Source organism: Halopelagius fulvigenes (assembly GCF_042662625.1).
In the GTDB taxonomy this organism is placed as follows: Archaea; Halobacteriota; Halobacteria; order Halobacteriales; family Haloferacaceae; genus Halopelagius; species Halopelagius fulvigenes.
The window spans coordinates 598,349-706,332 of sequence record NZ_JBHSXH010000009.1 but is presented as its reverse complement, the minus strand read 5'-3'; the positions used below and the strand labels follow the sequence as shown (position 1 = coordinate 706,332).

Annotated in this window: 120 protein-coding genes, 2 tRNA genes and 3 pseudogenes (1 of these 125 cut by a window edge); 59 read left to right on the top strand and 66 right to left on the bottom strand. The window is 67.3% G+C overall.

The features are described 5' to 3' along the window. The 5 genes from ggt to ACFQEV_RS06095 form a co-directional block, all read right to left on the bottom strand. Positions 1-41, bottom strand: the 5' end (the start) of a protein-coding gene (gene ggt, locus ACFQEV_RS06115; protein ID WP_379693666.1) for a gamma-glutamyltransferase. Its footprint begins 1,864 nt before the window's first position; only the first 41 of its 1,905 coding nucleotides appear in the window; the start codon lies at positions 39-41; the stop codon falls past the left edge of the window. A 283-nt stretch (positions 42-324) separates the two neighbouring features. Then, complete coding sequence (locus ACFQEV_RS06110) at positions 325-1,257, bottom strand: NAD(P)/FAD-dependent oxidoreductase (RefSeq protein ID WP_379693664.1); 933 nt, start codon at positions 1,255-1,257, stop codon at positions 325-327. After that, positions 1,254-2,447: an ABC transporter substrate-binding protein gene (locus tag ACFQEV_RS06105; RefSeq protein ID WP_379693662.1), complete on the bottom strand. Its 1,194-nt coding sequence runs from the start codon at positions 2,445-2,447 to the stop codon at positions 1,254-1,256. The genes ACFQEV_RS06110 and ACFQEV_RS06105 overlap by 4 nt, the downstream gene beginning before the upstream one ends. A gap of 110 nt (positions 2,448-2,557) precedes the next feature. Further along, positions 2,558-3,199, bottom strand: a complete 642-nt coding sequence (locus tag ACFQEV_RS06100; RefSeq protein ID WP_379693660.1) for a hypothetical protein — start codon at positions 3,197-3,199, stop codon at positions 2,558-2,560. Continuing rightward, a complete protein-coding gene (locus ACFQEV_RS06095) occupies positions 3,196-3,801 on the bottom strand; it encodes a halocyanin domain-containing protein (RefSeq protein WP_379693658.1) in 606 nt (201 codons plus the stop codon). The genes ACFQEV_RS06100 and ACFQEV_RS06095 overlap by 4 nt, the downstream gene beginning before the upstream one ends. 166 nt (positions 3,802-3,967) lie before the next feature. Here ACFQEV_RS06095 and ACFQEV_RS06090 point away from each other — a divergent pair, with 166 nt between their 5' ends. Further along, a complete protein-coding gene (locus tag ACFQEV_RS06090) occupies positions 3,968-4,711 on the top strand; it encodes a sensor domain-containing protein (RefSeq protein WP_379693656.1) in 744 nt (247 codons plus the stop codon). A gap of 64 nt (positions 4,712-4,775) precedes the next feature. Here ACFQEV_RS06090 and ACFQEV_RS06085 read toward each other — a convergent pair whose 3' ends face one another. Genes ACFQEV_RS06085 through ACFQEV_RS06075 form a run of 3 tightly spaced genes read right to left on the bottom strand, consistent with a single transcriptional unit; the run spans position 4,776 to position 5,802 of the window. After that, positions 4,776-5,087, bottom strand: coding sequence for a DUF7521 family protein (locus ACFQEV_RS06085; RefSeq protein ID WP_379693654.1), 312 nt, complete (start codon positions 5,085-5,087; stop codon positions 4,776-4,778). Then, a complete protein-coding gene (locus ACFQEV_RS06080; protein WP_379693652.1) occupies positions 5,084-5,461 on the bottom strand; it encodes a DUF7521 family protein in 378 nt (125 codons plus the stop codon). Before ACFQEV_RS06080 ends, ACFQEV_RS06085 begins: the two co-directional genes overlap by 4 nt. Then, entirely contained in the window at positions 5,458-5,802 is a 345-nt protein-coding gene (locus tag ACFQEV_RS06075; RefSeq protein WP_379693650.1) for a helix-turn-helix domain-containing protein, read from the bottom strand. The genes ACFQEV_RS06080 and ACFQEV_RS06075 overlap by 4 nt, the downstream gene beginning before the upstream one ends. Positions 5,803-6,044: 242 nt before the next feature. Here ACFQEV_RS06075 and ACFQEV_RS06070 point away from each other — a divergent pair, with 242 nt between their 5' ends. The 13 genes from ACFQEV_RS06070 (at position 6,045) to ACFQEV_RS06010 (ending at position 16,482) form a co-directional block, all read left to right on the top strand. Beyond that, complete coding sequence (locus ACFQEV_RS06070; protein WP_379693648.1) at positions 6,045-6,395, top strand: DUF7344 domain-containing protein; 351 nt, start codon at positions 6,045-6,047, stop codon at positions 6,393-6,395. A gap of 72 nt (positions 6,396-6,467) precedes the next feature. Continuing rightward, positions 6,468-7,118: a helix-turn-helix domain-containing protein gene (locus tag ACFQEV_RS06065; RefSeq protein WP_379693646.1), complete on the top strand. Its 651-nt coding sequence runs from the start codon at positions 6,468-6,470 to the stop codon at positions 7,116-7,118. 149 nt (positions 7,119-7,267) lie between these two features. Next, positions 7,268-7,525, top strand: a complete 258-nt coding sequence (locus ACFQEV_RS06060) for a HalOD1 output domain-containing protein (RefSeq protein ID WP_379693644.1) — start codon at positions 7,268-7,270, stop codon at positions 7,523-7,525. A 197-nt stretch (positions 7,526-7,722) separates the two neighbouring features. Beyond that, entirely contained in the window at positions 7,723-7,917 is a 195-nt protein-coding gene (locus ACFQEV_RS06055) for a hypothetical protein (RefSeq protein ID WP_379693641.1), read from the top strand. Positions 7,918-8,044: 127 nt separating this feature from the next. Further along, positions 8,045-8,731, top strand: coding sequence for an NUDIX hydrolase N-terminal domain-containing protein (locus ACFQEV_RS06050; RefSeq protein WP_379693639.1), 687 nt, complete (start codon positions 8,045-8,047; stop codon positions 8,729-8,731). A 126-nt stretch (positions 8,732-8,857) separates the two neighbouring features. After that, complete coding sequence (locus tag ACFQEV_RS06045) at positions 8,858-10,207, top strand: FAD-dependent oxidoreductase (protein WP_379693637.1); 1,350 nt, start codon at positions 8,858-8,860, stop codon at positions 10,205-10,207. A gap of 319 nt (positions 10,208-10,526) precedes the next feature. After that, a complete protein-coding gene (gene tuf / locus ACFQEV_RS06040; RefSeq protein WP_379693635.1) occupies positions 10,527-11,792 on the top strand; it encodes a translation elongation factor EF-1 subunit alpha in 1,266 nt (421 codons plus the stop codon). 84 nt (positions 11,793-11,876) lie between these two features. Further along, positions 11,877-12,470: an NYN domain-containing protein gene (locus ACFQEV_RS06035; RefSeq protein ID WP_379693633.1), complete on the top strand. Its 594-nt coding sequence runs from the start codon at positions 11,877-11,879 to the stop codon at positions 12,468-12,470. Positions 12,471-12,540: 70 nt separating this feature from the next. After that, positions 12,541-13,389, top strand: coding sequence for a TatD family hydrolase (locus ACFQEV_RS06030; RefSeq protein WP_379693631.1), 849 nt, complete (start codon positions 12,541-12,543; stop codon positions 13,387-13,389). A gap of 67 nt (positions 13,390-13,456) precedes the next feature. Continuing rightward, a complete protein-coding gene (locus ACFQEV_RS06025) occupies positions 13,457-14,056 on the top strand; it encodes a DUF2150 family protein (RefSeq protein WP_379693628.1) in 600 nt (199 codons plus the stop codon). Between the two features lie 89 nt (positions 14,057-14,145). After that, a complete protein-coding gene (locus ACFQEV_RS06020) occupies positions 14,146-14,523 on the top strand; it encodes a hypothetical protein (RefSeq protein WP_379693626.1) in 378 nt (125 codons plus the stop codon). 79 nt (positions 14,524-14,602) lie between these two features. Beyond that, on the top strand, positions 14,603-15,940 hold the full coding sequence (hmgB, locus tag ACFQEV_RS06015) for a hydroxymethylglutaryl-CoA synthase (protein WP_379693623.1): 1,338 nt from the start codon (positions 14,603-14,605) through the stop codon (positions 15,938-15,940). 254 nt (positions 15,941-16,194) lie between these two features. Continuing rightward, the gene (locus tag ACFQEV_RS06010) at positions 16,195-16,482 is read left to right on the top strand and encodes a hypothetical protein (protein ID WP_379693621.1); all 288 of its coding nucleotides are present in this window, start codon (positions 16,195-16,197) and stop codon (positions 16,480-16,482) included. A 27-nt stretch (positions 16,483-16,509) separates the two neighbouring features. Here ACFQEV_RS06010 and ACFQEV_RS06005 read toward each other — a convergent pair whose 3' ends face one another. Genes ACFQEV_RS06005 through ACFQEV_RS05995 form a run of 3 tightly spaced genes read right to left on the bottom strand, consistent with a single transcriptional unit; the run spans position 16,510 to position 18,403 of the window. Then, on the bottom strand, positions 16,510-16,896 hold the full coding sequence (locus ACFQEV_RS06005; protein WP_379693619.1) for an ArsR/SmtB family transcription factor: 387 nt from the start codon (positions 16,894-16,896) through the stop codon (positions 16,510-16,512). An 8-nt stretch (positions 16,897-16,904) separates the two neighbouring features. Further along, on the bottom strand, positions 16,905-17,657 hold the full coding sequence (locus ACFQEV_RS06000; RefSeq protein WP_379693617.1) for a hypothetical protein: 753 nt from the start codon (positions 17,655-17,657) through the stop codon (positions 16,905-16,907). Between the two features lie 38 nt (positions 17,658-17,695). Next, a complete protein-coding gene (locus ACFQEV_RS05995) occupies positions 17,696-18,403 on the bottom strand; it encodes a helix-turn-helix domain-containing protein (RefSeq protein WP_379694556.1) in 708 nt (235 codons plus the stop codon). A 184-nt stretch (positions 18,404-18,587) separates the two neighbouring features. Between ACFQEV_RS05995 and ACFQEV_RS05990 the strand changes: the two genes are divergently transcribed. Next, the gene (locus ACFQEV_RS05990) at positions 18,588-19,277 is read left to right on the top strand and encodes a metal-dependent hydrolase (protein WP_379693615.1); all 690 of its coding nucleotides are present in this window, start codon (positions 18,588-18,590) and stop codon (positions 19,275-19,277) included. On the opposite strand, the gene ACFQEV_RS05985 is transcribed toward ACFQEV_RS05990, so the two are convergent. Beyond that, positions 19,259-19,624: a hypothetical protein gene (locus ACFQEV_RS05985; RefSeq protein WP_379693613.1), complete on the bottom strand. Its 366-nt coding sequence runs from the start codon at positions 19,622-19,624 to the stop codon at positions 19,259-19,261. The two genes, ACFQEV_RS05990 and ACFQEV_RS05985, sit on opposite strands and share 19 nt — an antisense overlap. A gap of 41 nt (positions 19,625-19,665) precedes the next feature. Beyond that, positions 19,666-20,364, bottom strand: a complete 699-nt coding sequence (locus ACFQEV_RS05980) for a hypothetical protein (protein ID WP_379693611.1) — start codon at positions 20,362-20,364, stop codon at positions 19,666-19,668. 92 nt (positions 20,365-20,456) lie between these two features. Between ACFQEV_RS05980 and ACFQEV_RS05975 the strand changes: the two genes are divergently transcribed. Next, the gene (locus ACFQEV_RS05975; protein ID WP_379693608.1) at positions 20,457-21,023 is read left to right on the top strand and encodes a GNAT family N-acetyltransferase; all 567 of its coding nucleotides are present in this window, start codon (positions 20,457-20,459) and stop codon (positions 21,021-21,023) included. A 33-nt stretch (positions 21,024-21,056) separates the two neighbouring features. Here ACFQEV_RS05975 and ACFQEV_RS05970 read toward each other — a convergent pair whose 3' ends face one another. Then, positions 21,057-21,695, bottom strand: a complete 639-nt coding sequence (locus ACFQEV_RS05970; protein WP_379694554.1) for a GNAT family N-acetyltransferase — start codon at positions 21,693-21,695, stop codon at positions 21,057-21,059. Positions 21,696-21,871: 176 nt separating this feature from the next. On the opposite strand from ACFQEV_RS05970, the gene ACFQEV_RS05965 reads away from it, so the two are divergent. Continuing rightward, entirely contained in the window at positions 21,872-23,065 is a 1,194-nt protein-coding gene (locus tag ACFQEV_RS05965; protein WP_379693606.1) for an alpha/beta hydrolase family protein, read from the top strand. 4 nt (positions 23,066-23,069) lie between these two features. On the opposite strand, the gene ACFQEV_RS05960 is transcribed toward ACFQEV_RS05965, so the two are convergent. Further along, positions 23,070-23,645 (bottom strand): DUF2703 domain-containing protein, encoded by a 576-nt coding sequence (locus ACFQEV_RS05960; protein ID WP_379693604.1) that lies wholly within the window; start codon positions 23,643-23,645, stop codon positions 23,070-23,072. A gap of 219 nt (positions 23,646-23,864) precedes the next feature. On the opposite strand from ACFQEV_RS05960, the gene ACFQEV_RS05955 reads away from it, so the two are divergent. The 4 genes from ACFQEV_RS05955 (at position 23,865) to ACFQEV_RS05940 (ending at position 26,588) form a co-directional block, all read left to right on the top strand. After that, positions 23,865-24,536 (top strand): ABC transporter ATP-binding protein, encoded by a 672-nt coding sequence (locus tag ACFQEV_RS05955; RefSeq protein WP_379693602.1) that lies wholly within the window; start codon positions 23,865-23,867, stop codon positions 24,534-24,536. Beyond that, a complete protein-coding gene (locus ACFQEV_RS05950; RefSeq protein ID WP_379693598.1) occupies positions 24,533-25,363 on the top strand; it encodes an ABC transporter permease in 831 nt (276 codons plus the stop codon). The genes ACFQEV_RS05955 and ACFQEV_RS05950 overlap by 4 nt, the downstream gene beginning before the upstream one ends. A gap of 178 nt (positions 25,364-25,541) precedes the next feature. Then, positions 25,542-26,261: an alpha/beta hydrolase gene (locus tag ACFQEV_RS05945; RefSeq protein WP_379693595.1), complete on the top strand. Its 720-nt coding sequence runs from the start codon at positions 25,542-25,544 to the stop codon at positions 26,259-26,261. A gap of 117 nt (positions 26,262-26,378) precedes the next feature. Further along, positions 26,379-26,588, top strand: a complete 210-nt coding sequence (locus ACFQEV_RS05940; RefSeq protein WP_379693592.1) for a heavy-metal-associated domain-containing protein — start codon at positions 26,379-26,381, stop codon at positions 26,586-26,588. Here the strand turns inward: ACFQEV_RS05940 and ACFQEV_RS05935 are convergent. Then, positions 26,585-28,914: pseudogene (locus tag ACFQEV_RS05935) on the bottom strand (heavy metal translocating P-type ATPase). The gene ACFQEV_RS05940 and the pseudogene ACFQEV_RS05935 overlap by 4 nt on opposite strands. A gap of 129 nt (positions 28,915-29,043) precedes the next feature. Here ACFQEV_RS05935 and ACFQEV_RS05930 point away from each other — a divergent pair. Together ACFQEV_RS05930 and ACFQEV_RS05925 are read left to right on the top strand one after the other, a co-directional pair. Further along, positions 29,044-29,598: an ArsR/SmtB family transcription factor gene (locus ACFQEV_RS05930; protein WP_379693590.1), complete on the top strand. Its 555-nt coding sequence runs from the start codon at positions 29,044-29,046 to the stop codon at positions 29,596-29,598. Between the two features lie 42 nt (positions 29,599-29,640). Then, positions 29,641-31,116: a replication factor C large subunit gene (locus tag ACFQEV_RS05925; protein WP_379693588.1), complete on the top strand. Its 1,476-nt coding sequence runs from the start codon at positions 29,641-29,643 to the stop codon at positions 31,114-31,116. A 109-nt stretch (positions 31,117-31,225) separates the two neighbouring features. On the opposite strand, the gene ACFQEV_RS05920 is transcribed toward ACFQEV_RS05925, so the two are convergent. The 5 genes from ACFQEV_RS05920 to ACFQEV_RS05900 all read right to left on the bottom strand — a co-directional run bounded on the left by ACFQEV_RS05920 (position 31,226) and on the right by ACFQEV_RS05900 (position 35,023). Beyond that, a complete protein-coding gene (locus ACFQEV_RS05920) occupies positions 31,226-31,426 on the bottom strand; it encodes a DUF8106 domain-containing protein (protein ID WP_379693586.1) in 201 nt (66 codons plus the stop codon). 86 nt (positions 31,427-31,512) lie between these two features. Beyond that, positions 31,513-32,247, bottom strand: a complete 735-nt coding sequence (locus ACFQEV_RS05915) for an amino acid ABC transporter ATP-binding protein (protein ID WP_379693583.1) — start codon at positions 32,245-32,247, stop codon at positions 31,513-31,515. Continuing rightward, complete coding sequence (locus tag ACFQEV_RS05910; protein WP_379693581.1) at positions 32,244-33,077, bottom strand: amino acid ABC transporter permease; 834 nt, start codon at positions 33,075-33,077, stop codon at positions 32,244-32,246. Before ACFQEV_RS05910 ends, ACFQEV_RS05915 begins: the two co-directional genes overlap by 4 nt. 47 nt (positions 33,078-33,124) lie before the next feature. Beyond that, entirely contained in the window at positions 33,125-34,036 is a 912-nt protein-coding gene (locus ACFQEV_RS05905) for a basic amino acid ABC transporter substrate-binding protein (RefSeq protein WP_379693578.1), read from the bottom strand. Between the two features lie 156 nt (positions 34,037-34,192). After that, positions 34,193-35,023, bottom strand: coding sequence for a COX15/CtaA family protein (locus ACFQEV_RS05900; RefSeq protein WP_379693575.1), 831 nt, complete (start codon positions 35,021-35,023; stop codon positions 34,193-34,195). Between the two features lie 154 nt (positions 35,024-35,177). On the opposite strand from ACFQEV_RS05900, the gene ACFQEV_RS05895 reads away from it, so the two are divergent. Continuing rightward, positions 35,178-36,308: a M24 family metallopeptidase gene (locus tag ACFQEV_RS05895; RefSeq protein ID WP_379693572.1), complete on the top strand. Its 1,131-nt coding sequence runs from the start codon at positions 35,178-35,180 to the stop codon at positions 36,306-36,308. 89 nt (positions 36,309-36,397) lie between these two features. Further along, positions 36,398-38,644: an NADP-dependent malic enzyme gene (locus tag ACFQEV_RS05890; RefSeq protein WP_379693570.1), complete on the top strand. Its 2,247-nt coding sequence runs from the start codon at positions 36,398-36,400 to the stop codon at positions 38,642-38,644. A 221-nt stretch (positions 38,645-38,865) separates the two neighbouring features. On the opposite strand, the gene ACFQEV_RS05885 is transcribed toward ACFQEV_RS05890, so the two are convergent. After that, entirely contained in the window at positions 38,866-39,165 is a 300-nt protein-coding gene (locus ACFQEV_RS05885) for a hypothetical protein (RefSeq protein ID WP_379693568.1), read from the bottom strand. A gap of 140 nt (positions 39,166-39,305) precedes the next feature. Beyond that, positions 39,306-39,611, bottom strand: coding sequence for a hypothetical protein (locus ACFQEV_RS05880; protein ID WP_379693565.1), 306 nt, complete (start codon positions 39,609-39,611; stop codon positions 39,306-39,308). Positions 39,612-39,717: 106 nt separating this feature from the next. Between ACFQEV_RS05880 and ACFQEV_RS05875 the strand changes: the two genes are divergently transcribed. Then, positions 39,718-39,924, top strand: coding sequence for a hypothetical protein (locus ACFQEV_RS05875; RefSeq protein ID WP_379693562.1), 207 nt, complete (start codon positions 39,718-39,720; stop codon positions 39,922-39,924). Here the strand turns inward: ACFQEV_RS05875 and ACFQEV_RS05870 are convergent. Together ACFQEV_RS05870 and ACFQEV_RS05865 are read right to left on the bottom strand one after the other, a co-directional pair. Further along, a complete protein-coding gene (locus ACFQEV_RS05870; RefSeq protein ID WP_379693559.1) occupies positions 39,909-40,655 on the bottom strand; it encodes a twin-arginine translocase subunit TatC in 747 nt (248 codons plus the stop codon). The two genes, ACFQEV_RS05875 and ACFQEV_RS05870, sit on opposite strands and share 16 nt — an antisense overlap. Before the next feature lie 45 nt (positions 40,656-40,700). Further along, positions 40,701-41,339, bottom strand: a complete 639-nt coding sequence (locus tag ACFQEV_RS05865) for a ribonuclease H (protein WP_379693557.1) — start codon at positions 41,337-41,339, stop codon at positions 40,701-40,703. A gap of 238 nt (positions 41,340-41,577) precedes the next feature. Here ACFQEV_RS05865 and ACFQEV_RS05860 point away from each other — a divergent pair, with 238 nt between their 5' ends. Beyond that, positions 41,578-42,522 (top strand): DMT family transporter, encoded by a 945-nt coding sequence (locus tag ACFQEV_RS05860; RefSeq protein WP_379693554.1) that lies wholly within the window; start codon positions 41,578-41,580, stop codon positions 42,520-42,522. 24 nt (positions 42,523-42,546) lie between these two features. Here the strand turns inward: ACFQEV_RS05860 and ACFQEV_RS05855 are convergent, their stop codons facing one another. From ACFQEV_RS05855 to ACFQEV_RS05845, 3 genes are all read right to left on the bottom strand, one after another. After that, complete coding sequence (locus ACFQEV_RS05855; RefSeq protein ID WP_379693552.1) at positions 42,547-42,840, bottom strand: transcriptional regulator; 294 nt, start codon at positions 42,838-42,840, stop codon at positions 42,547-42,549. A gap of 30 nt (positions 42,841-42,870) precedes the next feature. Next, the gene (gene cmk, locus ACFQEV_RS05850) at positions 42,871-43,485 is read right to left on the bottom strand and encodes a (d)CMP kinase (RefSeq protein ID WP_379693550.1); all 615 of its coding nucleotides are present in this window, start codon (positions 43,483-43,485) and stop codon (positions 42,871-42,873) included. A gap of 61 nt (positions 43,486-43,546) precedes the next feature. After that, a complete protein-coding gene (locus ACFQEV_RS05845; protein WP_379693547.1) occupies positions 43,547-44,566 on the bottom strand; it encodes an asparaginase in 1,020 nt (339 codons plus the stop codon). A gap of 312 nt (positions 44,567-44,878) precedes the next feature. Here ACFQEV_RS05845 and ACFQEV_RS05840 point away from each other — a divergent pair, with 312 nt between their 5' ends. From ACFQEV_RS05840 to ACFQEV_RS05825, 4 genes are all read left to right on the top strand, one after another. Further along, the gene (locus ACFQEV_RS05840) at positions 44,879-45,145 is read left to right on the top strand and encodes a DUF8028 family protein (protein ID WP_379693545.1); all 267 of its coding nucleotides are present in this window, start codon (positions 44,879-44,881) and stop codon (positions 45,143-45,145) included. Positions 45,146-45,185: 40 nt separating this feature from the next. Beyond that, complete coding sequence (locus ACFQEV_RS05835; protein WP_379693543.1) at positions 45,186-46,163, top strand: aldo/keto reductase; 978 nt, start codon at positions 45,186-45,188, stop codon at positions 46,161-46,163. 107 nt (positions 46,164-46,270) lie between these two features. Further along, complete coding sequence (locus ACFQEV_RS05830) at positions 46,271-46,855, top strand: DUF1684 domain-containing protein (protein WP_379693541.1); 585 nt, start codon at positions 46,271-46,273, stop codon at positions 46,853-46,855. A gap of 50 nt (positions 46,856-46,905) precedes the next feature. After that, positions 46,906-47,094, top strand: a complete 189-nt coding sequence (locus ACFQEV_RS05825) for a DUF8178 family membrane protein (protein WP_379693539.1) — start codon at positions 46,906-46,908, stop codon at positions 47,092-47,094. Between the two features lie 98 nt (positions 47,095-47,192). Here the strand turns inward: ACFQEV_RS05825 and ACFQEV_RS05820 are convergent, their stop codons facing one another. Beyond that, the gene (locus tag ACFQEV_RS05820) at positions 47,193-47,681 is read right to left on the bottom strand and encodes a type IV pilin domain-containing protein (RefSeq protein ID WP_379694551.1); all 489 of its coding nucleotides are present in this window, start codon (positions 47,679-47,681) and stop codon (positions 47,193-47,195) included. Beyond that, positions 47,678-48,130 carry a type IV pilin domain-containing protein gene (locus ACFQEV_RS05815; protein ID WP_379693537.1) on the bottom strand — a complete coding sequence of 151 codons (453 nt, stop codon included), beginning with the start codon at positions 48,128-48,130 and terminating at the stop codon, positions 47,678-47,680. Before ACFQEV_RS05815 ends, ACFQEV_RS05820 begins: the two co-directional genes overlap by 4 nt. 572 nt (positions 48,131-48,702) lie before the next feature. On the opposite strand from ACFQEV_RS05815, the gene ACFQEV_RS05810 reads away from it, so the two are divergent. Continuing rightward, entirely contained in the window at positions 48,703-51,639 is a 2,937-nt protein-coding gene (locus ACFQEV_RS05810; protein WP_379693535.1) for a DUF7827 domain-containing protein, read from the top strand. A gap of 517 nt (positions 51,640-52,156) precedes the next feature. Here ACFQEV_RS05810 and ACFQEV_RS05805 read toward each other — a convergent pair. After that, a tRNA-Met gene (locus ACFQEV_RS05805) sits at positions 52,157-52,309 on the bottom strand. A 129-nt stretch (positions 52,310-52,438) separates the two neighbouring features. Here ACFQEV_RS05805 and ACFQEV_RS05800 point away from each other — a divergent pair. Then, entirely contained in the window at positions 52,439-53,674 is a 1,236-nt protein-coding gene (locus ACFQEV_RS05800) for a DUF7115 domain-containing protein (protein ID WP_379693533.1), read from the top strand. Between the two features lie 37 nt (positions 53,675-53,711). Here the strand turns inward: ACFQEV_RS05800 and ACFQEV_RS05795 are convergent, their stop codons facing one another. Then, positions 53,712-54,074 carry a DUF5830 family protein gene (locus ACFQEV_RS05795; RefSeq protein WP_379694548.1) on the bottom strand — a complete coding sequence of 121 codons (363 nt, stop codon included), beginning with the start codon at positions 54,072-54,074 and terminating at the stop codon, positions 53,712-53,714. 323 nt (positions 54,075-54,397) lie between these two features. Between ACFQEV_RS05795 and ACFQEV_RS05790 the strand changes: the two genes are divergently transcribed. Beyond that, on the top strand, positions 54,398-55,057 hold the full coding sequence (locus ACFQEV_RS05790; protein ID WP_379693530.1) for a TVP38/TMEM64 family protein: 660 nt from the start codon (positions 54,398-54,400) through the stop codon (positions 55,055-55,057). Between the two features lie 24 nt (positions 55,058-55,081). Here the strand turns inward: ACFQEV_RS05790 and gpmI are convergent, their stop codons facing one another. Then, positions 55,082-56,599, bottom strand: coding sequence for a 2,3-bisphosphoglycerate-independent phosphoglycerate mutase (gene gpmI, locus ACFQEV_RS05785; protein WP_379693527.1), 1,518 nt, complete (start codon positions 56,597-56,599; stop codon positions 55,082-55,084). Between the two features lie 160 nt (positions 56,600-56,759). On the opposite strand from gpmI, the gene ACFQEV_RS05780 reads away from it, so the two are divergent. Together ACFQEV_RS05780 and ACFQEV_RS05775 are read left to right on the top strand one after the other, a co-directional pair. Then, the gene (locus tag ACFQEV_RS05780; RefSeq protein WP_379693525.1) at positions 56,760-57,455 is read left to right on the top strand and encodes a DUF1405 domain-containing protein; all 696 of its coding nucleotides are present in this window, start codon (positions 56,760-56,762) and stop codon (positions 57,453-57,455) included. 117 nt (positions 57,456-57,572) lie between these two features. Further along, positions 57,573-58,232, top strand: a complete 660-nt coding sequence (locus tag ACFQEV_RS05775) for an ArsR/SmtB family transcription factor (protein WP_379693522.1) — start codon at positions 57,573-57,575, stop codon at positions 58,230-58,232. A gap of 4 nt (positions 58,233-58,236) precedes the next feature. On the opposite strand, the gene ACFQEV_RS05770 is transcribed toward ACFQEV_RS05775, so the two are convergent. After that, the gene (locus ACFQEV_RS05770; RefSeq protein ID WP_379693519.1) at positions 58,237-58,752 is read right to left on the bottom strand and encodes a hypothetical protein; all 516 of its coding nucleotides are present in this window, start codon (positions 58,750-58,752) and stop codon (positions 58,237-58,239) included. Between the two features lie 101 nt (positions 58,753-58,853). On the opposite strand from ACFQEV_RS05770, the gene gatD reads away from it, so the two are divergent. Beyond that, positions 58,854-60,107, top strand: coding sequence for a Glu-tRNA(Gln) amidotransferase subunit GatD (gene gatD, locus ACFQEV_RS05765; RefSeq protein WP_379693517.1), 1,254 nt, complete (start codon positions 58,854-58,856; stop codon positions 60,105-60,107). A gap of 9 nt (positions 60,108-60,116) precedes the next feature. Continuing rightward, positions 60,117-61,100: a GNAT family N-acetyltransferase gene (locus tag ACFQEV_RS05760; protein ID WP_379693515.1), complete on the top strand. Its 984-nt coding sequence runs from the start codon at positions 60,117-60,119 to the stop codon at positions 61,098-61,100. A gap of 26 nt (positions 61,101-61,126) precedes the next feature. On the opposite strand, the gene ACFQEV_RS05755 is transcribed toward ACFQEV_RS05760, so the two are convergent. Both ACFQEV_RS05755 and carA read right to left on the bottom strand, forming a co-directional pair. Further along, positions 61,127-62,140, bottom strand: a complete 1,014-nt coding sequence (locus tag ACFQEV_RS05755) for a PAS domain-containing protein (protein WP_379693512.1) — start codon at positions 62,138-62,140, stop codon at positions 61,127-61,129. A 130-nt stretch (positions 62,141-62,270) separates the two neighbouring features. Next, positions 62,271-63,347 (bottom strand): glutamine-hydrolyzing carbamoyl-phosphate synthase small subunit, encoded by a 1,077-nt coding sequence (gene carA, locus ACFQEV_RS05750; RefSeq protein ID WP_379693510.1) that lies wholly within the window; start codon positions 63,345-63,347, stop codon positions 62,271-62,273. 97 nt (positions 63,348-63,444) lie between these two features. Here carA and ACFQEV_RS05745 point away from each other — a divergent pair, with 97 nt between their 5' ends. Then, positions 63,445-63,867, top strand: coding sequence for an Lrp/AsnC family transcriptional regulator (locus tag ACFQEV_RS05745; protein WP_379693508.1), 423 nt, complete (start codon positions 63,445-63,447; stop codon positions 63,865-63,867). 25 nt (positions 63,868-63,892) lie between these two features. Here ACFQEV_RS05745 and ACFQEV_RS05740 read toward each other — a convergent pair whose 3' ends face one another. Further along, entirely contained in the window at positions 63,893-64,549 is a 657-nt protein-coding gene (locus ACFQEV_RS05740) for a PHP-associated domain-containing protein (protein WP_379693505.1), read from the bottom strand. Positions 64,550-64,601: 52 nt separating this feature from the next. On the opposite strand from ACFQEV_RS05740, the gene ACFQEV_RS05735 reads away from it, so the two are divergent. The 4 genes from ACFQEV_RS05735 to ACFQEV_RS05720 are packed head-to-tail and all read left to right on the top strand — an operon-like array spanning position 64,602 to position 67,415. Beyond that, a complete protein-coding gene (locus ACFQEV_RS05735; protein WP_379693503.1) occupies positions 64,602-65,549 on the top strand; it encodes a diacylglycerol/lipid kinase family protein in 948 nt (315 codons plus the stop codon). Positions 65,550-65,602: 53 nt separating this feature from the next. Continuing rightward, complete coding sequence (locus ACFQEV_RS05730; protein ID WP_379693501.1) at positions 65,603-66,196, top strand: NUDIX hydrolase; 594 nt, start codon at positions 65,603-65,605, stop codon at positions 66,194-66,196. Further along, a complete protein-coding gene (locus tag ACFQEV_RS05725; RefSeq protein WP_379693499.1) occupies positions 66,197-66,652 on the top strand; it encodes a desampylase in 456 nt (151 codons plus the stop codon). It begins immediately after the preceding gene. A 55-nt stretch (positions 66,653-66,707) separates the two neighbouring features. Then, positions 66,708-67,415 carry an SDR family NAD(P)-dependent oxidoreductase gene (locus ACFQEV_RS05720; protein ID WP_379693496.1) on the top strand — a complete coding sequence of 236 codons (708 nt, stop codon included), beginning with the start codon at positions 66,708-66,710 and terminating at the stop codon, positions 67,413-67,415. 6 nt (positions 67,416-67,421) lie between these two features. On the opposite strand, the gene ACFQEV_RS05715 is transcribed toward ACFQEV_RS05720, so the two are convergent. The 6 genes from ACFQEV_RS05715 to ACFQEV_RS05690 all read right to left on the bottom strand — a co-directional run bounded on the left by ACFQEV_RS05715 (position 67,422) and on the right by ACFQEV_RS05690 (position 74,306). Further along, entirely contained in the window at positions 67,422-68,486 is a 1,065-nt protein-coding gene (locus tag ACFQEV_RS05715; protein WP_379693494.1) for an AIR synthase family protein, read from the bottom strand. A gap of 313 nt (positions 68,487-68,799) precedes the next feature. Further along, positions 68,800-69,714, bottom strand: coding sequence for an alpha/beta fold hydrolase (locus ACFQEV_RS05710; protein WP_379693492.1), 915 nt, complete (start codon positions 69,712-69,714; stop codon positions 68,800-68,802). Between the two features lie 58 nt (positions 69,715-69,772). Beyond that, complete coding sequence (locus tag ACFQEV_RS05705; RefSeq protein ID WP_379693489.1) at positions 69,773-72,022, bottom strand: amino acid permease; 2,250 nt, start codon at positions 72,020-72,022, stop codon at positions 69,773-69,775. Positions 72,023-72,136: 114 nt separating this feature from the next. Next, a complete protein-coding gene (locus ACFQEV_RS05700) occupies positions 72,137-72,607 on the bottom strand; it encodes a universal stress protein (RefSeq protein WP_379693487.1) in 471 nt (156 codons plus the stop codon). 217 nt (positions 72,608-72,824) lie between these two features. Continuing rightward, complete coding sequence (locus ACFQEV_RS05695; protein WP_379693485.1) at positions 72,825-73,223, bottom strand: hypothetical protein; 399 nt, start codon at positions 73,221-73,223, stop codon at positions 72,825-72,827. A gap of 66 nt (positions 73,224-73,289) precedes the next feature. Further along, a complete protein-coding gene (locus ACFQEV_RS05690; RefSeq protein ID WP_379693483.1) occupies positions 73,290-74,306 on the bottom strand; it encodes a YeiH family protein in 1,017 nt (338 codons plus the stop codon). 219 nt (positions 74,307-74,525) lie between these two features. On the opposite strand from ACFQEV_RS05690, the gene ACFQEV_RS05685 reads away from it, so the two are divergent. From ACFQEV_RS05685 to ACFQEV_RS05655, 7 genes are all read left to right on the top strand, one after another. Next, positions 74,526-75,155, top strand: a complete 630-nt coding sequence (locus tag ACFQEV_RS05685; RefSeq protein WP_379693481.1) for an adenylate kinase — start codon at positions 74,526-74,528, stop codon at positions 75,153-75,155. Between the two features lie 325 nt (positions 75,156-75,480). After that, positions 75,481-76,788 (top strand): glutamate dehydrogenase GdhB, encoded by a 1,308-nt coding sequence (gene gdhB / locus ACFQEV_RS05680; RefSeq protein ID WP_379693479.1) that lies wholly within the window; start codon positions 75,481-75,483, stop codon positions 76,786-76,788. Between the two features lie 120 nt (positions 76,789-76,908). Continuing rightward, positions 76,909-77,847, top strand: coding sequence for a DUF106 domain-containing protein (locus ACFQEV_RS05675; protein ID WP_379693476.1), 939 nt, complete (start codon positions 76,909-76,911; stop codon positions 77,845-77,847). 89 nt (positions 77,848-77,936) lie between these two features. Further along, the gene (gene cmk, locus ACFQEV_RS05670) at positions 77,937-78,515 is read left to right on the top strand and encodes a (d)CMP kinase (RefSeq protein ID WP_379693474.1); all 579 of its coding nucleotides are present in this window, start codon (positions 77,937-77,939) and stop codon (positions 78,513-78,515) included. Positions 78,516-78,519: 4 nt separating this feature from the next. Beyond that, positions 78,520-79,392 (top strand): RNA-guided pseudouridylation complex pseudouridine synthase subunit Cbf5, encoded by an 873-nt coding sequence (locus ACFQEV_RS05665; RefSeq protein WP_379693472.1) that lies wholly within the window; start codon positions 78,520-78,522, stop codon positions 79,390-79,392. Positions 79,393-79,437: 45 nt separating this feature from the next. Next, complete coding sequence (locus tag ACFQEV_RS05660) at positions 79,438-80,526, top strand: succinylglutamate desuccinylase/aspartoacylase family protein (protein WP_379693470.1); 1,089 nt, start codon at positions 79,438-79,440, stop codon at positions 80,524-80,526. A 76-nt stretch (positions 80,527-80,602) separates the two neighbouring features. Beyond that, positions 80,603-80,673: transfer RNA gene (locus ACFQEV_RS05655), tRNA-Pro, on the top strand. 373 nt (positions 80,674-81,046) lie between these two features. Here ACFQEV_RS05655 and ACFQEV_RS05650 read toward each other — a convergent pair. From ACFQEV_RS05650 to ACFQEV_RS05630, 5 genes are all read right to left on the bottom strand, one after another. After that, positions 81,047-81,250 (bottom strand): hypothetical protein, encoded by a 204-nt coding sequence (locus ACFQEV_RS05650; protein WP_379693468.1) that lies wholly within the window; start codon positions 81,248-81,250, stop codon positions 81,047-81,049. Between the two features lie 67 nt (positions 81,251-81,317). Further along, positions 81,318-81,788: a universal stress protein gene (locus tag ACFQEV_RS05645; protein WP_379693466.1), complete on the bottom strand. Its 471-nt coding sequence runs from the start codon at positions 81,786-81,788 to the stop codon at positions 81,318-81,320. A 2-nt stretch (positions 81,789-81,790) separates the two neighbouring features. Then, complete coding sequence (locus ACFQEV_RS05640) at positions 81,791-83,488, bottom strand: sodium:solute symporter family transporter (protein WP_379693464.1); 1,698 nt, start codon at positions 83,486-83,488, stop codon at positions 81,791-81,793. After that, positions 83,485-83,940 carry a DUF4212 domain-containing protein gene (locus ACFQEV_RS05635; protein WP_379693462.1) on the bottom strand — a complete coding sequence of 152 codons (456 nt, stop codon included), beginning with the start codon at positions 83,938-83,940 and terminating at the stop codon, positions 83,485-83,487. The genes ACFQEV_RS05640 and ACFQEV_RS05635 overlap by 4 nt, the downstream gene beginning before the upstream one ends. Before the next feature lie 470 nt (positions 83,941-84,410). Continuing rightward, positions 84,411-85,079, bottom strand: coding sequence for a helix-turn-helix domain-containing protein (locus ACFQEV_RS05630; protein ID WP_379693460.1), 669 nt, complete (start codon positions 85,077-85,079; stop codon positions 84,411-84,413). A gap of 207 nt (positions 85,080-85,286) precedes the next feature. Here ACFQEV_RS05630 and ACFQEV_RS05625 point away from each other — a divergent pair, with 207 nt between their 5' ends. Further along, a complete protein-coding gene (locus ACFQEV_RS05625; protein ID WP_379693458.1) occupies positions 85,287-85,526 on the top strand; it encodes a PRC-barrel domain containing protein in 240 nt (79 codons plus the stop codon). Between the two features lie 109 nt (positions 85,527-85,635). Here the strand turns inward: ACFQEV_RS05625 and otsB are convergent, their stop codons facing one another. The 4 genes from otsB to ilvD all read right to left on the bottom strand — a co-directional run bounded on the left by otsB (position 85,636) and on the right by ilvD (position 90,695). Then, positions 85,636-86,466, bottom strand: a complete 831-nt coding sequence (otsB, locus tag ACFQEV_RS05620) for a trehalose-phosphatase (protein WP_379693455.1) — start codon at positions 86,464-86,466, stop codon at positions 85,636-85,638. Beyond that, a complete protein-coding gene (locus ACFQEV_RS05615; RefSeq protein ID WP_379693453.1) occupies positions 86,459-88,012 on the bottom strand; it encodes an alpha,alpha-trehalose-phosphate synthase (UDP-forming) in 1,554 nt (517 codons plus the stop codon). Before ACFQEV_RS05615 ends, otsB begins: the two co-directional genes overlap by 8 nt. Positions 88,013-88,154: 142 nt before the next feature. Next, the gene (locus ACFQEV_RS05610) at positions 88,155-88,490 is read right to left on the bottom strand and encodes a DUF5789 family protein (protein ID WP_379693451.1); all 336 of its coding nucleotides are present in this window, start codon (positions 88,488-88,490) and stop codon (positions 88,155-88,157) included. A 447-nt stretch (positions 88,491-88,937) separates the two neighbouring features. Continuing rightward, complete coding sequence (gene ilvD, locus ACFQEV_RS05605) at positions 88,938-90,695, bottom strand: dihydroxy-acid dehydratase (RefSeq protein ID WP_379693449.1); 1,758 nt, start codon at positions 90,693-90,695, stop codon at positions 88,938-88,940. Positions 90,696-90,834: 139 nt separating this feature from the next. On the opposite strand from ilvD, the gene ACFQEV_RS05600 reads away from it, so the two are divergent. After that, positions 90,835-92,307, top strand: coding sequence for an alpha-amylase domain-containing protein (locus tag ACFQEV_RS05600; RefSeq protein ID WP_379693447.1), 1,473 nt, complete (start codon positions 90,835-90,837; stop codon positions 92,305-92,307). A gap of 21 nt (positions 92,308-92,328) precedes the next feature. On the opposite strand, the gene ACFQEV_RS05595 is transcribed toward ACFQEV_RS05600, so the two are convergent. After that, the gene (locus ACFQEV_RS05595; protein ID WP_379693445.1) at positions 92,329-92,940 is read right to left on the bottom strand and encodes a MogA/MoaB family molybdenum cofactor biosynthesis protein; all 612 of its coding nucleotides are present in this window, start codon (positions 92,938-92,940) and stop codon (positions 92,329-92,331) included. 79 nt (positions 92,941-93,019) lie between these two features. Here ACFQEV_RS05595 and ACFQEV_RS05590 point away from each other — a divergent pair, with 79 nt between their 5' ends. From ACFQEV_RS05590 to ACFQEV_RS05580, 3 genes are all read left to right on the top strand, one after another. Beyond that, positions 93,020-94,060 carry a zinc-binding dehydrogenase gene (locus ACFQEV_RS05590; protein WP_379693443.1) on the top strand — a complete coding sequence of 347 codons (1,041 nt, stop codon included), beginning with the start codon at positions 93,020-93,022 and terminating at the stop codon, positions 94,058-94,060. Further along, entirely contained in the window at positions 94,050-94,448 is a 399-nt protein-coding gene (locus ACFQEV_RS05585) for a hypothetical protein (protein ID WP_379693441.1), read from the top strand. The genes ACFQEV_RS05590 and ACFQEV_RS05585 overlap by 11 nt, the downstream gene beginning before the upstream one ends. 83 nt (positions 94,449-94,531) lie before the next feature. After that, positions 94,532-94,882, top strand: coding sequence for a DUF5802 family protein (locus ACFQEV_RS05580; protein WP_379693438.1), 351 nt, complete (start codon positions 94,532-94,534; stop codon positions 94,880-94,882). 52 nt (positions 94,883-94,934) lie between these two features. Here the strand turns inward: ACFQEV_RS05580 and gdhB (ACFQEV_RS05575) are convergent, their stop codons facing one another. Both gdhB (ACFQEV_RS05575) and ACFQEV_RS05570 read right to left on the bottom strand, forming a co-directional pair. Then, positions 94,935-96,230 (bottom strand): glutamate dehydrogenase GdhB, encoded by a 1,296-nt coding sequence (gene gdhB / locus ACFQEV_RS05575; RefSeq protein WP_379693435.1) that lies wholly within the window; start codon positions 96,228-96,230, stop codon positions 94,935-94,937. A 20-nt stretch (positions 96,231-96,250) separates the two neighbouring features. Continuing rightward, on the bottom strand, positions 96,251-96,406 hold the full coding sequence (locus tag ACFQEV_RS05570) for a rubrerythrin-like domain-containing protein (protein ID WP_379693433.1): 156 nt from the start codon (positions 96,404-96,406) through the stop codon (positions 96,251-96,253). A 294-nt stretch (positions 96,407-96,700) separates the two neighbouring features. On the opposite strand from ACFQEV_RS05570, the gene ACFQEV_RS05565 reads away from it, so the two are divergent. The 3 genes from ACFQEV_RS05565 to ACFQEV_RS05555 are packed head-to-tail and all read left to right on the top strand — an operon-like array spanning position 96,701 to position 99,755. Beyond that, positions 96,701-97,606 carry a Vms1/Ankzf1 family peptidyl-tRNA hydrolase gene (locus ACFQEV_RS05565; RefSeq protein WP_379693431.1) on the top strand — a complete coding sequence of 302 codons (906 nt, stop codon included), beginning with the start codon at positions 96,701-96,703 and terminating at the stop codon, positions 97,604-97,606. Between the two features lie 52 nt (positions 97,607-97,658). Next, entirely contained in the window at positions 97,659-98,711 is a 1,053-nt protein-coding gene (locus ACFQEV_RS05560; RefSeq protein ID WP_379693428.1) for a DUF1611 domain-containing protein, read from the top strand. Continuing rightward, positions 98,712-99,755: a dipeptide epimerase gene (locus ACFQEV_RS05555; protein ID WP_379693427.1), complete on the top strand. Its 1,044-nt coding sequence runs from the start codon at positions 98,712-98,714 to the stop codon at positions 99,753-99,755. A gap of 16 nt (positions 99,756-99,771) precedes the next feature. Here ACFQEV_RS05555 and ACFQEV_RS05550 read toward each other — a convergent pair whose 3' ends face one another. The 3 genes from ACFQEV_RS05550 to ACFQEV_RS05540 form a co-directional block, all read right to left on the bottom strand. After that, positions 99,772-101,346: a glutamate-cysteine ligase family protein gene (locus tag ACFQEV_RS05550; RefSeq protein ID WP_379693424.1), complete on the bottom strand. Its 1,575-nt coding sequence runs from the start codon at positions 101,344-101,346 to the stop codon at positions 99,772-99,774. Between the two features lie 50 nt (positions 101,347-101,396). Next, positions 101,397-102,464, bottom strand: a complete 1,068-nt coding sequence (locus tag ACFQEV_RS05545; RefSeq protein ID WP_379693422.1) for a DUF7972 family membrane protein — start codon at positions 102,462-102,464, stop codon at positions 101,397-101,399. Positions 102,465-102,553: 89 nt separating this feature from the next. After that, on the bottom strand, positions 102,554-103,390 hold the full coding sequence (locus tag ACFQEV_RS05540; RefSeq protein WP_379693419.1) for a PspA/IM30 family protein: 837 nt from the start codon (positions 103,388-103,390) through the stop codon (positions 102,554-102,556). 52 nt (positions 103,391-103,442) lie between these two features. Here ACFQEV_RS05540 and ACFQEV_RS05535 point away from each other — a divergent pair, with 52 nt between their 5' ends. After that, positions 103,443-104,060, top strand: a complete 618-nt coding sequence (locus ACFQEV_RS05535; RefSeq protein WP_379693417.1) for an alpha/beta hydrolase — start codon at positions 103,443-103,445, stop codon at positions 104,058-104,060. Here ACFQEV_RS05535 and ACFQEV_RS05530 read toward each other — a convergent pair. The 8 genes and pseudogenes from ACFQEV_RS05530 to ACFQEV_RS05500 form a co-directional block, all read right to left on the bottom strand. Next, a complete protein-coding gene (locus tag ACFQEV_RS05530) occupies positions 104,039-104,461 on the bottom strand; it encodes a hypothetical protein (protein ID WP_379693414.1) in 423 nt (140 codons plus the stop codon). The two genes, ACFQEV_RS05535 and ACFQEV_RS05530, sit on opposite strands and share 22 nt — an antisense overlap. A 36-nt stretch (positions 104,462-104,497) precedes the next feature. Then, positions 104,498-104,827, bottom strand: coding sequence for a transcription factor S (locus tag ACFQEV_RS05525; protein ID WP_379693412.1), 330 nt, complete (start codon positions 104,825-104,827; stop codon positions 104,498-104,500). A 68-nt stretch (positions 104,828-104,895) separates the two neighbouring features. After that, positions 104,896-105,186, bottom strand: a complete 291-nt coding sequence (locus ACFQEV_RS19890; protein ID WP_464391816.1) for a DUF8135 domain-containing protein — start codon at positions 105,184-105,186, stop codon at positions 104,896-104,898. A gap of 84 nt (positions 105,187-105,270) precedes the next feature. Then, positions 105,271-105,474, bottom strand: a pseudogene (locus ACFQEV_RS05520) (RAD55 family ATPase); the annotation flags it as partial. A gap of 24 nt (positions 105,475-105,498) precedes the next feature. Then, the gene (locus ACFQEV_RS05515; RefSeq protein ID WP_379693409.1) at positions 105,499-106,497 is read right to left on the bottom strand and encodes a beta-ribofuranosylaminobenzene 5'-phosphate synthase family protein; all 999 of its coding nucleotides are present in this window, start codon (positions 106,495-106,497) and stop codon (positions 105,499-105,501) included. Between the two features lie 122 nt (positions 106,498-106,619). After that, a complete protein-coding gene (locus ACFQEV_RS05510) occupies positions 106,620-106,955 on the bottom strand; it encodes a cupin domain-containing protein (protein WP_379693406.1) in 336 nt (111 codons plus the stop codon). Positions 106,956-107,090: 135 nt separating this feature from the next. Further along, on the bottom strand, positions 107,091-107,384 hold the full coding sequence (locus ACFQEV_RS05505) for a CBS domain-containing protein (RefSeq protein ID WP_379694588.1): 294 nt from the start codon (positions 107,382-107,384) through the stop codon (positions 107,091-107,093). Next, positions 107,363-107,730: pseudogene (locus ACFQEV_RS05500) on the bottom strand (site-2 protease family protein); the annotation flags it as partial. The gene ACFQEV_RS05505 and the pseudogene ACFQEV_RS05500, both read right to left, overlap by 22 nt. Between the last annotated feature and the right edge of the window lie 254 nt (positions 107,731-107,984).

Genomic DNA, 107,984 nt, shown 5'->3' with positions numbered 1-107,984 from the left:
TCGTTCGATTCGGTCGTAGGACTCTCGTCAGACTGTCCCATGGCACTTCCTCTCATTCGATTGTCATTAATATACCTATAGTCCCCGAGGGTGGGAACTTCGCGCACGCGAGGAGTACGGCGACGGATTTATTTCGGAGATGCGCACCGTTCGGGCGCTGACGTGGGGAGAATCCGTCGGGACGGTTTACAGTCACTCTCGGAGAAATATCTGCGGACGATCGCTATCTCCGCACGGGCCACGCGTTCGTCCGGGGGAAAGGTGAAATATTTCCTACAACGACCGCCACCGCCGGCGGGGTTCTTCGGTGTGACCGAAAGAGAGTCAGTCGTCCGACTCCGCACTCCGCCGTTCGGACTCGATTTCGCGCGCCCGCCGGAGGACGAGTTCGTCGTCTATGCGTTCGAGCAGTCGTTCGTGGCCGCGTCGGGTTCGGCGTTCGATGTCGTCGTCGGAGAGGTACGTGTCGAACTTGCGGTCTATCTCCCGTTCGCGGAGTTCGGCGACGCGTTCCGCGGGGAGGGAGTGTTCCTCGGGGAGGCGGCCGTCGAACCACTCGCGCCACCGGTCGCGGGTGCCCCACTCGCCGGTCAGTTCCGCCTCCCGGCGCATCCAGTCGTACTGGTCCGCGAGCGTGTCGAGGTACCCTTCGCTCCGGCGCACCTCATCGACGAGGGTCAGGCCGACTCGCGCGCCGCGGCCCGCGGCCATGATGGCTTGACGGTCGGCCTCGGGGGCCGGGGACGCGACGTAGAGGCCGTCTACCCGCGTCGTTCCGTCGCGTTCGGGGTAGTCCCTGTCGAAGTGTTCGTGCACCTCGCCGTCGTGTTCGTGAGCGACGAACATCTCCTCGTCGTCGTCGAGTCCGCGCATGTACTCGCCGTCGTACCGGGTGGCGGCGACGACTCGCCGGGCGGTGACGCGGCGGCCCTCCTGCGTCTCGACGACGAACCCGTCGGTTCCGTCCGCTCTCTCGACGGACTCGACGAGGTCAGAAATCACCTCACAACCGGCCTCCTCGGCGTGGTCGTGCAGCAACCCGTACAGCGTCTCGACGTCGATGCCGGCGGGGAAGCCGGGGTAGTTCTCCAGGTACGCGCACCGACGCAGCGAGGAGTTCCCCCGGTCGAAGACAGCGGTTTTCAGGCCGTACCGGGCGGTGAAGACGCCCGCGGAGCAGCCGGCCGGACCGCCGCCGACGACGATGACGTCGTACTCGAACGGCGCGCCCTCCGCGGCGGTGTCTGCCGGACTCACGCTCGGAACTCCCCGGTGACGATGTCGGCGACTCGCTGTCGGTCGAACAACGTTTCGTCGCCGAACTCCTCGGGGTAGAGACCCCGCGCGGCCCGTTCGAGTTGGAACAGGTGGATGATCGGCCCTTGGTACGTCAGGCCGCCGTATATCACCCGGTCGTTCTTCACCGCCGCGAGTTCGCTCGCGACGTCGTGGTCCCGGAGGTGCGAGGCGATGTTCTCCTCGAAGTACTCGTCGGTAATCTCGCCCTGAAGCCTGATGGCGAGGGCGTCGGGGTCTATCTCCAGAAGCGTCTCGTAGTCGATGGTGCCGCCGCCCGCCTGCGCATCCGTGACGTCGTTCGCGGCGAGGGCGTCCCCGACGTTCAGGTCGTTCCAGTGTTTGGACTGGGTTCCGCCGCCGACGAGGTACGGGTAGAACGACTCGGGCGGCACGTCGGCGGGGTAGAGAACCGCGATGTCGGGCGTCTCCTCGGGGAGGCGGCTCTGGACGTCGGCGAGAACCTCGTCGTGGTACGCCGCGAACGCCTCGTAGCGCTCCCGCTCTCGGAACACCGCCGCGACTTTCTCGAACGCCTCGTACATCGTGTAGTCGGCGTAATCGTGCCAGTCGTACGCCCGCGAGAAGATCGTGTTCCCGAAGAAGGGGCCGACGTTCGTCGCGATTTCGTCGACGTCCTCCCGGCTCCACCCGAGGCGGTTCACCATGAAGTTCGGGTCGGTGAGGTGGACGTCGGCGTCGAGTTCGTAGTACACCTCCTTGCCGGTGCCGTCCTGCCACAACTGCGTGAGTTCGCCCTTGTCCACGGAGACGCCGGGGAGTTCCTCGTACAGGTGCGCGCCGAACCGGGCGCGGACGCCGATGGCCGAGAGGCCGTCGGCCCGCCCGAGGGCGACGCCCATGTCGGCGTAATCGCCCGTGTAGGGAACCCACGCCTCGGGGACGGACCCGAACTCGACTTCGCCGACCGGTTCCATCGACACCGAGTACGAGTCGGCCGCCGCCGTCGTCCCGCCTCCCGTCTCTCCCGAGGCGTCCGTCCCCGTCTCCGCACCGGTCGGCGTTCCGGACGACTCGGACCCGGTCCCGCCGGTGCACCCCGAGAGCAGGCCGCCCCCGACGAGTGCGCCGCCGTACTTCACGTAGTCGCGCCGCGTCACCGTCTCGCGTCCGCGAGATTCGGGCTCCATACGTTTTAGGCCAGCCTAAATAAACAAAGTCGTTTCGATTGTTAGGTCGGCCGAAAACGACGGAACGTTCGGTCGAAAACGACTCGCTCAACCGCGCGTCGTCGGTCGCGTTACCGCTCCTCGGTCCGCCGGGAGTTCGCGTCGGCCGACCGGAGGCCGTACCCGAGAGCGACGAACGCGAGGTAGAGCGGCGACTCCACGAACTGGACCGGCAGGCCGACGGCCGCGAACGGTCCGAGGACGAACACCGCAGGGACGAGAGCGGCGAACAGCCCCGCTTCGAGGCGGTTCGCGCTTTCGGTCCGCCAGAGAACGACACCGTAACCCGTTCCGACGACCCGCACCGCGACGTACGCGAGGCCGACGAGGGGACCGACCGAGAAGAGGACGTCCCCGAACGCCGTCCGCGCCGCGACGAGAACGCCGACGAACGCCGCGTACCCCAGAAGCGAGAGCGCGAGCGAGACGGCCGCTAGCCGGCCGCGCCGACCGTACTCGACCCCGTACCGGGCGTCGGCCGCGAGAACCGCGGCCGAGAACAGGACGTAGATGAGCAGGTGAAGCGCACCGAAGCCGATTCCGGGGCCGCCCGCGGGGTCCGCGCCGGACCCGAAGAACGCGCCCGCGCCGAGCACTCCCAGACCCGCGAGGCCGCCGACGAGGCCGCCGAGACCGGCCAACCTGATTCGCTGCGTCGTCCACCGTAACCCCACTCCGGTTCGGCCTGGACCCTCCGACGTCTCGGGGGTCACCTCGACGCCTCCGACTCGTTCGCCGAACTCCCGTCGTCGGCTTCGGAGACGACGATTGCGCCCTTCATCCCGACCGACTCGTGGGGTTCGCAGTAGTACCGCGTCACCCCGGGCGATTCGAACGTGTACTCGAAGGACGCGCCCTTCTCCGGGCTACCGCTGTCTACCGCTCCGTCGGTGCTGACGACGTTGTGATACCCCTCAACCCACTCCCAGACGACCGTCGTTCCCGGCGAAACTTCGACGGCCGGCGGGGCGAACGCGTTCGAACCGTTGTTCCCGCGCGCGCCGACTTCGACGGTGACCGTCGATTCGCCGGTCATCTCCGCGACGGAGTCGTAGTTGTCGGTGTCCGAGAGCCACTCGTCCACGGTTTCCGGCCCGCCGTCGGTCGGTTCGCCGCCGCCGCTTCCGCTCCCGTCTCCGCCGTCGCTCGTACACCCGGCGAGGAAGCCGCCGACGGCGACGCCGCCCGCGGCGCGGAGGAACCGGCGTCGTCCGTACGAGGGGCGTCCAGCACGGCCGTCGCTCCGCCGGTCTGTGTCCCGCGTTCTCGGTCGGTCGCTCTGCGTTCGCGTCTCGTCCGTTCTGTCGAAAGTCATCTGTCGTTCACCGATGGAACGGAGGCGGAGACGGGCGATAAGGCGGGAAGCACGGTCGCCGAGACGGCGGTTGTGCGAAAGACACATATACTTCTTCGTCGGGAGCGACGCCGACGGCGGCCGCCGCACGGACAGACACTTGTCGGTCGGCGTCCGAGGGGGAACGATGGCGGCGCGTACGCTTCCTCGTTCGGAGGGCCTCGGCGGAGCACTCGGGCGGATAGCCCGCGCCCCGGTGAGGCGGCAGACGTACCGCAACCTCCTGTACGTCGTGTCGATGTTTCCGCTGGGCGTCCTCTACCTCAACCTCTTGGCCGTCGGCGTCGCCCTCGGACTGTCCCTCGCGGTGGTCGGCGTCGGTCTCCTCGTTCTGGTCGCGTTGCTCGCGGCGGTGACCGAACTGGCCGCCCTCGAACGGGCGTACGCGCGGCGACTGCTCGGCGTCGAGATACCCGAACCGTCGGCGGAGCCGGTTCCGAACCGCCTCGCACGGTACAGACGGCTGGCGACCGACCTCCGAACGTGGACGGCCGCGGGGTACATGGTGAGCGCGTTCGCCTTCGGGAGCGTCGTCTTCGGCGTTCTCGCGTCGCTGTTGGCGACGGCGGTGAGTTTCATCCTCGCACCGCTGTACTACGGACGGGCGCCCGTCGTCGCGTTCGGCCCGATTCCGACGGAGACGGTCACGTTCGACGTCCTGTTCGGGTGGGACAACCTGCTCGTCGGCCTGACGACGACGTTCCGCGCCGGGTCGTGGCACGTCGAGACGCTCCCCGTCGCGTTGCTCTTCGCCGCACTCGGCGTCGGCCTGTTCGCGGTGACCCTCCAGTCGGTCAACGTCCTCGCCGCCGCGTGGGGGCGGTACGTGCGACTCGTACTCACCGCGCCGCGGTACCGGGACCTGAGTTGATCCGTCAGTGAGAACGAACGGTGCGCGCCGTTCGATCGAACTTCGGCGGCGCCCGGTAATGGTGCTACGCCCGCGTGAGAGCGTACAGGATGGCGGTCACGCCGGCGAGGTGCGCGAGAGAGACCGCCAAGAGGACAACCGCGTCCGTCGCCGCCGTCAACGCCGTCAGCGCGTAGTTCACTCCGACGGGCGCGGCGGTGAGAAGCACCAGACCGACCGCGAGGTACAGCATCGGACGACTCCGGTTTCGCCGGTACCCCCGGTACGCTTGGTACGCCACGAACAGTCCGGCGAGGGCGGTCAGCGCCGCGAACGCGAATATCAGTCCCCCCTCCGTCGCGACGGCGTCGAACGGCCGGATCGGCGAGGCGTTCACTCTCGCACCTCCTCCGCGCGGCCGGCGTCGTCCGACCCCCTCCCGCGCGGGCGCGACGCGCCGTAGACGGCGTACAGCATGGCGGCGAGACCGGCAAGTTTGCTCGCGTTCGCGGCCGCCGAGCGACCGACCGCGGAGACGTCGGTGAAGTTCGTCAGCGCGAGTTGGATGCCGAACGGGCCGACGGTGAGAAGCACCAGCCCGACCGCGAGATACAGTCGCGCCCGGTCCCGGTTCCGTCGGTATCCCCGAATCACGAGGTACGCGACGACGAGCGACAGGAATCCGGTAAGGAGCAGTCCGAGGAACGCGAGGGTGACGACGACCGACGACCCGCCCGTCGCGGTCTGGAGAAGCGTCCCGGCGCGCGTCATCGTAGCCCCTCGAAGAGTCCGGTGAACCGATCGGCCGGGTCCTCCGCGCGGTACGTGACGTCGACGGAGAACTCGCCGTCGTTCAGTTCGATTTCGATCCGGTCCAGTCGCGCCCGGTAGGTCTTGTAGTGGTGTCCGTCCTTGTCGAGTTGCAGTCGCTCCGAGAGGAGGTCGTACTCCTGGAGGCGTTCGATGCGCCGGTAGATGGTCGAGACCGACGCGTCGCACGCGTCGCTCAGTTCCGGCGCGGACATCTCCCGTGTGCTCGTACGGATGAGTATTGCATGGGCGTACTCGTCTTCGAGGAGTGCGGCGAGTCCTCGCACCTCGTCACCGCTCATTCCTCGCGACGGCGGGGGGCGGGGGGTAACCCGAAGTCGTTCACCGCACTCGATACGGACATGGACTCTCCCGACGGTCCGCGGTCGAGCGACTTAAATCGGGGGTCACGGTCGCCGACTCGGCGACGGCGGCGAGCGGTTTCGCCTCCCGTCGGAAGCGCTGGCGACCCCGCGCGCCCACCGACCACCTAAACAGTTTGGGCTCGAACTCATTGTCCTAGTCCTACTACTCCAGTCCGTAGATGAGCACCGAACCATCGCGGGAGTCTTCGACCGTCGTCGATCGCTCTACCGACTCTCTCTTCGACGTGCTGGCGGACGCTCGGCGGCGGCACGCGCTCGCGTACCTCCGCGAGAACGAGGGAGAGGCGTCCTTCGATGAACTGGCCGACGCGGTCGCGGCGCGAGAACGCGCCGAACGCCCCGCCGACGCCTCGGAGAACGTCGCGCTCTCGCTTCACCACCGCCACCTCCCGAAACTCGAACGGGCCGGGCTGACCGAGCGAACGGCGGACCTCATCTCGCTGACCGAACGCGGCGAATCCGCGCTCGAAACGTTACCCATCACAGTGGTCCCTCAGGCGACCAACTGAAAGCGTGCATGAGCCAGTCCTCTCCCGCCGGAACGCATCCCCGCCGAACGACTCCCCCACAGCATAGATTCGATGACGATAGCAGAAGTTCACGTGTCGCACCCGGACTTCGTGCTCGGACGTACGATAGAGACCGTGACGGGGGTGGAGATTCGGCGGGAGACGCAGCCGGTTCCGGCGGGGGAGAACGACACGCTCTTGCTGTTCTTCAGCGCGACGGGGAACTTCGAGGGGTTCGAGGAGACGCTGGCCGCGGACCCCACCGTGACCGACCCGCGACTCGTCGCGGAACTAGAGGACCGACGAATCTACCGGGTGCGACTGACGGACCGGGCGAAACTCGTCACCTACAAGCTGGCCGAACTCGGCATCTACCTGTCCGAGATCGTCCACGACGAGGAGGGCTGGGTGTTCCACGCTCTCCTCCCCGATTTAGACTCCCTCTCGGCGTTCCGGGAGTACTGCAGGGCGGAGGACATCACCTTCCGGGTGAAGGCGATGTACCAGAACGACCAAGCCGAGACGCGGGGCGGGTTCGGCCTGACGGACGGCCAGCGGGAAGCGCTGTTGCTGGCGTTCGACAGGGGGTACTTCAGCGACCCGCGCGAGATAACCCTGCAAGAGCTCGCCTCGGAGATGGGTATCTCCTCGACCGCCTGCGGCAGGCGCCTCCGACGGGCGTCGGAGCAGTTAATCGAGTCGACGGTGGTGTCGGAACGGTAACATAATGCGGTCGTGAGTTAGCGCTGCGGCCGCCGAGCGGCGGCACTATATAAATACGCAGGTGATGAACGCAATCTCTCAACCGCGTTCACTACTTCTACAGTAACATGGGTAACGGATTAGCCGTCAATGAGTCAGACGGGTATGCGATGGTGGAGTTCGATGCGGAGGAGCCTGAATCGGTAATCGTCGGCATCGTCGATGCAGTCTCGAACGTGGTCGGCACGGACCCCGTCGAAATCGAACCGCTGTACTCCGTCGTCGATCCGGACGCCCTCGCTAGTCTCCTCGAACCGCCGAGCGCCGGGCAACCTCGGCAGGGAGACGTTAGAGTATCTTTCGAGATGGCGGGCCTCGAGGTGACCGTCTGGAGTTACGGTCGCATCCACGTCTCGGAGCGGCAGTGAGCGGTATAGACGAGAACAATGTGGGGAGTGCAAACGTCGTGAACAACGAGAACCAATCTACCGAGCAGTTAGTGCGGGAAACGTACACAGAATACAAGAGCGGATCCGGGACCATCGCTATGATAACGGACCCGGAGAACGATAGAGCATGGATACAGTCCACTCATACTGTATCCATCGACCGGTAACCGAAGCCCATGACGAGAGAAAGCGGCGTGACTACCGCCGGGGGATTCACGGACGCACTGGGGGACTTATTGGAGGAGGCGCACCGGAACGGCGTCGATATCGAAGGGGGATGGCTCGTTCAGTCGTCGGCCGAGGAGGTGCCGGACTGGGACATCGAGATCTGGCGGGTGGAACACGCGGACGAGGAGACGAGCGAATCCTGACCGCCGATCCGCACCGTCGCCTCGAACCGAGGTGTCGATGAAACGGGGGAGACGCTGTGACCAACGTTCGATACGGACCTCGAAGCGAACAGACGAACCTAAATCCCCCCGTCGGAAACGACGGGTCGTGGAACGGGGACTTCAGAGAGAACGGAGCGAGGCGAACGGAACCGCGAAGGGGGGTATCGCCATCCTCGAACTGTTAGACGAACTCCGCGTCATCGCCCAGAACGGGCTCGAATACAACGACGGCTCCGACGACGCGTACGACCGACGGCGGTACGAACGCGTCCTCGAACTCGTGAGCGACTACTACGGGCGCGCCCTCGACGCGCCGCCGTCGGCCGTCCGCGAATCGCTCCGCGAGGAGGTGGGCCACGTCTCGGCGAAGGTGGGCGCCGTCGGCGTCGTCCTCGACGACCGGGGGCGCGTTCTCACGATGGAACGCTCGAACAACGGCCGGTGGGCGCTCCCCGGCGGGTACGTGGACCCCAACGAGTCCGCGGAGGAGGCCGTCGTCCGGGAGGTGCGCGAGGAGACGGGCCTCGACGTGGAACCGGTCGAACTCGTCGACGTCTACTCCGTCGGCCCGGGCGAGGGGGACAACCTCCACTCCATCGTCAACGTCGTCTACCGGTGCCGCGTCCGCGGCGGCGAACTCCGCCTCTCCCACGAGGGGACGGACCTCGCCTACCGCGACCCGCACCGCCTGTCCGCCGCCGCATGGCATGAACAGAACCGTCGCTACGCCGTCGACGCGGTCGAATCCTCGGACGCTACCCTCCCGACGGACTCCGACGGCGCGAAGCGGTAAGCCGCGGCCGACGATCACTTCCGACCTCGGGCGGTAGCGGCGACGCCGGCGGTCGAATATCGGCATCAAAAAGTAGTCGAGTTTCGACCGGACGGTGGAGCGGTCGTACGCGAGAGTGCTCAAACTATGATAGACGAATACGACCTCGTTATCGTCGGCGGAGGAATAAGCGGAGCGTCGTTGCTCTATACGGTCTCGAAGTTCACTGACGTCGAGAGGGTCGCGCTACTCGAGAAGGAAGACGAGATAGCGGCGATCAACTCCCACAGCACGAACAACTCTCAGACGCTGCACTTCGGAGACATCGAGACGAACTACACCTTAGAGAAGGCCGAGGAGGTCAAGGAGGGCGCGGAGATGCTCGCGGGGTATCTGGAGAACGAAGACCCCGACCGCGAGATGCACAGCAAGCGGAGCAAGATGGTGCTCGCCGTCGGCGACGACGAGGTTCCGAAACTCCGGCGGCGGTACGACGACGAGGGGTTCGGCGACCTGTTCCCGAAGCTCAGCGCCATCGGGAGGGAGGAGATCGCCGAGATAGAGCCGAAAGTCGTCGAGGGGCGGGACCCGAACACGGAGATGCTCGCCCTGCAGACGCCGGACGGGTACGTCGTCGACTACGGGAAGACGGCGAGGTCGTTCGTGGAGAACGCCGCGGAGGAAGACGGCGTGGACGTCTTCACCGGGGCCCAAGTGCGGAACATCGAGAGGAACCGTGACGGGTTCACCGTCGAAACCGACGCGAGGGACTTCAAGGCGGACGTGACCGTCGTCGCGGCGGGATCCCACAGCCTCCAGATAGCCAAGCGGATGGGCTACGGGGAGCACAAGTCCCTGCTCCCGGTCGCGGGGAGTTTCTTCCTCGCCGAGGGCGAGTACCTCAACGGCAAGGTGTACACGCTGCAGATGAAGAAACTGCCGTTCGCGGCGGTCCACGGCGACGCGGACGTCCACGACGCCGACGTCACCCGGTTCGGGCCGACGGCGAAGGTGGTGCCGACGCTCGAACGGGGCCGGTTCTCCACCGTGGGCGACTTCCTCGACGTGTTCGGCCTGAGTCTCGACTCGTTCCTGAGTTACGCCAACATCCTCTCGGACCGGGTGCTGTTCCCGTACGTCGTCAGAAACCTGGTGTACGACATCCCCGAGGTGGGGCCGCGGGCGTTCCTGCCGCACGTCCAGAAGGTGGTCCCGAGCATCGAACTGGACGACATCGAGCGAGCGAAGGGGTACGGCGGCGTCCGACCGCAGATCGTCGACACGAAGGCGAAGACGCTCGACATGGGCGAAGCGAAGATCACCGGCGATAACATCATCTTCAACATCACGCCCTCGCCGGGCGCGTCGACGTGCGTGAAGAACGCCATGCGGGACACGAAGCAACTGATGGACTTCTTCGACGGCGAGTACGAGTTCGACGAGGACGCCTTCCGGGGGGAGACGCTCCGTAACTTCCCCCGCGAGGTACCGGCGTAACGCACCGCCGTTACCGTTTTTTCGGAAGCGACCGTCACAGTTCGAAGCGACACCGACCGATAGGGTCCGGTCGGGACGTACCTTTATTACCGTCGAACCCGAATTACTGAGTATGATCGTAGTAAATTCCTCCACCGACGCGGAGCGCACCGACGCACAGATCCGGCGCACGGCGACGTTCGCCGAGATGGAGCGCGCGATGCGCTCCCAAACGTTCTGAGACGCCGGAATTTCAGCCATCGGGGCGTTCTTCCCCGAGAAACCGTTTTCCCCCGTGGCGACGTACCTCGTCACCAAGGCCACACGTGGCCCTCCTACTATGAGTGATAAACCCCACCAGAACCTCGCCATCATCGGACACGTCGACCACGGGAAGTCCACCCTCGTGGGCCGACTCCTGTTCGAGACGGGGAGCGTGCCGGAACACATCATCGAGCAGTACCGCGACGAAGCCGAATCGAAGGGCAAGTCGGGCTTCGAGTTCGCCTACGTGATGGACAACCTCGCCGAGGAGCGAGAACGCGGCGTCACCATCGACATCGCCCACCAGCGGTTCGACACGGACAAGTACTACTTCACCATCGTGGACACGCCCGGTCACCGCGACTTCGTGAAGAACATGATCACGGGCGCCTCGCAGGCGGACCACGCGGTTCTCGTCGTCGCCGCCGACGACGGCGTCGCGCCGCAGACGCGCGAACACGTCTTCCTCGCCCGCACGCTCGGCATCGAGACGCTCATCATCGCCGTCAACAAGATGGACGTCGTCGACTACAGCCAGGACACCTACGAACAGGTCAAAGAGGAGGTTCAGACGCTCCTCAAGCAGGTGCGCTTCGGCACCGACGACGCGAGTTTCATCCCCATCTCGGCGTTCGAGGGCGACAACATCGCCGAGACGTCCGAGAACACGTCGTGGTACGACGGCCCGACCATCCTCGAATCGCTGAACAACCTCCCAGAACCGTCGCCGCCGACGGACGCGCCGCTTCGACTGCCGATCCAGGACGTCTACACCATCTCCGGCATCGGGACGGTTCCGGTCGGGCGCGTCGAGACGGGGATGCTTAGGAAGGGCGACAACGTCTCGTTCCAACCGTCGGACGTCTCCGGCGAGGTGAAGACGGTCGAGATGCACCACGAGGAGGTGGACGAGGCCGGCCCCGGCGACAACGTCGGCTTCAACGTGCGCGGCATCGGCAAGAACGACATCCGGCGCGGCGACGTGGCCGGCCCGGCGGAGGAACCGCCGACGGTGGCCGACACGTTCCAAGCGCAGATCGTCATCATGCAGCACCCCTCGGTCATCACGGCCGGGTACACGCCGGTCATCCACGCCCACACGGCGCAGGTGGCCTGCACCTTCGAGTCCATCGACAAGAAACTCGATCCCAAGTCGGGCGAAGTCGCCGAGGAGAACCCCGACTTCATCAAGGCGGGCGACGCCGCGGTGGTGACGCTCCGCCCGCAGAAACCGCTGGTCGTCGAACCCTCCTCGGAGATAGCGGAACTCGGCTCGTTCGCCATCCGCGACATGGGACAGACCATCGCGGCGGGGAAAGTCCTCTCCGTGGACGAGCGGTAAGCCGACTCCCCTTTTTCGACGCGGCGTAAATCGAGAGCGGACGCGAACCGGGGAGCCTTTGTCCGCCACCGGGAGAGAGTGAGTATGGACGCGTTCACCCCCGTTTTCGCGGACGACGACGCCGCCGGCGGGTCGGTCGGCGAGGCGGACGACAGGCCGCGCGTCGCCCTGTTCGTGGACGGCCCCAACGTGTTGCGCGACGAGTTCGACGTGGACTTAGACGACGTTCGAGAGGCGGCGGCGACGGTCGGTCGGCCGACCGCGCGGCGACTGTATCTGGACGAACACGCGACGCCGGGGCTGATCCAGGCCGCGGAGGCGCGCGGCTTCGAAGTCGTCGTCACCAGCGGCGACGTCGACGTCCGCCTCGCGGTGGACATGACACGGTTCGCCGTCGAGGGGCGCGCCGACGTGGTCGCGATCGCCTCCCGGGACACCGACTTCAAGCCCGCGATAGAGACGGCGAACGCCTACGGCCTGCGGACGCTGGCGATATCGCCCGGCGAGTACGGTCGCTCCGACGCCCTCCGGAACGCGGCGTCCGACAGCATCACCCTCGGCGGGGACGTGCCCGACGCGGGCGAGGAACCCGAGGACGACGGCCCGCGCCTGGTGGGGTACGACAAGGACAGCGGTAACGACGACGGCGACGGCAACGGCGACGGCGACGAGTCGTAACCGGGCGACGGCGACGCTCGCGCGGCCGAGAAGCGTACGGTCTTTTGCTCCGGCGGCCGACGACCCCCGTATGGAAGACCTCGGGACGCCGGTGTTGGACAACCACCTGCACCTCGACCCGGCGAACGGACGCGGGATCGACGCCGTCCGCGACTTCCGCCGCCTCGGCGGGACGCACCTCCTCGTCGTGAACAAACCGTCGTGGCACCTCGGCGTCGAGGCGGAGGCGGGCGAGGACTTCCGCGCCGTCTTCGAGGAGACGCTGTCGGTCGTCGCGGACGCGGACGCCGAACTCCCCGGGCGCGCGTGGCCGGTCCTCGGCGTCCACCCCGGCCTGATCACGCGCCTCACCGACGAGCGAGGCTTCTCGCCCGGTGAGGCGCGCGACCTGATGCGGGCGGGGTTGGACGCGGCCGCGGAGTACGTCCGGGAGGGCGACGCCCTCGCGCTGAAGTCCGGCCGCCCGCACTACGAGGTGTCCGACGCGGTGTGGGACGCCTCCAACGACGTGCTGAAACACGCCCTGTCGCTCGGCGCGGAACTCGACTGCGCCGTGCAGTTGCACACCGAGGCGACTGACGACCTGACGGAGGTCGCCGAGTGGGCCGACGAGAGGGGGCTCGACCCCGAGAACGTGGTGAAACACTACGCGGGCGGAACGCTCGCGGGGCCGACGCCGAGCGTGATGAGCGAGAAGGACCGCCTGCGCACCGCCGCCGAGGAGGGCGCGCCGTTCCTGATGGAGACGGACTTCGTGGACGACCCGGACCGACCGGGCGCGGTGATGGGGCCGAAGACCGTCCCGCGCCGCGTCCGGTGGTTACTGGAGGAGGGCGAAGACGACGCCGTCGAGAACGCGCACGTCGAGACGCCGCGGCGCGTGTACGGGGTCGACACTCGGGAAACACTCTCGCGCTAACGGGCGGGATTCTCTCCTCGATGAAAGATAGGAAAGGCCTTTGAGTCCCGGAAGGGATGGTGGATACATGACCGAGGCAGAGGAGACCTACTACACGAGAGAACGCTGGCAGAACTGGCTCACTCGCGTCGAGGAAGAGACGCTCGACCCCGAGAACGAGGACTCTGCGCGGTTACTCTTGAATCTCCAAGACGATGCGGCTATCGCCGTCGCGAAGATCGTCTCCGCCCACGAGGACGGTGACCTTGACGAGGACACCGCGCTCGAAGAGCTCGAACGCGTCCGCGACATCGTCCTGCAGGAACCCGACTTCGACATCGAGGACGACGAGGAACGGCAGGACAAGCTGATGCTCATCGACGGCGTCCAGACCAGCCTCGTCTGCGTCTTCTACGCCGCCGAGGAGTACATCGCCGCCGGCCCCGCCGAGGAGGCACCGCTCTCGGAGTACGTCGAGGCGGCCGCCGCGGCCGAGGAGGAGGAGGACTTAGACGCCGCGCTCGGCTACCTCGTGCAGGCGGGCACGCGAATCATCGAGGGCGACGAACTCGACATGGCCATCGTGGACGAGCTGGAGTACGGCCTCGTCTCCGAGTGGGTCAACGGGCTCGACAGCCTCCAGAGCGCGCTCAGCGACCCGGAAGTCGTCGAAGAGGACGACGAGTAAGACGAGTCGCCGGGCGTTCGGCGGGGGCGACGCGTCTCCTCTGCCCACGGGGCGGCACGCTTTTACCTGACTGTCACGAAATCCGACGTATGCGTTTCTGGGACGACGAGAGGGCGGTCACCGTCCAGATAGGGGCGGTGCTACTGCTGGGGTTCGTCGTCGTGTCGATGTCGATGTACCAGGCGACCGTCGTCCCGGACGAGAATCGGCGGGTGGAGTTCCGGCACAGCGAACGCGTCCAAGGCGACATGCAGGAGGTTCGGAACGCCATCCTCCGGACCGCCGCCACCGACGGTTCGACGCCCGTCTCGGTCGAACTCGGGACGCGGTACCCCGCGCGCGCGGTGTTCGTCAACCCCGGGTCGCCGGGCGGGACGCTCTCTACGTCGTCGCTCGGAACGCTGACCGTCAGACACGCCGTCGCGGACGATTCTACGACGACTCGAAGCGACTTCGACGAGAGATAGTCTTCATGCGCGTCGGGTTCGACGACTGACGTAACACCTCATCGACAAGCCCATATGTGCGGAATCGGAACGTGTCTGCATGACAGCCGTCGGCATCGACGCCATCGAGATACGGACGGGGAAACTCAAACTCGACCTCGCGAACACGTTCGCGCCGAAGAAGGGCGAGGACCCCGAGAAGTACACGAAGGGTATCGGTCTGAAGCACTCGTCGTTCCCGGACGTGTACGAGGACATCGTGACGATGGGGGCGAACGCGGCGAAGGACCTGATGGACCGGACGGGTCTCGTCCCGGACGACATCGGCCGCATCGACGTAGCGACGGAGTCGGCGTTCGACAACTCCAAGCCCGTCTCGACGTACATCGCCGGGTGTCTCGAACAGGTGTACGACGGGGACTTCCACCACGCGAACAAGGGCGAACGGAAGTTCGCCTGCCTCGCGGGGACCCAGAGCATCGACGACGCGTACAACTGGATCCGCGCCGGGCGCAACCGCGGTCGGTCGGCGTTGGTCATCGCGACGGACACCGCCCTCTACGAACGCGGCGACCCGGGCGAGGCGACGCAGGGCGCGGGCGCGGTGGCGATGCTCATCTCCGAGGATCCGAACGTGGTCGAACTCTCGACGGACCAGGGCTACGGCAGCGCCGACGAGACGGACTTCCTGAAGCCGAACCAGCAGTTCCCGAGCGTGGACGGTAAGCGGTCGGTGCAGGTGTACCTCGCGCGGATGCGCGAAGCGTTGGAGGACTACGAGTCCGTCGCGGGCGACACCCACCCCGACGACTTCGAGTATATCCCGTTCCACACGCCGTTCCCGGGGATGGTCCGGAAGGCGGCGCTCCTCGGGTATCGGCACATGACCCGCGGGACGGACGTCGAAGACGCCTTGGAGTCCGAAATCGGGCGGCAACCGCGCGAGGCGGACTTCGACTCGTGGGACGCCTACGAGGACGCCATCCGCGACTACATGGACGACCTGAAGGAGACGGACCAGTACAGCGAGTGGTACGGCCACGCCATCGAACCCACCATCGACATCTCCAGTCAGGTGGGCAACTGGTACACCGGGTCGGTCCACATCGCGCGCCTCTCCGCGCTTCGAAGCGCCGCCCGGAAGGGCGAGTCCCTCGCGGGCAAGCGGATGCTCGTCGGGTCGTACGGGTCGGGCGCGCAGGCCGAGATTCACGCCGAGACGGTTCGCGAGGGCTGGAAGGACGAAGTCAGCGCCATCGACGTCGAGGACCAACTCGACAGTCGCTACGACATCTCCTACGACGAGTACGAACTCGTCCACGACGTCCACAACCACGACAAGGAGGTGGACGTCGAGGAGTTCACTCAACCCGACGGCGAGTTCGTGTTCACCGGGTGGGGCCGCATGAACGAACGGCGCTACGAGTACATCGAGTAGCGCCGTTCGGAACGAACGTCGTCCTCGTGAACGGAGTGAATGAGGGCTTGAAGCGCGATCGAAGCGAGCGCTCCGGTGTCCTCGTGAGCGGAGTGAACGAGGGGTCGGCGCCGCGACTTCAGTTTGCCTAGCCGCCGTTCCGCCCGTTCTCCCCGGAGTACGACGCCGGCGCGCGCCGACTCCCGCGAACGCTTCACGGACTGAAGCGCGGCGCTCTCCTTACGTCGTTCACGAACGTTTGGTACGGTGTCAGCATGAACGCACCAACCCGAGCCGACGACGCCGCAGACGACGGACGCGGAGGAGGTTCGGAGGAATCGAGTCTCGAAAACGCCGTTTCCGACGTTTCGAGTCACTACAAAGCGGTGCTCTTCGCCGCCGGAAGCTTCGCCGTCGCGTACTGGTCGGCGTTCGTCCGACCGGAGATGTCGCCGAAGTGGTACGTCCCCATCATGGTGACGTTCGCCCTCGGCGCACTCGGCTACGTCTACTTGGCCGAACACTCGACGCTCCGCCTCGGAACGACGCGGGCGGAGGGGTGACGAACGGCGGGCGGAGGCCGACGGGCCTCAGAGGGCGTCGGTGTCGCCCACGTCTCCGACGCCGCCCGTCGCACTCCGCCGCGATACCGACTCGCCGTCGCCCTCGCCCGCGACGGTTCGTCGCAGTTCGATATCGACGGTGAAGCCGCCGTCTTCGACGCCGAATCGAAGTTCTTCGAGGCGGCACTCGTACGCCGAGTAGTGGTTGCCGTCGGCGTCGTACCGTAGTTTCTCCGCCACCATGTCGTACGATTCGAGGGCGTCGAGTCGCCGGTAGACGGTCGGTTGCGACGCATCGCACCGCCGGGTGAGTTCCTCGGCCGATAGGGCTCGCTCGCTCGTGAGGACGAGAATCTTCCGCGCGAGTTCGTTCCCCAGCAGGTCGAACGCGCTGTCGGCGTCCCATCCGCTCATGGACGGAGTTACGTCACCTCGACTGAAGAACTCCCTGGCGGATGAGAACTATTCGCAGATGGGGCGGCGAGGATAGGTACGACCGACCCGGAGACGGACACCTCCTCGTCGGCGACGGCGAACGAGAGCGTCGTCACGACGTGACCGTCGTTGGTCCCGACGGCGTCTCGAATCGCGTCCTCGCCGTCGGGCAGACACGTCGGCGCGTCGGGCGCGGTGTAAATGAAGTACGTCTCTGAGAACGTATCGCCCAGTTCCAGCGTCTTCCGCCGGAGGATACTCTGTACCGCGGTGACGCCCTCGGCGCGCCGACAGCCCGACTCGTTCGGTTCCGACGGCGTCTCGACGAGTCCGACCTCTCTGTCGGGGACGATTCGAAGCGCGTCGCCGCGTCCGTACGTGTTCTCTACGGCTTTACTGCCGGAGAACATCAGCGTCGGGCCGAAATCGAGTTCGAGCGTGTGTCGGCCCGCGTTTCGGAGCGTCGCCTCGAACCGCGCCGGGGAGTCGGCGGACGACTGCGACAGCATCGACGCCTCCAGTTCGAGTTCCGAGGCGACGACCGAGTCGGGAATCGGCGTCTCCGTCGGCGTCCGAGTCGGAGAAAGGGTACTCGCGGGGGCCGAATCGTCGGACGCCGCGCCGCCCAGACAACCGGCGAGAGGGAGCGAAGCGGCGACTCCGGAGAGTCCCGCGAGGAAGCGTCTCCGGGCGATTCGAGGGCGAGAGAAGGAGCGACAACGGGGCGTTTCGGAGGGCACGCCCCCGAGTTCCGCGGTGGTTGGTAAGTGTTTTCCCGTTACGGGAGTTTCCGCAGGTCTTCGAGCGTGTCGTCCAAATCGCGGTTCGAGATGGCCAAGGAGAAACCGTCGATGGTGGCGAGGGCGGGCGCGTGTTCCCACAGGTCCTCCTCGTCGAGTCCGTGGAGGATGACCGCGTGCGGCGTCGGGTTGACGACGCGCAGGGCGACGAGGGGCGACTCGCCGCGACTGACGCCGGTGAATATCAGCGCGCGACTCGTCGATTGGCCGTAGAGGCGGTAGAACTCCTCGGAGGAGAGGCGCGTGATGGCCTCGATGCTGTTTATCACCGTGTGACCGCTTATCTGGTCGTGGTCGCCGCGGACGAGTTCTTTCGCGTCCATCGCCTCGTAGAGGCGTTCCAGCGGCATCGACGTGGGGTACTCCCTGAGGTCCTGGACGATGTCGCTTTCGAACCCCGCGGAGATGACGCGGGCGTACTGCCGGATGCGTTCGCCGCCTCTGGACTCGTCGATGTCGAGGAGGGCCTCGACCATCCGCCTGACGACGCCGATGCCGGGGCTCTCGCGCCGACCGCTCTCGTAGTCGGAGATGACCGACGAGGAGACGTCCAGTTGCCCCGCGAGCGCCGTCTGGGAGATGTCGAAGTCGGTGCGCCACTTCCGGAGCGTCGCACCGGGGTCGTCGCTCAGCGTTATCTCGCCCGCGATGCGGCGGGCCAGCTCGTCCCGCGGAACCGTCGTCACCGTCTCTCGCCCCCGCGCGTTCGTTCGCGCCGTGCCATATCGGTCGAACATCGGTCGGACGACCGCAAAAGGATACCGAAAGTAGGGTTCGACGAACGACGATGCCCGGCGGGAGGGAGGGCGGCGGCTCCCTCCCGTCTCGCCGAGACGAACATTCAAGGCGGAACCCGCGCCAGTCTCTCCCATGCCATCGACGCTCGTCCACGTCGCCGTCGGCGGACTCCTCGGCGCGGGACTCCTCGGCGCGGGGTTCGACCGGCGGGCCGCCGCCGTCGTCTTCGTCGCCGCCGCCCTTCCGGACGTAGACACCTTCTTCGGGTTCGTCCTCCCCGGCGCGCACCGAGCGCTCCTCCACACGTTCCTGTTTCCGGCCGTCCTCGTCGCCGTCCTCGCCTACGACACGCGCGTTCGGTCCGTCTCCCGCCTCCGGACGCGGTTCGGTCCCCGAGGCGTCCGACTCGCGTGGGCGGGCGTCGTCGCCCTCGTCGGCGGGGGTATCCTCCCCGACCTGTTCACCAACGGCGTCAACGCGTTCTACCCGCTTCACGACGCGTTCTACACGATGAACGGGCGACTCTACCTGTCGAATCAGCGGGGAGTCGTCCAGACGTTCGTGGACCTCTCGCCCGCGGAACCCGCCTCGTGGACGACGCGGAACTTCCACTACAGCACCGGCGCGGACCCCTCCCCCGGCGCGGAACCGGCGAACGTCGAGCGAATCTTCCCGCTGGCGATGTCCGGCACGCGACTGATGCTCGTGTTGCTTTCGGCGTTCGTCGTCGGCGCGCGCCTGCGGGAGAACGAGCGTTCGGCGGAGGAGGCGGTGGAGACGAGCGAAACCGCCGCGGCCGGCGGTCAGAACGCGTCGCGGTAGACGCGGAGGTACGCGACGGCGTCACCGGCGAGGAGGAGTGCGACGCTCGGCGTCGGACCGAGCGTCGAATCCGCGCCGAGGAGCGACAGGACGAGGAAAGCGGCGATGCCGACGCCCACCGCGAACAGTATCAGCGTGACGTAGAACGACCCCACGTCGCCGACCGATCCGCCGCGGCGGAGATACAGCACCGACGCGGGCGCGGCGACGACGAGTGCGACGGCGAGGTACGGTAACTGCGAGTACGGGTCCGGCGAGGCGAACTGCGCGGCGACGAACGCGTGCTGACAGAGGATCAGGGCGAACCCGACGTACGCGAGGAGGTAATCGAGAGGGCGGGCGGCCATACGCGGATCGACGTCGTACGGCGTACTGAACGTTCCGCCGTTCAGAGGTGTCGCTGTCGCTCGTCGTCGCCCCACTCGGCGGCGAGCGATTCGGCGCGCGACTTCAGTTCCAGCAGTTCGCGCCGTTGCGCGAGGAAGTGCGTCGGGAACGCCACGAGGTGCGCGAAGGGAGCCAGCAGTTTGGGCCCGTAACTCACGCGGACGCGGACGACGAGGCGGGTCCGACCCGGCGACGGTTCCGCGAGTCGGAACGCCCAACTTGTCCGCCAGAACCACCGCGAGGACTTGCCCGGTTCGGACTCGCGACGGCCGAAGACGTCCGTCAGCGACGCGAGGACGAGCGACCGGCCGGGGTCGAGTACGCTGACGACGAAGCCGTCGTCTCGGCTCGGAAGCGCCGGCACCGCGTCGCCGACGGTCGGTCGGCGGAACTCCGAGAGGCGCGTTCCGTCGTCGCCGTCGCCGTCGTATCGCAGGTCCTCTTCGGAGAGTTCCGTCCGCTCTGCGCCCATGCGGGCGAGCCACGGCCACACCGCTTCCCGCGGCGCGTTCACCGTCACAGCGTGCGTTCGTACGAAATTCGCGTCTTCGACGATATCGTCGCCGGGTAGCGGGTCGTGCATCTCCGCGGGGGTCGCCAGCCATCGGCGGTGCCACGCGCGGAGCCACGATTGAACCGTGACCACACTCAGCACACCGAGGACGAGTCGCTTCGCCCGTCTATCGAACGGAAGGTCCATGCGAGATGTACAATCACGTACTCCTATATTAACATGGTGCTGATGCGCGCGCCGTGGTAGCGTTCATTGTGGACGATTCGAATCGTTCATACATGAGCGAGACGCCAGCCGTGACGATTCGTCCGTACGAGAGCGAGGACGCCGCCGGCCTCTGGGACAGAAAGCGCGAGTTCGAACTCGGAATCGGGTCGGAGACGGGCGGCGCGGCGAAACTGCCGGCGTACGAGGAGAAACTGACCGCCGACTACCGCGCGCGGTGGCTTCACTGGGTCGAACGGTGCGTCGAGGAGGACCCCGACAGCGTGACCGTCGCCGTCGTCGAGGGCGGAGACGACGCGGACGAGGACGACGCGGACGGAAGCGCCGACGACGGCGGGAGCGACGAGTACGACGTCGTCGGCTACTCGTTCGTCCTCCCCGAATCGCTGTCGTTCGTCTGGGACGCCGCCGTCCTCAACGAGATATTCGTCCTGCCGGAGTACCGCGGGACGGGCGTCGCGGACGACCTAATGGGGGCGGCACTCGACTGCGCGAAGAACCAAGACCTGCCGTTGGACCGGATGGTGCTCGACGTGGACCGCCAGAACGAACGCGCGCAGGCGTTCTACGACCGATACGGCTTCGAACACTGGGGCGAGATGATCGCCCGCGAACTGTAGCGGGCGTTCGTCTCTTGGAGGCGACGCCTCGCCTCAGTCGTCGAGGGAGTCGAGGAACCGCACCGACGACGACGACCGGTCGGCGTCGGAGTCGCGCCACTCGGCCCGCGAGACGGAGTAGCGGGCCTCGTCGCGGACCGCACCGTCGTCGAACGGCAACCCGTGGCGGACGACGCCCTCGAACTGCCCGCCGGTCGCCTCGACGTACTTCTCGACCGCCCGCCGGGAACGGTCGTTCTCCGCGACCACGCCGACGGCGACGAGGCCGAAGTCGAGTCGTTCGAAGGCGAGGCGCATCAGGGCGAAGGCGCGTTCGCCGGAGTAGCCGCGGCCCCAGAACCGCTTTCGCAGCCAGATGCCCAGTTCCGCCCTGTCGCGGTCCCACTCGCACCTGAGACCGCCCATCCCCGCGAACTCCCCGGCACCGTCTTCGCCCTCCCGGGGCCGAATCACGTAGTTCGCGTTCTCCCCCTCGCGGAACCGTTCCTCGCAGCTATCGAGGAACTCCGCCGTCTCCTTCGGGTTCTCGTGCGGCGACCACGGGACGTGTTCGGTCACGTCCTCGATGCCGTCGTCGGCCGACGAGATTCGGTAGAGTTCGCGGACGTCGACCGTCTCGCGGCCGGCGCGTTCGAGTCGGAGGCGACTCGTCTCGACGGCGGCGGGAAACAGGTCGCTCATCGGACCGACCCTCGCCGAGCGCCCGCCGACGCCGGCGGGCGCGGACCGTTCGCGCGCGATACGCGGCGCATACGCCGACGGACGGCTGACGCCGAAAAAAGCGTTCCCCGACCGAGGCACCGAATAGCACGGTCGGCGCTTTTCACCGCGCGCCGCGTACGCGCCGTATGCGAGTTCACTTCTCCGGGGAGGCGTTCGACTACCAGACGCTCCGCGCGATGGCGTACACGTCGTTCGGCGGCGCGGAGATAGGGGAGGTGCTGACGACGGCGGAGCGAATCGGGAAGCGCGACACCGAGTCGTGGCACCAGGAGTGGCGTCGGACCGCCGAACGCGTCGAGGGACTCGCCGAGGAGGCGGCCGAGGCGGGGCGGGAGCGAACCGCCCGCGGGGCGTACTTCCGGGCGCACACGTACTTCCGGACGGCGGAGTTCTTCCTCCCTGCCGACGACTCCCGGCGACGCCCGACGTACGAACGGAGTCGGGAGGCGTTCCGGGCCGCCGCCGAACGCCTCGATTCGCCGGCGACGCGCGTCGAGATTCCGTACGAGGACACCGACCTGCCGGGCTACCTGTTCGTCCCGGCGGACGCCGACGGCCCCCGTCCCACCGTCGTCTGTCTCGGCGGGTTCGACTCCGTGGCCGAGGAACTGTACTTCCTCTGTGCCGTCCCGGAGGCGTTGGCGCGCGGGTACGCCGTCCTCGCGTTCGAGGGGCCGGGACAGGGCGCGCCCCTGCGGGAGGAGGGCCTGACGGCGCGCCCCGACTGGGAGCACGTCGTCGGCCCGGCGTTGGACTACGCGGCGGACCTCCCGTCGGTGGACGACGCGCGAATCGGACTCGTCGGCGTCAGTTTCGGCGGGTACTACGCCCCGCGGGCGGCGGCGTTCGACGACAGGGTCGCCGCACTCGTCGCGTTCGACCACATGCACGACCTGTACCGCGCCTCGGAGTACGAGGCACCGCGCCTCGCGCGGGCGATGCGCCTCGCCCCGGACATCGTCGTGAACGCGCTCGCGTCCCTCGGCGGGCGGGTCAGCCTCGAATCGCGGTGGCTGCTGGAGAACTCGAAGTGGGTGTTCGGCGTCGACTCCGCCGCGGAACTCCAGCGGACGCTCCCGGAGTACTCGCTGTCGGGGGTGGCCGGGCGCATCGACTGCCCGACGCTCGTCCTCGCGGGCGAGGACGACCACTTCGTCCCCCTCGGACTCGCGGCGGAGTTCGTGGACGAACTGACCTGCCCGACGACGGTTCGCGTGTTCGGAACCGAGGAGGGGGCCGGCGAGCACTGTCAGGTCGGTAACCTGACGCTGGCGTCCGACGTGATGTACGACTGGTTGGACGAGGCGCTGGCGGCGTGAGGAGTCAACAGCACGAGGTTCGTCGCTCCTCCGCGGCGTCCGCCTCGGCGTCGCCGCCGAAGAAGTTCCGCAGGTTCTCCGGCAGTCGGTGGGGCGCGTCGGGTCGGACCGGCGAGTCCGCGCCGACCGCCGCCCGGAGAATCGCCGCCAGTAGGAGTCCGACGGGGGCCGCCTCGTACTCCTCCCCGCGGTACGACCAGACCCGGCAGCCGATACCGTCCTCCCCGCAGCGGATGTCACAGTCGCACAACTCGCCGCAGGAGTCGCACTCGCTCTCGCGGTAGTTCGGTTGGACGTCGCGCCCGTCGATGCGGACGGTCGGGGAGGTTTCGAGGCGGACGCGGCGCGCGTCGGCCTCGCTCTCGACGTGGACGTACCGGAGGGCGATATCGACGCCGAGTTCGTCGAGGGGGGTCGCCGCGGCGTCTACGGCCTCCCGCAGGGACGCCTCGGTGTCGCCGCACCGTTCGCAGCGTTCGCGGTCGAGATAGAGGAACTCGACGGTCACCGTGCGATTCGCGGACGACTCGGGCGTCACCGCTTCGACGGACACGTTCGGGTGGGGAGATGGGTTCGACATTCCGAGTTCGTCTACGGGACGGACATCCATATATCGGGCAGTACGAGGGCATAAACGCGGTTTCTCTGCGGAAACCGGTTCGAGGTCGATCGGCGGTCGGTCGGCGGTCAACGACCGGCGGCCGGTCAGCGGTCAGCGGCCGGCGGCCGGTCCGTCCGAGTCGCGGCGCGAACCACCGGGCGACTCTAAACGGGAAGCCGCCGAACGGTGAGGTAACCGATGCCGCCGAAACTCGAATCCCGAGACCTCTCCCACGAGGCCGACGGCGAACGCATCGTCGACGGCGTATCGCTCTCCGTCGAGGAGGGCGACGTCCTCGGAGTGGTCGGTCCGTCGGGGGCCGGGAAGTCGTCGTTCCTGCGGTTGCTCAACCGACTAGACGAGCCCACGGGCGGAACCGTGTTCCTCGACGGGGCGGACTACCGGACGATTCCGCCCCGCGAACTCCGGCGTCGCGTCGGATACGTCCCTCAGCGACCGGCTCTCCGGGGCGGGACCGTCCGCGAGAACGTCGCGGTCGGCCCGAGACTTCGCGGGGAGTCCGTGGACGAGGCCGAAGTCGCGCGCGTCCTCGGGCGCGTCGGCCTGCGGGGGTACGAGGACCGCACCACCGACGATCTCTCCGGCGGGGAGGCCCAACGCGTCGCGATAGCCCGGACGATACTCAACGACCCCGAGGCTCTCCTCCTCGACGAACCGACCGCCAGCCTCGACGCCGCCTCGGAGGCGAAGGTCGAATCCCTCTTGGAGGAACTCGTCGGGGAGTCGAACACGACGGCGGTGCTCGTGACCCACGACCGTTCGCAGGCCGGGCGACTCGCCGACCGAGTAGCCGTCTTCGCGGACGGCCGCGTCGAAACCGTCGGTCCGACGGAGGGGGTCCTCCCGTGACGCTCCTCGACCGATTCCTCGAACCGGTCGTCGTGCGTGGACTCGTCCAAGTGGCCGCCGCATCCGCACTCGCGGCCGTCGTCCTCGGCCTCTCGTACCTCCGGAGCCTCGACCTCGAATCCGAACTCGGGTGGGCGTTCGCGCGCGGGTTCGTGCAGGTCATCGCGATGGGGGCGTTCATCGGCGTCCTGTTCTCCGTCCCGTTGGCGTGGAGCGGCGGCGTCCTCCTCGCCATGATGGCCATCGCCGCGTGGATATCGAAGGACCGCGGTGGGGGCGTCCCGGGGGTTCTTCGGGTGTCGTTCGTCGCGATTCTGTTCGGTTCCGGCCTCGTCATCGTCGCGATGCTCGCGGCGGGGGCCATCGACGCGACGGTTCGGAACCTCATCCCCGTCGGCGGGATGATAATCGCGAACGCGATGAAGACGAACTCGCTGGCCCTGGACCGATTCAAGGGGGAGGTTCGGTCGAACCGGGCGGAGATAGAGGCGGTGCTCGCACTCGGCGTCCCCCCCGAGAAGGTGATATCCGAGTACGTGACGACCAGCGTCCGGGCGTCGCTCATCCCGATGGTGGACTCGCTGAAGAGTCTCGGACTCGTCTACATCCCGGGGATGATGTCGGGGATGATCCTGGCGGGCGCGAACCCGATTTACGCGGCGGAGTACCAGTTCGTCATCATGGGGATGCTGTTCGCGGCGGGCGGCCTCACGAGCATGGCGAGTACGCTCCTCGTCGGGAAGTACGCGTTCACGGAGGCGGAGCAACTGAAACCGTTCGAGGAACCCGCCGACGGAGGGATACGGACGCTTCTAAGCCGCGAGTGAAGGAGGGGTTCGACCCGACGGCCGCGCCGCTTATCCGCGTAAAGCGGCTACGCACTGTGCTATTCGACCGAGAAGACACCCTCTCTCATCGGCTCGCGAGGTGGAACGGTCCGGAGTACGCCCCGCCACCGCAGGAGAGAGCACCGCGAACGGCGCGGGAATCAACCGACGACGGTTGTTGAAGGCGAGTGCGCTCGTCCCCGCGGTACTTGCGGGATGCGCCGGGGAGGAGAGCGAACGCGAGGGCAGAGCGCAAACTCCCGAGACGACGACTCCCGCGGACGAACTTCCGCTGGCTCACGTCTCGAAATCGCCCGGAGAGCCGACGGCGGACGCCCCCGCCGTGCTACTGTTACACGGATTAGGGGGCGACGAGCGCCAACTCCTCCCGCACGCCGAGAACCTCCCCGACGACCTGCACGTACTGGGCGTGCGCGGCCCGCACTCGGCTACCCGTAACGGATACGCGTGGATGGGGCCGGGGTCGAAGCCCTTCGCGCGAAGTATCGAACTGCTCGCCGACTTCGCCGAACGCGTGCCCGAAGCGTACGGCGTTGACCCCGAGCGTATCGGCCTCTTCGGCTTCAGTCAGGGCGCGAAGGCGGCCCTCGCCGCGCTAGTCGAAGAGCCCGAGCGGTTCCGCTGGGCCGTCTCGCTGAACGGCTTCCTCCCGAGAGGTCACGACGACGCGGACACGCTCGCGCGCGCGCGAGGGAAGTCGGCGTTCGTCGGCGTCGGCGAGAAGGACTCGATCATCGGGCCTCAGTACGGCGAGAAGTCCGCCGCGCGACTCGACGACGCCGGACTCGACGTGACGTTTCGCTCCTACCCGGTCAGCCACCGCGTCTCCGACGCGGCGGTGGAAGACGTGGCCGAATGGCTCGGCCCGCGGCGGTAGTCGTCTGGACCGACTGGTCTCGGCGCTCGGAGGCCGAAGACGCGTCCGTGACCTACCGCTAGGTGCCGCTACGACTCCCGTCGTAAGGCTCATCCTCTCGAAACTCGACGATCGACTATGGTACAACGTCGCAGTATCGACGTTTCCGGGATGTCCTGTAACGGATGCGAACGCAACGTCGAGAACGCACTGAAGAACGTCGACGGCGTGCGCCGCGTGGAAGCGGACCACGAGGCGGGTACGGTCGAAATCGTCGTAGAGGACGACGTGAACGACGACGACCTCGGAACCGTCATCCACGGCGTCGGCTACGAAGTCGTCGCTTAAGCCGCCCTCGCGTCCGCTTCAGCGGACGCGTCCGTCTCGACCGGGGAGACGTTGGATTCGGCCGCGAAGTCCGTGTTGGGACGCTCGCCCCGAAGCAACTGCCCCGCGAAACTGTTCGCGAGGACGACAGAGACGGAGAGAACCATCGCGATCATCGCGAACACCGGGTGGACGAGGCCCGTCGTGGCGGCGGCCACGCCGATACCGTTGAACGAGAACGCGGCGAGGAGATTCTGCTTCGTCTTCCGATAACTGCTCTTTCCGATCTCGTAGGCGTCCATCGCGCCGCCGAGTCGGTCGCCCATCAACACGATGTCCGCCGACTCGATAGCGATGTCAGTCCCCGCGCCGATGGCGATGCCGATGTCGGCCTGCGTCAGTGCGGGCGCGTCGTTGATGCCGTCGCCGACCATCGCGACGCGTTCACCGTCGTCCTGCAACCGCCGTATCTCGTCGCGCTTGTCGCCGGGAAGCACGTCGGCCATCACCCGGTCGATGCCCACCGCTTCCGCCACCGCGTCGGCGGTTCGCTCGTTGTCGCCGGTGATCATGACCGGCGTGATGCCGACCCGCTTCATTCGCTCGACTGTCTCGGCGGCGTCGTCTTTCACGGGGTCGCCGATGGCGACGAGGCCGACGACCGACTCGTTCACGGCCGCGCAAACGACGGTGTAGCCTCGGCCCCGGAGTCGGTCGATATCGCCTCGGGCGGTCGTGGTATCGATTCCCTCCTCGGCGAGCCACTCGGGTTTCCCGACGAGAATCCGCTCCCCGCCGACCCCCGCGCGAACGCCGTTGCCGGTCACGCTGTCGAACTCGTCGGGGTCGGGGTATTCGACGCCGCGTTCGGCCGCGCAATCGAGGACGGCGTCCGCGAGGGGATGTTCGCTGAACGCCTCCGCGGTGGCCGCGCGCCGTATCACGTCGGACGCCGCGCACTCGACGGCGACCACCTCCTCGACCGCGGGTTCGCCCTTCGTGATGGTGCCCGTCTTGTCGAGGACGACGGTGTCCACGTCTCGGAAGATCTGGAAGGCGTCGCCGCTTCGCATCAGTATCCCCCGGTTCGCGGCGATGCCGCCGCCTCGGATGAGTGCGAGCGGTGTCGCCATTCCGAGCGCGCACGGATATCCGAGGACGAGTACGGCCAACGCCGCGAACGCTCCGCGTTGGACGTTCGGGCCGGTCCCGAACGGCCCGCCCGACCAGACGGCGGGGACGAGTACCCAAAATAGGAAGGAGACGACGGCGACGGCGAGGACGCCGGGAACGAAGTACTTCAGCACGCGGTCCGCTAACTGGACGACCCCGGGTTTCATCGCCCTCGCCTCCTCTATCTGCCGCGTAACCTGAGTCAGGAACGCATCGTCGCCGGTCGCGGTCACCTCCACGAGGAGCGTCCCGGTGTCGTTGACGCTTCCGCCGATTACCTCGTCGCCCGGCGTCTTGTCCACCGGAACGGATTCGCCCGTCGCGACGCTTTCGTCCACGGCGCTTTCGCCGTCGAGTACGGTGCCGTCCACGGGGATGCTCTCCCGGGTTTGACCCGCACGCGGTCGCCCGTCTCCAGTTCGGTTACCTCGACTTCCTCCACGTCACCGTCTGCGCGGGGCGTCTCCGACTCCGCTCCGTCGCGGACGCGCCGGGCGGTGTCCGGCCGGAGGTCGAGAAGTCCCTGAACGGCCCGCGACGCACGCGTTCGGACGATGAGGCTAGTATACTCGGAGAGGACGTGGTACGCGGTGATGAACACCGAGACGGCGAAGAAGTGGACTGTCGGGAAGCCGGGGAAGACGAACAACCCGAGGAACCCCCCGAACAGACCGGCGAACGCGCCGGCTTCGAGGAGGACGTGCTGGTTGAAGATGCGGCGTCGAAGGCTGTTGTAGGCCTTCGCGGCGATGTAGCGCCCGGGGCCGAACATCGTCCCGAGTGCGAGGCCCAGCGTCACGAGATCCATCCAACGGGCCTGCGATTCGAACGTCCGGCGGACGAGAATCATGAACAGCATCAGCCCGACGGTCGCGAGGGCCGCCGCGCCGGCGAGCGTCAATCGCCGGGTGGCCTCTTCGACCTCTCTCCGTTGCTCCTCGAACCGCTTTCGCTTGTCCGGGTCGCGGATAGTGTAGCCGAGGTCGCGGAGCGTGTCCTTCAGTTCGACCTCGCTCAGCGCGCCGCTATCGTACCGCACTCGAACCTCTTCGTGAGCGAGGCTGACGTTCACCTCCTCGACGCCCTCCGTCCGTTCGTACGCCTTGCGGATGCTCTCGGCGCAGAACGAACACGACATCCCGCCGATGTCGTACTGGGCGTGCGTGGTACTCATCGTTGGCTACACTCGGAGCGGCGCAGTGAAAGGCATTCTGATGCGTGTTGTAGCGGTGGTATTCAAATTCTACCGGACGAACGAGGTTGCGATACCCTTAGGACGCTCACTCCCGTACCGCCGGTACGAATGTCTCTCCTCGAAACCGACGTTCCGGTTCGGAACGTCATCACGACGGCCCCCGAGAAGGTCAAGGCGCTAGACAACGACGTACGCGCGAAGATTCTGGACATGCTGGCCGACCGGGAGATGACCATCGGCGCGATTCACGAGGAACTGAAGCGGCGGGGCGAGGAGAAGGTCGAGACCACCGTTCGCCACCACGTCAACGTCCTGAAGGACGCCGGTCTGGTCGAAATCGCTCGGCTCGAAGACGCCGGCGGCGGGACGCTCAAATACTACAAATCGAATACGCGCGTGTTCGCGTACGACCTCCCCGAGGGGAGCGAGGACGAACTCGCGGAGGCGCGGGAGGCGGCGCGGGAGGGGGTCGTTTCGCTCGTCGAGCAGTTGTCCCGCGAACACGGCGAAGCCATCGAGGGCGTCGCCCGGGAGATGACACCGTGCGAGTACTGCGAGAGCCAACGCTACGAGGAGTTCGTCGTCCGCGAACTGGTCAACAGGGCTCTGACGGACGCGAGCGAGGACGGGGCGTTCGACGAACTGAACACCGACTCGTCGTAGGCCTCCGCAACCACTAAACGCACCTCGCGCCTTGCTTCGACAATGAGCGACTGGACGGAGAAGTACCGCCCCTCGACGTTGGCGGAGGTGCGCGGGAACAACAAGGCCCGCGACGCGTTCGAGGAGTGGGCGAAGACGTGGGACGACCACCGGGAGGCCGTCGTCCTCCACGGCGCGCCGGGCGTCGGCAAGACGTCCGCGGCGCACGCACTCGCCAACGACATGGGGTGGGAGTCGGTCGAACTGAACGCCTCGGACCAGCGAACGGCGGACGTCATCGAGCGATTCGCCGGTCGGGCCGCGATGAACACGACGCTCGCGGGGTCGAGCGCCGGCGACTCGACGGGACGAGGCGAGGGCCGCCAACTCGTCATCTTGGACGAGGCGGACAACATCCACGGCAACTACGACAGGGGCGGCGCGGGGGCCATCACCCGACTCGTCAAGAAGTCGAACCAGCCCATCGTCCTCATCGCGAACGAGTACTACGACATGTCGAACGGGTTGCGGAACGCCGCCCGGGAGATAGAGTTCCGCGACGTGTCCTCGCGGTCCATCGTGCCCGTCCTCCGGGACATCCTCCGCAAGGAGGAAATCGAGTTCGACTCCGAGGCCCTCGACCACCTCGCGGAGGTGAACAAGGGCGACCTCCGGTCGGCCATCAACGACCTGCAGGCGGCCGCCGACGGGAAGGAGCGTCTGACCGTCGAGGACGTGGTGACCGGGTCGCGCGACAAGTCGGTCGGCCTCTTCGAGTTCCTCGACGCCGTCCTCAAAGAGGACTCGGCCCGCGACGCCCTCCAGTCGGCGTACTCGGTGGACGAGACGCCCGACGACCTCACGAAGTGGGTCGAGGACAAGGTGTCCATCGTCTACGAACCCGACGAACTCGCCCGCGCCTACGAGTTCCTCGCCAACGCCGACGTCTGGTTAGGGCGCGTCCGCGCGTCGCAGGAGTACTCCTACTGGCGGTACGCGACGGACAACCTCGCCGCCGGCGTCGCCGCCTCGCGGGACCGAACCCGCGGCGGGTGGACGCGGTACGGCGGCGCGCCCTACCGTTCGACGCGGAACAAGACGCGCGACGAGGTGGTGCGCAAGATAGCCGAGTCCGGCGGGTTCAGCATGGCCACCGCGCGGCGCGACGTGTTGCCGTTCCTCTCGGCGATGACCCACCACTGCAAGCCGCGCGAGTTGACCGTGGCGATGGCCGCCCACTACGACCTCGACGAGTCGGCCGTCTCCTACGTCACCGGAAGCGGCGAGACGACGAACAAGGTCCAGTCCATCGTCGAGGACGCCGAGGAACTCCGCGAGGAGGCCATCGAGGACCACGCGGGCGACGCGTTCGCCGGCGGCGTCCCGGACCGAGACGGCGACGATTCGGCTGGTGACGACGCGGACGAGGGCGACGGCGCGGCGGACGACGTCCTCGACAGGGACGCCGCGGACGACGACGCGGCGGAAGGGGAGGAAGCCGAGGGGGACGACGGGCAGTTCAGCCTCACGGACTTCTGAGCGGAGCGGTCTTTTTCTCGCGAAGCCGATAGCCGTCGCTCGGCGGTGACGGCGGCGAAGCGGTGACGTTCCCAGGGCGGCGAAAAAACGGGGATAGCGGGTCCGACGCTCAGGCGAGTGCGTGCGGACGGGTCGTGAGGGTGGTTCCGCAGTTCGGACAGTCGAGCGTTTCGACGTCGTCGCCGTCGTTCCACTCCCACCGGTCGGAGGAGGCGATTCGCCCGCAGTCGGGACAGAAGAGCACGTCCTTTCGGACGGTTCGGCGCTCTTCGTCGCCGGCCGCGTTCGGGTTTCGTTCCATTGCGCTCATGGTCGAATTACGTGCTCAGAGGGGATAGCGGTGGCGTCTGCGCCGAAAAGAAGATGACAGATAGCGGGCCGGCGACTCCAACCCGGCTACAGCAGTTTCGAGAGGAACCGCTTGCCGCGGTCGGTCTCGGGGTTCTCGAAGAACTGCGTCGGTTCGCCCGTCTCGACGATTTTCCCGTCGGCCATGAGGACGATTCGGTCGCCCACCTCGCGGGCGAAGCCCATCTCGTGGGTGACGACCATCATCGTCATCCCCTCCTCCGCGAGGGTCCGCATGACGCCGAGCACTTCGCCGACGAGTTCCGGGTCAAGTGCGCTCGTCACCTCGTCGAACAGCATGACCCGCGGATCCATCGCGAGGGCGCGGGCGATGGCGACGCGTTGTTGCTGGCCGCCGGAGAGCTGGTTCGGGTAGGAGTCCGCTTGGTCCGCCAGTCCCACCCGGTCTAAGAGCGACTCCGCACGTTCCCGCGCCTCCGCCTCGCTCGCGCCGCGGACTTTCATCGGCGCGAGCGTGACGTTCTCGACGGCCGTCTTGTGCGGGAACAGGTTGAACGACTGGAACACCATCCCGATGCGCTGGCGGAGGCGGTTGATGTCCGCGTTCGGGTCAGAGATGGACTGGCCGTCCAGCCGAATCTCGCCGCCCTGAATCTCTTCGAGTCTGTTCGCGCAGCGAAGCAGCGTGGACTTCCCGGACCCCGAGGGGCCGACGACTACGCACACCTCGCCGTCGGCGACGTCCAAGGAGACGTCCTTGAGGACGTGCGTCTCGCCGAAGTACTTCTCCACGCCGTCGAATTCGAGGAGGGGCGCGCTCATCGGCGCTCACCTCCCCAGTCGGAGCGCTCTTCGAGGTAGGTCACGAGTTTCCCCATCGGAATCGTGATGGAGAGGTACGCGACGGCGACGAGGAGCAACGGCGTCCACGGGTCGAACGTCGCGCTGTTGACGTCGCGGAACTGCTGAATGAGTTCGGGGATGGCGATGACGGTCAGAAGCGAGGTGTCCTTCACGAGGATGACCTGGTCGTTCCCGATGGCGGCGAGTGCGTTGCGCCACGCCTGCGGGATGACGACTTCGCGCATCGCCTGCACGTAGCCCATCCCGAGCGAACGCGCCGCCTCCATCTGCCCGTCCGGGACGGCGTTGATGCCGCCGCGGACCGCCTCGCCGACGTACGCGGCGTGGTTCAACGTCAGCGCGATGATCGCCGTCGGAATCCCCCAGTTCGAGAAGGGGAACGACCCCGGCCACAGCGCTGGGATGCCGAAGTAGATGACGAATATCTGGAACAGGAGCGGCGTTCCGCGGAAGAACTGGACGTACGCCCCGGATATCCCGCTCGTGATGTTGGTCTTCGAGACGCGTGCGAGTCCGACGAACACGCCCGAGAACACCGAGAGGATGCTCGACGTGACGACGATGCCGAGCACCAACACGTACGCGTTGATGAACTGCGGCAGAATCGTCGGTATCAGCCTGAAGTCGACCTGCGTCGCGAGGATGTAGAGGACGAGAAGGACGACTCCGAGTGCGAACAGACTCGCCAGTCCAGCCCCGAGGTACTTCAGCGTCGTGTCGTCGAAGTACGTCGGACCCCCGGTACCCCCCTCCGAGTCGGACGCAGTTCCCGAGTATGAGTCAGCCATTGTTGGTTCAGATTGCGTGTTTCGGTGTTAAAGAGAAGGGTAGAGGCTTAGCCTTGGAAGTACTTCGAGTATATCTCGTCGTACTTGCCGCTCTCTCTGATGGCGGCGAGGGCTTCGTTGACCTTCTTCCGGAACTCGTCGTCGTCCTTGCGGAACGCGATGCCGTACTCTTCGACCGTCAGCGTGAGGTACGGCGGGGCGTTCTTGCCTTGCTCGGCGGCCGCGCCCTCGCCTTCGAGGAACCGGACCTTGCCCTCGCCCTTCCCGTTGACGAACTCGGCGTTGACCGTGTTGTCGTTGATGACGGCGTCGACCTGTCCGTTCATGAGCGCTTGGAACGCGCCGGAGATCTGGTCGAACTTCTTGAGGTTCAGGTTACCGCCGAACTCCTCTTTGAGGCCCTCGGCAGCGTTCGCGCCAGTCGTCCCCTTCTGGACGCCGACGTTCTTGCCCTTGAGGTCCTGCTTCGAGGAGATGGAACTGTCCTGCCGGACGATGACCGTCTGGTACGCCGTGAAGTAGGGGTCCGAGAAGTCCACCTTCTTGGCGCGTTTCTCGTTGATGGTCATCGCCGACATGATGATGCGGAAGTTGTTGTTGTTCAGCGAGGGGATGATGGAGTCGAAACTCGTCGGCTTGAACTCGTAGCCGATTCCGAGTTCACCCTCGAAGATGGCCTTGGCGATGTCCACGTCGAACCCGGTCAGTTCGCCGGACGTCGTCTCGTACTCGAACGGACGGTACGGGATGTCGGACCCGATGACGACCGTCTCGGGGAGGGAGTTCGACCCGCCCGTCGTCGTCCCCTCGCCGGTCCCAGTCTCGGCGTTCGTCGTCTCTTCGCCGGACCCCGTGGTCGTTTCGCCTTCGCCGCCACCGCCACCGCCGCCGGTACAACCGGCCAGAAGCGTGCCGACGACGGCACCGGTACCGGTCTTGATGTACGTACGTCTATCCATGACAGTGTCCGGTAGCCGACCGAGGTATAACACCTCTTCGATTCTGAAAACTCGGAACTGGAACAAGAGCGGCCTTCGGTGGGATATGTGTGTCAGAATATCTGGAAAACTTGGATGATTGCGCAACTGAACGCCGCGACGGCGACGGTTGCCGCCTCAGTCGCTTCCGCCGGGGACGCCGCGGACTCGGCCCGCCCGCGTCCGGTCGTAGAGAAGCCACGCCGCGGCGGCGGCGAGGCCGAACGCGACGGCCGTGCCCGCGAGCGAAACGTACTCCAAGCCGCCGCCGTACACCTGCCGCCCGAGGACGAGCAAGGAGACGGTGAGGACGGCCGCGGCCCCGGTCGTCAGACGGAGGCGAGAGCGCAGGCCGCCCTCGAACGCGTCGGCGGTCCAGACGGCGGCGGCGACGAGGGCGGCGTACGCCGCAAGACCGACCCCGTAGTACACCGCTTGGACGTTCGCGCCGAACGGGACGAACGCGTGCGGCGTCGTGATCACCATGGCGAGGAGGCCCGCCGCCGCGGCGGTGACGGTCGTTCGGATTCGGGTCGGGTCGGCCGTCTCGAACGTCCACGCGGCGGCGAGGGCGACGCCGGTGAAGATTATCGAGGCGGTGAGGAAGTGAGCCATTAGAATCGCCCACTGGTAGGTCGTGACGGTCAGCGCACCGAGGATTATCTGCGAGGGCAGGAGCACCGTCGAGACGGCGAGGGAGACGCGAACCCGCCGGGCGACGCCCTCGCGCCACGCGAGGAGCGTCGTCCCGAGGACGAGGAATCCGGTCACCATCGCGACGAGGCGGTGGAACCACTCGATGAAGCTGCTCCAGTTGGCCGGAAACAGGCCGAGGAAGCCGTCGCAGAACGGCCACCGGCCGGCGCAGGTGAGTCCGGCCCCGGCGGCCGCCGTGTACACCCCGAGAACCATCAGTATCCCCGTGAGAACGAACGAGGCGGCCACGAGACGACGAAGGCGGGTGTCCATACCGTCGGTTCCGTGTCGCGGACACTTGAATCGCTCTACCTTTCGCCGGGCGCACCATCAGCGAGGGACGCGCCTCGCCCCGTTCGACGCCCCCGCCGGCGACGAACCTGCCCCCACCGACACGTTTGAAGCCCCGGCGTCGGAACGCCAACTCATGACCGACGACGACGACCCCGAACGGGTCGAGATGCACCTCACCGACCGCCGCGAACGACTCGACGAGTACCTCGACCGGGAGGGACTCGACGCCGTCTGGTTCGCGCGACCGAACTCCTTCTCGTGGCTCACGGGCGGCAGCAACGTCGTGGACCGCTACGCCGACGTCGGCGTCGCCGCCGCCGGGTACGACCGGGACGAGGGGTGGCGCGTCGTCACCGACAACATCGAGGCCGGCCGCCTCCGAGACGAGGAACTCCCCGCCGCGTTCGACGTCGAGTCCGCGGCGTGGTACGAATCGTCGCTCTCGGAGGCCGTCGCCGAACGTACGGAGGGTCGCGCCGCGGCGGACTTCGACGTGCCCGGGTTCGACGCCCTCGACGCGACGGAACTGAGACAACCCCTCTCCAAGACCGACGCGGAACGCTACCGCGAACTCGGCCGGGACGTGGCGACGGCGATAGAACGGGTCGCCCGCGAGATAGAACCCGGCGACACCGAACACGAGGTCGCCGCGGCTCTCCGAATCGCGCTCGCCACCCGGAACGCCAACGCGCCCGTCGTCCTCGTCGGCGGGTCGGAGCGGGCGCAGTCGTACCGCCACTACACGCCGACGCTCGCGGAACTCGGCGACTACGCCCTCCTGTCGGTGACGGCGGAACGCGGCGGCCTCTACGCCAGCACCACCCGAACCGTGGCGTTCGACCCGCCCTCGTGGTTGGAAGACCGCCACGAGAAGGCGATGCAAGTCGAGACGACGGCGCTCGGCGCGACGCGGGAGGCGGCCCGGGAGGGCGGGACGGCCGCGGACGTCTTCGACGCCATCGTCGCCGCCTACGAGGACGCGGGCGAACCCGACGAGTGGCGGAACCACCACCAAGGCGGCGCGGCGGGGTACGCCGGCCGCGAGTGGTTCGTCTCCCCGAACGAGAACCGGTCGGTCCGCGCGCCGATGGCGTACGCCTACAACCCGACCGTACGGGGCGCGAAGTCCGAGGACACGGTCCTCGTCACCGAGGATAGCGCGGAAGTGCTGACGAAGACGGACGAGTGGCCGACGCGGACCGTCGAGTCGGCGGACGGCGAGTTCTCCATCGAACGCCACGAACTCCTCGCCCCCGAGGAGTAACTCGGTTTCGAGTCCTTTTTCGTCGTCTGTCGAAGCGAGTTTTCGACAGTACGGTACATTTTTGACGCCTCCCGCGGTGGCCCTAATGCATGGGACTCGACGACGACGCGCGGGAGTATCACCGCGAAGACCCGCCCGGGAAGATAGAGATTTCGACGACTAAGCCGACGAACACCCAACGCGACCTGAGTCTCGCGTACTCGCCGGGCGTCGCCGCGCCGTGCCGCGACATCGACGAGGACCTCGAGAAGGCGTACGAGTACACCGCGAAGGGCAACCTCGTCGGCGTCGTCTCCAACGGGTCCGCGGTGCTCGGACTCGGCGACATCGGCGCGCAGGCGTCGAAGCCCGTCATGGAGGGCAAGGGCGTCCTCTTCAAGCGGTTCGCCGACATCGACGTCTTCGACATCGAACTCGACCTGAACGAGGTGGGCGAGTTCGTCGACGCCACCGCGGCGATGGAACCCACCTTCGGCGGCATCAACTTGGAGGACATCAAGGCCCCCGAGTGCTTCGAGATAGAGGAGCAACTCCGCGAACGGGTGTCGATTCCGGTGTTCCACGACGACCAACACGGGACGGCCATCATCTCCGGGGCGGCACTCATCAACGCCGCGGACATCGTGGACAAGGACATCGAGGACCTCTCTATCGTCTTCTCGGGGGCGGGCGCGTCCGCCATCGCCAGCGCGCGGTTCTACGTCTCCCTCGGCGCGCGAAAGGAGAACATCGTGATGTGCGACTCCGACGGCGTCATCACGACCGACCGCGACGACGTGAACGAGTACAAGCGGGAGTTCGCCAACGACGTCGAGGCGGACACCCTCGCGGAGGCGATGGAGGGCGCGGACGTGTTCGTCGGTCTCTCCGTCGGCGGCATCGTCTCCCAAGAGATGGTGCGGTCGATGGCGGAGGACCCGATAATCTTCGCGATGGCGAACCCGGACCCCGAAATCGGCTACGAGGAGGCCAAAGAGGCCAGAGACGACACGGTGATCATGGCCACCGGTCGCTCGGACTACCCCAACCAAGTGAACAACGTCCTCGGATTCCCATTCATCTTCCGCGGCGCACTCGACGCGCGCGCGACTGAGATAAACGAGGAGATGAAGCGCGCGGCCGCCCACGCACTCGCCGACTTGGCGAAACAGGACGTGCCCGACGCCGTCGTGAAGGCGTACGGCGACCAACCGCTTCAGTTCGGCCCCGACTACGTCATCCCGAAACCGCTGGACCCCCGAGTCCTGTTCAAAGTCGCGCCCGCCGTCGCGCGGGCGGCGATAAATAGCGGGTCCGCGCGGACCGACCTCGATATGCAGGCGTACGAGGAACGACTGGAGGCGCGCCTCGGGAAGTCCCGCGAGATGATGCGCGTCGTCCTCAACAAGGCGAAGTCCGACCCCAAGCGCGTCGCCCTCGCGGAGGGCACCGACGAGAAGATGGTCCGCGCGGCGTACCAGATGCAGGACCAAGGCATCGCGGAACCCGTCCTCGTCGGCGACGAGGAGAGCATCACCGCCATCGCCGCGGACCTCGGTCTCGATTTCGACCCCGAGGTGGTGGACCCGAAGAACGGCGACTGGGACCACTACGCCGACCGCCTGTACGAACTCCGGCGGCGCAAGGGTCTGACGAAGAACGAGGCCAACGAGTGGATTCACAACGACACCAACTACTTCGCCAGCGTGATGGTCGAGGAGGGCGACGCCGACGCGATGCTCACCGGCCTCACCCACCACTACCCCTCGGCGCTTCGCCCGCCGTTGCAGGTCATCGGCACCGCGCCGGAGGCGAACTACGCCGCCGGGGTGTACCTGCTGACGTTCAAGAACCGCGTCATCTTCTGCGCCGACACGACGGTGAACCTCGACCCCGACGCGGAGACGTTGGCCGAGGTGACGAAGCACACCGCCGACCTCGCGCGCAGGTTCAACGTCGAACCCCGCGCGGCGATGCTGTCGTACTCGAACTTCGGCAGCGTCACCAACGAGGGGACGCGCAAACCCCGCGACGCGGTGAAACTCATGCACGACGACCCCGAGGTGGACTTCCAGGTGGACGGCGAGATGCAGGCCGACACCGCCGTCGTCGAGGACATCCTCGAAGGCACCTACGAGTTCTCCCAACTCGACGACCCGGCGAACGTCCTCGTGTTCCCGAACCTCGAAGCGGGCAACATCGGCTACAAACTCCTCCAACGACTCGGCGGCGCGGAGGCCATCGGCCCGATGCTCGTCGGCATGGACAAGCCGGTTCACGTCCTCCAACGCGGCGACGAGGTGAAGGACATCGTCAACCTCGGCGCGGTGGCCGTGGTGGACGCGCAGAACGAGTAGAGAGTAATCGGCCGCGAGACGAGCGAAGCGAGTCCTCACGGCCCTTTTTGTCGCCAGAACGCGGAGCGTTCTGGCTGGACAGCCAGAAATATTCGATTTCTGGCGATGGCGTCAGACGGCCCCCCGTCTGACTGCTAACCGGAAAGCGTCGCTTTCCGGTGATGGTCCGGATTTTCACGGGAAGTGGTGCGCGAAGCGCACCCGACGAAGTAAAAAGGTGGTTAGGCGAACCGTTCGACGCCCCAGAGCAGTATCCCGCCGATGACGAGGACGACTCCGGCCATGGACGTCACCGGTTCCGGGAAGACGAACAGGATGGCGCCGAGGAGGATGAGCAACGCGGCCGTTCCCATGCCTCCGCCCCCGGCGTCCCCGGCGGCGGCACCGCCGCGGGAGAGACTGGTCATCCTCGGCCGTCCCTCTTGGTCCGTGGCGTACGTCTCCTCGCTCGGCATCGAGTCGGGCCGCGTGTGCGCGTCGTCCGACCGGTCGTCCGACGTGCGACCTCTATCGAAGCTCATGCGCGTCACTAGCGGCGAGACGCGGGTAACGCTTGGGGCGGCACTTGCGCGGTCCGAGACGGCGACGGCGTCCCGCCCCGCGCAGGCGGCTTACGGGTCGCGCGGAGCGCACCCGACGAGGGGAGGAGAGAGGCGGGGGATTACGAGAACTGTTCCACGGCCCAGAGGATTATCCCGCCGGTGATGAGAAGCGCTCCGGCGACGGAGCTAACGGGTTCGGGGAAGAGGAACAGAACCGCGCCTATGAGGATGAGCGTCCCCGCGATTCCGATGCCCGCGGCCTCGGTTTCGTCGACGCCTTCGTCCTCGCTGGACCGGTCGGCCATCGTCATTTGTCCCTCGTCGTTTCTGACGTACGTCCCCTCGATCGTCGTCGAGTCGGGCACGTTATGGAAGTCATCCGACGGACTATCGTCCTCGGGGGTTCGGCCGCCATCGTAGCTCATGTACGGACATGACGGCGATATACGGGAAACAGTTGGGGCAGTTCGAGAATCTCATAATATTATTGTCACGTAGTGTCCTTATCACGCCGGACGAGCTAGGGCGGCCATGGCGAAGATTGCCTACGAAGACCCGGACGACCCGGACGGCAGAGCCGAGGTGAACGTGGACGCCGATCAGATATCCGAATCGGGGAAGGTACGCGGCGTCCGTCTCAGACTCGACGACGGCCGCTACCTGCACATCCCCTCGACTCGCGTCTACTGGATAGAGATGCGAGAGGAGGAGGGGAAGGTGGACTACTCCTCGACGTAGCGACCGACCGTCTTCGAGTCGGCGAACTCCAACCACGCGACGCCGACGCCGAGTCCCGCGAAGAGGGGCGCGGCGTAGAGGACGAACGTGTTGGGCGTCGGCGGCGCGTGCGTCGCCGAGAAGAGGACGAACGGAACCGCCGCGAACGCCCGGTGGCGGGCGGTGGTGAGACGCGGGAGCAGACCCGCCCGAACCGCTCCGACGAGGAGGGCGGGGAACGCCACCGCGACGCCGAGAGCGACGGGGAAGAACAGGCCGAGTTCCGTCACCCAGTACGGCCCCACGGCGGCGTCGATGTCGACGAGGCTGTCGGCGAACAGTTCGAACATCGCCGGGAGGACGAGCGCTCTGCCGGCGGCGGTGCCAGCGGCGAACCCGGCGGCGGCGATACCCAGCGGCGTCCGGGCGCGGGAGAAATCGACCTTCTCGTGGCGGACGAGGTGCGGCGCGACGAACAGCGCCGAAGCGACGAGACCGGCGAGGAGGCCGATTTCGACGGCGAGGCGGTTGTACTCGACCTGTTCAGAGAGCGGCGACACCTCGACCGGTCCGAACGCCGACGGGAGAAGCGTCTGGAGGTCGAACCCGGTCACGACGAACACCGCCGTGACGGCGATGGTCGTGAGGGCGAAGACGGCGACGAGTCTCTGCGCGCGTGCGTGGACGACGGCACCGAGAGTCGTGCGCCACGAGACGGTTCCCGAGGGCGCGCGAGTGGCTTCAGACGGCACGAGAACGGACTAGAGAAGGCCCATTGTCAATCTTCTCTTTCGCCGTCAGTCGCTCGCGTGGCTCTCGAAGCGCGACGGCGGGGGGAACTGCGGGTCGTCGGCCTCGGCCGTCTCGCCCGACAGGGGTTCGGGGAGGACGCACCGGTCGGCCTTGTAGTTCACGTGCGCGTACTCGCCGGGCGCGTTGGCGAGGGGGTGGGCCGGGTTCTCCCGCCCGTCGATGCGGGCCGCGCGGAGTTCGCCGAACCCGGCGATGCGGGCGCGGATCCCGCGCCAGTGGTTCTCGCTCCCGCGGGGCACCGACCGCGGGCGACCCACCTTCCACTCGGGGTCGGCGGCGGCGAGCACCTCCGTGTTCACGTTGGCGGCGAGGTCGTCGTGGTCCACGAGGACGCCGACGCGGGCGTCCGGCGGCGCTCTCGCCGCGAGGACGTCGAGTCCGAGGTGGAGCGCTCGGTACTCTGCGACGTTGTTGTCGGGGGCCGCATCGGACGATGCGATGCGGGCCACCCTCGTTCCGTCGCGCGCCTCAATGACGACCCCGAGGCCGCCGCCGTCCGGGCGATACGACCCGTCGGTGGCGACGTAGAAGTGACGGTGATGTGTGCGCGGCGGGTGCGCGATGTGGGGGGTCGGAGAGTCGTCGAACAGGTCGCGGAGTGTTGACCGGCCGTGAACGGCCATACCCGCAGTAGCCGGTCAGGAGACTTAAGCCTACCCCGGATTTGCCCCCACCTAACGAAGCGTATACGCCGAAACCGCTCGATAGCGTACGTATCTCTACTGTGGTACGTAATGTCATGGCGAGCGGAGAACGGTGAGCGGTGCGTACCGAGCAACCGAGCGACCAAGCGACCGAGCGACCGGGCGGGTGCGTGGGTCGAAGCGAAACTTTCAGGCTCCGAGACGACGCAGCATCGATGTGACACGGTACAGAAACGCCGTCCTGTTCTTCCTCCTCGCGGCGGCGTGGGGCGCGGCGTTCATGGCCATCAAGGCGGGGTTGAAGTACATCCCGCCGGTCCTGTTCGCGGCGATTCGCTACGACGTCGCGGGCGTCCTGATGCTCGCGTACGCCGCCTACGCGACGGACCACCCGCTACCGCGGGGGCGCGACGAGTGGACCGTCGTCGCCGTCGGTTCGACGCTGCTCATCGCGGGGTACCACGCGCTTCTGTTCGTCGGGGAACTCGACCCCGCGGTGACGAGTGCGTCCGCCGCCGTCATCGTCAGCCTGAGCCCCCTGCTGACGACGGGGTTCGCGCGGGCGTTCCTCCCGGACGAACGCCTGACGCTCCTCGGCGTCGTCGGCATGGTGCTGGGACTCGTCGGCGTCGTCGTCCTCGCGAACCCCGACCCGGACAACCTATTCGCGGGCGGGGCGGTGGCCAAGATGCTCATCTTCGCCGCCGCGACCTGTTTCGCCCTCGGGTCGGTCCTCACGCGCCGCATCGACTCGGCGATGCCCATCGAGACGATGGAGGCGTGGTCGATGATAGGCGGCGCGCTCCTCATGCACGCCGTGAGCGCCGGCCTCGGCGAGTCGATGGGCGACGTAATCTGGTCGTGGCAGGCGCTGGCGGCCCTCGGCTACCTCTCTATCGTGGCCAGCGCGCTCGGGTTCCTCGTCTACTTCGACCTGCTGGACCGCCTCGGCCCCATCGAGATAAACCTCGTCTCCTACGTCGCGCCCGTGTTCGCGGCGCTCGCAGGGTGGGCGTTCCTCGGCGAACTGCCGACGGTCAACACGCTCGTCGGGTTCGTCGTCATCTTCAGCGGGTTCGCGCTGTTGAAGCGCGACGCCGTCCGCGCGGAACTGCCGCGCCTCCGCCGCCGTCTCCGCGGGTCGTCCAGAACGCGGGAGTAACCGTCGCCTCGTCCGCGGTCCGCCTCAGTTCTCGGTCGCCTCGGCGCGCGCCGCCTCGGCCACCTCGCCGACCATCGACCACTCGCTCTCGTCGGGCCCCTTCCGGCCGAGGAGGACCGACTCGTTGTCTTCGGTCGTTATCAGTCGGTACTCGGCACCGTCGTCGTCTTGGCGTTCGCCCTCGGCCTGAAACTCCAACTGGAAGAACTCCGTGCTGTGCATGCGGTAGACCGCCGACGTGCCGTCGTCGAGCGTCAGGCGGACGGGGTTCGGCGAGACGTTGTGGATTCGCTTCGCGACCGGGTTGAGGTCGGCCATACCACGGCGGAGGCGGCGACGACCGAAAAGTCACACGTCGACGTCTTCGGTGCCGAACGCGCCCTCGTCGGTCTCGGGGTCGTACTCCTCGACGGCCGCGAGGACGATATTCAGAAGCGCCTCGGGACTCCACCGGGCCGTGTTGAGCCTCAGGTCGTAGAACGACTGGTCGGTGACGTCGATGCCGTAGTACGACTCGTAGCGCCCCGCCTCGCTCACCTCGCGTACGCGCATCTCGGCTTCCATCTCCTCGCGGTCCCGGGTCCGGTCCACGCGGACTTCCTCCGGCGCGTCGAGCCAGATTCGGAGGTCGGCGCGGTTGCCCGCGAGCCACCCCGCGAGGCGGGATTCGAGGATGAACGCCTTGTTCGCCGCGCCCCACTTCTCGGCTATCGTCCGGAGGCGGCGGTCCAAGGCGCGGTCTATCTCGTCGGACTCGTCCGTCTTCGCGATGAGCTGCGAGAGGCTCATGTCGCGCTCCTCGGCCAGCGTCCGGAAGATGTCGCCGCCCGAGACGAACCCGCAGTCGAGCGCCGTCGAGAGCCCCTCGCACAGCGTCGTCGCGCCGCACCCCGGCGGACCGGAGACGGTGATGAAGAGGTTGCTATCGACCCGGCGGTCCGTCAGGGCGTCTGCCTCGGACATGATGTTCGACCCTCTCCCGGGGGGACCAAAAATCCGGGTGAACGGGCGGGGTTCGGGCGAGTTACTCGAAGACGGTGACGACGTCGTCCGACACGGTCCGGCGGGCCGACGACCCCCGCCCGTCGCCGCCTCGTCCGCCCGCGGCGGCCAACGCGAGGACGAGTTTCACCCGGGCCTTCGCCGTCGAGAGGTCGCCCGCGTAGGCGACGCCGTATTCGCGGAGCGTCACGCCCCCGCCGCCGGTTCCGTACACGGCCTCGGTCGGCCCGGCGTGGCACCGCGTCGAGACGACGACCGGAACCGACTCGAGTGCGTCGCGGATGGCGTCTCCGAGTCCGCTCGTGGCGTTTCCGAGTCCCGTCCCCTCGACGACGACGCCGTCGGCCCCCGCTTCGACCGCCCGGGTGAGCCATCGGCCGTCGACGCCGGTTCCGGAGTGGATCACGGGCACCTCGACGGCGTCCGCCTCGGGGAGGGCGTCCCGCGGGAGGGACGTGTCGGACGCGGTCGAACGGGGGTCGCGGTGGACGCGGACGGTCCGCCTCGTGAACGACGCGACGGGGCCCTTTCCGGGCGACCGGAAGGTGTTGAGGGCGTTCGTGTGCGTCTTCACCGCGTCGCGCGCCGCCAGGAGTTCGCCGTCGAAGGCCACGTACACGCCGCCGTCGAACCGGTCGTCCGCCGCCGCCCGCACCGCGGTCAGGAGATTCGAGGGCGCGTCCGAACCCGGTTCGTCGAACCGGCGCTGAGAGCCCGTGACGACGACCGGAACGTCGAGGTCGGAGACGAGGTCCAACGCGTACGCCGTGTCCGCGAGCGTGTCCGTCCCGTGGGTGACGACGACGCCGTCGGCTTCCTCGGACGCCGCTTCGACGGCCGCGTCCGCCGCCTTCCCGACGACGCCGAAGTCCATGTCGAACCCCGGTCGGGACCCTACGTCGGTCACGCGGAGGTCGGCGTACGTCGCCACCTCCGGGACGGCCTCCACCAGTTCGGTCCCCGTCTTCGCCGGGGCCGCCCCGCCCTCGCTCGGTTCGCTCGCGATGGTGCCGCCGCAACTGACGACGCGTACCTGTGACATCGTATCGTCTCGCCACTCGCCGTCGGGTCGATTACCTCTTTCGTCATGGGGGCGACGGCGCGTCGCCGTCGGCACCCGCCGCGACAATATCTCGGCGGCAACTGCACAGAACGAAATACTGTCACGATATACCGCTCGTTAATCGTGAAGACACGGCGAGACGATCCTATGAAACGTCTCGGCTCTTCTCGTTGGGTTTAAAAAAGTTAGGTTTTCTTGAATTTAACTAGGGAACGATTGTAAACGTGTCTTAACACTCGGTCGGCTATATGTTCTCGGACCTGCTGTAATCGAGTAGGTGTGTCCCAACGTATGTCGAACTCTTCGGCCCCCGCCCACGACGAACGCGTCGGCGTCCTCGGCAAACTCGTCGAAACGTCGCCAGCTACGCTTCAGACCGGCCTCGAAATACTCTTCGCGCCGATTCGGTTTCTGGCGTTCTGGCTGGCAGTCACGCTCCCGTTTCTGTATCTTCCCCTCTTGATCAGCGGACTGCAGGGCGAACAGGTCACGGTGTTCGGGACGCTTCTCGCGTTGAACGTCGCCGCTCTCGTCGTCGGCCACGGTCACGCGCGCTGAGAATCGCGGCGTTTTAGCCGCCGACGCTCCTTTTGCGACCATGTCTCTCGATACGGTGTCTCTCGGACGGACCGGAACGTCGGTTTCGGAGCTCGCCTTCGGGACGTGGCGCTTCGGCCGCGCGGACGACGAGGGGAACGTCGAAGTCGGACGCGAACGGGCCCACGAACTTCTGGACGCCTACGCCGACGCCGGCGGCAACTTCATCGACACCGCCGACATGTACGGCGAGGGGCGAAGCGAGACGTACATCGGCGAGTGGTTGGCCGAACGCGACAGGGAGGACTTCGTCGTCGCGTCGAAGATTTACTGGCCGACCCGCGAGGACGCGAACGGGAGCGGTCTGAACCGCAAGCACCTCCGCCGCCAGATAGACCGCATCCTCAACCGCCTCGGAACCGACTACGTGGACGTGCTCTACACTCACCGCTGGGACGACGAGACGCCCGTCGAGGAGTTCATGCGCACCCTCGACGAGTTCGTCCGCGACGGGAAGGTGAACTACCTCGGCACCTCGACGCTTGAACCGAACGCGTGGAAGGTGGTGAAGGCGAACGAACTCGCGGACAGGCGGGGCTACGAACCGTTCTCGCTGGCGCAACCGCGGTACAACGCGGTCAACCGGGAGATAGAGGGCAACTATCTGGAGATGTGCGCCGACTACGACATCGGCGTCGTCCCGTGGTCCCCCCTCGCGGGCGGCTTTCTCACGGGCAAGTACACGCGCGGGGAGGAACCGCCCGCGGACTCCCGCGCGGCGACCGACCAGCAGTTCGTCGATTCCTACCTCACCGAGGAGAACTTCGACGCCTTAGACGCCGTCGAAGCCGTCGCCGCGGAGGTCGATGCGACGCCCGGACAGGTCAGCCTCGCGTGGTTGCTGCACCACGAACAGGTGACCGCGCCCATCGTCGGCGCGCGGACGACCGACCAGTTGGCTGAGAACCTCGCGGCGGCGGACATCTCGCTGACGGCCGACCAGTTCGACCGACTCGCCACCGCGAAGCGCAACGGCTGAGCGTCCGCCCTTCGGAACCCCTTCTCCGCGTCGCCCGCGCGCGCATCCGGCGCGTCCGCACCGCCGGAACCGTCAGGTGTACCAGTCCGCGCGCCGTACCGGAGTTCATGAGCGAGGACGCAGACGCCGCGACGACGGACGCGCCGGCCGAGTACGCCGACAGACTCCGCGAGAAGCGCGCCGAGAAGGACGAGTTCTTCGGCTCGCACCCGCAGTCGCCCATCCCGCCGGAGTTGCGCGACGAGTTCGACGGACTCGACTACTTCGACCCGGACCCGGCGTACCGCGTCTCCGCGACGGCCCGCGTCCACGACGACCCCGAACCGGTGCCGATGGAGACGACGGCCGGAAACGAGGTTCGGTACCTCCGCGTCGTCACGTTCGAGTTCTCCCTCCGCGGCGAGAGCCTCGAACTCCACGGGTACCGACAGGAGACGAGCGAGGACGAGACGCTGTTCGTCCCCTTCCGCGACAAGACGACTGGACAGCAGACGTACGAGAACGGTCGGTACATCGAACTACATCCCGAGGGCGAACTGACGGACGGCCAGGCGGTCGTCGTGGACTTCAACGTCGCTTACAACCCGTTCTGCGCGTTCAGCGAGACGTTCGCCTGTCCGCTTCCGCCGGAGGAGAACTGGCTCGACGTGGCGGTGGAGGCGGGCGAGCGAACGTGGTCGCCCGACGCCTGACGACGCCGAAAAGCGCAACACCCATATTCGACGCGTCTCACGTCACGGGTATGGGACTGTTCAGCAGCAAGAAGAGCATCGTCGGGCTCGTCCTGATGGTCGTCGGAGTCCTCGGGTTCCTCCCCGGCATACTCTCGGGGACGCCGCCCGTGGCGACGTACGTCCTCGTGTTGGCCACGGCGCTTCTCACCCTCGGAACGTACCTCGTCGGAACGTCCGGAAGCGGCCGACCGGTCTGAATCGCCGATTCGCTTTTCCTGCGCGGTTTCTCGGTAGAAGTTCCGTCGAGAGCAGTCGCTACGCGGTTTTGCGGTCGAAGAAATGGTTGGTTAGCGGGTTAGTTGTCCGGTGCCGTCCACTTGGACAGCGTCGCGGAAGTTTCCTCATTCTCGGAGGTCCAGACGACGCGGAACTCTTGACCGTCGAGGTCTCCGTTTTTGACCAGAGTGACGGATGTCCCTGCGGACACTTTACTTCCTGCTCCCATATCGGCAAACGATTTTGACGATACGGCAGCGTCAGTGGATGCAGATCCGTCATCCAATTGGTGTTTGAATGTGGCAGAGGACGTAACGTTAAGTTGCGAACTCGTAATCGAGTCACCTGTCTCGTGGGTGACCGTCACGTTGTCCCAACCTCCCGTCGTATCATCCTTGAAGTCGAATCCGAAGGAGACCTGCGGACTCGTCTGCGAGACGCTCCCACCGAGGTTCAGGACGAACGTACCGATAACGGCGGCAAGGATGACCGTGATGGCCACCATCAGAATGACGCCGATGACCGGCGAGACTGCGTTGTCGTCAGTGAGTAGTTGCTTCAGTTTCATGGCGCTGTGCTCTTGCTCAGAGTTGCGGAGGACTCTCCGTTTTCGTTCGTCCACACGACGCGAACAGTCGAGCCGGAGGAAATCGTCTCACTTCCTTCGTAACCCGTAGCAGAGGAATTAATCGCAGTTCCTGCACTAACTTGCCCGGAGAACGTAGTGCTACTGAGGCTGTTGTCCGAAGCAACTACGTCTAATGATGCCGAGTCAGCGTCGATGCTGTCGCCGGTTTCGTGCGTCACGACGACACCGTAAGTGGACGCGTCGGCATCCTTGTCGTGGTAATCAAATCCGAACGACGCCTGCGGACTCGTCTCCGAGATGCTTCCGCCGAGGTTCAGCACGAATGTGCCGATCACTGCTGCGAGGATGACCGTGATAGCCACCATCAGGATTACCCCGATGACGGGGCTGACGGCCGAGTCGTCCGTGAATAGCTGTTTGAGCTTCATATTTGGGTTGTCGGACGACACCCCAAGGCGACAGCGGACGGTCGTTCCTTCCCCCGGGAGTCGACTTCGACCCCCGTCCCACCCCCTGTCGTGGTGTGTCCAATCGCTCCCTCACACTACTCTGATATAAAGTTAAAGGAGAAATTAACCAAACCGTGATATAGTTGATTACTCATTAATACTCCGTTTAAGTAGGGTTTATCACCCCTATGTCGTCGGATTTCGCCGAGCAAGCGTCAAACGCCTCTTCTGTATGGGAACAGACAGCACGGGCGATGGACCATCGGACGCGCCCGCGCAGTGCACAACACGGGGGATACTATTCTGCGTTCGATTTTCCATCTAATCCCTTCGAATACGTGTAATTCGCCTCAGACGAACGTTCACTACTTTTGATCATTGGTATATCGTTAGCACACAAAGTATTTACCATACACACGAGTGGAGTTCTGATGTACCCCTGCCCATGGTGACATCTGCGAGTAACTCCGTCCGAGTCCGATGATCCGGGCGTCGTGTGGGAAATCAGGTCGGACGAAAGCAGGTGTCGCCGAGCGAAATACCCCCTAACTATGACAAGCAAGACAGACCAATTCCGCGCGATATTCCTCGCAGCGCTGATGGTGCTCTCCGTGTTTGCGGGCACCGTCGCGCTCACAGGGTCTGCTGCTGCAGTCGATTCTACTGGAGACGCGACCGTCTCTCCGGACACGATCGACGCCAATTCGACGCAGCAGCACACGCTGGACGTAACGTTCTCTAACTATACCGCCGACGGAGAGAGCGACACCCTCTCGGCGAGTGCGCCCGACGGCGTCACCGTCGAGTCGGTGAACCTCTCCGCCTCGGCTGACGGCCAGTCCCTCAACATCACCTCTGCCGGCAACGGGACGTGGGAGATCGAGGACCCCGGCGACATCAACGCCTCCGAGATCAGCATCACCGGCGACGTCACCGTGACGGCCCCGTCGGTCGAGTCGGACACCTCGGGTGAGTTCGAATTCACCTTCGAGGACTCGGCAGGTTCGACCGCCACGGCCGCCGCGCCGGTCACCATCCGAGCCAACGGAAGTAACGAGACCGTCGACAACGAGACCGTCGACAACGAGACCGTCGACAACGAGACCGTCGACAACGAGACCGCCGAAAACGAGACCGTCGACAACGAGACCGTCGACAACGAGACCACCGAGAACGGATCCGCCGTCAGCGGTGAGAACGTCTCGACGGAACAGACCGGCGACAGTTCGGATGTTGTCTCCGCAACCCACTACGACACGGACCCGGACCGCGGCACGCAGAACGCCGTTGTAGAGGTTGCCTTCAGCGGAGCAGTTGGCAACGCGAGCGAGTTCCAGCTGTACGCTGACGGTCGACCGATCGAAACCAACGTGAGCTCGACCTCTGACGGTCGAGTCGTTCTCAGCACGAGCGAGCTGCACACCGGCGAAGTGGAGCTCAACGTCCCGGGCAGCGGCAACGTCAGCGTGGACGTCGCGAGCGTGACGGTCGCCGACGGAACGAACGCGAACGTCTACCAGGGTGAGACCGTCGCCGTCACCGCTGAGACCACGGACACCAGCGTCGAAGTCGAAGGCGACGAATCGAACTACGCCTTCAGCGGTTCGACCGGCACCAACAGTCGGGTCTTCCTGTTCAACACGACGAACCGCGAAATCGACCAGTACAACTTCACCATCGGTGACAACGGCTCTGCGACCATCGACGTTCGTGACCTCGGCTTCAACATGAGCGTCGACGACCAGAACGTCACCACCAGCGACACCATCGAGGGCACGGTCACCGCCAACGCGGGTAACCGACCCGTCACGGTCACCCTCCTCGACAGCGACAACGAAGAAGTCGCACAGATACCCGGTCGCCTGAACGGTCAGGGTGAGTTCAACTTCGAGTTCAACCTGAGCGGCGTCGACACGGGCTCCTACACGGTCGAAGCGCGCGACAACCAGTCGGGCGTCACCGACACCTCCTCGACGATCAACGTCGCGGAGACCGGCGAGGGCACCGCGGACTTCAGCAAGAACATCTACACTGAAGCTCGCGGTGACGTCGTCGAGATGAACATCACGATGAGCAACACCGACACCGCGACGGCGACTATCGGTAGCGATGACGTCGGTTTCCTCGCTAACGTCACCGTCGAGGACGGTAACGACGACGGCGTCGTCACGCTTCAGTTCAACACCTGGGCGGCCAGAGGCGCCAGCAACGACGCGAGTGACGTCTTCTCCGTCGAAGGCGACGAAGACAGCATCGTGAGCTCGAACATCGAAATCGGCGTCAACTCGCTCCTCGACGCGGGCGACTACGACATCGAAGTTCGTTCGGGCAGTGACGGCGACCAGCCGTCCCAGAACGTCGCGACGCTCGTCCTCGAGGAACGCGAGACGCGCAGCCTGAACACGTGGACCGCGCCGGAAGGGACCACCTTCGAGGACACGAGCGACGTCTACGACGCGGCCCGCAACAGCAACCTCACGCAGACCAACAGCCCCGCCTACGGTGACCTCGTCGTTCACTCGGTGAACGCCTCCGGTCTCGAAGGCACCCTCGGCGCACAGGGTAGCGACAACGTCAACGCTGCGCTGTTCGAGTCGTCTGAGGTCAACTTCACGGTCATGCAGACCGCAGCGGAGACGAACCGCGAAGCGTTCCAGCTTCGACTCAACGAGTCGAACACGAACGTCATCGCGGACGGACAGAACGGCACGTACTTCATCGCGTACAACCCGAGCGAGGTTCAGGCGTACGTCGATGAGAACGGCAACGGCGTGTACGACGAGAACGACACTGTCGCCTCCGACCGCTTCGACGCGGACGAGTCTCTGACGGCCAACTTCACCGTCTCGGGCGACAGCGAACTCGCCGACAGCCAGCAGTCGGTCGAATCCGACTACCAGCTCGCCCAAGCCGAGTACGAGGTCGACGAACCCGTCAACGTGACGGCCTCCGCCAACCAGACGATACAGGGCACGACGTCCGTCGCGCCCGGTACGGAGCTCCAGATCCGTGTCCGCAGCAGCGGCGACACGAGTCCGAGCTTCCTGAAGACGGCGACCACCTACGTCAGCCAGAACGGCACGTTCAGCGCTCCGTTCGACTTCAGTCAGCAGAGCGCCAACGACACGTTCACCGTCACGGTCAGCGGCGGCCCCTCGACGGCCGAAACCCTCGAAGCCGAGGGTAACGTCGTCGCAGGCGGTCAGAACCAGACCGGCACCGGCAACCAGACCGGCACCGGCAACCAGACCGACACCGGCAACCAGACCGGCACCGGCAACCAGACCGAGACCACGGTGACCGAGACCACCACGGCCGGCGGTACGACCACGGCCGCGACGACCACGGCCGGCGGTCAGACGACCACGGCGGCTGAGGGTACTGGCACCGGCGGTGGCGAGACGGGCACCGGTACGCCCGGCTTCGGCATCGCTGTCGCAGTCGTCGCACTCCTCGCCGCGGCGCTGCTCGCGGTCCGCCGTGACTAACGACCGCTAACCACCGGAGTTCGCTCCGGCCCTTCGATTTCCTTTCTTTCGGCGCTTCGACCGCGTAGCGACGGCTGTACTGTCGATCCTTCGCGCCGTTTTCCGACTTCGACCCTTCCGTCTCGTCCCGACCGGACGCTGTCGGCGGGTTGCCCGCAACCTACTCTTCTCGTATCGACTATTCGGTGCCCGCTGCGGCGTGCTCATAGATCAGATATGGAACAAGCGACAACATACCACGGTATCCAGTATTGCGTGAATCGAGTGAACGAGCGAAGCGGAAGTTGATGGAACTACTGAGGGTCGAAACGGTCGAGTGCGAGACGGCATGTCGGGGCTGTCCGTTCGGAACACGGTACGTTGAGCGGTATCCCACCGTACGAGAAATGGTACGGAAATCACCGCGATTGGCCGCTCCCGACTGTCCCTACCGCCGACAGTCGAGCGTATCCGGTGCGACGGACGAACGAGAACTCGCTCGAAGAACGCCGTCGCTCGGAGCGTGAGGAATCGAAAATGCCCGGGGCGGGCTCCGAACCCGCGATCTCCGCATGACTCAGGTCCGAGGCTCGGCGGGCCCCGATTGCACGCGGAGGCTTCCAAGGCGTTACCGCACCGAATCTCAGAAACCCTATGAGTGCGGCGCTATGTCCAGCTAAGCCACCCGGGCTCACTCTCTCGTTGTGCGATGAGTATCTTTAACCTTCTCATCCGTCCTCGCCGATGGGCGTGTCAGCACACCTCGTACCGCGCGTGAATCACCCGCGGATTTATCAACAGGCACGGGGACAACGCACCTATGAGTCAACCGCAGATCGTCCAGTCCGCCCTCGGCGGGGAGGCCGTCGTCACCCGTCTCGGTCTCGGCGGTGAAGACGAACTGTACGCGACGCCGACGCGGACGCTCGTCTACAGGGCCGAAGGCCTCCTCTCGGACGAGTCCGTCGAGGAGTACCCGCACGATGCAGAGCGAGTGACGGTATCGGAAGGCCGTCGGAAGTCGAAAGTGACCCTCAAGTACGGTCTCGACGGGTCGGAGACGTTCGCGCTCCCGTCGAAGTATCTCGACGGAGTCCTCCACCCCCTCGTGGAGGGCGTCCTGAGGACGAACGGCATCCTTCAGGAGGGGGAGTCGGTGGAGCGACTGTTCAGATTCAGCGAACTCACGTTGGTCGTCGCGGGCGCACGCGTCGTCAGACACATCGGGAGCAGCCTCTGGGACGAAGACTACGAGGAGTACCGCTACGAGGACGTGACCGACCTCACCTTCGAGGACGGGAGCGTCGCCACCTCCGTCGTCATGACCGTCGGCGGTCGGCAGGAGCGGTTCAAGACCCCGAACGAGGACGCGCGCGCCGTCCGCGAGGCCCTCGAATCGACGCTTCTGGACTACTGGGGCGTCGGCTCGCTGGAGGAACTCCGCGCCGCGAACGAACCCGATGACGAGGAACCCGCCGAAACCGGCGCGGTGTCGTTCGGCGACGGGCCGGACCCGCTGAGCGCGAACCCCGCGGAACTCTCCGACGAACCGAAGAACGCGACGCGGGTCGCCGACCCCGAAGCGGAGGCCGGATCGGCGTCGGCGCGCGTCCCCGCCGGACGGCAGGCGGCGGAGGTTCGGACGGCGGAGACGCAAACGGCCGACGCGCAGACGGCGGAGACGACCACCGCCGACGCCGGTGCGGGCGACGCGGCGAACGCGCAGGCGGCGGAAGCGCCCGCGGAGGCGCCTTCGGGGGCGAGCGCCGACGCACCGTCCGCGACCGGTCGGAGCGAGTCGGAGACGGAAACGCCGTCGGGCGAGAGCGCGAACGCTCGATCCGAGGAAGGCGGCGCGCGGGACGCGCGGGACGGAGAGCGCGACGATTCGGGGTTCGAGAACTCGGGGTTCGAGTCGGCGGGCCCCGTCGCCGAGGACGCCCTCGCCGACGAAGTCGCGGCGCTTCGGGAGACGGTCGAGGCGCAGGGCGAGGAGATCCGCCGCCAGCGGGAGCTCATCGAACAGCTCATCGAAGAACTGCGGCGGGGCAGGTAGACGCCGCGGGCGTCTGCGGTCTGCGGTTCTCTCGCTCTTACTCACGGCCGAGCACTTTCCGGACGCACGAGGAGCCGAACGGCCCGAGTTCGCCGGTTTCGAAGCGGACGAAGTGTCCCGTCGAGATGCTCGCGCCGCAGCGACGGCAGTCGAACTCGCCCTCGCGTCGGACGACCTGTTCTTCGAACCTGACGTACGTCCCGCCGCGGCGCGTCCGGATGTTCCCGCCCTCGCGGTCGATTACGCCGCGGAGTTCGGCGGCGTCTAAGATATCCCGCGTGAGCGTCGGGTTCGTCGTCACCGTCTCGATCCGGTCCACGACGTCCGAGAGCGGAAGTTCGTCCGCTTCGAGGTGCGCCAAGAGGTCCACGGCGAGTTCGACGCGTTCCTCGGCGTCCATCTCCCGAACGTCGGTTTCGACCGGGCCGTCGTCGGGCGAGTGCGTCCTCGGGTCGGCCGAACTCCCGGTCGCGTCGCTCTCGGCGTCGGCCTCGGTGTCGGTGTCGGCCTCCGCGCCGCCGCCGTCGAACGCGGACAGGTCGGCTTGCGCGTCGGACTCGTCGTCGGGCACGGCTACGCCTCCACCTGCGCGGTGCGAGACCAAAAACGCAGCGCGCTTCGGTCGCCTCGCGCGGTGACGGCGGTGACGACTCCGCTCGCGACGGACGCCGGTTCCCGGCCGAGGCACAAGGCGTATATCGGGTCGGGAGCCAGGAGGAGACGATGCGACGACTCCGCTTCGGCGCTCGAATCGGCGTCGGTGCCGCGTTGGCCGCGGTCGTAGTCGCCGCCGCGGTCACCTCGCCGGACGCCGTCCTCTCGCGCCTCGCGTGGGCGACGGCCGACCCGACGCGGTTCGTCGCCGTCGCCGTCTGTCTGGCGCTCGCCCGACCGCTTCTCGCGTGGCCGACGACGCTTCTGGCCGTCGTCGTCGGGTACGCGTTCGGCGTCGGCGGCGTGCCGTTCGCGCTCGCACTCATCGTCCTCACGAGCGTTCCGCCGTTCCTCTTCGCGAGGCGGTTCGGCCGCGGCGGCAGGGTCGCCGCCGCCGGCGAGGCGTTCGTCGAGCGAACCGGCGACGTTCGGAGCGTCGTCGCCAGCAGGCTCCTCCCCGCGCCGTCGGACGTCGTCTCCGTCGCCGCGGGCGTCTCCGGCGTCCGCCTCGGCGCGTTCGTCGTCGGGACGGCGGTCGGAGAGACGCCGTGGGCCGTCGCGGGCGTCCTCGCGGGCGCGTCGGCGGAGACGCTCGCGGCGGGGGACGTGGCCGGCGCTATCGACCTTCGACTCGGCGTCGCGGCGGCCCTCGCGGCGGCGTTGCTCGTGGCCCCGACGCTCTACGAGTGGTACGACGAGCGGAGACGAAGCGGAAAAGACGCGGTCTGACGCGGGCGAAGAAGCGCCCGAACGCTATTCGAGGAGCGACTGCCCGGTCATCGTCTCCGGTCGCTCCATCCCCATCAGTTCGAGCATCGTCGGCGCGAGGTCGCAGAGCGACCCGCCTGCGCGGACGCGCCGTCCGCCGTCGGTGCCGTCGGGCGCGAGGTAGACGAACGGAACCGAGTTCGTCGTGTGCGCGGTGAAGGGACTGTCCGCCGTCCCCATGTCGTCGGCGTTGCCGTGGTCGGCGGTGATGAGCGTGTGTCCGCCCGCGCGTTGGACGGCGGCAGCGAGGCGGCCCAACTGCCTATCGACCGCTTCGACGGCCGCGACGGCGGCGTCGAAGTCGCCGGTGTGGCCCACCATGTCGGGGTTCGCGTAGTTGAGGACGAGGGCGTCGGGGTCCTCGGAGTCGATGATGTCGATCGCGGTGTCGGTGACCTCATCGGCGTTCATCTCCGGTTGCATGTCGTACGTCGGCACGTCCGGGCTCTCGACGATGCGCCGAATCTCGCCGTCGAACTTCACCTCGCGGCCGCCGTTGAGGAAGTAGGTGACGTGGGCGTACTTCTCGGATTCGGCGAGGCGGAGTTGGGTCTTGCCCTCCCGCGAGAGCACCTCTCCGAGCGTGTCCTTCGGGTCCTCCGGCGGGTACGCCACGGGGAAGTCGAACGTCTCGTCGTACTCGGTCATCGTCGCGAGGTGGATGTCCGGCGGGTCGGGGTCGAACGACCAGTCCTCCGGACGGAGGTTCGCCAGCAGACTGACCATCTGCCGGGCGCGGTCGGGTCGGAAGTTGAAGAAGAAGACGGCGTCGCCGTCCTCCAGCGCCGGACCGCCGGATATCAGCGTCGGTTCGACGAACTCGTCGGTCTCGTTTCGCTCGTAGGACTGCTTGACCGCTTCGACGGCGCTGTCGGCCTCGTACTCCGCCTTGCGGTGGACGATGGCGTCGTACGCCTTCTTCGTCCGCTCCCAGTTCTGGTCGCGGTCCATCGCGTAGTACCGCCCGGAGACGGTGGCCACGTCGCCCGTCTCGTTCTTCTCGACGACCGACTCCAGTTCGTGGAGGTAGCCCTCGCCGCTGTGCGGGTCGGTGTCGCGCCCGTCGGTGAAGGCGTGCGTGACGGCTTCGACGCCCCGGTCTGCGGCGAGTCCGATGAGGGCGTGGAGGTGGAGTTGTTGGGAGTGGACGCCGCCGGCGCTGACGAGGCCCATGAAGTGGACGCGCCCGCCCGTCTCCTCGACGTGGTCGAGCGCGCCCGCGATGACGTCGTTCTCGCGGAAACTCCCGTCGTCGATGGAGTCGTTGATGCGCGTGTACGCCTGCTTGACGACGCGCCCCGCGCCGATGTTGAGGTGGCCGACTTCGCTGTTGCCCATCTGGCCCTCGGGCAGTCCGACGCGGCGGCCCGAGACGTCGAGCGTCCCGTACGCGCCGGTCTCGGCGTACCGGTCGAAGTTCGGCGTCTCGGCCTCCTTCACCGCGTCGCGTCGGTCGTGGTTACCGAGGCCCCAACCGTCGAGGATAACGAGCGCAGCTTGCATGGTCGGACGGTGGGCGGCGAGCGGTAACTACTCTTCGTTTCAGGCGGTCGTCGGACTGACGGAATCGCCGCGGCGGGGGCGTTCCGCCCGACAGTTCGACGCTGGCGGTTCCGCCGCCGACGCGACACCTTCTTTCGCGCGCCGGGCGTTCCTGCGAGCGATGGCGGACGACGAGACGACGGCGACGGCGGCGCGGGCGAACCGACTCCGACGCCCGTTCCCGGTGCGGTGGGTGCAGTACTACCTCGGCAACGGCGCGAGCCTCGGGTGGCTTCTCGTCGTCAACGCCGCGGCGTTCTTCGTCGGCGTCAGCTTCTACGTCCACTCCGACCCCTCCTTGGCGGACGTGAGTTCGATGCTCTACCCCCTGTTCGGCGACTCGCCGACGGCGCTGGCGCTCGCGACGCTCTCGTTGGCGACGCTGCTTCCGCGCGTCGGAGAACCCGTCACCGACGCGCCGAACAACCGCGTCCTCGCCGTGCTCCACACGCTGGCGTTCGTCTGGCTGGTGAAGTACGGCGTCTGGACCGCCGTTGCGTTGAACCTCCGTCCGGACCTCTATTTCGGATTCTCGCCGGGCCTGCTGTGGGACTACTGGGGCATTATGCTCACCCACCTGCTGTTCGTCGCGGAGGCGGCGCTGATACCGTACTACGGGCGGACGACGCGGGAAGCCCTCGTCGTCGCTCTCGCCCTCGCACTCGTCAACGACGTGTACGACTACGGGTTCGGCTTCTACCCGCCCCTGAAGTACGAACCCGGGCTGCTGCTCGCGGGCATCACCGTCGCCCTGTCGTTCGCGTCCGTCGCACTCGCCGCGCGGGCGTTCGACCGACTCGGCGATTCGACCCGGTAGCGGTCTTCGGGGCGGCGGGGAGTCGCCGCGAGTTCGGAGACGGCGGCGGCGTGCGACTCGGTCGCACCCCCGGCGAGGGGAGTCATCCTTTTCCGTCCTCACGATTTACCTACGGTTATGGATTCCGCGGTGCTCCTGGACCTTCTCGGGAACGAGAACCGCCGGCGTATTCTCCGGCTTCTCGCCCACAAACCGTGCTACGTCACGGAGATTAGCGAGTACCTCGGCGTCAGTCCGAAGGCGGTCATAGACCACCTCCGCAAACTGGAGGACGCTGGTCTCATCGAGTCTCGAACCGACGACCAGCGTCGGAAGTACTTCCACATCTCTCGGAACCTCCGTCTCGAAGTCAACGTCTCCCCGTACGGGTTCGGCGCGAAGTCCGCCTACCCCGCCAACCCCAGTCTCGACATGACGGGGCGGTGTCCGCACGTCTCGTTCGACATCCCGAAGGACGAGGCCGACGACGTGGCCGACTTGGCCCGCGAAGTCGGCCGACTGGAGGAGCTAGAGAACGAACTGTCGCTCGCCCAGCGGTGGGTCCACGGGCGGATGACGGACGTGTTGGACCGCCTGAGCGACCGAATCGGCTCAGACGGGGACAGCCGGTTCTACGCCGAAGTGCTCGCGGCGGTGGCCGGGGGGGCCCGAACCGTCCGAAGCATCGCGAAGGAGGTCAACGCCGCGCCCGAGTCGGTCGAACGGTCGCTGGAACACCTCGCGGAGCGCGGATTGGTCTCGCGCGACGAGGACGGGTGGGCCGTCTCCTCGGGGTAGCCGCTCAGATATCGCGGGTTAGCCCGTCCCGCAGGTCGCGCCCGAAGTAGTGTCCGGCCAGCGACGCTAACAGCCCGGCACCCGCACCGATTCCGGCGACGGCGACGCCGTACTGGGCGAGGAAATCGACGGCGAACGGGACGAACGTGGTGAGCGTCGAGAGGACAAACGTCAATCCGGACGCGAGTGCGCCCGCGAGGCCGACTTCGAGGTAGCGCCGCCGGGACGCCAACAGGCCGACGGCGAACCCCACGGCGAACAGGCCGAGGAACCGGGTGACGAACCCGACGAATGGAACCGCTCCGCCGACCAACAGGCCCGCAAGCGAACAGACGAGGACGACGGCGAACGACTTCGGCGAGAACACCCGTCCGAGTCGGCGTCCGCTTCCGCTCGATTCGCTCCGGCGCGCGGCGGCGTCGCCCTCGCCCGAGTCCGTGCCGAACCCGTCGAGGCCGAAATCGGAGGCGGAGACGGAGGTGGAGGGGGTGGCGGACTCCGTCTCGTCGCTTCGTTGCATAGTGGACGTGGGACGGCCCGCAACATGGCTCTTGTGCCGCGTCGGTCCCCACCCGACGCCGAAAAGGTGGTTTCAAGTCTCGCCCGGCGGTACGTCGCGGTATGAACGCAGGGGACCGCGTCCGCGTCGAACGCGCGGGCGTCACGAACGAGGGCGTGTTGATGCCGTCGTCCACTCCGGACCACCTCGTCGTCAAACTCGACGGCGGGTACAACGTCGGCATCGACCGCGACGACGCCGACGTGGAGATACTGGAGACGGACGTCTACGACATCGAGGACGCACAGACGGACTCCTCGTCGTCGGAAATCGAGTTCGACGACGACCTGCCGACGGTCTCTCTCATCTCCACCGGCGGCACCATCGCCTCCACGGTGGACTACCGAACCGGCGCGGTGACCGCGCAGTTCGACGCCGAAGACGTGCTCCGGGCCGTCCCGGACCTGGCGGGGCGGGCGAACTACCGGGGCCGCGTCGTCGCCAACATCCTCTCGGAGAACGCGACGCCCGAAGTGTGGCGCGACCTCGCGGAGGCCGTCAAAGAGGAGATAGATGCCGGCGCGGACGGCGTCGTCGTCATGCACGGCACCGACACGATGCAGTTCAGCGCGTCGGCGCTCTCCTTCATGCTCGATACGCCCGTGCCGGTCGTCTTCACGGGCAGTCAGCGCTCGGCGGACCGCCCCTCCTCGGACAACGTGATGAACGCCGTCTGCGCCGTCGAGGCCGCCAAATCCGACTGCGCGGAGGTGCTCGTCTGCATGCACGCCACCGAGAGCGACGACGTCTGCGCCCTCCACCGCGGCACGCGCGTCCGCAAGAACCACACCTCCCGGCGCGACGCGTTCGAGACGGTCGGCGCGGAACCGTTAGGCGAGGTGGACTACGAGTCCGAGGAGGTCACGTTCCGCCGCGAACACGCCGAACGGGACGAGGCGGACCCGTCGCTGTCGCCCGAACTCGACGGCGACGTGGATCTTCTGAAGTTCACGCCCGGCATGGACGTCGGGCGCTACGGCGAGTTCCTGAAGGAGTCGGACCTCGACGGCCTCGTAATCGAGGGGACCGGACTCGGCCACGTCCACACCGACTTCGTCCCGGTCATCGAGGACCTCGTGGACGACGGCGTCGTCGTCGCCATGACGAGCCAGTGCCTCTGGGGCCGCGTCTGCGACCGGGTGTACGACACCGGACGGGACCTGTTGGACGCGGGCGTCGTCGAGGCGGGCGACACCCTCCCCGGCACGGCGAAGGTGAAGCTCATGTGGGCGCTTTCGAACCTCGACGACCCGGCGGAGGCGATGACTCGCTCCGTGGCGGGCGAACTCCAGCAGCGCTCCGTGCCGTGGGAGTGAGATACTGAGATGACGGCCGGTCCCCGCTACGAGTACGAGGACGAGACGGGCGAGACGGTTCTCGTCCGGCCCGCCCGCGAGGAGGATTACGACGCCGTCGCGGCGTTCACCAGCGAGACGTGGGCCGACCGCGGCGTGGACGACTACATCGGCGACGTCTACCGCGAGTGGATCGCCGACGACGACGGCGAGACGCGGCAGACGTTCGTCGCCGACGTGGGCGCGGACGCCCCGACGACGGACCTCGGGGGCATCGTGCAGGTGACGACGCTCTCGGGGTACGAGGCGTGGGCGCAGGGGATGCGCGTCAACCCCGACTACCGGGGGCGCGGGCTGGCGAAGCGTCTGAGCGACGCGACGTTCAGATTCGCCCGCGAGGCGGGCGCGTCCGCGATTCGGAACATGATCTTCTCGTGGAACGTCGCCAGCCTCGGCCTCACGCGCGACACCGGCTACGACCCCGGCATCGAGTTCCGGTGGGTCCACCCCGAACCCGGCGCCGACGCCGAGGCCGACTCGGACCTCCGCGTCGAGGCGGGCGGGGACGCCGACCCGGACGCCGCGTGGTCGTTCTGGACCGGCAGCGACGTTCGAACCGACCTGAAGGGCCTCGTCTTGGACCCCGAGGAGACGTGGGCGCTCTCTTCGCTGACGCGGGAGAGACTCCGCGACGCCGCGAACGACGGCCGCCTGCTCGTCGTCCGCGGGGGCGGCACCCGCGGGTTCGCCTACCGGAACCGGACGTACGACAGGGAGAACGACGACGGCGAGACGGAGACGTGGGCCGAGTACGCCGTCGGCGCGTGGGCGCGCGACGACGCCGAGGCCGCCCGCGCGGTCGTCGCCGCCGTCTCCCGCGACGCCGCCGCGGCGGGCGCGGATCGCACGCGCGTCCTCGTCCCCGAGGGGCCGCGGTGGGTGACGGACGCCGCCGTCGCCCGCGCGGACCCCGCGGAGCAACCGACGTTCGTGATGGAAGCGGACCTGACGTAGGGCGACCTCCCTCTTTCCGACCGCCGCTACACCCACGTCACGCCGGACACCGTGACGCAGGTCCCGCCCATATCCGACCCGCCGACGTTCACGTCCCACCCGTGAATCCCGGCGACGCGGGCGACGGTGGCGAGACTGTACATCTCACCGTCTAACTCCGAGGTGGCCGAGTCGAACATCGTCTCGTACTGGTGGGCCACGTCCGTCCCGTCGTCGGAGACGTAGAACCCTTCCGCCGCCGTCCCGACGCGAACGCGCGCCGCGTCGCCTGCGCGGACGATGGCCGTCGCGAGGAGGTTCTCCAGGAGGTACGAGAGCAGTTCACGGTCCGCGAGAAACGCCCGCGAATCGACGACGAGGAACGAGGCGTCCCGCGGTTTGACGCGGTGCCACACCGACTCGGCTACGTCCCGCAGTTCGACCGATTCGAACTCCAAGGTGGGTGCGTTCTCGGCGAGGACGGTACCCGTTTGGACGACGGCGTCGATCTGGTGGAGGATGTGCGCGAGCCTCCAGGCCTCGTCCCCGCCGGACTCGGCGAGCGTCTCGGACGCGCGGACGGCGGCCGAGAGCGGCGGCCGGATGTCCTCCGAGAGGACGCCCGCGATGCTCACCAACTGCCGGTTTCGCTCCTCCAACCTGAGTTCGGCCAGTTTCCGGTCCGTGATGTCGAGGTGCATCAAAAGCGCGTACCGGTCCCCGTCTTCTCCCTCGAACGGCACCGCGCGCAGGAGGAACCACTGCTGTTCCGTCGGGGAGTGACACGGATAGTCGAGTTTGAAGGCGTCGCTCTTCCCGTCGAGGACGTCTCGTATCCCGTCGGCCACGAGGCCCGCTTCCTCGGACTCGTCGCGGAACTCCTCGCAGACCGCGAGATAGTTCACGCCGAGGAAGTCGTCGGGTCCGTCGTGCCCGTTGTTCTCCGCGAACTGCCGCCACGCGCGGTTCGTGTAGACGATGTCGCCGCGCGAATCCACGATCGCCACCTCCGTCGGCAGGTCGTCGAAGCCCCGTTCGGGGAGGGAGAGCGCGGATGCCATACCGGTCGTTGGTCGTGCGACGCAATCACAATGTCGGTGGCGAGGTACGTTCGACGCTACCGCGTCGAGTGAGAAAACGAGCGGTGCCGGACGGGGGTGCCCGTCCGCCGGGGTGCGTCAGGTGAGGTGGTCAGTCGGAGGACGACGCGACGGCCGTCTGTTTCTTCGCGTCGGTCATCGCCAACACGTCGTCGAAGAACGCAAGCGAGTCGTTCGGGCCGGGGTTGGCCTCGGGGTGGTACTGCCGGGTGATGACGTTCAGGTCGTCGTTCTCCAGACCCTCGGCGGTCCCGTCGTTGACGTTGACCTGCGTGACGTTCAGGTTGCCGGGTTCGTCCACGGTGTACCCGTGGTTCTGCGTCGTCATCACGACTTTCCCGGACCGGAGGTCGCGGACCGGTTGGTTGACGCCGCGGTGGCCGAAGTCCATCTTCTCGGTGGTGCCGCCGAGTGCGCGGGCGACGACTTGCTGGCCGAGGCAGATGCCCGCGAGGGGGATCTCGCCGACGAACTCCTCGACGAGGTTCTGCGCCTGCGTGAAGTTCGCGGGGTCGCCGGGGCCGTTCGAGATGAACAGGACGTCCGGCGACAGTTCCTCGACGTCTTCGACCGTCGCGTCGTACGGCAGGACGGTGACGTCGGCGCCGCGTTCCAGCAGGGAGTCCACGATGGACCCCTTCGCGCCGCAGTCCACGAGTGCGACGTGGGCGTCGCCGTCGCCCGTGCGGTAGGTCACCGCTTCGGGCGTGCTGACCTGCGAGCCGATGTCGACGTGTTCGCTCATCCCCTTGCACTTCGAGAGCTCCTCTTGGGCGTCCTCGGGCGTCACGCCGTCTCCGACAGCGATGCCGCACTTCATCGCGCCCTCCTCGCGGATGGCCGTCACGAGTTCGCGCGTGTCGATGTGGTCGATGGCGGGGACGGACTGCTCGTCCAACCACTCGACCACCTCGTCCGTGAACTCGCGCGCTATCGCGGCCCGCGGGTGGACGCGGTCGGATTCGAATCGCTCGGTTCGGACGCCGTAGTTTCCGATCAACGGGTAGGAGAACGTGAGGACCTGTTCCTCGTACGAGGGGTCGGTCAGGCTCTCTTCGTATCCCGTGTACGCGGTCGTAAACACCAGTTCGCCACGTGTGTATCCCGGAACGCGACCACGCGCTTCGATGACGCGGCCGTCTTCCAGGGCCAGGTAGGCGTCCGACATTACGAGAAACACATGGATTCCGGGGGTATAAGTGTTACTTTCGTAGCCAAGTTACGAAATTCGTAATCTGTAAGTCAGGCGGGAGACGACGGTGAACATGGACGACCTCGACCGTCGAATCCTCGACATCCTCCGACGGGACGCCCGAACGCCGTACACGGAGATAGCGGAGCAGGTCGGTACCTCCGAAGGGACCGTCCGCAACCGCGTGGAACGTCTCATCGAGGACGGCGTCATCGAACGGTTCACCGTCGCCACCCACACGGGCAACATCAAGGCGATGATAGAGGTGTCCGTCGCGGTGGACGTGGACACGACCGCCGTCTCGGACCGGATGGCCGAGTGGGACGAGGTGGACTTCGTCTGGCAGGTGTCGGGTGAGGAGGACATCGTCCTCGTCGTGGACGCGGCGGACACGCGCGCGGTGAACGAACTCATCACGCAGGCGCGGGAACTGGCGGAGGTAAAGAGCACGAAGACGCGCCTGATCCTCGACGAACGCCTCGGACAGACGCCGTAGCGGGGGTTCTCTCCGACGTTCGGGGTCAGCGACGGCGCATCGTCGCCTTCCGCCGGTGAACCTCGTTGTACACCTTATCGAGCAGTTCGTGGGCCCGCCCGAGTTTCACGACCGCTTCGACGTCCCCCTCGCGAATCGCGTCGGCCACCGCCTCGGGCGTCGGCGCGTCGGCGTCCACGCGGGTGTACGCGCGACCGACCTCGAAGGGGAAGTGCGCGTCGCTCCCGCCGACGAGGGGGAGTTCGAGTCGGTCCGCCAGTTCCCGCGTCTGGACGACGTGTTCGGGGTTCTTCCCGTTCAGTTCGATGGCGTCGAACGGGGCGTCGGATTCGAGGAGCGTCCCGTTCCGGTACGGGTGCGCCAAGATGGCCGCGCAGCCCCTCTCGTGGGCGAGTTCGACCGCCGCCTCCGGTTCGAGTTCGCCCGGCGTCGTCCGACTCGGCGGGTCCGGGCCGACGACGACGAGGTGGCCGAGCGTCGTCGATATCTCGACGCCCGGAACCGTCGGGAAGGACCGGTCCGCGGAGTACGCGTAGTCGTGGTTCGTCACCGCGACGGCGTCCAGTTCGCGCCACTCCGCGGCCGCGGTCAACAGGTCCAAGCCGAGGGCGTCGTACCACGTCGGGCGGCCCGGACGGGCGTGGAAGAAACGGGTGTGCGCGTGAAGGTCTACGGCCAGCACGTCTCGTGGGTCGGGCCGCCAACGCTTTGTTCTTCTGCCGTAAGAGCGACCCGTGAGCAGACGCGTGCTCGTCCGGAACCCCGAGAGCGGCGACGGACGGCAGAGCGAACGTGCCCGCGACGTCGCCGAGTCTCGCGGTTACGATCTTCGAAACAGCGCCGACGGCGACGAGGCGCGGACCCTCGCGCGCGACGCCGCCGCCGCGGGCGCGACGACGATCGTCGCCTGCGGCGGCGACGGAACACTCAACCGCGTCGTTCGCGGCGTGGACGAGGCGGGGAAACTCGACGACGTGCGCCTCGGCGTCGTCCCGGCGGGGACGGGCAACGACTTCGCGGACAACGTCGGCATCCGCGACGTCGAACACGCCTTCGAGGTGGTCGAGTCCGGCGAGGAACGCCGGATCGACCTCGGGAGCGTCCGGTGGACCGACGGGTCGTCCGGCGGCGACTCGGGCGCGGCGTCGAACCTCTTTCTGAACTCCTGCGTCTGCGGACTCACCGCCGAGGCGAGCGCTCGGACCACGCCCGAGGCGAAACGTCGCTTCGGCGTCCTCGCGTACGTCCTCTCGACGCTCCAACGGACTCGGTCGTTCGAGGGGTTGGAACTGGACGTGCGCGCGGGATCCGACCGGGAACCGGCGTGGTCCGGGCAGGCGTTGATGCTTCTTGTGGGTAACGGGCGGCGGTTCCCCGGCGAGGGGATGCAACAGGCGAACATGGAGGACGGCCTCCTGAACGTCGTCGTCGTCGAACACGCGCCGGCGCTGGACTACCTCACGTCCGGCGCGGCGGACGCCCTCCTGCGCCGCGACGCCTCCCACCTGACGCGCCTGAAGGTGCCGCGCCTCGTCGTGGACGCGGCGACGCCCCGGCAGTTCAGCCTCGACGGCGAGATGGTCGAGGAACGCCACCTCGTCGCGGACTGCAGGCCGGGCGCGATGCGGTTCGCCGTCGGCGAGACGTACGACCCGTCGCCGTCGGACCCCGACGCGGAGTGAGGCCGCCGCCGCGCATCGAAGAGTCCTTGACCCACCTTACCGATTGACGGACTATGAGCGCAGACGAGGGCGGGAACGCCGCCGACTCCGACTCCCCGGAGGAACTCCACGCGAACGCGAAGCAGGACGTCATCGCCGTCGATTCCGACGACAACGAGGTCGACCTCGTGAACCGACTGGAGGCGCACACCGGCGACGGGATTCGCCACCGCGCGTTCACCTGTCTCGTCTTCGACGAGGAGGGGCGACTGCTCTTGGCGCAACGCGCGCCCGGCAAGCGCCTGTGGGACACCTGCTGGGACGGCACCGTCGCCTCCCACCCCGTGAAGGGGCAGACGCAGGAGGAGGCGACGAAGCAACGCCTCGAAGAGGAACTCGGCGTCACGCCCGACCAGTACGGCGACCTGCGCGTGACCGACCGCTTCGAGTACAAGCGCTACTACGAGAACGCCGGACTGGAGTGGGAGGTGTGCGCCGTCCTGAAGGTGACGCTCGAAGACACCTCCGTGGACCCCGATGAAGAGGAGATAGCGGGCATGCTCTGGGTGGACTACGAGCACCTCCACGACCACCCCGAGTGGTACCGGCAACTGCGCCTCTGCCCGTGGTTCGAGATCGCCATGCGCCGCGACTTCGAAGAGGAGTAAGTGACTCCGCCGAGGGGCCGGTTCGTCCTCGACCGCCCGGCGTGGGAGGAGGTACTCTCGCACGCGCGCGAGGGCGCGGACGCCGACCCGCCGCGGGAGGTGTGCGGCGTCCTCGCGGGGCGCGTCGAGGACGCGGAACCGCCCGTCGAGTTCGTCGAACGCGTCCGGCGCGTCCCCAACGTCGCGGAGAACCCCCGCGTCGAGTACGAACTCGACCCCGAGGAGACGCTTCGGACGATAGAGGCGGTCGAATCGGAGGGGCTGGACGTACTCGGCTTCTACCACAGTCACCCCGAATCGGACCCCGTGCCCAGCGAAACCGACAGGCGGCAGGCGACGTGGGCGGGGTACGTCTACCTCGTCTGCAACCCCGGCGTTCGGCCGACCGATCGTATGAACGCCTACCGGTGGACGGGTTCGGCGTTCGAGCGTCTGTCTCTCGCGTGGTTCGAGTGAGTTCGCTCGCCCGAGAGCGCAACCCCCTTCCCGCGCCGTCGCGTCGATTCGGCCGATGAGCGACGACGGACCCGATTTATACGACTCGTTGGACGGACAAGTCGCCCTCGTGACGGGCGCGAACCGCGGTATCGGACGGGAGATAGCGGAGCGACTGTACGACCTCGGCGCGACGGTGTTCGCGGCGACGCGCAGCATCACCCACGACGTGCCCGACGAGTGGGAGCACCTCCTCGTGGACGTGACCCAGGAGGGCGAGATATCCGACGCCGCGGACGACATCTTCTCGGCGGCGGGCCGCCTCGACATCGTGGTCAACAACGCCGGAATCGGCGAGTTCGATAACGACATCGTCTCCGAATCGGTGAAGGACATCGACCGGACGCTGGCGACGAACCTCCGCGGGCCGATGCTCGTCTGCAAGCACACCGTCCCCCTCCTCCTCCAGAACGACGGCGGGCGCGTCGTCAACGTCTCCTCGGGGATGGGTGCGCTGAACGAGTCCCAGTCCGGGGGGTCGCCCGCCTACCGCGTCTCGAAGACCGGTCTGAACGGTCTCACCGCCTACCTCCACGGCGAGTACGCCGAGGACGGCCTCATCGCCAACTCCGCCTGCCCCGGGTACGTCCGCACGGACATGGGCGGCGAGGACGCCGACCGGTCGGTGACGAAGGGCGCGGAGACGCCCGTCTGGCTCTCCCGATTCGAGCCGGGCAGTCCGGCCGGCAAGTTCTGGCGCGACAAGCGGGTCATCGACTGGTAACGGCCGTCACTCGTTTTCGGCCCGCCGCGACAACTCGTCGTAGGCGGCCCACGAGGGGTCCACGTCGGGGTGTTCGATCCGCTCGCCGTCCGCGTAGACGCCGGACCCCTCGGAGACGCGCCCGGCGACGCCGACAGACGTTGTCTGTCGGGCCGCCGAGGTTCCCTCGGCGACGCCGACGGGCGTCCCCTCCGATTCGAGGGCGGAGACGACGGCGTCTGTGTCCTCCGGGTCGACGGCGATAACGAGCGTTCCGCCCGTCGTCGCCGCCCACGGGTCGATGCCGAGGTACTCGCACGTCTCGCGGACGCCCGGGCGCACCGGAATCTCCTCCAAGGAGACGTCGAAGCGGACGCCCGCGCCGTCTGCGACTTCGTTCAACGCGCCGAAGACGCCGCACTCGGTGGCGTCGTGCATCGCGTGCACCTCGCCCGCCGCGGACGCCGTCATCGCGTCCCTGACGCACTCGGCATCGTCGAGCCGGGATCGGGCGGCTTCGAGCGTCTCCGGCGGGAGGTCGAACTGGTCCGGAAAGAGGTTCGTCAACAGGCCCGTCGCCTCGACGGCGGGGCCCTTGGTGACGAGTACGTCGTCGCCGACGCGCGCGCCGTCGGGGCGGACCACGTCCGAGGGGTCGCCGACGCCGAGTGCCGTCGCGCCGCCGACCCACGGGAACTCGCACCCCGCGTAGCGCGCGGTGTGGCCCGTGACGACGCTCACGCCCAAGTCCTCGGCCTCCTCGTGCATCGACCGCCAGACGGCGGCGAACTCCTCGTCGGTCATCTCCGGCGGGAGCGTAAAGGAGATCGCGAGGTGCGAGGGCGCGAGGCCGGAGACGGCCACGTCCGCGAGGACGAAATCGAGGGCGAAGCGACCGGCCCGGTCGAAGCCGAGGCCCGGGAGGAGGGAGACGGGGTCGGTGGCGATGGAGACGGCGCGGTCGCCGATTTCGAGCAGTCCGAAGTCCACGCCGTGCGTCGGTCCGATCGCCACGTCGTCGCGGTCAGCGCCGAGGTTCGGGTAGATATACTCGTCGAAGAACGCTCGGTCCACCTTGCCCAAGTCGGTCATGCGAGTGGGTCGCGGGCCATCGATTTCAACGTGCCGCAACCCGGCGGAGGGAGCGGCGTTCCGAGCGGTCGCTCGGAGGGGGAAAACGGTCGGGCCCGCCGTGGCGGGAACCCGACCGGCTCATGAAGGACGCGGGGGCGAGAGTAGAATCGGGGTCATCCAGTCCCGGTTTCGTACAGGGCCATGCCCCGCGTCGATTACAACTCTCTCGTCGGGGCTTAAGAAAGTCGCTAAGTTGACTCGGGGGCGATATATAGCGGTACAGCGACGCTTCGGCGGCGCTTCCGACCGGTTCCCTCCGGCGGTGGCGGCCTCACTCGCGCGCTTTCTCGAAGTGCTTCGTCAGCTCGTTGCGGACGCGGACGGGTTCCTCGTGGTGGAGCCAGTGCGTCGCGTCGTCCAGGACGACGAGGTGTTCCGTCCCGCAGTACTGCACGCTGTCCAGCGCCAGCGACCGGGAGAGGAAGTCGTCCTTCGCCCCCCAGAGGACGAGCGTCGGGCAGTCGCACCGGTCCGTCTCCGGACGGGGGTTCGCCCGGACGACGGCGCGGTACCAGTTCACCATCGACCGGTACGCGCCGGGGCGACGCCACGCGGCGCGGTAGCAGTCGAAGTCCGCCGCGTTGAACGTCCCGGGCTCGCTCGTCCGCCGCATCATGTCAGAGAGGAGGCGGTAGTCCGTCGCCGACGCGATGGCCTCGGGGAGCCTCGGGAGTTGGAAGAAGAGGACGTACCAACTCCGGAATCGCTGCTCCCAGTCGTGATAGATGGCCTGCCGGAAGGCGGTGGGGTGGGGGATGTTCAGCGCCGACAGCGTGCGGACGCGTTCGGGGCGGTGGAGTCCGACCCACCACGCGAGGAACCCGCCCCAGTCGTGGCCGACGACGTGCGCGTCGTCGTGCCCGAGCGCGTCGAGGAGTCCGAGCACGTCGCCCGCGAGTTCGTCGGGGGCGTACGCCGACACCGACTCGGGCTTGTCGCTGAGGTGGTAGCCGCGCAAGTCGGGGACGACGACGCGGTAGTCCTCGTGGGCGAGCGGTTCGACGTGTTCCTTCCACGCGTACCAGAACTCGGGGAAGCCGTGCAGGAGGACGACCGGCGCGCCGTCCTCCGGTCCGGCGAGGACGACGTGGAGGTTCACGTCGCCGACGTCCACCATCCTCGATTCGGCGTCCACGCCGACTTTCTCCGGGGTGACGCCGTCCGCGGGAACGTCAGTCGATGACATACCGTCGGTTCGCGCCCGTTCGGCAAATAACCTGTCGACTGTTCGACCGGATCAGCGGCTAGTTGCCGCCGTCGCTGCCGAACAGTCGGTCGCGGAGCGAGCGGGTTCTGGCCGTCTCCGCGAGGACGACGGAGCAGTCCACGTCGTCCACCACGTTGAGGACGAGCGACCCGCGGACCAGTCGGGAGAGGAGGCCCTCCTCCGTCGCGCCAATGACGAGCGTCGAGGCGTCCGCCGCGCGGCGTTCGATAGCCGCCTCCACGTCGCCCGTCTCGACGACGAGTTCCGCGTCGCCGAGTCCGTGTTCCTCGGCCCACGTCGAGAGGAACGCCTCGCCCGCGTCGGCGTCCTCGGCGACGTGCAGGAGGGTCACCTCGGCGTCGTACTGCCGTCTGAACGCCTCGGCGACGCTCGCGGACAGTTCAGAGTCGGGGCCGCCCGCCGTCGGAACGAGGACGCGCGAGGGGTCGAAGCCGCGGTCTTTGAGCACGAGGAAGTCGCAGGGGAGCGAACTCGCGAGTTCGTCGATGGCGCTCTCGGCGCGGCCGGGCGCGCCGTGCGAGTTGGGGCCCCAGCCCATCACCGTCACGTCGGCGTCGTACGTCCTCGCGGCGTCGAAAATCTCCTCGAAGGAGCGGTGGGAGAGGATCGTGTGCGTCTCGATGGGGACGCCGAACGTCTCGGCGTCGTCGCGGGCGCGTTCGAGCAGTCGGTGCGCCTCCTCGAAGTCGCCGCTCTCGCGGGCGGACTCGAGCGCCGTCTGGTCGGGCACCCGCTCTATGTGGACGGCGACGAGCGTTCCGTCGCGGCGCTTGGCCACCGCGCTCGCGAGCGTGATGAGGTCTTTCTCGTGCTCGGGGTTCGCCAGCGGAACCATCATCCGGTACCGCCCGCCGTCGGGTTGGACGGACGACGCCGCCGCCACCGCGGCGTTCGGCATCGCGTGGGGGCGAGAGGCGATGTACTGGCCGAGGATGCCCCGCTTCGTCGTCCGCGCTCGGGCGTACGCGACGTACCAGCCGACGGACGCGACGACGAACGCGGCCGCCAGCGCGATTTCGATGGGGTGCATGAACGCGATGAGGCCGAACGAAAGCACCGCGCCGAGAATCGGGACGGCGGGGTACAGCGGGACGGTGAAGTCGGGGTCGTACTCCGGCGCGTCCGTCTCGCGCATGACGATGAGAGAGAGGTTCATCAGGGCGTAGACGATGAGGTGCAGGACGCTCCCGGCCTTCGCCAGCACCTTCACGTCGCCGACGGCGATGAACGCCAAGATGAGCGTCCCCGTCACGGCGATGGAGCGGTACGGCGTCGCGAACTTCGGATGGATGTCGTTGAGCCACGCGGTGACGAGTTTGTCGCGGCCCATCGCGAAGTTGATGCGCGAGGACGCGAGGATGGAGGCGTTCGCGCTCGACGCCGTGGCCAGCAAGCCGCCGAGCAGGATGAGCGACCCGCCGAGGACGCCGAGTCCGAGCACGTTGCCGAAGACGACTTCCGCCACGTCGATGACCGGCGTGGTGGACTCGGCCAACTGTTGCCAGTTGACGACGCCCATCAGCATCACCATGATGATGGCGTACATCGTCGTCACGAGGACGACGGAGCCGACGATGGCCAACGGGAGGTTCTTGCCGGGGTTCCGTATCTCCTCGGCGACGGTGGTTATCTTCGCGAACCCGAGGAAGGAGACGAACACGAGCGCAGTGCCGGGGAGGATGGCGTCGTAGCCGTTGGGCGCGAACGGGCGGAGCGTCGAAAGGTCGGCCATCGTGAGTCCGAGGGCCGTGAAGACGGTCAGAATCGCGACGAGCGAGATGACGATGACGTTCTGGAGCGTCCCCGTCTCCTTCGCGCCGACGTAGTTGACGCCGACGAACACCGCGCCCGCGAGGAGTGCGGCGACTTGCGTCTCCCCGAGGACCAACGGGCCGAGATTTGCGCTCGGAACCGGGAGCAGTTCGACGACGAATCCGCCGAACCCGAGCATGTAGAACGCCGACGCGAAGGCGAGACCCATCCAGTTGCCCATCCCGGCGATGCTGCCGAACAGCGGTCCCAGCGCGTGGTTGACGTAGTAGTAACTGCCGCCGGCTTTCGGCATCGCCGTCCCGAGTTCCGACGCCGACAGGGCGGTGAAGATGGAGATGACGCCCCCGACGACGAACGAGACGGCGACGACCGGTCCCGCGATGGCCGCCGCCTCGCCCGGCAGGACGAAGATTCCCGCGCCGATCATCGTGCCGACGCCGATGGTGAGGGCGGCGAGGGGCCCCAAGTCCTTGGCGAGTTCCTCGTCGGTCATCCCGAGTCACCTCCGTGTGACGAGAACGTGAGTGAGGAGGAATGAGACGAGTCGGTCATCCGTTCTCACCCCCGTGTGAGAACGACGTGAGTGGCGAGGAAGGAAGCGAGTCACTCATCCCGAGTCACCTCCGCCCTCGCTTTCGGCGGGATCGGGGAGGACGACGACCGGACGGTCGCTCTCGGTGACGAGCGAATCGCGGACGCCGCCGGAGAAGAGGTCCCACCACGCCTTGCCGCTGCGGGGGGTGAACGCGATGGCCGTGGCGTCGATATCGCGGGCGGCATCGATGATGCTCGCCGCCACGTCCGTGCCGTAGCGGAGTTCCGTCTCGACTTCGACGCCCGCCTCCGCGGCGCGTTCGCGCACGGCGTCGAAGGCGTCCGCCGCGAGTTCTTCCCGTTGTTCGACGGACGCCTTGTCGGGCGCGCCGCCGGCCTTCTCGACGACGTGGACGACTCTCGCCCGTCCGCCCGCGGCGGCGACTCGCGGGAGGACCGCCGCCGCGGTGTGTTCGGCGTCGTCCACGTTGGCGACGGGGACGACCGGTCGGAGAAACAGCGGTTCGGGCGCGTCCCCGTTCATACCGTCCACCGTCCGCGTCGGGTTCGCCGCGGTCGGACGGCCCGCGGCCGAGGCGCACCGCGTCTCCGGGCGACGAACCCGGAGACACGTCCGTGTCGGCGAGTCCGTTCCGTAGTCATACCCTCGGGTTCGGCATCTTCGGCTTTAGAAGTTCGTAAACTGACTCATTTTCCGGCACGTCGAACCGCGGAGCCGAGGCCCCTCGGCGGCGAACGGATCAGACCGCGGCGACCCACGCGCGGTAGTCCTCGTCGCGGCCGTACACCGACCGGAACGCCCGGTCTACGAACGCCGCGAGGCGGTTGGCGTCGGACCGCGCGGTGATGCGGACGTTCGTCCCCTCCGCGGCGTCAGGCGACTCCATCTGGTCGATGCGGAACTCGGGGAACTCGTCCAACATCGACTTCAGGCGGTCGAGTTCCTCGTCGGTCACGTCCACGTTGAACGTCTGGTCGGCGAACTGCACCCACGGCGCGGACTCGTCTTCGCCGTCTAGGGTCTCGTCGTGGTCCACTTCAAACGTCACGAACGCGCTGGCGCGTTCGCGGTGGGCGGCGAACGCCTCGGCGAACAGTTTCCGTCGCTCCCGGGGTTCGTCGGCGTCGAATCGCGTCATACCGCACCGTTCGTCGGCGTCGGTAGAAAAACGGCGGGGAAGGCGGGTGCCCGTCCCGGCCGTCGGTCAGAGCAGCGTCGTCACGGCCAGTAGGGCGGCGGCGGAGACGACGACGAGGGCGACGGAGAGCACCGCGACGGGGGCGAAGCCCGCCTCGCGCATCGCTTCGAGTCGCACGTCGAGTCCCAGACCGGCGAACGCGAGGGCGAACAGGGCGTCGCTCGTCGCCTCTATCGTCGAAAGCGTCTCCGACGAGAGGAGGCCGGCGTTCGCGGCGAGGGCGACGAAGGCGAACCCCGCGAGGAAGTTCGGAACGCCGTCGAGAAGCGACGCCGCGCCGGACTCCGCGGTTCGGTCGGCGTACCGGAACGCGTACCAGAGGGCGACGACGCCCAGGAGGGCGTTCCGGGCGAGTTTCGTCACCGTCGCCCACTGTCCGGCGGCCGGCGAGTGGGCGAACCCCGCGGCGGTGACCGGACCGGTGCTGTACATGCTGAGTCCGGCCCAGACGCCGAACTGCCGCGGCGAGAGGGCCAACAGGTCGCCCGCGACGGGAAAGAGGAGGAGCGTCACCGCGTCGAACAGGAGGATGGCGGCGACGACGTGCGCGAGGGACTCGCCGTCGGCGTCGATGGTGCCCGCGATGGCCGTCGCGGCGGAGACGCCGCAGACGCTCGCGCCCGCCGCGAGGAGCGACGCCGTCTTGCGCTTGAGGTCGAACACCCGCCGGCCGAGGAACTCCACGAGGGCCACACCGCAGACGACGGCGGCGACGGCGAGAGCGAGGACGACGGGGCCGGTGGCGACGAGGTCCGAGAAGGCGATGCGCGCGCCGAGGAGGACGATGCCGGTTTCGAGGAGCAGTCCGCGGTACCGGACGCCCGCGTCGACCCGGGCGGGGACGCCGACGGTGTTCGCGACGACGGCGCCGAACCCGACGGCGAGGAGGAGGGCGTTCAGACCGGGCACCGCCCCGGCGACGAGGCGGGCTATGCCGGCCAACGCGACGAGGAGGAGGAGTCCGGGGACGACCGCTCCGGCCCGTCGGACGACCCGCGGCGTCCCGTCTCCGTTCCCGTTCACTGGCGGGCGTGGGGCCGCGCGCCGACGTGAGACGCGCCGAGAGGCGGCGCGGCGGCGGGGCGGGGGGCGTTCGACGGCGTCGCGTTCATCTGTCGGTCCGGTCCGCGCGCGGGACACTTAATGTGTTGATTCTCCCGACCCTCGGACGGAGGGGCCTCCCCCGTCGAAAGGACGGACGCTTTCTTCAACGTTATACGGGCGGCGTCGGATGGGGTTCCTATGGGCAAGCACATCCTCCTGTTAGGTGCACCCGGCGCCGGCAAAGGGACGCAGAGCAAGCGACTCGCTGAGGAGTTCGGCCTCGAACACGTGACGACCGGGGACGCCCTCCGCGCGAACAAGGACATGGACATAAGCGACATGGACACCGAGTACGACACGCCTCGGGAGTACATGGACGCGGGCGAACTCGTCCCCGACGAGGTGGTCAACGAGATAGTGAAGGAGGCGCTCTCGAACGCCGACGGCTACGTCCTCGACGGCTACCCGCGGAACCTCGACCAAGCGGAGTACCTCACGGAGATCACCGACCTCGACGCGGCCGTCTACCTCGACGTGGGCGAGGAGGAACTGGTCCGGCGACTCACCGGCCGCCGCCTCGACCCCGAGACGGGCGACATCTACCACACGGAGTTCGACATGCCCGACGACGAGGACGTGCAGGAGCGACTCGTCCAACGCGACGACGACACCGAGGAGACGGTGCGTGAACGCCTCCGCGTCTACGAGGAGAACACCGAACCCGTCGTCGAACACTACCGCGAGGAGGGCGTCCTCGTCGAGATAGACGGCGAACAGACGCCCGACGACGTGTTCGAGGACGTCGCCGACGCCGTCGAATCGGCCTGACGGCGACGAACCGCGCCCGCTTCTCGCGACGACCCGTTTCTTCACCCGCCGCCAGCGACGCCTTCGACTCCGACTCGGCCGGTAGCTGGGACGCCGCCTCCGCCGAGTCAACTGTGAACATCTGACGTGAAAATCACCGGGACGGTCACGGTTAAAAGAATAGGTTTATCCTAATATTCCTATTACTCTTGGTACGGGCCGAGACGGCCCGGGATACCCATGACGCTGTGGAAATGCGGTCCCGCGAAGACGGCAGGACAGTCCCCGGACGAACGGTTCGGAAATCGTCGCGAGACGGCGAACCGCGGTACACGGACACGATACAATGGGAACCAGCACTGAACCATCGGCGGACGAAGCGGGTGCAACGGACGCGGCCGCGGAGGAGACGGAGGAGTCGGCCGTCGAGACGGCCCGGAAGCAACTCGACCGGGCGGCGACGCGCATCGACATCGACCCGAACGTCGTCGAACGCCTCCGGCACCCCCGGGCGGTCCACGAGGTCAAACTCCCCGTCGAACGCGACGACGGGACGTTGGAGGTGTTCACGGGCTACCGCGCGCAACACGACAGCGTCCGCGGCCCGTACAAGGGCGGACTCCGCTACCACCCGGCCGTGACGCGCGACGAGTGCGTCGGCCTCTCGATGTGGATGACGTGGAAGTGCGCGGTGATGGACCTCCCGTTCGGCGGCGCGAAGGGCGGCGTCGTCGTGGACCCGAAGGGCCTCTCCGAGACGGAGAAGGAGCGTCTCACCCGGCGGTTCGCGCAGGAACTCCGCGACGTGGTCGGCCCGCACACCGACATCCCCGCGCCGGACATGGGGACGGACGCGCAGACGATGTCGTGGTTCATGGACGCCTACTCGATGCAGGAGGGCGAGACGGTGCCCGGCGTCGTCACGGGTAAGCCGCCGGTCATCGGCGGGAGCGAGGGCCGCGACGGCGCACCCGGCCGGAGCGTCGCCATCGTCACCCGCGAAGCCGTGGACTACTACGGCTGGGACCTCTCCGACGTCACCGTCGCCGTCCAAGGGTTCGGGAGCGTCGGCGCGAACGCCGCGCGCCTGTTGGACGACTGGGGCGCGACCGTCGTCGCCGTCTCCGACGTCAACGGCGCGGTATACGACCCCGACGGACTCGACACCCGCGACGTTCCGACCCACGAGGAGGAACCGGAAGCGGTGATGACGTACGACGCGCCGCAGAAACTCTCCAACGAGGCGATTCTGGAACTCGACGTGGACGTGTTGATTCCGGCGGCGATAGGCAACGTCATCACCGCCGACAACGCCGGCCGGGTGGACGCCGGGTTGGTCGTCGAGGGCGCGAACGGTCCGACGACGTCCGCCGGCGATGCGATACTCGAAGAACGCGGGATTCCGGTGGTTCCGGACATCCTCGCGAACGCCGGCGGCGTCACCGTCTCGTACTTCGAGTGGTTGCAGGACATCAACCGCCGGGCGTGGTCGCTCGAACGCGTCCACGAGGAACTCGAAGACGAGATGACCGCCGCGTGGGACGCGGTCCGGACGGAGTTCGAAGGCGGCGCGAGGACGTGGCGCGAAGCGGCGTACGCGGTCGCACTCCGCCGCGTCGCGGCCGCGCACGAGGCGCGCGGCGTCTGGCCCTGACCGCCGTCGCGACTCCGCTCTCCCCGCCAGTCGTCACCGCGTTCGGGGGCCGTCGCGCTCTCGAACCCCCGCGCGACGAGAGTAAAAGGTTCATAACCGGTGATGACTAATTCACCCTCAATGGCACGAACCGAATCGAAGGTGCGCGACCTCGTCTCCGCCGACCCGGAGATGCGCACGGCCGTCGAGACCGTCCTCGAACGGTCGGAGGCGGGAGAGGTCAAGTGGGTCGACGTGAAGGGCGACCTCACGAGCGGTCAGTGGGGCCGCCTCATCGAAAAGGGAGTCCTCGTCGACGGCGACGAGGGGTTCCGCCTCGCCGACCCCGAAGGGACTCGCGAGGGTCTCGAAGCGGCCGCCGCCGACGGCGGGTCCGCGGCGTCCGCGACGTCCTCGTCCTCGTCGTCCGCCGCCGACGTCGACACGGGCGACTCCTCGTGGTCCACGTACGACAAGATGGCCGGCGTGGTGACCGTCGGCCTGTTCCTCGGCTACTCGTGGAAGCCGCTCCGCGACGTCATCGGTTCGACGATGAACGTCGCGCTCGGTCCGCTTCACGACGTACTGCCGTTCTACGCCGTCGTGATGGTGCTGGCACTCGCCACCGGCCTCTACTCGACGCTGCTTCAGGCGAACCTCATGGACATGGACAAGATGGGGGCCTACCAGGAGCGGATGAAGGACATCCAGGAGCGCCGTAAGGAGGCTCAGAAGAACGACGACGACGAGGCCCTCGAACGCATCCAACAGGAGCAGATGGAGGCGATGGGCGACCAGATGGGGATGTTCAAAGAGCAGTTCCGCCCCATGGTCTGGATCATGTTCCTCACCATCCCGGTGTTCCTGTGGATGTACTGGGCCATCGGCGTCGGCGGGAACGCGGACGCGCACGTCACGCTCCAGAACCTCGTCCTGCCGCTTCGGGGCGAAGTCGCGTGGACCGAGTCCGTGCTCGGCCCGATTCAGGCGTGGATCGTCTGGTACTTCCTCTGCTCGATGGGGTTCACCCAGATCATCCGCAAGAGCCTCAACATCGACATGACGCCGTCGGCGTCCTGAGGCCGACGCGGCACCCCGGCACCTCGGTACCGCCTCTCACTCCGCGGTGCAAAGACAACCTCTTTTAGAGCGTCCCACGGAGCATGCGTATGTTGCTGACCGTCTCCGGCCCCGCGGGAAGCGGGAAGAGTACGACCGCGGCTGGACTGGCCGAGGCGCTCGACCTCGAACACATCAGCGGCGGCGACATCTTCCGCGAACTCGCCGCCGAACGGGGGTACAGCGCCGTCGAGTTCAACAAACTCGCCGAGGAGGACGACCAGATAGACCGCGACCTCGACAGACGCCTCTACACCATCGCCACGGAACGGGACGACGTGGTGCTCGAATCGCGCCTCGCGGGGTGGCTCGCGGGCGACCACGCCGACCTGCGCTTCTGGCTCGACGCGCCGATAAGCGTCCGCGCCGCGCGCATCGCCAACCGCGAGGACAAGACCGTCGAACTCGCGCGCGAGGAGACCGAGGCGCGCGAACGGAGCGAAGCCCTGCGGTACGAGGAGTACTACAACATCCCCATCCGCGACCTCTCCATCTACGACATGGCGCTGAACACCGCCCGGTGGGGCCCCGACGAAGTGCTCGACATCATGACTGGCGCGGTCCGGTCGTACCGTTCGGAGGCGGACGAGGGGCAGTACACCGTCGACGGCGTCAACTACGACTTCTAACAGTATGTCCGACCTGCGCGGCCCCCCCTCCGACCGGAGCGCCGACGAACTCCGCTCGTTCGGCGTCGTCAACCTCGACAAGCCGCCCGGCCCCTCGGCGCACCAGGTCGCCGGGTGGGTGCGCGACATGGTCGGCACCGACCGGGCGGCCCACGCCGGAACGCTCGACCCGAAGGTGACCGGCTGTCTTCCGGTCCTCCTCGGCGACGCGACGCGCATGGCGCAGGTGTTCTTGGAGGGGACGAAGGAGTACGTCGCCGTCCTCGAACTCCACGGACCGGCGCCGTCGGACTTCGACGCCGTCGTCGCCGAGTTCGAAGGCGAGATATACCAGAAACCGCCGCGAAAGAGCGCCGTCACCCGCCGCCTCCGAACGCGGGAGATACGCGCGTTGGACGTGCTGGAGGTGAGAGACCGGCAGGCGCTGCTCCGAATCGAGTGCGAGAGCGGCACGTACGTCCGGAAACTCTGCCACGACGTCGGACTCGCGGCGGGGACGGGCGCGCACATGGGCCACCTCCGGCGCACCGCCACGGACCCCTTCGACGACACCGACCTCTCGACGATGCACGACCTCTCGGACGCACTCGCCTTCGCCGAGGAGGGCGACGAGTCGTTCCTCCGAGAGGTCGTCGCGCCCGCCGAACGCGCCCTGACGCACCTCCCGCGGATCACCATCGCCCCCTCCGCCGCCGAACAAGTCGCCGAAGGCGCGCCCGTCTACGCGCCCGGCGTCATAGACTCCGAGGACGCGGACCGCGGCGACCTACTGGCGTGTTACACGCCGAACGACGCCGTCGTCTGCCTCGGCCGCCTCGTCGGCGACCCCGAGGCCGAATCCGGCGAAGTCGTCTCCCTGGAACGCGTCCTCGTCTGAGGGCGAACCATCCCCGCTTTTCTCCGCCCGGCGAGAGGTCCGACCATGCAACTCGGAACGGTGCAGTCCGAACCCGGCGAGGTGGCCTCCGGGTGGTTCGAGGCGACGGACCTCCCGACCGGCGGGGCGGAGCGACTCCCCCTCGTCGTCGCGGAGGGGTCCGACGACGGACCGACCCTCTGGCTGACCGGCGGCGTCCACGGCGACGAGGCGACGGGCGTCGCGGCGGTGCAGGACGCAGTTCGCTCGCTCCCGGTCGAACGACTCGCCGGAACCGTCGTCGCCGTCCCCGTCGTCAACCCCGCGGGCCTCCGGCGCAATCGCCGAGCGTCGTACTACGGCGGCGACGATCCGAACCGCTACTTCCCCGACCCGGAGTCCGCCTCGACGCGTCCGCCGGGCGTGCAGGAGCGAATCGACGAGCGACTGTACGAGGCGTTCGTCGACTCGGCGGACGTCCTCGTCGACGTCCACACCGCCCAGATCGGCTCGATGCCGTTCGTCATCCGCGACCGGGTGCTGTACGGGTCGCGCCGCGACGAGTCGGCGGCCGAGGCGTTGGCCGAGGAACTCGCGCGCCTCGTCGCGGCGTTCGGCCTCCCCGTCCTCACGGAGTACCCGGCCGAGGAGTACGTCGAGCGGGGACTCCAACGCTCGACGGCGGGCGCGGCCCTGAACGCCGCCGGCATCCCCGCGTTCACCGTCGAACTCGGCGGGCACAGCGTCGTGGACGACGACGCCCGCGCGGGGGGCGTGGCGGGCATCTACGCCGTGATGGTCGAACTCGGGATGCTGGAGGAACGCCCAGACGACGTGGGCGAACCGGGCGCGGGCGTCCCCGACGCGCCCGTCGAGTACCCCGTCCGCCGGGCCGTCCACCCCCGTACCGAGACGGCGGGACTCGTCCGCCACCGCGTCGCGCCGGGCGACGTGGTCGAATCCGGCGACGCGGTGGCCGAGGTGACGACGCCGCAGGGCGACGTTCTCGACACCGTCACCTCGGAGCACGACGGGTACGTCGTCGCCCGGCGCGAGGGACTCGCCGCCTACGAGGGCGACCCCGTGTTGAGCATGGCCGTCCGCGATTCCGGCGAGTTGGTCGCACCGCGGGACGGAAACGGCGACGGGGAGTGACCGTGGCACTCGGTGACTGCGCGGACGCGAAGCGAAGCACTTAACGGTTCGAACCGCTTTGCTCAGAATGCACCCTGGGACCGTGGGGTAGTGGTATCCTCTGCCGATGGGGTCGGTAGGACCTGAGTTCGACTCTCAGCGGTCCCATTCCACCTTTTTACTTCGTCGGGTTTCCTCGCGAGCCTTCGGCTCGCTGCGGGAACCCTCCTCGTAAAAATCTGGACCAAAAAGGGCCGCGAGACTCGGGCTTCGCCCTCGCTCGCGGTACGGCAACATTACTGCTACGAGCGAATAGCCAGTCACTACGCCGCAGTATCGGATGTACACCGGTGATCGTTGCTGGTGACAAAAAGGGCCGCGAGACTCGGGCTTCGGAAGAACGGAGTTCTTCCGGGCTCTCGTTCGCCTCCGGTTCACGAGAACTTCGCCCTCGCTCGCGGTACGACTCCGTCGTTACCGCCTGCCACGACGAGCAAGGTGATTTTTAATTCCCTGCCGGAAAAGAAACCGCCAGCGAACTCTACTGCTGTTCCCGCGCCATATCTAGCGACCAGAAGAACCCGAAGTAGGCGGGGATGCCGGCGACCATGAACAGGTAGTACGCCCACTGCGGCCCGTTCACGAAGTCGAAGAAGACGGAGACGCCGGTGACCCACACCATGGCGAACGCTAAGTCCGCCAGCATGCCCGACCCGTGTTCGCGCAGGGTGTCTGCGAAGTTCATGGGCGGTCACCGCCGTTCGGGTGGGAATCGTGGTTCATCGCGTCTGAAATATCGGTCGGCGGGGGCCTTACAGGTCCGCCTTTTCGTCGGCGCCGTCGACGACGAGGACGGGCAGTCGCGTCCGGCGCAGGACCTTCTCGGCGACGCTGCCGAGGACGACGCGGGAGAGCCCAGACCGGCCGTGCGACCCCATCACCACGAGGTCGATGTCGTTCTCCTCGACGAACTTCCGGATGGCCCGGGCGGGTTCGCCGGCGGTGACGTGTTCCTCGACGCTGACGCCGCGTTCCGTCGCTGCGTCGGCGACGTACCCCGTCGCCTCGTCCGCGTCCGCTTTCACCTCCGGCATCTCGTCGAGGTGGCCCTGCCGGATTCGGTCCACCTGTTCGGTGCCGAGAGAGTAACTCGTCGCGTCCACGTCGATGACGTAGAGGGCGTGAATCGTCGAACCGTACTTCGAGGCGATGTCCACCGCCTGCTCGACGGCCTGTTCGGCCGTCTCGCTACCGTCCGTGGGAACGAGTATGCGTTCGTACATCGTCAGTCGTCCGCGGGCGTTTCGCTACCGCCGTCGGTGCTGACGACGTCTTCTGCGGTTTGTTGCTGGCCCATCGGTTCGGGGCTGTGACACTGTCGGACCATGCGCTTGGTTTCGAGCGGCGGTTCCGACGTGACGAGGGAGACGCCGATGGTGACGGCGAACACGATGGGGACGGCCACCAGCGCCGACCCGATGGCGGGTAACCACTGCGCCAGCGTCGGGAAGATGACGCCGTCCGACCCCGCCGCGCCGGCGAACAGGCCGTAGCTCGGGAGCACCTCGTTGAATATCGGGATGAACCAGATGACGAGTCCGGTCGTCATGCCGGCGAGGGCGCCCTGCCGGTTCGTGTTCTCCCACCAGAGGCCGAGGAAGAACATCGGGAACAGCACCGCGCCGGCCAGCGAGAACGCGTAGGACACTAGCGCGGCGATGGGTGCCGCCGGGTCGAGGGCGGCGAGCGTCGTCAACACGCCCAGCGCGACGATGCTGAGGCGGCCGACGAGAACCTGCTGCCGTTGGGTGGCGTCCTCGTTGATGATGTTCGCGTAGATGTCGTGCGAGATGGCCGAGGAACCGGCGATGAACAGACCGGCCACCGTCGCGATGGCCGCGGCGATGCCGCCCGCCGCGACGAGGCCGACGAACCACGTCGGCAGGTTCGCGAGTTGCGCCGCCAGCACGACGATGACGTCGCCCGCGGCACTCGTCATGCCGGGGTCGCCGTACACCGCACCGATGTTCTTCGCGTAGAGGTCGGTCCCGAACGCGGCGAAGGCGGGGGAACTGAGGTACAGAAGCAGGATGAAGCCCAGCCCCCACACCGTGGACCACCGGGCGGTTCGCTCGCTCTCGACGGTGTAGAACCGGACCAGCACGTGCGGGAGTCCGCAGGTGCCGACGACGAGCGAGAACGCCGTGGCGATCCACAGGTAGTAGCTCTGGTTGACGAACGGTTCGCTGAACTCTCTGCCGAGTTCGCTGATGAGTTGCCCGTACTCTATCTGCGGCAGCACCGTCGAGTAGCCCTGCGTGAAGCCGACGGCGTACAGGCCCGCGAGGAACGCGATGATGAGGATGACGTACTGCACGGCCATGTTCTTCGTCGCGCCCAGCATCCCCGACAGCGTCAGGTAGCCGACGGTGATGGCCATCATGGCGACGACCATCGACTGGTAGCCGCTGAGGCCGGGGATGCCGATGTCGCCGAAGATGTACAGGCCGACGAGGCCCATCCCGCGGGCCTGACCGATGGCGTAGACGAACCCGATGAGGAACGTCGTCACCGCGGCGATGGCGCGCGCGGTGTCGGAGTTGAATCGGTCGCCGACGAAGTCCGGCGCGGTGTACTTCCCGAACCGGCGCATCTGCGCGGCCATGAAGATGAGCAGGATGAAGTACCCCGTGGACCAGCCGACGATGAACGCCAGCCCGTAGAACCCCGAGAGGGCGATGAGCGCCGCCATCCCGAGGTACGACGCGGCCGACATCCAGTTCGCGCCGATGGCCATCCCGTTCTCGACGTTACCGATGGAGCGTCCGGCGACCCACATGCCCTCGGTGTCGGCGACTTTGAACACGTAGCCGATGGCGAGGAATAGCAACAGCATCGCCGTGACCATGATGGCTGGGACGAGTTTGAACGAGACGTTCAACCCCTCCGGCAGCAGTCCGCTCTGGAGGAACACTTCCATCATTCCGTCGTCCCTCCGTCGGTCGTCGCGCCTTCTGCGCCGCCGCCGCGGTCACCCGCGACGGTCTGGTGTGAGATGCCGTACTTCTCGTCTAAGGCGTCGCGCTTGCGGGCGTACCAGAACGCGAGGATGAGAGCGCCGGACGGCGCTCCGATGGCGACGAGGAAGTAGTGCAACGGGAAGCCGATGACCGGAAGCGTCGTCGTCATCACGCCCGGCGCGACGGCGGTGAGCGTCACGGGTCCGAAGACGATGAGAGCCCAGATGGCGAACCCGGTCCAGATGATTCGTAAGTGGTCCCGCATGAACGGGGTACTCGGCCGGAGGAGGTTCACCTCACGGCTGAGATAGTCGATGTTTCGGTGGTCGCGGTCCGCCTGCGTGGCCACACCACCGTCCGTCTCGACGTTCGCTTTCGCTTCGTCGGCAGGTGAATGAGTGTCGTTGTCTGTCATAGTATATCTCTGAAGCGGTCGTGTCTCTGTTTCGATTTTGGAAAACCGAATCCCCGGTCAGCCGCCTCCGACCGAACGCCGACTCTCGTCGCCGAACTCGGAGGCCCGGGGTGCGCCGACACTGTCCGATCGGCCGCCGTCCGCGGCGGCTACCAGGCGACAGCACACGACCCTCGCCGCCGGAGTCGTCGGCGTCGGCCGGGGGGCGGCCGTCGGCACCGGCGCGGCGGCGAGCGTACCCTCCGATTCTCCTCGGTCGGACACGCTCAGTTGAATACCCTCGAAACTATAATAATTATTCACAAAGAGGCATAATGGCCAGTTCCGAAGGGCATATTAACCACCGCGGTTATCGGCCGGAAGAGACCGTCGTACGGTAGAATTAGAGTCGGGGTCGATCCGAGCGGAGCGCACCGCGTTCGTGTCGGCTGATAGTTTCCTCGGCGTCGTTCCGGTCGGCGGCCGCGGGTTCACTCGACGTCCGGATCGTCGATGAGCAGCGTCGAGCGGATGAGATTTTCCTGTCCCCGGCGGAGCCGTTCCGAGAGGGACTGGTGGGTGATGCCGAGCATCTCCCCGAGTTCCTCGGCGGTGACGCCGCGCGGGACCTGAAAGTAGCCGTGCTCGGCGGCGGTCGTCAGCGCGTCGAACTGCTCCTCGGAGAGGCCGAACCGCCCCGCCCGAGCGCTCTCGTTCATATCGTACACCTTCTCGACGTCGAAGGAGAGGCCGTGGTCGCTACAGAAGTCGTACGTCGCGGACAGCGAGTCCCGTTCGGGGAACATGATGCGGAGGCGCCAGTTCCCGCCCCGCCCGTGCGCGTCGAGGATAGTCCCCTCCTCTTCGAGGAGGATGTGGATGACGAGGCGGATGTGAGCGACCCACGACATCCGGTAGAGCCGTTCGTCGCCGAGGTTGGCGAGCACCTCGAACTCGGCGACGCTCGAATCCTCTCGCAGGGCGTCCTCGACGGCGTCGAGGTCCGTCCCCTGTGCCCACATGAACGGCATCGCGGAGTCGGAGTCCCGGGCGACGAGTCGTTCGATGTCGAACTCGACGTCGGGGCACCGGTCGAACGTGTCGCTGAGGGCGAACTCCGAGGACGGGATGCGCACGACGGCGATCGTGCTGGTTGACACACTCTGCTAGGCTCATTTCAACTGTAAATCACTTTCGGCGGCTTTTGCTCCGACTTTCGGACGAACGGCGATTCGCTGCGGTCTTCCTGACCGATTGCCCACATCCGCCCGGTCCGAGGTGCGTGTAAGAACTCGGTACTGTTGGAGAAACGAGTCTGAATCTGCAGGCAGACGTATCAATGCTCGTGCGGGTGTCGTGTCACCCGTATGGTAGTAGATGTGACCGACTCCGAGGAAGGTAAAGACGTGGTGAACGAACGCGGAGACAAGATAGGCATCGTGTCCGACGTGCGCCACGGCACGGCGTACGTCGAACCCGACCCGGGCATCACCGACGAGATAAAGGCGAAGCTCGGGTGGGGAGACGTGGACGACGACAACTACCCGCTTCAGGAGGCGCGCATCCGAGAGATAACCGACGACGAGATTCGACTGCGGGAACTGTAGCCCGCGGGGGCCGTCGGGCGAACCGACGGCGAGCGTTTTTTCGCCGCGTCGAAGCGAGAGCGCGAGCGGTTTCTCCGATACCCGCGACGGCGAGAGCGGCGGGCGTCGGTTACCGTTCGGCCGTACTCGCCCGCGCCGCGAGCCATTCGAGGAGCGACGGCACCTGCTCGTGGCTTTCGAGGCGGTAGTCGGCGTCCGTGTCGGGTCTGTCGCCGACGAGGATGCCGATGCCGGACGGTTGGACCGCGCGGAAGGCGTCCTCGTCGGTGGTGTCGTCGCCGACGTACATCGTCCGCCACCCGTCGGGGGCGCGTTCGTCGAGTCGGTCTACCACGCGCCCTTTGTCCCAGTCCACGTCGGGGCGGATCTCACGAATCTGCTTGCCGGAGACGACGTGGATGTCCTCGTCGGACGCCGCGGCCAGTTCCTCGACGGCGGCGACGACTTCCTCGACGTACTCCTCGGGCGTCTGCCGGAAGTGGACGCTCGCCGTGACGCCCTTCTCTTCGACGAAACAGCCCGGAACGTGGTCCAACCGGGAGCGAATCTCCGCGCAGAGGTCCTCTATCGCGGTGCGGGCGGCCACCGCCTCGGGGTGGACCTCCATCTCGCCGTCGATTCGCATCTCCAGTCCGTGGTTCCCGGCGTAGTCGATGCCGTCGACGCCGACCCGTTCGACCACGTCGGCCAGTTGCCGTCCGCTGATGACCGTCACGTCGACGCGCGGGTGTTCGACGAGTTCCTCGACGGCCTCCCGGGAGTCGGGGAAGATCTCCGTCTCCTCGGGGTCCGCGCCGATGGGCGCGAGCGTTCCGTCGAAGTCGAGTCCGAGCGTCAGTCCCTCCGCGTCGTCCAACCACTCGCCGACCTCCGTCGTCCGAGACTGAAAGAGGGGCGTCTCGCCGCCCTCGTTCGGCGACGCTCCGACGTCCTCACTCATCGTCCGACCCCTCCGTTCCGGCGTTCCGCATCGTCGCCACCGTCTCGAAGATGGAGTGCATCCACCGCGACACGTCGGCGTCTTCGACGCGGTTCCGCAGTTCGCGCATCCGTTCGCGCCGTTCGCTGGCGGGCATGCGCAACGCGTCGTCGATGGCGGACGCGAACTCGTCCGTGTTCTGCGGGCGGACGGTGACCGTCCACTCGCCCATGTAGTCGTGCGCGCCCGTCTGGTCGCTGAGGAGGAGGACGCCGTCGCCGTCGTCTCCCTGCGCGGCGACGTACTCCTGTGCGACCAAGTTCATGCCGTCCCGGAGGGGACTGATGAGGGCGATGTCGCTGTGCGTGTACGCCCCGTACAGCGCCTCGTCCGAGAGATGCGCGGTCGTGTACACTATCGGCTCCCACTCGTCGGTGCCGAAGCGCTCGTTTATCCGCGCCGCCTCCTCCTCTACCTCCGTCTGGATGTCCATGTACTCCTCTATCTCCGACCGACTCTTCGAGCCGATCTGCACGTGGGTGAGCGACCCCCGCCACTCGGGGGAGTCCTCCCACAGTCGCTCGAGGGCCTCGAACCGTTCGGGGATGCCCTTGGTGTAGTCTAAGCGGTCGACGCCCACGCTGACTCGCTTCTCGTTAAGGTGGTGTTCGTCCGCGAACTCCGCCCAGAACGACTCGGCCGCCTCCGACTTCGCGCCCGTTCGGATGGTGTCCACCGAGACGCCCAGGGGGAACGCCTCGATGGTCGTCGTCTTCCCACGGAAGGTGATCTCGGCGGCGTCTCTATCGACTTCCGCGTCGGGGAACGTCTGCTCTACGCACTCCATGAAGTTCTCCCCGTACCGCGGGACGTGGAAGCCCAAGAGGTCGTTCCCGAGGAGGCCGGAGATTATATCCTCGCCGTGCGGGCACGCCCGGAACATGTCCCACCCGGGCCACGGGATGTGCCAGAAGTGCGCGAGAAACGCGCCGTCGGGGACCCGCGATTCGAGCATCCGCGGCGCGAGGCTCAGGTGGTAATCCTGGAACCAGACGATGGTCGATTCGCCGACGTGTCTCGCCACGTTGTCGACGAACTGGTCGTTCACCGCCTCGTAGTCCTGCCAGTACGCCGCTTCCGAGTGGACGTTCATCAGCATCGAGTGGCAGACGGGCCAGAGAACTCGGTTGCTGAATCCGAGGTAGTAGTTCTCGACCTGCTCCTCGGAGAGCCACACCCGGTTGAGCGTGTACGTGCCCTCCTCTTTCTCCTCGTCGGGCGGGACGGTAACGTGGCCGTCGTCGTCGACGACGTCCCTGTCGGCACTCCCGTCGCCCCACGCTATCCACGTCCCGTTTCGCTCGCGCATCGCCGCGTCCAACGCCGATGTCAGTCCCCCGGTCGGGCGACTGACGTTTATTCCGCCCTCGTCGTCGTATTCGTGCCGGTACGGCTGCCGGTTGGAGACGACGACGACGTCGTCCGTCGTCTGCGTACTCCGTCCGTCTCTCTCGGAGGCCGACGCTCGCCGACTCGACAGCGAGGACGACACGTCTGAGACGTTCATTCATAAATACAATGCGCTGCTTCTCGGCTAATCGTTCGGCCTGCAGGTGCCAGCATATGTGGCTCCTCGGAGCCTCTATCCGCCATTTAGGCCTTTCGGCGAGAACGTCTTCGAAGGCGAAACGAGTCGCGGGCGCGGGGGGTTAGAACGATTGGTCGGATTTCTCGTCGGAGTCGTCCTCTATCCCTCGGTCGCTGTATCGCTGTCTGCCCACCGCCTCGCCACCGACCATGTTGAGGATGCTCTGTTGGACTTCGTTGGGCGATTGGAACTCCTCGTCGCCCCTGCCGGCGAGAACCTCCTCTACGGTCGTCGTCCCGTCGGAGATGTTGAGTTCGTGGTCGCCGTACTTCTCTACGACCTCCTCTTTCGAGATCGGATACTCCTCCTCGTCGAGTTCGTCCGCCAGCGAACCGAACTCGACTCCCATCTCTTTCTCCTCGGCGTCCTCGTTCTCGTCGAGATCTTCGTCGCTCATGCACCGAAACTTACTCGCGTTTTCATCAACTCCTTGTGCCTGCCAATGCCGGGTGATTCGGGCCTCTGACGCCGCCGTCGCAGTTCGGACCGTTCCGTCTCCTCGAAGATGCTCTCACGCGACAACTCTCGGCGCGAATCGACCTTGCGAAAGTAAGGTCGGCGGCGTTTACCTGAGGGAAATTGTCACCACTTTTACACCCTCCTTTTTTGCGCCGAGGGGTCGTACAACGCGCGGCCCGAGGCGCAACAACCCGGACCAAACGATCCGCGACGAACGGAGTGAGTCGCGGTCGGTCGAGGTCACTCTCGCTTCGCGCCGGGTTCGTCACCGCGCTATTCCGCCTTTCCATCGCTCCGGGAGAAATTCGTTCTCCCGTGCTCTCGTTCGCCTTCGGCTCACGGAAACTTCGCTCGCTCGAAAAGCCGGACCGAAAGGGAGGTCAGTTCAGTCCTTTCGCTTCGCGCCGGGGTTCGTCACCGCGCCGTTGGCGGCCGACCCGAAGTCGTTGCCGTACTTCGCGAGGACGCCGGAGGTGTAGTTCGGCGGGTGCGGTTTCCACTCCTCTCTTCGCTCTGCGAGTTCCTCTTCGGAGAGGTCCACGGAGAGTTCGCGGTTCTGGATGTCGACGGTCACCTCGTCGCCGTCCTCGAGGAGGGCGATGGGTCCTCCGACGGCCGCCTCGGGCGCGACGTGACCGACCATCGGGCCGCGGGTCGCTCCGGAGAACCGACCGTCCGTCAGAAGCGCCACGTCGTCCTCGTGTCCCTGTCCGACGACGGCGGCGGTGACGCCGAGCATCTCGCGCATGCCGGGGCCGCCCTGCGGCCCCTCGTTGCGGATGGCAATGACGTCGCCCGATTCGATGTGGCCATCCTGGACGTACTCCATGGCGTCCTCCTCGTTCTCGAAGACGCGGACGGGGCCGGCGTGGTGGAACTTGTCGTCGCCGGTCACCTTCAGCACCGCGCCGTCGGGCGCGAGGTTGCCCTTCAGGATCTTGATCGCGCCCTCCTCCTGGTAGGGGTCGTCGACGGTGTAGATGAAGTCGCCATCGATCTCGTCGTCGTCCGGGAGGTCCAACCGTTCGAGTTCCTCCTCGATGGTGCGGCCGGTGACAGTCATCGCGTCGCCGTGGAACAGGCCGGCGTCGAGGAGTCGGCGGATGACGACGGGGACGCCGCCCTCCTCGTAGAGGTCGTTCATCACCTTCGTGCCGCCGGGTTGGAGGTTCGCGATCTTCGGCGTGCGCCGGGATATCTCGTCGAACTCGTCGATTTCGAGGTCGATTCCGGCCTCGGCGGCGAGTGCGAGCAAGTGGAGGACGGCGTTCGTCGACCCGCCGACGGCCACCTGCAGGGCGATGGCGTTCTCGAAGGACTTCTTCGAGAGGACGTCGGAGGGGCGGATGTCGTTCTCGACGGCGTCGAGGACGGCCTCGCCGGACCGGCGGGCCACCTCGTAGCGTTCCTCGGACTCGGCGGGCGCGCCCGCGGTTCCGAGCGGTGCCATCCCGAGTGCCTCGCTGATGGACGCCATCGTGTTCGCCGTGAACATCCCGCCGCAGGACCCCGCGCCGGGGCAGGCGTTGCGCTCTAACTCGTCGAGTTCGTCGGCGCTCATCTCGCCCTCGGCGTACGTGCCGACGCCCTCGAAGACGCTCTGGACGGTCACTTCCCGGCCCTCGTGTTCGCCGGGCATGATGGACCCGCCGTAGAGGAACACGGAGGGGAGGTCCGTCCGGATGGACGCCATCATCATCCCCGGGAGGTTCTTGTCGCACCCGGCGACGGTGACGAGGGCGTCCATCCGTTCGCCGAAGGCGACGAGTTCGACGGAGTCGGCGATGACCTCCCGAGAGATGAGGGAGGCCTTCATCCCCTCGGTCCCCATCGAGATGGCGTCCGAGATGGTGATGGTGCCGAACTCGATGGGCATCCCGCCGGCGTCCTCGACGCCCTCGATGGCGGCGTCGGCCACGTCGTCCAGGTGGACGTTACACGGGGTGATGTCCGCGGCGGGGTTGGCGATGCCGACCATCGGCGACCCCAAGTCCTCGTCGTCGAACCCCATCGCGCGGAACATCGCGCGGTGCGGGGCGCGGTCTGCACCCTCGGTGACCTCCGAACTCTGTAGGTTCGGGTCCTTTCCGTGAGAGAACGCCTCGTCCTCGTCGGCGTCCCCCCGCGGGGTTTGTTGGCTCATATCCCGTCGTTGCTTCCCGACCGGCTTAAAGCACACCGAACCACCAGCATTCGCCCCCGAAACGCCTCCGGATGCGGCACTCATTCACCATCATCGTCAATTAGGTATATTTGTGAAGTAATAGTACGTAACTCGTGCTATGGTAACCCATGGTTCGGACGACGACGCGACGAACAGACGCGGCCGACGACGCGAATCGGACCGGGAGGCCGCCCGGCGCGCGGCCCGAAACGGCGACGCGCACGTCTCGGAGTTCGGCCCGCGGAACGGCGACGCCGACGGGGAGGCGGAGTCGGCGGAGACGACCGAGTTGGGGGACGGATCCGGCGACGAGACGGTTCGCGCGGCGCTTACGAGGCGGACGTTCCTCGGAGCGCTCTCGGCGACCGGACTCGCGGCGTCGATTCGGGCGTTCGCCGGACGGGGCTCGGCCGCCTCGGGCGAACCCGCTCACTTCCAGTACTTCCACGAGACGTGGCCGACCATCACGGAGAACCTCTCGACGGTGGCCGATCGGGGGTACGACGCGGTGTGGATTCAAGCGCCGCAGCGAAGCGACATCTCGTGGTCGGAGCAGAACGGGCGCAACGACCCGCCGTTGGGGTACCAGCCCGTCGATTTCACCACGTTCGACAGCGAGTTCGGCACGGAGGAAGACCTCCGAAACCTGATAGACGAAGCGCACGCGCAGGGGTTGGAGGTGTACGTCGACTGCGTGATGAACCACATGGCGACGGGCCACGACTACGAGTTCCCGCGGTTCTCCTACGACGACTTCCACCACGACGTGGGGAGCATCGACGACTGGAACGACGACCACCAGGTCGAACACGGCGAACTCCTCGGCTTACCGGACCTCGCGCAGTACGAGTCGTCCACCTCGTCGTACGTCCGGAGCGAACTGATGAACTACATGGAGAAAATCGCCGGGACGGGCGCGGACGGGTACCGCTTCGACGCGGTCAAGCACGTCGAGGAGAAGTACTGGCGCGACCACGCGAACCCGAAGGCCGACGAACTCGGGATGGCCCGCATCGGCGAGGTGTACAGCGGCAGTCTCGACTACGTGCAGACGTACGTTGACACGGGCATGGACGCCTTCGACTACCCGCTGTACTTCGTCCTCGACCGGGTCTTCGAGGAGGGCGACATGAGCCAACTGCAGGGGGCCGGGTTGGTCGCCCAAGACCCGTGGCACGCGCACCCGTTCGTGCAGAACCACGACGAGGGCGCGCCGTCGCAGTACCACCTCGCCCACGCCTTCGTCCTCACGACGGAGGGCGTCCCGATGGTGTACAACCTCTATCCGACCGAGATACTCGACGATAGCGCCATCAACAACATGGTGTGGGTGCGCGACAACCTCTGCGGCGGCGAACTGCACTGGCGGCACGCCTCCTCGAATCTCGCCGTCTACGAACGGTACAACAACCTGCTCGTCGGCATCAACAACGACCCGAACGGGTCGCACACCCAGCGCGTGTACACCTCGTGGACGAACCGGACGCTCAACGACTACAGCGGTAACGCGGACGACGTGACGACCGACGGTGACGGGTACGTGGACGTGACCGTCCCCGCCGAGTCGTGGGTGTTCTACGCGCCGCCCTGACCGCGCCACCGCGGCGCGGCCTCACTCCTCCCCGTCGCGGGAGGCCAGTCCGACGAGGTGCGGCACCTCGGGGACGATTATCTCCTCGGTGCCGAGGCGCGCGGCGTTCTCGCTCCCGGGCAGACAGAAGATGATGACCCCCCGAGAGACGCCCGCGGCGGCGCACGTCCCGACGACGCGCGTGCCTATCTCCTCGTACGACAGTCGGCGGAACAGTTCGCCGAACCCCGGCAGTCGCTTCCTGAGGATGTCGTCCACCGCTTCGACGGTCACGTCGTCGGGCGTCACGCCCGTGCCGCCGGCGGTGACGACGGCGTCTACGTCCTCTCGGTCCACGAGGTTGTCCACGGTGGCCTGAATCCCGTCGAAGTCGTCGTCCACCAGTTGGCGCGTGACCACCTCGTGGCCCGCCTCGTCGAACGCCGCGACGACGGCGTCGCCCGCCGGGTCGTCGTCGAGCGAACGCGTCGAGGAGATGGTGACGACGGCGACGCCGACGGTTTCGACGTCGTGTTCGTGGTGGTCGTCGTGGTCGTGGTGATCGTCGTGTTCGTGGCGATGGTCGTCCCCGTCGGAGTCGTGTTGATGGTCGGCGGCCTCGTGGTCGGCGTCTATCTGTGGTCCGTCGTTCATACGCCGACGTTCGGACGGGACGGGGAAAATCGTGCGGACGGAGCGCGGTATTTAGTGGGTCCCGCCCCACGGAACTGGTATGCAGGCAGTCCAATTCGCGGAGCACGGCGACCGAGACGTCATCGAGTACGGCGAGTTCCCCGACCCCGAACCGGACCGCGGCGAGGTGGTCGTGGACGTGAAGGCGGCGGCGCTGAACCACCTCGACGTCTGGACGCGGCGCGGACTGCCCGGGCTCGACTTGGAGATGCCGCACGTCCCCGGCAGCGACATGGCCGGCGTCGTGGACGAGGTGGGCGAGAGCGTGACGCGGTTCGAGGAGGGCGACCGCGTGGCTCTCATCGCGGGCGTCTCGAACGGCGACGACGAGTTCTCCCGACACGGCGACCCGACGTTGGCACCCGACTTCCGCATCATCGGCGAACACGTGCGCGGCGTCCACTCGGAGTACGCCGCCGTCCCCGCGGAGAACCTCGTCCCCGTCCCCGAGGGCGTCAGGTGGGAGACCGCCGGGTCGGCGTCGCTGGTCTTTCAGACGGCGTGGCGGATGCTCGTGGACCGCGCCGACGTTGACCCCGGCGAGAAGGTCCTTGTCCACGGCGCTTCGGGCGGCGTCGGCCACGCGGCCGTCCAAATCGCCGACTACGCGGGCGCGGAGGTGTTCGCCACCGCATCCACCGACGAGAAACTGGAGTACGCCGAAGACTGCGGCGCGGACCACCTCATCAACTACGAGGACGAGGAGTTCGCGGGGCGCGTCCGCGAGATAACCGACAAGCGCGGCGTGGACGTCGTCGTGGACCACATCGGGGAGGCGACGTACGAGGACTCCCTGAAGAGTCTGCGGAAGGGCGGCCGTCTCGTCACCTGCGGGGCGACGACCGGCGGGAACCCCGGCGCGGGCCTGAACCGCATCTTCTGGAACCAACTGCAGGTCATCGGGTCAACGATGGCGACCCCCGGACAGGCCGACGACGTCCTCGAACTCGTCTGGGACGGCACCTTCGAACCGCGCATCCGCGAGGTGCTTCCGATGAGCGAGACGGCGCGCGCACACGAGATGATAGAGAACCGTGAGGGCTTTGGCAAGGTAGTCGTAATCCCCGATAGTGAACTCTGACGGCATCGACGAGACGCAAAGCGTCTCGTCCGCAGACCGGAACGCGAAGCGTTCCGGTGACACCGGCGAGCGACGCTCGTCGGCTACTCGGACGCAGTCCGATACAGAGGGGGGCTACGTCCACCGCCCGGACGGCGAACCCGTGCCCGAAGGGCCCGAACCCTCCGGATTCGGGCGAACCGGCTGGGGACTCGTGGTCGTGTTAGTGTTCTGTACGCTCGTCGTCCCGGGACTCATCTACCTGCGCCCGACGTTCCTCGGGTCGTTCGGCGTCCCGTACGTCGTGGCGTTGCTCGTCCTCCCGTTGCTCCCCGCCGTCGTCCTCGGTCTCACCGCGGTGTGGTCTATGACCGGCGCGACGAACGGCGGCCGACGCGACGACGACTGACCGGCGTCTCCTCGTTTTGCGGTCCGACATAAGCGTTGGCGACAACTCTTATATCTATCCGTGGGTGAGAACGTCACGCACAGATGTTCGAGCAATTTTCGAGCGGCTACTACCTCGGCCGGTTGTACGTCGAACCGTACGACGGCGAGGTGCCCGCCATCCACCGGACGGACCACGAGAGAGTCAACGAGGAGTTGTACGCGGACGAGGGGGTGACGCCACTCGACGCGCCCCTCGTCATGAAGTTAGAGCAGACGCACATCCCCGTCCTCGGGGACGAGTCCGTCCCGTCGGGGACCCTCGCCGTCCCGAGTTCGTTCGCCGACGAGGGCCTGCCGGACGACCGCGACGTCCTCCTCGCGAAGCGAGAACGCGCGGCCGAACTGCTCCGGTACTCGGGCTACAAGTTCGGCGACGACGCCGCCGTGGCGTAGCACGCTCACGACGCCGATTCTTTTCGCGACTTCGGTACGGATAGCCGGACGCTTACGGCCAAAGCCCGCGGCTCTCGTGTGCGTCGGCGATCCGCGAGAGGGCGACGACGTACGCGCCGTCGCGCCACGTGATGTCGCGTTCTTCGACCTCCCGCCGGACGGCGTTCCACGCGGAGAGCATCTCCTCTTCGAGTTCCTCGTTCACCCTGTCGCGCGACCACGAACGGCGGTTGATGTCCTGAAGCCACTCGAAGTAACTCACCGTCACGCCGCCCGCGTTCGCGAGGATGTCGGGCACTATCGGGATGTCCCTCTCGGCGAGAATCGAGTCCGCGACGAACGTTATCGGCCCGTTCGCGCCCTCGACTATCATGTCCGCCTGGACGTCCCCGGCGTTGTCCTCGGTGATGACGTTCCCGATGGCCGCCGGAATCAGGAGGTCCACGTCGAGTTCCAGTATCTCCTCGTTGCCGATGGTCTCGTCGGCGTAGGTCGTCACCGCCTCCGGTTCTTCGTTGTGGGAGGGTATCGCGCGGGTGTCGAGTCCGTCGGGGTCGTAGGCCGCGCCGTTCACGTCGCTGACGGCGACGACGGTCGCCCCCCAATCGTCGAGCAACTGGGCGGCGTTCGCGCCGACGCTTCCGAACCCCTGCACGGCCACCGTCGTCTCCTTTATCGGGTAGTCGTAGTAGTCCAGTAACTTTCGGGCGATGATGGCGACGCTCCGCCCAGGCGCTTCTTCTCGGCCCTTACTTCCGCCGATGACGGGCGGTTTGCCCGTCACCACGCCGGGTATCGTCTCGGCCTCCTGGACGCTGTAGGCGTCCATGATCCACGCCATCGTCTGCGCGTCGGTCCCCATGTCCGGCGCGGGAATGTCCGTCATGGGGCCGATGACGTTCCGCAGTTCGTTGGTGAAGCGGCGGGTCAACCGCTCGATTTCGTCGTCGCTCAACTCCTTCGGGTTGACGACGACGCCGCCTTTCGCACCGCCGAAGGGGATATCGACCACCGCGCACTTCCACGTCATCCACATCGAGAGGCCGATGCACTCCTCGCGACCGACGTGCGGGTGAAAGCGCAGGCCGCCCTTGAACGGCCCCCGCACGCTGTCGTGTTGGGCGCGATACCCACGGAACATCTCGACGGTGCCGTCGTCCTGTTCGAGGGGGACGGTCACTTCGTGGACCGCCGCGGGGTGGTTGAGTCGTTCGACGATGTTCGGGTCGACGTCGAGGTACGATGCGGCTTGGTTGAGTTGGTGTCGAGCGGTGTCGAGCGCGGTTTCCGGCGGCGTTTCCGTAGAGTGTCGAGTACTCTCGTCTGTCGGAGAGGTATCCTGGGACATTGTAAAAACGTGGGAGGAAACTATTCGAGCGATTTCGCCCGGTTCTGGAAGTCGCCGCCGCACTCCGAACACTCTCCCGGATGGGTTTCAGACTCGACGATGGCGCCGCACTCGAGACATTCGTACTCGGAGGAATGGTCCGACGTGTCGTCCTCAACGTCTTGCCCGTGAGGCATACTCGGACGTGCGAGCGCCAGGTGTAAGTATTAATCGTAATAGTAATATTAGGGACATATTCTCCCCCTAGAGGCGAACGGAGCAGTTCGAACGCGTCGGGTCGCGCGTCCGGCCGGAAGCGCCTCGTTCGGCGGTCCGTCGGAAGAGGGGCAGACCCCGTCGTCCGTCGAGTCCGCATCCCTCTCTCCGTAACTGACACACCGCTTCGCTTCAACGCCGCGAACGGACCGCCTCCCGCCGTCGCGCGGCGAGTCTAAGCAACTCTGAAGTACCCCGGGTCCGCGCGTCGAACCATGCTGGACGAGTTGCTGGGGCGGGCGGAACTGAAGGAGCGAATCGAGGAGTTAGAGGAGGAGAAGCGACACCTCGAACGCCGCGCCGAGGCCGAGGAGGAACGGCGAAGCGAGGCCGTCCGCGAACGGCAGGAGGCGGAAGCGGAGATAAACCGCTTGGAGACGCGCGTCGAGGAACTCGAACACCGCGTCGAACGACTCTCCGAAGACGGCGAGGCGGAGGTGGAGTTCCGCGGGACGGAGGACCTGCGCGGCGACAGGCTGGAGGAGGTGCTCTCGCGTCTGGACTCCGTCACCACCGGCCCCGAGGGTGCGCTCTCGGCGATGGTCGAGGACCGCGTCCCGGAGTCGGTGGCGGACGCACTCGGCGAACGGGCGGCCCTCGTCCGCCGCGCCGCGCCGTGTCTCGTCTACACCGACGACGCCGGCGTCGTCTCCGCCGTCCTCGAACCGCCGACGCCGCCCGCGGCGTTCGACGAGTGGGGGTCGTCGTTCCGCGTCGACCGGTCGTGGTTCCGACCGGAGGGGAGCGTCCGCGTCGCCCTCGTTCGCTCGGACCTGTTCGCCCTCGGTCGCTTCGACGGCGAGGAGGTCACCCTCGAAGACGACGTGGAGTCGGACGTGATGAACGCCCACTCGAAGGGCGGGTTCTCGCAGGCGCGGTTCGAACGGCGGCGCGACGAACAGGTGTCGAACCACGTCGACCGCTCGAAGGAGGTGCTTCAGGCGCACGCGGCGGACGGCGACGGGGACGGGACGCTGGTCGTCCTCGGGGAGCGAACCGTCCTCGGGGAGTTCGAGGGGTTGGCGGACCACCGCGCGACGGTGGACGCTTCGGGCGAACCGGAGGAGGCCCTCCGCGAGGCGGTCCGGGAGTTCTGGACCACCCGGCTGTCGCGCCTCTGAGTCGCCCCGGAACCACCGGAGATTAAGCCCACCCTTCGCGTCAGGTGTCACCATGAGTACCGCACGGACTGACGGCGACCGAACTCGGGTCGTCGTCCTCGCGCACGAGAAGTTCCCCGAACGGGCGAAGACGGCCACGGGCGTCCTCAAGTACGCCGACTACGACGTGGTGGCGGTCCTCGACCGGGACAACCCCGGCACCTCGGCTTCGGACCACCGCCGCGACCTGCCGGACGTCCCGATCGTTGAGTCGATGGACGACGCGCCCGAGGCGGACGCCCTGTTGGTCGGCATCGCCCCCATCGGCGGCGGGTTCGACGAGACGTGGCGCGACGACGTGCAAACCGCCATCGAACGCGGCTGTGACGTCATCGCGGGCCTGCACTACTTCCTCACCGAGGACGAGGAGTTCGCCGAACTCGCCGCCGAACACGGCGTCGAACTGAACGACGTGCGGAAGCCCCACGACGACCTGAGCGTCGCGCAGGGCCGGTCGGCCGAGGTGGACGCCGACATCGTCCTCACCGTCGGCACCGACTGCTCGGTGGGCAAGATGACCGTCTCCTTGGAACTGGTCGAGGCGGCGCGCGAACGCGGCATCGACGCCGGGTTCATCCCCACCGGCCAGACGGGCATCATGATCGCGGGGTGGGGCAACCCCATCGACCGGGTGGTCAGCGACTTCACCGCCGGCGCGGTAGAGGAGATGATTCTGGAAGTCGGCGACGACTACGACGTGCTGTTCGTCGAGGGGCAGGGGAGCATCACCCACCCCGCCTACTCCGCGGTCACCTGCGGCATCCTCCACGGCGCAATGCCCGACGCGATGGTCCTCTGTCACGTCGAGGGGCGCGACGCCATCCACGGCTACGAGGACTTCGAGATACCGCCCGTCTCCGAGTACGTGGACCTCTACAAGAACCTCGCCGCGCCCGTCCGCGAGGGGTCCGTCGTCGCCGGCGCGTTGAACACTTCCCACCTCGACGGCGACGACGCCGCGCGCGAGGCCGTCGACTCCTACGGGGAATCGCTCGGCGCGCCCGCGACGGACCCCGTCCGCTTCGACGCCGACGAGATTCTCGACGCGGTGCTGGGGGCGGAGTAGATGACGCTGACGACGGAGTTCGAGCGGGTGTCGTACCCGCTGGCCGACGACTTCACCATCTCCCGCGGGACGCAGACGGAGGCCGAGAACGTCGTCGTCCGCGTCACCGACGACGGCGGGATGACGGGCGTCGGCGCGGCGGCCCCCTCCGCGCACTACGGCGAGACGGCCGACACCGTCGAAGCCGTCCTGCCGGACCTCCTGCGCGAAGTCGAGTCCGTCGGCGACGCCCACGCGATAGCGCGGATCGAGCGACGGATGAAGGAGGCGGTCAACGAGAACCCGGCGGCCCGCGCCGCAGTCAGTATCGCCCTCCACGACCTGGCCGCGAAGCGTCTCGGCCTCCCCCTCTACCGGCAGTGGGGGCTGGACGCCGACGACTGCCCGCCCACCTCGTTCACCATCGGACTGGACGAGACCGAGCGGATCAGAGAGAAGACGGAGGCGGCCGTCGAGTCCGGCTATCCGGTCCTGAAGGTGAAACTCGGCACCGACCGCGACGAGGAGATAGTCGAGGCGGTCCGAGAGAGCGCGCCCGACGCGACGATTCGCGTGGACGCCAACGAGGGGTGGACGCCCCGCGAGGCGGTCCGGAAGTCGGAGATGCTCGCGGAGTACGGCGTCGAGTTCATCGAGCAACCCGTCCCCGCGGAGGACCCCGAGGGGCTGAAGTTCGTCTACGAGCGGAGCGCACTCCCGATAGCGGCCGACGAGTCCTGCGTGACGCTCGAAGACGTGCCCGCCGTCGCCGACCGGACGGACATCGTGAACCTGAAACTGATGAAGTGCGGCGGCCTCTCGGAGGCCACGCGGATGGTCCACGCCGCCCGCGCGCACGGACTCGAAGTGATGCTCGGCTGTATGGTGGAGTCGAACGCCGCCATCGCCGCCGCCTGCCACCTCGCGCCCCTTCTCGACTACGCCGACTTGGACGGCGCACTCCTCCTCGAAGCGGACGACTACGAGGGCGTCCTAATCGAGGACGGGGAGATTCTCCTCGACGGCCTGGACCGGAGCGGAACCGGCGCGCGGCGGAGCGACTGAGCGCTCTTCGCCGACCCTAGGCTCGCTCCCACGTGGCGAACGCCCGTCCGGTCGCCGCCTTCTCGACGTACTCTCGTTGCATCGCGCGGACGGCGTCCGGGAGCGTCTCGCCCGCGTCGAGTCGTTCGCGGACGCGGGCGCGCTTCCACGCGCTCGGAGAGGTGTGCGTGGCGCTCTGTCGCGCCTCTATCGGCGAGAGGAGCCACTCGGCCGTCTCGTCCTCGACGCCCAACTCGCGCAGGCCGTGCCGCGCCAGCGAGAACACCTCGTCGCGGACGGCGGGCGTCGCGTCGATTCGGTCGCCGTGGCTGCCGACCCACTCCAAGTCGGCGGCGGGTCCGTCCGCGACGGCGGCGTAGAAGGAGTCGCGGGCGTCCTCCCACGCCAGGCCCTTGACGGGGTGGTCCGCGACGACGATTCCGCGGACGAGTCCGACGACCAACGCCTGCAGGCCGACGGTGTCGCGGACGGTCGGTTGCGTCGGGAGGGGTCTGTACTCGATTCTGACCGACGCGTCGTCGTTTCCGGGGGCCGCCGACCCCCCGTCGTCGACGTGGGGCACGTCGCCGCCGAAGACGGGTCGGACCCACCGCCAGAACGTGCCGCGCTTGGTGACGAACTCCGGGACGGACGAGGCGTAAGAGGCGTCACCGTCGGCCTCCGCGTCCGCGTCGCCGTCGTCGCCCGCCTCCGAGAGGACGGGCGCGAGCGTCTCGTCTTCGACGATTCGGTCGATTACCTCCGCCACGTCGTCGTAGTCCTCGGGGACGCGGCACTTCTCGATGCCTCCGACGTTGACCGACCGCTCGAACACCGGGACGCGACACTCGTGGGGCGTCTCAGAGAGAACGTCCTCGGCGTCGAGTCCCTCGTAGCGGTCCGCCGGGAGGAACGGCGAGTTCGCCGAAAGCGACAGCACCGGCCCCATCGTTCGCGTTGCGACGTTGAGGTATCGGGGCAGGTCCGTCGCCGTCGGAATCTGCAGGTGCGGCTGAATCGACGTGGTGAGCGACTCCACGAGGATGGACCGGGCGTCGTCGAGTCCGGGCAACCCGACGGGGATGCGACCCCCGTCGCGCGCCCGAATCGCCGCGTCGATGGCGACGTAGCGCGGAATCGGGCGCATGTTCTCCGGGAGGAACACGCCGTCCGTCTCCGTCCCCGCGTCGAGGTACGCCGCCGTGCCCTCCGCGGGCGGCACCGTCCACATCCCGTCGAGGACGAGTCTGCGGTCGGCCTCCTGAAGCACCGTTCGCGCGCCCGCGAGCGCAGTCTCCAGCGTCGCCGCCTGCCGCCGGAAGCCGGTTCCGGCCGCGGCGTCGGGGTGGGTGTGCACCTCGACGTTGTGGACGCCGAGTTCCGGACTGCAGTTCGGGGCGTCGAACGCCGCCTCCGGGACGGGCGCGAGTCGCCCGTCGGCGTCCACCGCGTACGCCTCCAGTTCGAGGCCGACCGAGAAGTGGCGGTTGTCGAGCCGACCCGACCGGACGTCTTCGAGGACGTCGTCGGCCTGCGCCTCGACGCGTCGCTGGAACTCCGCGCTCGTCTCGGACGCCGCCGCGCGCCGAACCGCCTCGGTCAGCTCGTTCATCCCGTAACTGTCACCGCCCCGTCGGATTGAGGCTTGCGGCGACGCCGCCCTCAGTCGAGGTTCTCGTTCCGCGTCTCCGACCGGAGGATGAACGGCCCGATGGAGAGGGTGCGCTTTGCCGCCGTGGCGATGCGGAGGATGAACGAGAGCAGTATCGTGAAGGGGAAGACGGCGACGGCGGTGGCCGCGGTGACCGTCCACACCATGTTGTCCACGCCGAACGTCGTCCCCGTGATGGTGCCGGGGTTGTCGAGATAGAGGATGGCCGCCGTCGACACGAGGAGCGACGGCACCGCCGCGTACAGCATGGCCCGCGAGAGGTTGATGAGTTCCCACTGGAAGTAGAGCGTCTTGAAGTGCTCTCTGGCCGGGCCGAAGTACGTCAGCACGTTCACGAGTTCGTCGAACGCCTCGTCGACGGCCTCGGGCAGTTCGTCCTCGTACTCGTTTCGGAGCCGTCGCGCCTGATATATCTTCCACGAGTAGTTGAAATCTAACGCGGCGAACAGCACGTCGAACGTCCCGAACTGGCCGCCTTCGAGTTCGTCGGATACCTCGGAGGCGTTCTCCCGCAACTCGTCGACGTACTCCTCGAGGCGCGAGCGAAACTCCGCGTCCCCCTCTCCGTCGTCTCCCGTCGAGAGGGCCTCTCCGAGCGTCTCGGCGCGGTCCGAGACGGCGACGACGAGCGCTCTGAGGAACGCCGACGGCTCGGGCGGCGCCGCGGTGACGTCTAAGTCCTCCTCCACGTCGCGGCGGAACTCCATCGCGCCGGACATCCGCTGTCTCTGGTCGCCCAGCGGACCGAGTTCCTGCGAGAGGACGAGCGAGTTGATGGAGACGACCAGCGTCACGCCGGTGATCGTCGCCGTCAACAGGGCTTGAAACAGCGTCTCGACGGGGTCGGCCGACTTCATCGCCGCCCGGAGCGGTACCGGGTCGAGGACGCCGAGGACGATGAGCGACGCGAACACCAAAACGAGCGGAACGGCGGAGACGAACCACCGATTCGCTTCCAACAACAACCACAGTTTCAGGCGATTCTCGCCCGCGCGCTTCCGCATCGTGTCGCTCGGTTCCCCCTCGCTCGACTCCGTGTTGTTCCCGTCGGAGACCATCGGTCGTGCCGACGTTCAGCGACGGGCGCTAAAGGAGTCGTGGCCGCCCGTCGGCGGCGCTGACAGTCGGGAGAACCGACCGGCGACCCTCATGCGTCGTCTTCGTTCTTCAGTTCCTCCAGTTCGGCCTCGACCTCCTCGTCGGCGACGTCCGCGTCTGCCGCCTCGGCGTCCGCCTCCGTCTCGGCGTCCGCCGCCTCGACGTCTTCGCTCTCCTCCGGCGCGGGGCCTCTGCCCATCTCGGCTTTCAGCGTCTCCAGTTCCGTATCGACCTCTCTGGAGGACCGCCCCGATTCGAGTTCGCGGTCGATGGAGTCCTTGTCGGAGAGGGCGTCGTCGAACGCGCCCGTGTCAGCGAGTTCGTCCATCGCGGCCGACCGCGCCTCCATCTCGTCGGTCCGGTCCTCGGCGCGTTCGAGGGCGCGGCCCACGTCGGCCATCTCGTCGCCGACGCCGGACATCGCCTCGGAGACGCGCGTGGAGGCCTCCGCCGCGTCGTAGCGGGCCTTCATCGTCTCCTTCTTCGTGCGGAACTCCTCGATGCGGTTCTGCAGTTGGTTCTTCTTGTCGACGAGGGTGTCCTGCGTCTCTTGGAGGTTGGCTATCTGGGTCTCCAAGTCCTCTATCTGGTTCATCTTCGACTGCTTCTTCTCCAACGCCTGCCGCGCGAGGTCGTCGCGGTCCTGATTGACCGCCTCGCGCGCCTGTTCGTTGTGCTTCTCGACGTTCTCTTCGAGGCGTCGCTTCTGAATCTCCAGTCGCTTCTTCTGGGTCGTCAGGTCCGCGATGCCCTGTTTGACCTGCTGGAGTTCGTCCCGCATCTTCTCGTAGGAGTAGTCCAGTGTCTCTCCCGGGTCTTCGGTCCGATTGAGGATGGCGTTTATCTTCGACCGAATGACGTACGACGTGCGCGAGAGGATTCCCATACCCCCTTTTTGGTCACGTCGGGCTTAAAACCTCACGCGACAGAGAGGTTGTATGGCCGAGACGGTTCTCGTTCCCGGCGGCCGAGACGTCCGGGCGTCGCTGGACGAAGCGGACGGCGGAGACGCGGCGGCGTGCGTCGTCGCCTGTCCGCCGCACCCCCAACAGAGCGGACACCGCGGCGACGACAGACTCGTCGCCGTCAGCGACGAACTGACGGCCCGCGGCGTCGATTGCCTCCGGTTCGACTACGGCGCGTGGGACGAGGGGTACGGCGAGAAGGCGGACGCGAGGAACGCCGTCGCGTGGGCGCGGGAACGGTACGACCGCGCGGGCCTCTTCGGGTTCAGTTTCGGCGCGACGGTGGCGCTTCTCGCCGCCGCGGAGGGCGCGCCGACAGAGGCCGTCTCCGCACTCGCGCCGACGGCCCGCCTCGCCGACGACCTGGACGCGGCCGCGTCGTTCGACGACATCCCCGTCCCCGTCCAAGTGCTGTACGGGACGCGCGACGACACCGTCGAGTGGGAACCCGTGGTCGAACGGGCGCGAGAGACGCACCAGAGCGTCGAGGAGTTCAGCGCGGACCACTTCTTCGTCGGGCAGGCCGGGAAAGTCGCGGTTCGGGCGGCCGATTTTCTGCTCACCTTCCTTCAGGCGACGGACTCGCGGTAGCCGACTCGGACCCAGACGACGACGGCGACGAGTCCCGCGACGACGACGAACGTCCAGAACGCCGCCCCCACCGCGCCGCCGCCGCTCTCGAAGACGACGCCGACTGCGACGCCGACGACGAGAGCGACGCCGAAGGGCAGAACGAACGGGAGGTCGGTCCACTTCCCGCCCGCGTTGTAGTACTCGACGGCGTACGCCCAGAGCATACCGACGGTGACCTGGAAGCCGAGGAGCCAAAGCAGGCCGTGGAAACTCGCCACGAGGACGGCCGAGAGCGAGAGCGGCGTCACGTCCCGGAGCGTCCACGCCGTGCCGACGAGGAAGACGGCGAGCATCAGGGCGTGCCACGGGCGGAGGCGATCGCGGAGGAAGAGTCGTTCGCGGAGGGACACGTCTGACACCTTCGCGAGGTGTCACGAGAGGCTACCGACCGGCCTTCAGTTGTACCCGCGCCACCGGTGCCCGCACTCCTTGCACTTGAAGAATCGCGTCGGCGGTTCGTCGGCCGAACCGGTCTGTTTGATGGTGTACCACGCCTCGCCGTGACCGCACTTGTCGCAGGTCACGTCCGTCGCTGTGGGTTTCCCCTCGAAGTTCGCACCCTCCTCGGTTTCGATGAGTTCGTCGCCGCTCTGTTCCTCCGTCGAGACGAACTGCTCTGCGAGGTCTCGGTCCTGTTCGGCGGTGGACCCGCAGTCGCCGTTCGTACAGACCATCTCGCCGTCGCGGTTGACCATCATCGAACCGCAGTCGTCGCAGAACTGCATGGGGTGGACTTCGCGCTTCGGAGTGAAAGGCGTCTCGGACGCGCCGCACGACGGCGTCCGGTCGCCGCCTACTCGTCTTCGACCATCGGGCAGTCCCGCACGCGGAAGGTGTTCGAGTCCGCGACTTCGACTATCTCGGTCCCCTCGCGGTCGCACGCCAGTTCCGGCGGGTCCGAGAGGTGCGGACACTGCTCGCAGAACTCCGCCTTCGGGACGAGGTGGTCGGCGTAGCCAGGGACGCCCCCGCGCACCTCCTCGACGGACTCCGCCGCGCCCGCGCCGACGTGCGTCGCCTTGGCGGCGTCGGCGTCGGCGAGACTCGCCCACAGCGTCTCCTCGTCCACCCCGCCGACGTTCATCTCGTCGAACAGGGCGTTCGCGTCGTCGTCCCCCGACTCGCGGCGATGCCGTTCGCCCACCCGGCGGGCGAGGTCCGAGAGGGGGGCCGCGTCGTCGTGAAGCGACCCGTAGTGGAGGTCGAACAGTTCCTCGTCGGCGTGCGCGAGTGCGTTCGTCGCCGCACTCGTGTACGCGAACTCCCGCGCGCCCGCGCCGGGGTCGCCGACGAGGAGGACGACCGTTCCCGGCGGCGCCCCGCCGCCGATTATCGAATCGAGACGGGACACCCCGAAGGGGATGCTGTCCATGCTCCGTCGTCTCGGTCCCTTCCGTTAACCGTTCCGGGGCGCTTCGCCCGCCCGTTCGACCCGCGCGCCGGCGTTGCGCCCGGCGACGACGCGAACCTCGCCGCCGACGCCCGCGGCGTCGAGTGCGGCCCGCCCGGCCGCCCGCGCCTCGTCGGTGCGCGCCGCGTCGGTGACGCCGTACACCGCCGGTCCCCACGACGACTGCCCCGCGCCGTACACCGCGGGGTGTTCCGAGAGCGTCGCCACCAGTTCGCCGACCGGCGGTCGGTAGACGCCGCCCTGTTCGTCGGCGTACCACGATCCGTTCAACCGCCCGATTTCGGCGACGGCCTCGCCGAAGCGGTCGACGTTGCCGGCGGCGACGGCGGGGAGGAGGCGGCGACTCACGACGCCCGCGATGCGATCCGACACCGCCGGGTCGGCGCGTTCGACCACCGCGCGCATGCTGTCGTCCTCCTCGTCGCCGCTTCGTCCGGAGTCGGCGTCCGGGAGGACGAGGAGGAAGCGCCACTCCTCGGGGACGTCGTGCCGAACTGCGACGGGCGGCACCGTCCAGTCGCCGTCCGCCGGTCGGGAGGTCGTAAAGCGCGCCGTCGGGTGTCCCGCGTCCACGAGGAACCCGCCCCCCTCGAAGGCGGCGACGCCGACGCCGGACCGGCCGCCGCGTCCGAGGTCAGGCGCGGCCGCCCGCACGTCGCTCTCTCTGCCGTTGGCCCGCGCCACCGCGTCGAAGACGGTCAACGCGAGTTGCGTGCCGCTTCCGAGGCCGGCGTGCCGCGGAAGCGCCGACTCGACGTCGACGCGCGCCCCGGGGACGCCGAGGAGGTCGGCGGCGCGTTCGGCGTACTCGCGGGCGTCCGGTCGGTCGCAGACGACTCCGTCCGCGGGTTCGGCGGTCACCGTCGTCTCCGGGTCGGAGAGGGCGACGCCGAGTCCGCCGTAAAGGCGTTCGTGCGCGAGGCTCAGGTTCACGAATCCGAAGTGGAGGCGGGCCCCGGCGGTGACGCGGACGCGGTCGCTCATCGGCGGCAGTTCCCGACGGGCGCGTATGTCGGTTTCGACGGTGGCAACCCGAGAACGGTCGATAGAGAGGACTTAATCGGTCGCTAACGGGTCCTTACGATGCCCCTACCGCACCGCTGTCGCTACTGCGGGAGCGGACAGAGACTCGCGGTGAAGACGACCGTCTCCTCGGTTTCGTTCCGCGCCCCGTGGGCGACGCCCCTGTCGTGGCGGACGACCCCGGGCGCTTCGACCGCCTCCTCGTCGCCCTCGCGGACGACGGTCACTTCGCCGCGGAGGACGTGGAAGACGTTCGTGCTGTCCTCGTGTTCGTGCGGGTCGAGCGTCGCGCCCGGTCCGAGGGCGAACGCCTTCACCAACACGTCGTCGGTGACGACCAACTCGGCGGTCGCTACCTCCTCTCGGTCGGGGTCCAGATTCGATTCCGCGGCGGCGAGTGCGTCGAACTCCTCGGCCATACTCGACGGGAGGGTCGCCGGACGGATAAATCCGGATGCGGGCGGGAGAGGAGAGGGACGGGCGAGAAGGAGGAAAAGGACGGAAGAATCGAGGAGAGACGGGCGAACGGCGGGGGATGTGACGGGCGGGGAGCGTCAGAACGCGGTCGGTCGGCCGTCGGTCGGCGCGCGACGCCGGAGTCGCACCGCGCGGGCGTAGTCCGCCTGCGAGAGTGCGCCGACGACTCGGCCGCCCTCGGTCACGAGCGCGTAGCCCCCCTTCGCCCCGGGGAGATCCGCCAACGCCTCGAAGGCGTCCGTCGCCGCGTCGATTCTCGGAACGGGGTCCGCGAGGGCGGCCGAGACGGGCGCGTCGGCGTCGAGGTCGCGGCGTCGGAGGTCGTCGACGGAGACGTAACCGACGACGTGATCCAGAACTCGCGGTCCCACTCGCGGGGACCGACCGGAGACTCGCCACGCCGCCGAATATCCACAGCGTGATGGACTCGATGTCGATACCGTACCGGCGCGCGGCGTACGAGTGGCCGAGTTCGTGGAGGAGGACGCTGACGAACAGGCCGACGGAGGCGGCGACGCCGATGACCCACGGCGTCGCGCCCGCCCGGAGGGCCGCGACGTCCAACTCCCCCGGGGCGAACCCCCCGACGATGCCCGCGTACGTCTCTATCTGCGTCCCGCTTCCGATAAGCCACGCCAACACCGGGAGAAACAGGAACAACGAGGCGTTGATTCGGACGGGGATTCCCCACACCGCTCCGACGGTGAAACTTCTCATCGTCGAAGATACGGGAACTACGGAGGAGAAAACCACGACGTTCGGTCCGATTTCGGGAACGTCTGCGGAAGGGACGGGTTCGGCGCGACGCCGAACGTGAGCTATCGTTTCGACCCGGCGGACGGACGCGACGTCCGGTCCGGTCGGGACTCGTTGCGACGACGAGTCGTCTCCGGGAGGCGACGGGTGGGTGCCTCTGGTTGTTCGGTCGCACCGACGGCAGGGGGGACCGTCGGGGATGGGGGCCAACGGTC

What these genes read in the sequence shown, in the direction of transcription:
- ACFQEV_RS06105 (WP_379693662.1), bottom strand. Translation starts at nt 2,447, where the DNA reads ATGGAGCCCGAATCTCGCGGACGCGAGACGGTGACGCGGCGCGACTAC.
- ACFQEV_RS06095 (WP_379693658.1), bottom strand. Translation starts at nt 3,801, where the DNA reads ATGACTTTCGACAGAACGGACGAGACGCGAACGCAGAGCGACCGACCG.
- ACFQEV_RS06090 (WP_379693656.1), top strand. Translation starts at nt 3,968, where the DNA reads ATGGCGGCGCGTACGCTTCCTCGTTCGGAGGGCCTCGGCGGAGCACTC.
- ACFQEV_RS06080 (WP_379693652.1), bottom strand. Translation starts at nt 5,461, where the DNA reads ATGACGCGCGCCGGGACGCTTCTCCAGACCGCGACGGGCGGGTCGTCG.
- ACFQEV_RS06075 (WP_379693650.1), bottom strand. Translation starts at nt 5,802, where the DNA reads ATGAGCGGTGACGAGGTGCGAGGACTCGCCGCACTCCTCGAAGACGAG.
- ACFQEV_RS06070 (WP_379693648.1), top strand. Translation starts at nt 6,045, where the DNA reads ATGAGCACCGAACCATCGCGGGAGTCTTCGACCGTCGTCGATCGCTCT.
- ACFQEV_RS06065 (WP_379693646.1), top strand. Translation starts at nt 6,468, where the DNA reads ATGACGATAGCAGAAGTTCACGTGTCGCACCCGGACTTCGTGCTCGGA.
- ACFQEV_RS06060 (WP_379693644.1), top strand. Translation starts at nt 7,268, where the DNA reads ATGGTGGAGTTCGATGCGGAGGAGCCTGAATCGGTAATCGTCGGCATC.
- ACFQEV_RS06055 (WP_379693641.1), top strand. Translation starts at nt 7,723, where the DNA reads ATGACGAGAGAAAGCGGCGTGACTACCGCCGGGGGATTCACGGACGCA.
- ACFQEV_RS06045 (WP_379693637.1), top strand. Translation starts at nt 8,858, where the DNA reads ATGATAGACGAATACGACCTCGTTATCGTCGGCGGAGGAATAAGCGGA.
- tuf (WP_379693635.1), top strand. Translation starts at nt 10,527, where the DNA reads ATGAGTGATAAACCCCACCAGAACCTCGCCATCATCGGACACGTCGAC.
- ACFQEV_RS06035 (WP_379693633.1), top strand. Translation starts at nt 11,877, where the DNA reads ATGGACGCGTTCACCCCCGTTTTCGCGGACGACGACGCCGCCGGCGGG.
- ACFQEV_RS06030 (WP_379693631.1), top strand. Translation starts at nt 12,541, where the DNA reads ATGGAAGACCTCGGGACGCCGGTGTTGGACAACCACCTGCACCTCGAC.
- ACFQEV_RS06025 (WP_379693628.1), top strand. Translation starts at nt 13,457, where the DNA reads ATGACCGAGGCAGAGGAGACCTACTACACGAGAGAACGCTGGCAGAAC.
- ACFQEV_RS06020 (WP_379693626.1), top strand. Translation starts at nt 14,146, where the DNA reads ATGCGTTTCTGGGACGACGAGAGGGCGGTCACCGTCCAGATAGGGGCG.
- hmgB (WP_379693623.1), top strand. Translation starts at nt 14,603, where the DNA reads ATGACAGCCGTCGGCATCGACGCCATCGAGATACGGACGGGGAAACTC.
- ACFQEV_RS06010 (WP_379693621.1), top strand. Translation starts at nt 16,195, where the DNA reads ATGAACGCACCAACCCGAGCCGACGACGCCGCAGACGACGGACGCGGA.
- ACFQEV_RS06005 (WP_379693619.1), bottom strand. Translation starts at nt 16,896, where the DNA reads ATGAGCGGATGGGACGCCGACAGCGCGTTCGACCTGCTGGGGAACGAA.
- ACFQEV_RS05990 (WP_379693615.1), top strand. Translation starts at nt 18,588, where the DNA reads ATGCCATCGACGCTCGTCCACGTCGCCGTCGGCGGACTCCTCGGCGCG.
- ACFQEV_RS05985 (WP_379693613.1), bottom strand. Translation starts at nt 19,624, where the DNA reads ATGGCCGCCCGCCCTCTCGATTACCTCCTCGCGTACGTCGGGTTCGCC.
- ACFQEV_RS05980 (WP_379693611.1), bottom strand. Translation starts at nt 20,364, where the DNA reads ATGGACCTTCCGTTCGATAGACGGGCGAAGCGACTCGTCCTCGGTGTG.
- ACFQEV_RS05975 (WP_379693608.1), top strand. Translation starts at nt 20,457, where the DNA reads ATGAGCGAGACGCCAGCCGTGACGATTCGTCCGTACGAGAGCGAGGAC.
- ACFQEV_RS05965 (WP_379693606.1), top strand. Translation starts at nt 21,872, where the DNA reads ATGCGAGTTCACTTCTCCGGGGAGGCGTTCGACTACCAGACGCTCCGC.
- ACFQEV_RS05960 (WP_379693604.1), bottom strand. Translation starts at nt 23,645, where the DNA reads ATGTCGAACCCATCTCCCCACCCGAACGTGTCCGTCGAAGCGGTGACG.
- ACFQEV_RS05955 (WP_379693602.1), top strand. Translation starts at nt 23,865, where the DNA reads ATGCCGCCGAAACTCGAATCCCGAGACCTCTCCCACGAGGCCGACGGC.
- ACFQEV_RS05940 (WP_379693592.1), top strand. Translation starts at nt 26,379, where the DNA reads ATGGTACAACGTCGCAGTATCGACGTTTCCGGGATGTCCTGTAACGGA.
- ACFQEV_RS05930 (WP_379693590.1), top strand. Translation starts at nt 29,044, where the DNA reads ATGTCTCTCCTCGAAACCGACGTTCCGGTTCGGAACGTCATCACGACG.
- ACFQEV_RS05925 (WP_379693588.1), top strand. Translation starts at nt 29,641, where the DNA reads ATGAGCGACTGGACGGAGAAGTACCGCCCCTCGACGTTGGCGGAGGTG.
- ACFQEV_RS05920 (WP_379693586.1), bottom strand. Translation starts at nt 31,426, where the DNA reads ATGAGCGCAATGGAACGAAACCCGAACGCGGCCGGCGACGAAGAGCGC.
- ACFQEV_RS05915 (WP_379693583.1), bottom strand. Translation starts at nt 32,247, where the DNA reads ATGAGCGCGCCCCTCCTCGAATTCGACGGCGTGGAGAAGTACTTCGGC.
- ACFQEV_RS05910 (WP_379693581.1), bottom strand. Translation starts at nt 33,077, where the DNA reads ATGGCTGACTCATACTCGGGAACTGCGTCCGACTCGGAGGGGGGTACC.
- ACFQEV_RS05905 (WP_379693578.1), bottom strand. Translation starts at nt 34,036, where the DNA reads ATGGATAGACGTACGTACATCAAGACCGGTACCGGTGCCGTCGTCGGC.
- ACFQEV_RS05900 (WP_379693575.1), bottom strand. Translation starts at nt 35,023, where the DNA reads ATGGACACCCGCCTTCGTCGTCTCGTGGCCGCCTCGTTCGTTCTCACG.
- ACFQEV_RS05895 (WP_379693572.1), top strand. Translation starts at nt 35,178, where the DNA reads ATGACCGACGACGACGACCCCGAACGGGTCGAGATGCACCTCACCGAC.
- ACFQEV_RS05890 (WP_379693570.1), top strand. Translation starts at nt 36,398, where the DNA reads ATGGGACTCGACGACGACGCGCGGGAGTATCACCGCGAAGACCCGCCC.
- ACFQEV_RS05885 (WP_379693568.1), bottom strand. Translation starts at nt 39,165, where the DNA reads ATGAGCTTCGATAGAGGTCGCACGTCGGACGACCGGTCGGACGACGCG.
- ACFQEV_RS05880 (WP_379693565.1), bottom strand. Translation starts at nt 39,611, where the DNA reads ATGAGCTACGATGGCGGCCGAACCCCCGAGGACGATAGTCCGTCGGAT.
- ACFQEV_RS05875 (WP_379693562.1), top strand. Translation starts at nt 39,718, where the DNA reads ATGGCGAAGATTGCCTACGAAGACCCGGACGACCCGGACGGCAGAGCC.
- ACFQEV_RS05865 (WP_379693557.1), bottom strand. Translation starts at nt 41,339, where the DNA reads ATGGCCGTTCACGGCCGGTCAACACTCCGCGACCTGTTCGACGACTCT.
- ACFQEV_RS05855 (WP_379693552.1), bottom strand. Translation starts at nt 42,840, where the DNA reads ATGGCCGACCTCAACCCGGTCGCGAAGCGAATCCACAACGTCTCGCCG.
- cmk (WP_379693550.1), bottom strand. Translation starts at nt 43,485, where the DNA reads ATGTCCGAGGCAGACGCCCTGACGGACCGCCGGGTCGATAGCAACCTC.
- ACFQEV_RS05845 (WP_379693547.1), bottom strand. Translation starts at nt 44,566, where the DNA reads ATGTCACAGGTACGCGTCGTCAGTTGCGGCGGCACCATCGCGAGCGAA.
- ACFQEV_RS05840 (WP_379693545.1), top strand. Translation starts at nt 44,879, where the DNA reads ATGTCGAACTCTTCGGCCCCCGCCCACGACGAACGCGTCGGCGTCCTC.
- ACFQEV_RS05835 (WP_379693543.1), top strand. Translation starts at nt 45,186, where the DNA reads ATGTCTCTCGATACGGTGTCTCTCGGACGGACCGGAACGTCGGTTTCG.
- ACFQEV_RS05830 (WP_379693541.1), top strand. Translation starts at nt 46,271, where the DNA reads ATGAGCGAGGACGCAGACGCCGCGACGACGGACGCGCCGGCCGAGTAC.
- ACFQEV_RS05825 (WP_379693539.1), top strand. Translation starts at nt 46,906, where the DNA reads ATGGGACTGTTCAGCAGCAAGAAGAGCATCGTCGGGCTCGTCCTGATG.
- ACFQEV_RS05820 (WP_379694551.1), bottom strand. Translation starts at nt 47,681, where the DNA reads ATGAAACTGAAGCAACTACTCACTGACGACAACGCAGTCTCGCCGGTC.
- ACFQEV_RS05815 (WP_379693537.1), bottom strand. Translation starts at nt 48,130, where the DNA reads ATGAAGCTCAAACAGCTATTCACGGACGACTCGGCCGTCAGCCCCGTC.
- ACFQEV_RS05810 (WP_379693535.1), top strand. Translation starts at nt 48,703, where the DNA reads ATGACAAGCAAGACAGACCAATTCCGCGCGATATTCCTCGCAGCGCTG.
- ACFQEV_RS05800 (WP_379693533.1), top strand. Translation starts at nt 52,439, where the DNA reads ATGAGTCAACCGCAGATCGTCCAGTCCGCCCTCGGCGGGGAGGCCGTC.
- ACFQEV_RS05795 (WP_379694548.1), bottom strand. Translation starts at nt 54,074, where the DNA reads ATGGACGCCGAGGAACGCGTCGAACTCGCCGTGGACCTCTTGGCGCAC.
- ACFQEV_RS05790 (WP_379693530.1), top strand. Translation starts at nt 54,398, where the DNA reads ATGCGACGACTCCGCTTCGGCGCTCGAATCGGCGTCGGTGCCGCGTTG.
- gpmI (WP_379693527.1), bottom strand. Translation starts at nt 56,599, where the DNA reads ATGCAAGCTGCGCTCGTTATCCTCGACGGTTGGGGCCTCGGTAACCAC.
- ACFQEV_RS05780 (WP_379693525.1), top strand. Translation starts at nt 56,760, where the DNA reads ATGGCGGACGACGAGACGACGGCGACGGCGGCGCGGGCGAACCGACTC.
- ACFQEV_RS05775 (WP_379693522.1), top strand. Translation starts at nt 57,573, where the DNA reads ATGGATTCCGCGGTGCTCCTGGACCTTCTCGGGAACGAGAACCGCCGG.
- ACFQEV_RS05770 (WP_379693519.1), bottom strand. Translation starts at nt 58,752, where the DNA reads ATGCAACGAAGCGACGAGACGGAGTCCGCCACCCCCTCCACCTCCGTC.
- gatD (WP_379693517.1), top strand. Translation starts at nt 58,854, where the DNA reads ATGAACGCAGGGGACCGCGTCCGCGTCGAACGCGCGGGCGTCACGAAC.
- ACFQEV_RS05760 (WP_379693515.1), top strand. Translation starts at nt 60,117, where the DNA reads ATGACGGCCGGTCCCCGCTACGAGTACGAGGACGAGACGGGCGAGACG.
- ACFQEV_RS05755 (WP_379693512.1), bottom strand. Translation starts at nt 62,140, where the DNA reads ATGGCATCCGCGCTCTCCCTCCCCGAACGGGGCTTCGACGACCTGCCG.
- carA (WP_379693510.1), bottom strand. Translation starts at nt 63,347, where the DNA reads ATGTCGGACGCCTACCTGGCCCTGGAAGACGGCCGCGTCATCGAAGCG.
- ACFQEV_RS05745 (WP_379693508.1), top strand. Translation starts at nt 63,445, where the DNA reads ATGGACGACCTCGACCGTCGAATCCTCGACATCCTCCGACGGGACGCC.
- ACFQEV_RS05730 (WP_379693501.1), top strand. Translation starts at nt 65,603, where the DNA reads ATGAGCGCAGACGAGGGCGGGAACGCCGCCGACTCCGACTCCCCGGAG.
- ACFQEV_RS05720 (WP_379693496.1), top strand. Translation starts at nt 66,708, where the DNA reads ATGAGCGACGACGGACCCGATTTATACGACTCGTTGGACGGACAAGTC.
- ACFQEV_RS05715 (WP_379693494.1), bottom strand. Translation starts at nt 68,486, where the DNA reads ATGACCGACTTGGGCAAGGTGGACCGAGCGTTCTTCGACGAGTATATC.
- ACFQEV_RS05710 (WP_379693492.1), bottom strand. Translation starts at nt 69,714, where the DNA reads ATGTCATCGACTGACGTTCCCGCGGACGGCGTCACCCCGGAGAAAGTC.
- ACFQEV_RS05705 (WP_379693489.1), bottom strand. Translation starts at nt 72,022, where the DNA reads ATGACCGACGAGGAACTCGCCAAGGACTTGGGGCCCCTCGCCGCCCTC.
- ACFQEV_RS05700 (WP_379693487.1), bottom strand. Translation starts at nt 72,607, where the DNA reads ATGAACGGGGACGCGCCCGAACCGCTGTTTCTCCGACCGGTCGTCCCC.
- ACFQEV_RS05695 (WP_379693485.1), bottom strand. Translation starts at nt 73,223, where the DNA reads ATGACGCGATTCGACGCCGACGAACCCCGGGAGCGACGGAAACTGTTC.
- ACFQEV_RS05685 (WP_379693481.1), top strand. Translation starts at nt 74,526, where the DNA reads ATGGGCAAGCACATCCTCCTGTTAGGTGCACCCGGCGCCGGCAAAGGG.
- gdhB (WP_379693479.1), top strand. Translation starts at nt 75,481, where the DNA reads ATGGGAACCAGCACTGAACCATCGGCGGACGAAGCGGGTGCAACGGAC.
- ACFQEV_RS05675 (WP_379693476.1), top strand. Translation starts at nt 76,909, where the DNA reads ATGGCACGAACCGAATCGAAGGTGCGCGACCTCGTCTCCGCCGACCCG.
- cmk (WP_379693474.1), top strand. Translation starts at nt 77,937, where the DNA reads ATGTTGCTGACCGTCTCCGGCCCCGCGGGAAGCGGGAAGAGTACGACC.
- ACFQEV_RS05665 (WP_379693472.1), top strand. Translation starts at nt 78,520, where the DNA reads ATGTCCGACCTGCGCGGCCCCCCCTCCGACCGGAGCGCCGACGAACTC.
- ACFQEV_RS05660 (WP_379693470.1), top strand. Translation starts at nt 79,438, where the DNA reads ATGCAACTCGGAACGGTGCAGTCCGAACCCGGCGAGGTGGCCTCCGGG.
- ACFQEV_RS05650 (WP_379693468.1), bottom strand. Translation starts at nt 81,250, where the DNA reads ATGAACTTCGCAGACACCCTGCGCGAACACGGGTCGGGCATGCTGGCG.
- ACFQEV_RS05645 (WP_379693466.1), bottom strand. Translation starts at nt 81,788, where the DNA reads ATGTACGAACGCATACTCGTTCCCACGGACGGTAGCGAGACGGCCGAA.
- ACFQEV_RS05640 (WP_379693464.1), bottom strand. Translation starts at nt 83,488, where the DNA reads ATGATGGAAGTGTTCCTCCAGAGCGGACTGCTGCCGGAGGGGTTGAAC.
- ACFQEV_RS05635 (WP_379693462.1), bottom strand. Translation starts at nt 83,940, where the DNA reads ATGACAGACAACGACACTCATTCACCTGCCGACGAAGCGAAAGCGAAC.
- ACFQEV_RS05625 (WP_379693458.1), top strand. Translation starts at nt 85,287, where the DNA reads ATGGTAGTAGATGTGACCGACTCCGAGGAAGGTAAAGACGTGGTGAAC.
- otsB (WP_379693455.1), bottom strand. Translation starts at nt 86,466, where the DNA reads ATGAGTGAGGACGTCGGAGCGTCGCCGAACGAGGGCGGCGAGACGCCC.
- ACFQEV_RS05615 (WP_379693453.1), bottom strand. Translation starts at nt 88,012, where the DNA reads ATGAACGTCTCAGACGTGTCGTCCTCGCTGTCGAGTCGGCGAGCGTCG.
- ACFQEV_RS05610 (WP_379693451.1), bottom strand. Translation starts at nt 88,490, where the DNA reads ATGAGCGACGAAGATCTCGACGAGAACGAGGACGCCGAGGAGAAAGAG.
- ilvD (WP_379693449.1), bottom strand. Translation starts at nt 90,695, where the DNA reads ATGAGCCAACAAACCCCGCGGGGGGACGCCGACGAGGACGAGGCGTTC.
- ACFQEV_RS05600 (WP_379693447.1), top strand. Translation starts at nt 90,835, where the DNA reads ATGGTAACCCATGGTTCGGACGACGACGCGACGAACAGACGCGGCCGA.
- ACFQEV_RS05595 (WP_379693445.1), bottom strand. Translation starts at nt 92,940, where the DNA reads ATGAACGACGGACCACAGATAGACGCCGACCACGAGGCCGCCGACCAT.
- ACFQEV_RS05590 (WP_379693443.1), top strand. Translation starts at nt 93,020, where the DNA reads ATGCAGGCAGTCCAATTCGCGGAGCACGGCGACCGAGACGTCATCGAG.
- ACFQEV_RS05580 (WP_379693438.1), top strand. Translation starts at nt 94,532, where the DNA reads ATGTTCGAGCAATTTTCGAGCGGCTACTACCTCGGCCGGTTGTACGTC.
- gdhB (WP_379693435.1), bottom strand. Translation starts at nt 96,230, where the DNA reads ATGTCCCAGGATACCTCTCCGACAGACGAGAGTACTCGACACTCTACG.
- ACFQEV_RS05570 (WP_379693433.1), bottom strand. Translation starts at nt 96,406, where the DNA reads ATGCCTCACGGGCAAGACGTTGAGGACGACACGTCGGACCATTCCTCC.
- ACFQEV_RS05565 (WP_379693431.1), top strand. Translation starts at nt 96,701, where the DNA reads ATGCTGGACGAGTTGCTGGGGCGGGCGGAACTGAAGGAGCGAATCGAG.
- ACFQEV_RS05560 (WP_379693428.1), top strand. Translation starts at nt 97,659, where the DNA reads ATGAGTACCGCACGGACTGACGGCGACCGAACTCGGGTCGTCGTCCTC.
- ACFQEV_RS05555 (WP_379693427.1), top strand. Translation starts at nt 98,712, where the DNA reads ATGACGCTGACGACGGAGTTCGAGCGGGTGTCGTACCCGCTGGCCGAC.
- ACFQEV_RS05550 (WP_379693424.1), bottom strand. Translation starts at nt 101,346, where the DNA reads ATGAACGAGCTGACCGAGGCGGTTCGGCGCGCGGCGGCGTCCGAGACG.
- ACFQEV_RS05545 (WP_379693422.1), bottom strand. Translation starts at nt 102,464, where the DNA reads ATGGTCTCCGACGGGAACAACACGGAGTCGAGCGAGGGGGAACCGAGC.
- ACFQEV_RS05540 (WP_379693419.1), bottom strand. Translation starts at nt 103,390, where the DNA reads ATGGGAATCCTCTCGCGCACGTCGTACGTCATTCGGTCGAAGATAAAC.
- ACFQEV_RS05535 (WP_379693417.1), top strand. Translation starts at nt 103,443, where the DNA reads ATGGCCGAGACGGTTCTCGTTCCCGGCGGCCGAGACGTCCGGGCGTCG.
- ACFQEV_RS05525 (WP_379693412.1), bottom strand. Translation starts at nt 104,827, where the DNA reads ATGCAGTTCTGCGACGACTGCGGTTCGATGATGGTCAACCGCGACGGC.
- ACFQEV_RS19890 (WP_464391816.1), bottom strand. Translation starts at nt 105,186, where the DNA reads ATGAACGTCGGCGGGGTGGACGAGGAGACGCTGTGGGCGAGTCTCGCC.
- ACFQEV_RS05515 (WP_379693409.1), bottom strand. Translation starts at nt 106,497, where the DNA reads ATGAGCGACCGCGTCCGCGTCACCGCCGGGGCCCGCCTCCACTTCGGA.
- ACFQEV_RS05510 (WP_379693406.1), bottom strand. Translation starts at nt 106,955, where the DNA reads ATGGCCGAGGAGTTCGACGCACTCGCCGCCGCGGAATCGAATCTGGAC.